Origin of the sequence: Oribacterium sinus (assembly GCF_014202695.1) — a bacterium.
Classification (GTDB): domain Bacteria; phylum Bacillota; class Clostridia; order Lachnospirales; family Lachnospiraceae; genus Oribacterium; species Oribacterium sinus.
Genome location: NZ_JACHHH010000002.1, coordinates 57,243 through 172,585 on the forward strand (window position 1 = coordinate 57,243; position 115,343 = coordinate 172,585).

Here is a 115,343-nt window from a genome sequence, read left to right on the forward strand (position 1 = left end):
GGTGGCTTCTTTGCCGATGATTATTTTATATCTAATATTTGAAAAGCAAATTGTTCAAGGAATTAGTACAGGTGGTATCAAAGGATAAAGGAAAAGGAGAATAGCATGAAACATATTGAAAATTATCCCAGACCACAATTAGTAAGAGACTCGTGGATAGAACTAAATGGGGAATGGGACTTTGCTTTTGACAATGAAAAAACCGGAGAAAAAAGCCATTGGGAGATGGGGATACCGCTAGCGGAAAAGAGAAAAATTTTAGTTCCCTTTAGTCCGGAAACAAAAGAAAGTGGAGTACATATTCAGAATCATTCCGGATATTTATGGTATCAGAGAATGCTGCCTGTTAATAAGAAGGAGCTGGAGGGAAAACGATTTATTCTGCATTTTGAGGGCGTAGATTATTTGAGCAAGGTTTATATTAATGGAAAGCAAGTTGGGCAGCATTGCGGTGGCTATTCTCGCTTTTCTGTTGATGTGACAGAGTACATTGAAGATAAAGAGAATATATTGACTGTTTTGGCTATTGACTCTTCGAATATGGAACAACCTAGGGGAAAGCAAAGATGGGAACAGTATAGTTATGCTTGTTGGTATATACAAACTTCCGGAATTTGGAAAAGCGTTTGGGGAGAAGTTGTTAATCAAAGATATATTAAAGATGTTAAAATCACACCACAGCTATATGAACATACAGTAGAAATAGAAGGGCTTGTTGAAGATGCTTGCTTGCTTTCTGTTGAAACAAAGCCATCTAAATGTCCATTGTTTGCCAATCTGAAAGTGAAGTATCAGAATATAGATGTGACAGAGGTTCAGGCGATAGTTCAAGAAGGAAGATTTAAGTTAAAAGTCTATTTGGATAATCCTGCTATAGATCCATTTTTGGTGAAGAGATGGAGTCCTCAGGAGCCTAATCTGTACGATTTGGAGATTAAAATCAAGGAAGAAGATGGAATGTTAGACTCCGTTTTCAGCTATTTTGGGCTCCGAGAAATAAGGATAGAAGAGGGGAAGTTCCTACTAAATGGCTGTCCATTATATCAAAGGTTGATATTGGATCAGGGTTATTGGAAGGATACAGGATTAACACCAAAGGACGAAGAGGCTTTATTGCATGACTTGCAAAAGATTAAAGAAATGGGCTTCAATGGAGTCAGAAAACACCAGAAGATAGAGGATGAGAGATTCCTTTACTTATGCGATACTATGGGTATATTGGTATGGAGTGAATTCCCATCAAATTATCGCTTCAATCAAGAAAGCATTATGGCTTTTACTAAAGAATGGATGGAGGCAGTAAAACAAAATTATAATCATCCCTCTATCATTGCTTGGACGCCTTTCAACGAATCATGGGGAGTATTTGAAATTGAAAAAGAAAAAGCGGAACAGTATTTGACAGAAGGGATATACTATTTGACAAAATCTTTGGATCCATATAGGCCTGTAATCTCTAATGATGGTTGGGAGCACACCAAAACGGATTTGTTGACACTTCATGACTATACGGAAAGGGGGGAAGATTTCTTCAATCGATACAGTACTTTTATGGAGCAAATGAAGACTACGGAAGAATATCATTGTGGATTTAAATCGGCTTTTTCCAATGGGTATCAATATGATAAGCAACCAATATTACTTACTGAGTATGGTGGGATAGCATTTTCCACAAAGGAAAAAGAACAGTGGGGATATGGCAATACTGTAGAAACAGAAGAAGCATTTTTAGAAAGATATGAATCCATAACAAAGGCCATAATAGAACTTCCGTTCTTCCAAGGTTTTTGTTATACACAGTTAACGGATGTGGAGCAGGAAGTAAATGGACTGTTGGATGAAAACCATGAATATAAAGTGTCCCCTGAGGCGATTAGAAAAATTAATCTTACCGGGCCATCTGACGGAAGGTTAATTCATTTATTCGACTAAGATATAAGAATGTTGGAGGCTAAAAAAGCACATTTACCAAGAGGTAAGTGTGCTTTTTTGATAGCATACAAAATATTTATTATTCCAAAATCTCCGGCTCTTCCGTTGCTATATAAGCTTCCAAGCTGTTCTTATCCACTAGGGAGGGGGCGGCTCCTTCTCTTGTGACACTTAGTGCTGCTGCATAGCTTGCAATACGGATAGCCTGCTCCATAGGAAAGTCCAGAAGAATATAAGAGGCTAGGGCACTGATAAAGGCATCGGCTGCTCCGGTGGTATCGATTGCTTTAACTTCCTTAGCGGGATACAGCCCTAATATGCCTTTTCCTTTTGCAAAAAGTCCTTGTTTTCCCAGGGTTATAATCACCATATTTGCCCCTTTTTTTAGAAAGTAATCGGCACACTGTTCTAAAAGTGCTTTATCGCAAGCTTCTTTAGCCTGCATTTTCTGTAGCTTTTTGGAAAGCTGGGATTCTTCCGTAGATAAAAGAATCTGTGCTTCCTCTAAATTGGGGAGGAAGATATCTGTTAAGGCAAGGATTTCCGGGTCTATTTGCCTTATGGAGGAAGGCTTCAATAGGACAGGGAGCTTGTGGCTTTTTGCTAAACGACAAGCGGTCAAGATCGTATCCTGCGGAACTTCAGTATTTAGAAGGCATAGATGACTGTCTTTGAAGATGGGAAGTGCCTCTTCAACATGTTTCTTACTGACACACTCATTGGCCCCGGAAAGGATGGAGACGATGGAATCTCCGCTGTTGTTTAAGAAAATATATCCTTTGCCGGTTAATTCTCCGTGGACACGCTTCAAATAGGCGGTATTGATCCCTGCTTGCTTTGCACTTTCGTAAATGGTATCTGCTTCCAAATCATCCCCGACAAGCCCTATAATGCTGGCGTGATGTCCCAATTTGCTCACTCCGATGGCTTGGTTCATCCCTTTTCCGCCTAAATAGTTGGAAGAACGACTGGTCTTGGCTGCCATTCCCGGGCTGGGAAGCTCTCGGAAAAATAGGTAGGAATCAATATTTACACTTCCCAAAACAAGAACTTTTTTTCTTTTAGTCATAGCGGGGGCGGAAATAGATTTAGTGTGGTTTAAATGATAGTCCGGCTGAAAATGCTTTCGCTCCTGTTCTGTATTTTCAGAATGCTCAAGATGCTTGATCAGGCAGGAGCCAAGATATTCTCCAAATTCTTCAAAGGGGATTAGCAGGGCTGATATTTCGGAGAAGTTATTAATATTGCTTTGGTGTTTACATAAGGTAAGCAAGGAAAAGTCATTGGGAATATGCAAATGACGGCTTAGTAATCTTTGATAGATTTGAAAGCTACTTTGGAAGTGCAGAGTTAGTACAGCACTAATACTCCCGCAGGAAATATGGCGGTAAAATTTTTCGTTATCTTTACTGAAAATGAATTCTTCCGTAAAAGAAATGGCATTTTGATACAGACAGCTTTTGAAACCTTCAATAAATTCATTTCGAATAGGACTTTCCTTTTCTGCCACAAGGGCGATTTTGGAATGTCCTGCTTGAACCAGATTTTGGGTCAAGAATTCCGCCATACTTTTATAGGAAATGGTAGGCAGAAAATCCGGACCGGGAATATCTTCTTCTGTACTGAAAAGAAAGTAGGGTTTTTTACTTTGCTTCAGCTGTGCATAGACTTCAGAAGATGGCTTGGAATTGATAGGATTAAACAGAATGCCGTCAACATTGCTTGAAGTAAGCAAGGATAGGTTTTTTAATTCTTGCGTTTTGTTTAAATGGCTTTCCAGCACTGTTATGCCATAACCGTAGGAACGGGCAACATTCATTAAACCTTTCAGGAGTCTGTCGTCGGGAATACAGTCTCGAAAGATAACCCCGAAAATACTGGTTTTTTCGGGATATTGTGTTCTCACAAAAGAGTAAGGTTTATAATTATGAATCTTTGCAAGGGAAAGGACATGCTCTCTTGTTTGGGGGCTGATATTTGCGTCTTTATGATTCAAAATTTTGGAAACGGTTGATACAGACACACCGGCTAATTGAGCAAATTCTTTAATGGTCATACTTTTTCTCCTACTTTAACACTTGTGCTTATCATATAATAAACTTAAGGAATTTAGAACCTTTGTTTTCGTTTTCAGGTGGAGCCTAATATTTTGGAACTTGTTATAATTGTAAGAAACAGACAAAAAAATAAGAGGGAATTGGAAGAAAGCAAAAAATAATCTTTTGACGAAAGAGATATGCAGTGCGAAACATGTGCATATTGTATATAAATAATATTGCATTTAGTTGAAAACAGATAAAATTGTCGACAGAAATATATTGATATTGACACAAATCTGGCGGATGATATATCTTATGAATAAGAAAATAAGTATAGGAAAACAGTTTCCTGTACAAATAATCTAGGTGATGCAAAAAGCGTATATTTGTGAAGGAGGAAAAAAGAGAATGAAAAAATGTCTGAGTGTAATTCTGGCAAGCTTGTTAAGTTGTTCCTTATTGCTGGGATGCGGAAAGTCTGCAAATGAGGTGGCAGAGTCCAATGCGAACAAAACCGAGGCTGCACAGGCTGATTCTAAGGAGGAAAAGTCTTCTGATAAGTCTGATTCCAAAGAGAAAAAGGGTGTTCGTGTTTGTATCGTTTACACAGGTAACTTAGGCGATAAGTCCTACAATGACTCTTGCAATGCCGGTGCGAAGAAGGCAGTTGAGGATTTCGGTATTGAATTAAAGTCTCTTGAAGGCACTACGGCACAGGAATGGGAAGCGAATTTAGTGGCTGCCTGCGAAGAAGGTTATGACCTTATCATCGGTGCATCTTCCAATATCGCTGATTACATTACAGAGCATGCTCCTAACTATCCGGATGTTAAGTTTGCGGTAATTGATACAACCGTTGATCTTGATAACGTGGAATCCATCAGCTTTGCCCAGAATCAGGGTTCTTTCCTTGCCGGTGCTGCAGCAGCTATGTTTACACAGAAAACTGATATTCCTAATGTAAATGATGCACATGTAATCGGATGGGTTGGCGGAATGGATATTCCTGTACTCCATGATTTCTATACAGGATATGAGCAGGGCGCAAAGTACATCGATCCGGATGTTACTATTTTGCAGGCTTTTGCAGGTTCTTGGACAGATCCGTTAAAGGGAAAAGAATTAACTCTTGCACAGTATGAGCAGGGAGCTGATATTGTTATGAATGTGGCTTCCGGAACAGGAACAGGAATTTTGGAAGCGGCAAAGGAAGCGGATAAGTATGCTATCGGCGTAGACTTAAACCAGGATGCTGACCAGCCCGGACATGTGGTAACTTCCATGGTAAAGAGAGTAGATAATGCGTGCTACCTTGTTATTCAGTCTGTTGTTGAGGGAACATTTAAGGGTGGTTCCACCCAGTATCTGTCTTTGGCAGAGGGCGGTGTAAGCTTAACCGATTTCGCAGAAATCAAGAAGTCTTTAGGAGAGAAGTTCCCACAGGATATTGTAGATAAGTGCGAAGAACTGTCCAAGAAGATTATCTCCGGTGAGATTGTAGTGGAAAATTATGAAGGTTTCGGTCCGAAAGCATAAAGCCTGAAACTTTGTGTCGGGCATGGGACTCTTTAGGGCTCCCATGCCCTTTCTTTATCAGTTAAATGAGGGAGAGTAATGAGTGAATTTGTTGTAGAAATGAAAAACATCGTAAAATCCTTTGGAGAAGTGCATGCCGTAAAAGATGGACAATTCAACCTGATTAAGGGAGAAATTCATTCATTAATCGGAGAAAACGGAGCAGGAAAGTCTACTATGATGAAACTGCTTTACGGTATGTACCCCATAGATTCCGGTGAGATTATTGTTAAGGGACAGTCCATGGGCAAGTTAGATCCCAAGTTGGCCATTCAACATGGGATTGGAATGGTTCATCAGGAATTTATGCTCGTCAATGATTTGACTGTGTTGGAAAATGTTATTTTAGGTTTTGAGCCTAAAAAGGGACTACAGATTGACTTCGATAAGGCAAGAAAAGAGATTCAACACTTTATTGACCAATACAACATGGAGATTCAGCTGGACAAAAAGGTTAGCCAGATTTCCGTGGGAGAAGCACAGCGTGTAGAAATTATCAAAACCCTGATGAGAGGGGCGGATATTATCATCTTGGATGAGCCTACTGCTGTTTTGACTCCTCAAGAAACTAAAAAGCTTTTTGAGATATTAAATAATTTAAAGAAAGAGCAAAAATCTCTGGTGTTTATTTCTCATAAGCTAAACGAAGTTATGGAAATTTCGGATCGTATTTCTGTTATGCGACAGGGGTTGCATATGGGAATTGTGTCTAAAGAAGAAACTTCTCCTCTGGATTTAACCAAGAAAATGATTGGCCGAGAAGTGTTCCTACATATTGATAAGACATATGAAAAAGCAGGAAAGAAAATTTTGGATGTACAAGATGTCTGGATTCCCAGTCAAAAGGAAAGCTCCAAAATTCGAGGCCTGTCCTTACATGTGAATGAGGGAGAAATTGTGGGCATTGCCGGTATAGACGGAAATGGGCAATCAGAACTGATTGAGGCAATCACCGGTCTACGTCCTGTGGAGAGAGGGCATATCTTCCTGGACGGAAAGGAAATCACCAACCTTTCTCCGAAAAAAGTACGAGAAGTGGGATTGGCACATATTCCGGAGGATAGAAATACCCGGGGACTGAATAGAACCATGAGTATTGAAGAAAATCTAGTTGCGGTGGAAGTGGACAAAGCACCCTTCAGCAGGGGGATGGTCATGAATACAGCTGCTATGGACCGGCATTCTGAAGAAATGGTGAAGCGCTTTGATATTCGCCCCACAGACTATAAGCTACCCACATCCTCTCTTTCCGGAGGAAATGCACAGAAGGTAGTAGTAGCAAGAGAAGTTTCCATGAATAAGAAGCTACTGGTGGCGGCTCAGCCTACCAGAGGAGTGGATATCGGTGCCATAGAGTCTATTCAAAAGACTTTGGAGGAGGCGAAGAAGAACGGTGCAGGAGTATTGCTGGTTTCTACGGAGTTGGAAGAAATCACATCCCTTTCCGATCGCATCATTGTTATTCACGAAGGAACGATTACCGGAGAGCTTAGTGCCGGAGAAGCCAATGAAAATAACCTGGGACTTCTGATGATGGGAGGTACGGTGGACCATCAGGTAAAAGAAGATATGACAAAGCAACAGCCTAAAGTTGATGTAGAAGACCATCAGGCAAAAGAAGGCGTGACGGAACATCAGTTACAGGAAGGAGGAAATGGAGATGAATAAGTCTTTGAACAGCTTTTTGAAAATATTGTTTACCTTTTTCCTGGCGATTTTGGTGGGCGCCATTTTTATTCTTGCCATTGGGGAAAATCCTATTGATGCTTATCTGGCATTGTTAAAAGGCGCCTTGGGAACAAAACTGGGAAGAGGAAATGTTATTGCAGGATTTACTCCTTTACTGTTGACGGCAACAGCATTTGCAGTGGCGGCTAAGGCCGGAGCATTTAACGTCGGAGTAGAGGGAGAAGTAATTTTAGGAGGCATTACTGCTGCTTATATCGGTATCAATTGGGGATTTTTATCTGTACCTCTTTTATATCTTGCCTGCTTTACCGGGGCCATTGTGGTAGCCATGCTATGGGGCTTGATTCCGGCGATTTTGAAGGCTTATTTTAATGTATCGGAAGTCTGTGTAACGATTTTGATGAATACGGTAGCGCTGTATATTGGTTCCTATCTGGTTAGTGGACCCATGAGCGCAGGAGTGGCTACTCCTCAGTCCAAGCCTGTGCTGGTAACGATTCCGAAAATCATGAAGCCTTCTTCGGCAAATATGGGGGTTTTTATTGCTATCCTTGTGGTATTGGCAGTCATTTGGATGACTTATAAGACAAAGTGGGGATATAAGATTAGAACGGTGGGAACCAACCCTGCCCATGCGGATTATGCCGGTATTAATTCTAAAAAAGTCTTTATCGGTGCGATGTTACTTTCTGCAGCCCTTGGTGGAGTTGCAGGATGCATAGAAGTTCTTGGTGTACATGGATACTATCTGGACGGTTTTGCAAGGGATTTAGGAACGAATGGTATGTTGGCGGCATTAATTGTGAAGTCAAACATGCTCTTTACTCCGTTTGTGGCTTTTTTCTTGGCGGTACTAAAGGCAGGGGCTATGGCTATGCAGCAGGCTACCAGCGTACCGAAGTCTATTGTAGATACTATCTCTGCAGTGTTTATTATTATCGCAACCATGGATTTTGTCATTAGTCTTCGGCAGCGGAGAAAGCTGGAAAAGGAATTAAAAACAGAGATAGCTTCGAATCAGAAAGAGAAAGGAGGGGATAAATAATGTCAGAGAATTTAGGAAAAATCTTTAATCTATCACTGATTTATGCAACCTTCCGTGCATCTACTCCCATTATCTATGCGGCTCTGTGTGCAGCGATAACGCAGCAGGCAAATATTTTAAATATCGGTACTGAGGGAATTATGCTGGTGGGAGCCTTTACAGCGGTGGCTGTGAGCTATTTTACCGGTAGCTGGATGCTGGGAATTCTGGCGGCTATGCTTGGTGGAGCTCTCATTGCCATGATTATGGCTGTCAGTCATATTAAGTACAATTCTGAAATTTGTGCCATCGGTATGGGAATAAATCTTTTGGCTATTGCATTAACCAAGTTTATGCTTCAGGTGTTTTTCCATACCAGCGGAAGCTTTTCCAATCCCTCAATCGTTCCTATTCCAAAATTGCATATGACATTTTTGGAAAATGTTCCGGTCTTAAACAGCTTGTTTAATGACTGGCGCTTTACGGAATGGTTTGTAATTATTTTTATTATTCTTTTGCAGTTTATCTTCTATAAGACGGTATGGGGATTACGCCTTCGTGCTGTAGGACAATTTCCTATGGCTGCTGAAACTGCGGGAATTCAAGCTAATGCAGTTAAATATCAAGCTATGTTGATATCCGGTTTAATCGGTGGATTGGCGGGAGCCCATTTATCTTTGGGCTATAGTACACAGTTTGTGGAAAATATGACCAACAGCCGTGGTTTTATGGGAGTTGCGGCAATGTACTTCGGAGGTGCAAATCCGGTGCTGACAGCGATGGGGTGTTTGCTTTTCGGATTTTCCGATTCTGTTGGAGCCAGATTACAGGCCTACGGTATTCCTGCTCAATTTATTTTGATGATGCCCTATATTGTGACCATTGTAGTACTGGCTATTTCCATGGCGGTAAAGATTCAGGCTACCAAGAAAAAGCAATCTTCATTAATTACGAATTAGAGAATGTTATTTGAAATTGAGTTTAGGATTAAGAAAATGGAAGGAATGTTAAAAGAATGAATAAAAGAAAAATTATATTAGATTGTGATCCGGGACATGATGATGCAGTGGCGATAATTCTTGCGGCAAAGAATCCTAATTTGGAACTTTTGGGGATTACTGTTGTTGCAGGAAACCAGACTTTGGAAAATACCCAGAGAAATGCTTTACGTCTAGTACAGCATTTAGATCTGAATATTCCGGTTTATGCAGGTTGTGGTCAACCTATGGTGAGAGATAAGGTGATTGCCGGAGACATCCACGGGGAAACCGGTTTAGATGGTCCTGTATTTGAGGAATTAAATCGGGAAATTGAGGCGGATCATGCCGTTAACTACATCATTAAGACTTTGATGAATTCTCCGGAAAAAATCACTATGGTTACCACCGGCCCTATGACTAATTTGGGTATGGCTCTTCGTATGGAGTCGAAAATTTTGGATAAGATTCAAGAAATTGTTTTTATGGGTGGTTCCTACGCCAATGGAAATGTAACTCCTGCTGCGGAGTTTAATATATTGGCGGATGCGGAAGCGGCTCATGTTTGCATTTCCTCCGGACTTCCTATCACCATGGTGGGACTGGATGTAACCAGAAAGGCTCTTTGTTATCCGGAAATTGTGGAGCGGATGCGTAAGGTTGGCAACAAGGCTTCGGACTTATTTACGGATCTAATGGCATTTTTCTGTAAAACGCAAAAAGAGGTATATGGTTGGGAGGGTGGCCCTTTGCACGATCCCATTACCATTGCTTACCTGATTGACTCTACGGTTCTGACTACAAAGCCCATGAATGTGACAGTGGACACATCCAGTTCTCAGTCCTATGGCAGAACCAACTGTGATTTCTTTGGCTATATGAAGAAGGAGCCAAATGTCAATGTAGGTATTGATATTGATGTGGAAAAGTTTTGGGACATTGTAGAAGATGGCTTAAAACTATACGACTAATGTGGAAAAGATAGTCGGCAATGCGTATCTCCGGGAGGAATACAGTGGAAGCTTTAAAAAAGGTTTTAGAAAAAAACAAACAGAAATATATTGATCGCCTATCTGAGCTCGTGGCGATAGATACTCATGATTTGGGGCATGGGATTGATGGCGGCCTGGAAAAACAAGGACAGGATTATATGGCGGAGCTCTTTAGAAAGATGGGGGCAGAAGTCACTTTGGATTCCATGAAGGAAGAGGATATTGAAAAATGCTTCTCCCTTTATCAAGAGGGAAACCTGGGGCACCAGCAGACAGACCGATATAATGTTTACGCTCAATTTAACGGAGAAAAGCCCGGTAAAACCCTGATGTTTAACGGTCATATAGACGTAATGCCTGCGGATGAAGTGGAGGAATGGACCACGCCTCCCTTTAGCCCTACGATAAGGGACGGAAAGCTTTACGGAAGAGGTACTGCAGATATGAAGGGGGGGCTGATGGCTGCAACTATGGCGGTAAAGCTTTTGCAGGATGCAGGAATTCCCTTCTTCGGTTCTGTGAAAATCACTTCAGTCTGTGATGAAGAAGGCGGCGGAAACGGCTCCATGCAGGCGATTATGAGCGGGCAGAGGGCGGATGGCGTTGTGGTATGTGAGGGCACCAGCGATGAGCTAATTTTGGCGCATATGGGTTTTGTCTTTTTCAGGGTAAAATTTGCCGGGAAAGCATGTCATTCCGGCGCCAAGCAGAATGGTGTCAGCGCCATAGAAAAAGCAATTAAGGTGATTCAGGCTTTAAACGAGAAGGAGCATGAGTGGCTTTTACATTACAAGCATCCTCTTTTACCGGCTCCAAATTTAAACGTAGGCCTTATCCATGGAGGAACTGCCGGTTCCACTGTGGCGGAGGATTGTATGTTTGAGGTTTGTGTGCATTATCTTCCCAATCAGATGAGTCACAATCAGGTGGTAAAAGAATTCCAAGAAGTAGTGGAAAGAGTTGCTAAATCGGATGCTTGGCTGGAAGAGCATTTACCGGAAATACAGATTACACAATTTGGCGGCGGTTTTGAGATGGAGGAGCATTCTCCCTTTGTGGGCAGCTTTAAGAGGGCTTATTCCGAAGCCAGAGGAAAGGCTGTTAAGGTGGTAGGATCTCCGGCGGGTTGTGATTCTCGATTATGGAGAAATATCGCGGAATGCCCCACCATACAGTTTGGACCGGGAAATCTTGCCCAGTGTCATGCTGTGGATGAATGGCTGGATTTAGAGGCTTACTTACAGTCTATCTTGATTTATGCAGAACTGATATTGGACTTTTGTCAGGCTTAATACAGTGCTCTTAAAAGGAATACAAAGCTTTTAAGAACAAATAGTGAAAAGAAAAGGAGAATAAAAACATGGCAAAGAAAGTTTTATTGGCAGGGGAATCATGGATGAGTTATACCACTCACGTGAAAGGATTTGACAGCTTTTATACTTCTGTTTACGAGACAGGAGAGAAGTATATTAAGAGAGCTTTTGAAGAGGGGGGATATGAGTTTACATTTCTTCCAAATCATTTGGCAACAGAAGAATTTCCTTTCAGCTTGGAAGAATTAAAGCAGTATGATTTGATTATTTTATCAGATATCGGAGCTAATACTCTGCTTTTACCCGGAGCAACCTTTACTCGCAGCGAAATCATGCCGAACCGTTGTAACTTACTTCGAGACTATGTCTTGGACGGAGGTGCTCTCTTAATGGTAGGGGGATACTTGACCTTCTCCGGCGTGGATGCCAAGGGAAAGTGGCAGGACACTGCTGTGCAGGAGGTTTTACCGGTACAGGTACTTGCTACAGATGATCGTATGGAGCATTGTGAAGGAGTTCGCCCTGTTTCTGTGAAGGAGCATGCTATCCTTGAGGGATTAGAAAAGACCTGGCCAAGAGTTTTAGGCTACAACAAGACTATCTTAAAACCAGAGGCAGAACTTTTAGCAACAGTATGTGATGATCCCTTTATCGCTTTGGGAGAATACGGTAAGGGAAGATCCGCTGTGTTCACCACGGACTGTGCTCCCCACTGGGCACCACCTGAGTTCTGTGAGTGGAAGGATTATAACCGCCTGTTCCAAAACCTTGCGCGTTGGCTGACAAAGGAAGCATAACGGGAGAAGCTATGAAGGTTTTAAATTTTGGTTCTTTAAACATTGACTATGTTTACAGTCTGGACCATTTTGTTCAAAAAGGAGAAACGATTTCCTCTGATGCTTTAAACATATTTCCGGGGGGCAAAGGCTTAAATCAGTCTCTGGCTTTGGGGAGAGCCGGTGTTTCTACTATTCATGCCGGAGCTGTAGGAAAGGACGGAGAGTTTCTTCTAAAACTACTTCAGGAATCAGGCGTGAATATTGACTATGTGCAGTCCTTGGATAGCGTACAAACAGGAACGGCGATTATTCAAAAGGATAAAGAGGGGGATAATTGTATTATTCTCTATAGCGGTGCAAATCATAAAATCAGCAAGGCACAGGTGCAGAAGACTATCGCAAATTTTGCCGAAGGAGATTTTCTTCTATTGCAAAATGAAATCAATGAGATAGACAGTATTATGAAACTGGCTCATGAAAGAGGAATGAAGATTGTGCTGAATCCTTCTCCTATGAATGAAGCCATCTTAGCTTTACCTTTGGAATATGTGGATTATTTTCTTTTGAATGAAGTGGAGGCAGCGCAGATCTTAGGACAGGATAGTGCCGACCGAGAGAGCGAAGAAGTGATTAGAGCCTTACATCTTCAGTATCCTACAGCGAAAATCGTTTTAACCCTTGGTGGGGAAGGAGCTCTTTACTTTGACGGGGAAAGCCTTTATCGCCAAAGATCCTATAAAACGGAAATTGTGGATACCACTGCTGCGGGAGATACCTTTACCGGATACTTTATTGCAGGTATTTTAAATGGAGAAACGGTTCCAAAAGCCATGGATTTGGCAGCCAGAGCTGCAGGAATTGCCATTTCCCGATTTGGTGCGGCTCCATCCATTCCCTTGAAGGAAGAAGTATTATCTTTTTCCTTTAGTTAAAAGAAAAATAGTGATCATAAAAAACCGTACGCAAGTGCGGTTTTTTTGTGTGATAGGAGTTTTTGGAGGAGGTTTTATATGGCTTTGCTTTGAGGATAAAGCCTTCTATTTAGTTCTGTGAAGAAAGTTTTGTGGATGGAGGGGATTTTCTACAAAACCGGTAGTTTATTTTATCTAAATTAACAAATCTGTTTATTTTCGTGTGGATTTTATTGACAGTTCTGTTAGATATGTTTATATTCTCATTAAATAAACATAAAAGAACATATATTAACATATGCTAAGATGTATGAATGTATATCCGTTATGGGAGATTTATACGAATACCCATGTGTACTTATCAAGATAAAGGAACACATAGGAACATCCATTAAGAACTATCAACAAGCGGAGGAGAAGAATGCCAAAGTGTATTGTCATCGCAGATGATTTAACCGGAGCAAATGCCACGGGAGTTTTACTGAAAAAGATGAATTACAGCGCCTATACGGTTTTGAATGCTGAGCGTTTAGAGCTGTCTATGCTGGAGCAGTGTGACTGCGTTTTATATCCTACGGACAGTAGAGGGATTGATCAGGATCTGGCGTATAGAAGAGTTTCCAATGTTTGTAATCTACTGAAGAACGAAGATACCAAGGTTTACGGCAAACGAATTGACAGTACTTTACGAGGAAACCTGGGAGCGGAAGTGGATGCCATGCTGGAATCCCTTGGAGAAGACTATGTGGCTATTGTGGTGGCTTGCTTCCCCACATCCTCCCGTATAGTTCTCGGAGGCTATATGTTGGTGGAGGGGCTTCCGCTTCATAAGACGGATATTGCCATTGATCCGAAAACGCCGGTGAATAATCCTGAGGTGGCAGAGCTGTTCCGGAAGCAGAGTAAATATCCCATTGCCTCCATTTTGATGAAGGATTTACTGCACGGAAAGCATTATCTGGCGGATTGCATGAAAAAGCTGGCGGAGGAGGGAAACCGCATTATTGTGGTGGACTGTGTAAGCCAGGAAGACATTGATTTGATTGCGGATGCGGTGGAAACCTCTAAGCTAAAGGTCTTGGCGGTGGATCCCGGTGTGTTTACCGCAAGTCTTGTGAGAAAGAGAATTCCTCCCACAGAAAAGAAGGAGAAAAACAAGGTTTTGGCTGTGGTAGGTAGTGTAAATCCGCATACCAGATTGCAGCTGGAAGAGCTGTGGCTTTCTCAAAGATGCAAGAACGTTTTTGTGGAAACCAAGGCGCTTTTGGAAGGGGAAGAGCTGTGGGAGCAGGAGGTTCAAAGAGTGGTGGATGCCATTCTGAAGGATGTGGATAAGGATAGAGTCTTCACGGTGACGGGGGACGGCATCTATCCGGAAAATCGTGTGGATCTTGGAAAGCTTGCGGAAAGCAGGGCCTGCCAAATCGAAGAAATCAGCAATAAGATGAATCTGGCTTTTGCGGAGATTGCTCATCGAATCTGTGAGCGGGAAAAGAGCTTTAAGGGAATATACAGTAGCGGAGGAGATGTGACGGTATCTATTTGCAAGCGCTTTCAAACCGCAGGTCTTAGCTTAAAGGAAGAGGTTTTACCCTTGGCAGCTCACGGGGAAATGCTTCTGGGAGATTTCCCGGGAATGCATATGGTTACAAAGGGCGGCAGCCAGGGAGGAAGAGATGCCATTATTCGTTGTATTTCCTTCCTGAAGGAAAAGCTCTTTGTATAAGGCGGTGGAAGAGTCGGTCTCAAAAATAAAAATGATGAAAAGAAGGAGGATAAAATGAAGAAAGCAGTAATTGCAGTACCTATGGGGGATCCTGCGGGAATCGGTCCGGAGATTGTGGTGAAGGCCGTTTCCAAAAAGGAAATCCAGGACATTGCAAAGGTAGTGGTTATCGGAGACGGAAAGATTTTGGAAAAGGCGGTGGAAATCTGTAAAGTTCCCATTCGCCTGCAAAAGATTGAAAAGGTAGAGGAGTGCGGAGAGGAGAAGGACAGCCTTTACTATATGCAGGAGGGCGAAATTTCCATGGCGGATTTTGCCTATGGAAAGGTCAGCGCGATGTGCGGAAAGGCTGCATTTTCCTATATTAAGAAATCTATCGAGCTGGCCAATGAAAGACTGGTGGATGCGGTGGCTACCACACCCATCAACAAGGAATCTTTAAAGGCGGCAGAGGTGCCCTTTATCGGTCACACGGAGATTTTTGGTTCATTAACCAATACGGAAGATCCTTTGACCATGTTTGAGTGTAACGGCATGAGAGTGTTCTTCTTAACCAGACACGTTTCTCTTCGGAAAATGCTGGATATGATTACCAAGGAGCGCATTAAGGACTATGTGAAGCGTTGTCTGGAGGCTTTGAAAAAGCTGGGGGTTACAGACGGAAAAATGGCCATTGCCGGCCTGAATCCGCACTGCGGAGAGCATGGCTTATTCGGAGACGAGGAAGTGAAGGAGATTATGCCGGCGGTGGAAGAGCTGCAGAAGGAAGGCTATCCTGTGGTTGGACCTATTGGGGCAGACTCTGTTTTCCATCAGGCAGCACAGGGAAGATACAACTCCGTACTGTCTCTCTACCATGACCAGGGGCATATCGCTACCAAGACCTTGGATTTTGATAGAACTATCGCTATTACCAACGGTATGCCGATTTTAAGAACTTCTGTGGATCATGGAACTGCATTTGACATTGCCGGAACCGGCATTGCAGACAGCATCAGTATGGAAGAAGCGATTCGACTTGCGGCAAAGTATGCAGAGGCTTTTAAGCACTAAGAAGAACTGTGCAAAAGTACTTAGTTCTATAAAAAGATAAAAAAAGGAAATGCATAAGAAAGTTAAACCACATAAAATAGTGAATCACATAAATGAGTTGAAACACATAAAAAACCGGCTTGTGCAAATGAGCAATTGACAACGAAGGGGAAAAGAAAAGTATTTTTCTAAAGAGGAGGAAAGTATGGTTAATGGTTTACATGGAGAGCAAATGCTCCTGGGATTGGCAATCGGTATTGTGTTACTGATTTTCATGGTATTAAAGACAAAGATTCAGGCCTTTTTGGCTCTGATTATCACTACCGTAGTGATTGGTGTAATTGGCGGAATGCCTTTGAATACCATCACCTTGGAAAATGGAACGAAGTTCGGTATTTTGCAGTCTATTACCAGCGGATTTGGAAATACCTTATCCAGCATTGGTATTATTATTGGTTTCGGCGTTATGCTGGGAGCAATCTTTGAGGAAACAGGAGCAGCAAAGCGAATGGCTCTTTGCTTCTTAAAGGTATTTGGAAAGAATAAGGAAGAGGAGGCTTTGGCTTTTACCGGTTTCCTGGTTTCTATTCCTATCTTCTGTGACTCCGGCTTCATTATCCTGTCCCCTATCGCAAAGGCGATTTCCAAGGTTACAAAGAAATCTCTGATTTCTTTGGGGGTAGCTCTTGCAGCAGGTCTCGTAATTACCCATACCATGGTTCCTCCTACACCTGGCCCCTTGGGCGTGTGCGGAATCTTCGGCGTGGATGTAGGACAGTTTATTTTATTGGCGCTGGTACTTTCTATCCCAATGACCATTGTGGCGATTCTTTATGCCAGAAAGTATATTGCTAAGAAGTTAAACTGGGTTATTAATGAAAATGATGAGCTTGTGGAGGCACAGGCCGGTAGTGTAGAGCTTGGAAAAGAAATCAATTTAGGTTCAGAAAATCTTCCCTCTACATTTTCTTCCTTCCTTCCCATTGTTTTACCTGTCATCTTGATTTTAATGAATACCGTATTTACGGCAATGAAGCTTATGGACGGATTTTTCCATATTCTGATTTTCCTGGGACAGCCTATTGTTGCTGTAGGAATCGGCTTATTGACTGCTATTTTCATTCTTGGGAAAAATATGAGCCGTAAGGATATCCTTTCTTCCATGGAAAAGGGAATGATGTCTGCAGGAATCATTATGCTGGTAACCGGTGGCGGTGGAGCTTTAGGACAAATCATCAAGGATTCCGGACTGGGAACCTATATGGCGGAGGGAATTACCGCTATGAACGTACCTATTATCCTGCTTCCTATCGTTATTTCCACTGTAATGCGTTTTATCCAGGGATCCGGAACGGTAGCCATGACTACTGCGGCAAGTATTTCCGCACCGATTATCCTGGCTACCGGAGCTAATCCTGTGGTTTCCGCTTTGGCTTGTTGCGTAGGCTCCTGCTTCTTCAGTTATTTCAATGATAGCTACTTCTGGGTAGTAAACAGAACGCTTGGCGTAAGTGAGGCAAAGGATCAGATTCGTGTTTGGTCCATTACCACAACCATTATCTGGGCAGTAGGATGTTTGGAAGTAATTATCCTTAGCTTTATTATGCACTAATTTTCCGAGGATAAATGTTTGAGGATAAATGGCTTGGTTTCTTTCGGGAAGCTAAGCCATTTTTTTATAAAATATGCTAAGATATTTTCGGAGAAAAGGACCGGAATGCGCTAGGGGAGAAATCATGAAAAAAGAAAAGGTGTTATCAGGAGAACGGCAGCAAAGCATTTTATCCATTTTGGAGAAGGATGGTTCCGTTTCCGTAGATGAACTGGCTAAGCAATTTTCTGTCAGCGGAATGACCATTCGGAGAGATTTAAAATATCTGGAAGAAAAGAACCGGATAGAGCGTTTCCATGGAGGAGCAATCTTGCGAGATGAGGTGCTGTATCAGGAGAAGGAAGTGCAGAATATTGAGGCAAAAAAGCGTATTGCCCAAAGGGCTTTGGAACTTATTAAAGATGCCAAGGTGATTTTCTTGGATGCGGGAACCACCAATAGAGAACTGGCTCTATTATTAAAAGAACGTGAGGGTTTGTCTGTGGTCACCACGGACTTAATGGTTGCCGGCGTTTTACAAAGCGGAAAGGGACGTCTCTTTTTCTGCGGAGGAGAAATCCAGAAAAGTACCGGCTCTGCCCTGGGGAGCTATACAGTAAATCAATTGAAGGATTATTCCTTTGATATCGCCTTCTTAGGGGCTTCTTCCATTAATGAAAAGCTGGAGCTGAGTACGCCTACATTGGAAAAAGTGGCTTTGAAAAAGGCTATTTTGCAGCAGGCAAAGCAGGCTGTTTTGTTGGCAGATGCCAGTAAGTTTGAGAAGCAGGCGATGATGAAGATATGCTCCATTCAGGAATTTGATATTCTGGTAACGGATAAGACATTTTCTGAGAAAGAAAAAAAGGAAGTGGAAAAGCTGGGAGTGAAAGTTGAAGGAGTCGTATGAAGCAAATATCAAATAAAATATCAAAGAAATTATCCCTTGCCCGTTCTTTTGAAAAGGCACATTTTTCGGAGATTCAAAGACAGGAGCGTCCCGGCTTTCATTTAAGCCCTGCGCTAGGCTGGCTCAATGACCCAAATGGTTTCTCCTTCTACAAGGAGGAATACCATCTTTTTTATCAGTATAATCCCTATAGCACCAGATGGGATGCGATGCATTGGGGGCATTGGACTTCCAAGGATTTACTCCACTGGGACTATCAAGAGGCAAGTCTTGCGCCGGATGAAGATTATGAAACCGGTGTTTTTTCCGGTACCGCTATAGCGGATAAGGATGGCTCTCATCTTATTATGTATACGGCGGATTATTCTACGGATTTATCAGGGAAAAATGGGGTTCGAAGAGAAACCCAGTGTATCGCCAGGGGGGATGGGAGAGAGTATCAAAAGTTCCGGGGAAATCCGGTGCTTTCAGAAAAGGACTTGCCGGAAGAATTTACGATGGAAGATTTCCGGGATCCAAAACTTTGGATTGGAAAAGACGGAAAATACTATGCGGTAACCGTGGCCAGAAAGAAGAGAGACAATCTTGGAGCGGCTTTGCTTTTTTCTTCGGAAAATTCGGTGGAATGGCAGTATTTGGACACGATTAGGGAAAATGACGGAAGCTTCGGCGGGATGTGGGAGTGTCCGGATTTCTTTTTTCTGGAAGGTCGTCCTGTGCTTTCAATTTCGGTCATGAATATGAAAAATACAAGCCCCCTGTTTAGGAATGGAAATTGTACCGTTGTGTTTGTGGGGGATACCATAGAGAAAGAAAAAGGTATTTTGCCGGAGTCGCAAAAGGGAAAGGAAGAGAACAGAACAGAAGAGTTTTTGGGAAATTGGATACAGCAGACCATGGAACAGGCGAAGCCCCAGGCTTTGGATTTAGGTTTTGATTTTTATGCGCCACAGACCATGGAAAGAGATGGACGAAGGATTATGGTAGGCTGGATGCAGGCTCCGGAGGGGGGAAGCAATGCTCCGGAGAATGCTAAGTGGTATGGGCAAATGTCTTTTCCCAGAGAACTGTTTTTCCGGGGAGACAGGCTTTGTCAGCGCCCCATTCCGGAGATTCAGAAGCTTTATAAGGATACGGTCGAGTTGGAAATTTTCTGCGAAAAAGAAGAGAAGAGCTATGCAGAATTAGAGGGCAAAGTTCTGGACCTTAGTCTACGAATTTCGTCTTCCAAGGATTGCCTAAAATATCAAGAATGTTCTGAACAGAAAGTAGTTTCTGAACGACAAGAAGTTTTCCAAATGAAATTTGCAAAGCAGGGAGAGAACTATGTCCTCTGTACTTATGATTTTGTAACGGGATTTTTGACTGTGGATAGAAGTCATGCAGGAAGGTCTGCCAGTATTTGTGAAGTAAGAAGGATTTATGTGGGAAGTTCGGAAGAGCTTTCGCTAAGACTTTTGCTGGATCGTTTTTCCTTTGAGATCTTTATAAATGATGGGGAGCAGGCTCTCTCCGGTACTCTTTATGAACTTCCGGCAGAGGCTAAGGAAATCAGCTTCCAAGGAGAAGGGCTGCGTTTACTGGTAGAAAAACACAGCTTAAGGGAGATTGAGCTTGGGGCACTGTAAAGCATGCTTAACAGTGGAACTGCCTCTACATTAAGTTCAGTTCACGGAAGAGTTTTTTTCTGTAGCGTTTATCCCTGGAAGCTTTTTTGATATCTTCCAGTCTGCCACTTTCCGCTAAAATACCCATTAATTGTGCTAACTTTTCACTGCCTTCTTCTCTGCCTTCTTCTCTGCCTTCTTCTAAGGCAGCTTGGCGATAACGTTCTAAAAGAATATTCATATTTTTGTCTCCCTTCTGCATAAAGTCTGTAGATTTAAGTTTTGCTACTCTTTTGGATAGTATTGTAGAATGCATTTGCTTGGGATCGTTGGTATGAAAATCTTCTGCCAGTCTTCCCAAGCTATTATTTTCTATTTTCGAGGTATTAAAGTATATAATATAAGAGCCATCATCAAAGGGCTGGCCATTTTCTTTAATGATTCTTTCAATATGATAGGCTTGTAATTCTTGTTTGAAAATATCTTTAGCTGTAATAAATATAACATAAGTTTTGGGTAATTGCTTGAAATTTTGTCCTTTCTTTAGAGAATGAATATCTATCAGACTGGCGTGAAATCTGGCTCGCTTAGGGATTGCTTCTTGAGAATCATTTTGGATTTCAATGTTATATAGATTGTGATCTTTGTCCTCGCAGTAGCAATCCAAGACAAGAGAATGTCCATGAATATTGGGAGTGTCCTTCTGAACATATTGTTCTTTCAAACGTAAAGAATCATTTTCCATAATAACTTGTAAAATAAATTCAGTACATCGCTTATCCTGCAATACTATTTTGATAAAGATATCATCCATAAGAGTTAGGGATGATATTATAGCTTGTTTTACTTCTAACTGAGAGCTTGATTTTTGTAATGTGTGTTTCTCTTTTGAATTTTCAGGATTGTTTGCTTGAAATTGTGACATGAGATTCTCCTTTTAGAAATAGGAATAAGAAAAGTCTTAGGAAAAATGAGAAGAATAGACAGGATTATGTAGTGCTATTATTGTAAAGGAGTCAATATAAATATACTAGACTCCATATTCGGATAATATCCGTTAATGGATAAGGTGTGCAATAAAATATCTCCTCTCATCCAGGGATAATGGACGAGAAGAGATAGTGGAATTTTTATTCACTTCTTTTTTTATCTTTAAGATTGTATCAGAGCAGGCATGAGTGGTCATTAGCCAAGATTAGCCAACATACAGCATTCCCCTAAAGAGTTCATTTTCGTCTTTTCCATTGATATATAAAGTCCAATTCTGTGTATCTCTTTCAACCGGTACTCGGTAGCAAGTTCCGTTATATTGGAATTGACTAAAATCATTTAGGTTAAAAATGCTGAAGTCCTCATTTCCTTCATTATCTATATATTTTTCATCAATAATTCGCATATCCATGTAAGAGGCATTATCCGTGTACATCAGTAGGAGATAGGAACCGGCGGGGATAGTTCCCTCTTTTAGCACATTTCCATTTACATCTACTTCCTGAACCGGAACATCTTGAATAGCCTGGATAACATGATTGCTGCTTATTTTGTATCGGTTTCCATCCGGTTTCGGATAAGCTTCCGCATCAATCAACCAGTCTATTTCTACAGTATTGGTACTGAGAAAGCCGTTGTCTTCTGCTCCGCAAAACCCTTTAGCATCCGTAAAATTTTCCTTGAGAAGATGCGTGTATTCGATATTGCCTACATTTTTAAAGTAGTATTCTCTAGCAGATAGGTCGACAGACCAGTTTTCCTCCGGTTTTAATTCCATGGTAGAAAGGTCGATTCGATAGAGTAAAGTTACCCCGTCTTCTTCATACTTAAAGAGGTAAATGTAGTATTTTCCGGACTTTTTGAGAAGATAAGGAGTTCCGTCAATGCCTTCCACAGCTCCACTTTCTCTACTGCCGGAAACGACGGAAATATCCAAATAAAACATTCCCTCTTCTTCCTGTTTTTTCAGATAAACGGGCTCCCGTTTTCCGCTTCCGTCCACATCTACATCCAGATACATATTGTCAAAAAGTGGGATTACATAGTCCTCTTCCTTTTTAGTATATTCTTCGACGAATAGATTCTCCCCTTCATCAAAATATACGGTAAGAACCTTGGGGGACTTAAGAGACCGGCCGGTAAGATCGATATCGGAATATATAGAAACGCCCTCCGCATTTACCGTCCAAGTAAGTGCATCTCCCTTTTCTTTTATATCCTGTATAAGTGCAGGAGGAAATTCCACAGCTGTACCCGCGGATTCCTGCGCTCTTTTTTCAGCCAAAGCAAAGAAGCTGTCCCTGTCTTTTACCACATCGGAAAAAGCCAGTCGTTTTCCGCTTACACTATCAAAATTTACAGAATAGTGCTGATACTCGCTTCCACCTCCCGTGTAATCTATGGATTTGGAATTTAAAATACTGACGATGCTTTTGTCTGCTCGGATAACATCGCTATTGGTCTTCACTTCAGGAGTATTTCCTAAGTAGTTCGCCACATTTCTTTTGGCCTCTTCTGAAGTATTAGCGATATTTACCAGCTCTGCAAAATCCTTTTGATAGAGCTCTTCTACTTCCTTGTTATAGTCTTCAAAGGCCTTTCTCAGGGCATTAAATTCTGCCCCCTCCTCCTTCAGCTGTAACTTAGTGCTGTCTATGCTGTAAAGATAATGATAGTTTGCATCCGTGTGCCTTTCTCCGATTTCTTCTAAAAGGATATGGGGCATTCCCATATCTATGCTTTTAGCTTGCGCTTCTTTTTCTTCCCTGCTGTCCTTCTGCTTCTCCTGTGAATCACCGGATTCCGCCCCTCTTTTGTCCGTCCCGCCGGCTTCTTTTTCTGCCTTTGCACAAGACAGGAAAACAAAGCTAAGAAGAAGGAATAATACTAAAAGTAGTTGTTTTTTTGCTTTCATTTCGTCCTCCTTGCCTTTTCTCTTTAAGAGAGTTTAGTTATCCTCTCTGTTTTTGTTCCGTACTATTTAAACATTAATTTTTACTATTTTATCATACTTTGTTTTCGTTTCAATCTGATTTGAAGAGTAGATGGAACGTCAGAACGTATAGGAACTGGAGGGAACTTAGTTGCGCCGGCAACTAAGGCAAGGAAGATGGTTTTTTATATATATTTTTTCAGTTCCCCATACCCCTCTTTTTCCATTTCCTCATAGGGAATAAAGCGGACAGAAGAGGAGTTAATGCAGTAGCGGAGGCCGCCCAGTTCTCTTGGACCGTCATGAAAGACATGACCCAGATGGTAGTCTCCCCCTTGGGAACGGACTTCTATTCTACGCATTCCCAGACTGTTGTCTTCCAGGTAGCGGATTACTTCTCCGGCAATGGGCTTTGCAAAGCTGGGCCATCCGCAAGAGGAGTGAAATTTGTCTTTGGAGGAAAATAACGGTTCTCCGGTGGCTCTATCCACATAAAGCCCTTTAGCATTTGTATCCCAATAAACATTTTCAAAGGGACGGTCTGTGGCGCTATGCACCAGAACATTGTATTCCTCTTTTGTCAGCTTTTCCTGTAGTTCTTTTTCGGAAAGAGGCTGATATTGCTCTGAATCAATCAATGGCTCATCCGCTAGGGCAAGGGAGATGTGGCAGTAGCCTCCCGGATTTTTATTCAGATAATCCTGATGATATTCTTCCGCCGAGTCAAAGGCTTCCAAGGGAAGCACTTCCACCACCAAAGGAGAGCTGTACTGCTCTTGCTCTTTTTTTAGAGCCTCCTGAATGATCTCTTTGTCCTCTTCTTCTACATAGTAGATACCGGTGCGGTATTGGGTGCCCACATCATTTCCCTGCTTATTTAAGCTGGTAGGATCAATAATCCGAAAATAATAGCGCAAAAGATTTTTTAAAGGCAGGCGCTCCGGGTCATAGTCGATTTTTACGGTTTCCGCATGGCCGGTATTGTTGTGACAAACCTCTTTATAGCTGGGATTTCTGCTGTTTCCGTTGGCGTAACCGCAAGAGGTAGAGAGCACTCCCGGAATTCTTTGAAAATAGGCTTCTACCCCCCAAAAGCAACCGCCTGCAAGATATATGGTTTTCTGCATAGTAACTCCTTTCCGATGAAATTGATTTATAATGAAACGGTTCTGTAGCATTGTAGTTTATAGCTATAACATTTGCTGAAAAAATCCTTAGTTTGATAACCAATAGCTTTACTTTAGCACAAATGAGCTGGCAATCTACAAAAATCCCCGGGATTTCCGATTTTTTTAGATTTGTATTCCGAAAAGGAAAACAATGCTATAGTATAGAAAATATCCAGAGCATGATGCTTTGATAAATGCAGCAGCCGGATGTGTATGGACCAGAGATACAGAGGGGCCGGCGCTACAGAAGCAGCGATGTAGGAACTATGGATACAGAAGCAGCGATGTAGAAACCATGGATAAAGAAACTATGGATACAGAAACTATGGATACAGAAACTATGGATACAGAAACTATGGATACAGAAACCGGATTTGTTGGAAGCAGAGATGGAAAAAATAGGAATGGAGAATATAGGAATGGAAAAAGAGCTGAAAATATCGTCCTTTTCCGTAGAGGGAAAGAAAGCGACACTGTATCAACCGCTTGAAAGTGTGGTGGAGAAGAAATTAAATCATGCGAATACAAATACCAGTCTGAACACAAATGGTCAGACTATGGAAGCAAAAGCTTTGGGAGGGAAATTATCAGAAGTCAAATTATCTTCTCCGCTACTGATTCTTCATTGCTTTTCCGAAGAGGAAGAGGCGGTGGTAAAGCTTTTGCAGGGGCAGGAGTACTTTACATTTCCGCTTCTTTGTATCAACAACTTAAACTGGCAGAAGGACATGTGCCCCTGGGATAGTCCTGCTCTTATTAAAAATGAGAAGGATTTTATTGGCGGAGCGGATGAATATTTGTTCCTTTTAGAAAAGGAAATTATCCCGAGGGCGGTAGAAATTCTTGGAGAAGAGCCTACATACTATGCTTTGGCCGGATATTCCTTGGCCGGTCTTTTTGCCCTATATGCCGGCTACCGAAGTTCTTTATTTTCTCGGATTGCTTCTGTCTCCGGCTCCCTTTGGTATCCGGACTTCGTTTCTTTTGCCAAGGAGAAGAAAATGCTGAGCAGAGCGGAGAGGCTCTATCTTTCTTTAGGAACAGAGGAAGCGAGAACCATGCATGCCGTCCTGTCCACCATAGAAAGAAAAACCCGAGAACTGGTAGAGCACTACCAATCCTCGGGATACTGTGTGAATTTTGAGCAAAATCCCGGAAACCATTTTTGTGAAGTGGAGCAAAGAATCGAAAAGGGGATTCGGTGGATCATGGAAGAGTGATTATCTTTTTATCCGATAATTTCTGAAAGCTTTACCTTTCTGTCTTCCATTCTGGACTTCGTGCAGGCATCCGCTGTGGCAATAGCAGCTCTTGCGGCTTCTCCGGTAAGAAGGGGCTTATATTCGTCACTTACTTCCTTGCCGTGCATTACACCATTGAGGAAGGCCATTTCCTTCTTCATAATGCCCTGTAGCCATAGTGGTGGCTTTCTGCCGGGTTTGCCGTATTGAATGGCGCCATCCATTTCCGTACCATGGTAAATGCGGGTTCTGTCCTCGTCTTCCTCTTTGCTTTCATGAAGAAGGAAATGGCTTTCTTTTCCGTCTACCTTCAGAGTGCCGCCGGCATCAAACATATCCAGCTTGATGGCTCCCTCTGTACCCTGAATCAGAAGGTAATGCTCCGGCCAACGGAAGGCGGAACCCCATTCCATCACAGCATAACGGCCATCCTTAAAACGGGCGGTTATGAAAATCATATCATCCTCATCACCAAAGGCTTCGCCTTGGTGAGCCACATTTCCGGCTTCCATAGTAACTTCTTCCGGCATCCCTCCCATGAGGAACTGAACACAATCCAGCTCATGGATGTGGTGATAAAGGTGCCCCCCGGATTTTTCACGAATTTTCTTCCAGGATACGGACTCCTGCACATCTTCCCAGCCGTTTCTGGCAGAGTGGCAATAAAGAACCTTTCCGATTTTTCCTTCGTTAATCAGTTCCTTTGCATGGTGTACACCATTGAAGAAGTTCATGATGTGTCCTGCCATGAAAATCACGTGATTTTCTTCACAGGACTTTACCATTTCGTCACAGTCTGCGTAGGAGAGGGCGATAGGCTTTTCACAAAAAACATTTTTTCCGTGTTTTGCAGCCAAAATTACTGGCTCTTTGTGCAAATAATTTGGAGATGCTACAATCACGCAATTTACATCCGGTCTGGAAACAAGGGATTCCAAGCTTGCTTCTGCATCGCAGGATAATTCTTTCGCAATAGTCTCTCCATTTTCCGGATCATAAACAGCAACGACTTGTGCATCTTCTTGTTCTTTCATGATGCGGGCTAATTCTGCACCGAAATAGCCCACACCCACTACGGCATAATTTATCATGTTTAACTCCTAACTTTTCACGATTTAGGGCTAAATATTCATTTCTTTACTTCTCTTAGTCCCAATCCTCGTTTTTTATTTTCGTTTTTTAAAAGTTGATATAGCTTCTACACTAATTTACTTTACAGCTCCTTCGGAAAGTCCTCCTGCAATCTTATTCTGAATCAGGCAGAAGAAGATAATGGAAGGAACTACTACTAATGTGGAAGCCGCCATCATATCGCCCCAGTCCAATATTTCTGAACCGTTTAGAGAGCGAAGGGCAACAGCCACAGTCATCTTGGAAGTATCATTGATTAGGATTAAAGAGTACAAAAACTCATTCCAAACATTGATAAAGGTATAAATAGCGGTGGCTACGATTCCCGGTGCCACCAGAGGAACCACTACCTGCATAAACACCTGAATTTTGTTTGCTCCGTCTATCTTTGCGGCTTCTTCTATTCCTATGGGAACTGTTTTGAAAAATCCCACCAAAAGCCAAACCGCATAGGGAATACTGAAGGAAAGATACACCAGTACCAATCCGATTCTAGTATTGGTCAGTCCCAGCTTTGCCATTACGATGGAATAAGGAATGGCTAAAAGGATGGGAGGGAAAATGTAGGTGGTCACCAAAACCTTCGATAGTACCGTTCCGATTTTAGGGAAGAATCGAACAATGCCATAGGCAGCCAAGGCAGAAATTGTAATAGCTATTCCTGTTGTGGCTAAGGAAATAATGACACTGTTTCGGATATTTACAATGAAACCCAAATCAAAAATCACATGGCGATAATATTCCAAAGTTACTACTTTTGGAAGAAAGGCTGTGGGATTCCCGGTTAATTCGCCCTTTCCTTTAATGGAGGAAATAATAATCCATAGCAAGGGGAAAACAGCGAAGAAACAGAGGAGCAAGAGGTAGATGTGGCTGATTAAGCTCGCAAAATATTTCTTTCTCATTTATTTTCCTCCCTTTCCCAGCAATTCATAATGGTGAAGTAGATAATGCAAACACTCATTAGGAAAATAAACAGCAGTACTGTTACAGCAGAGGATTTTCCCAGCAGCTTGGTTCCCCATCCCATTTCATAGGCATAAAGGGGAACGGTTTGTGTGCTTCCGGCAGGCCCTCCACCGGTAATCAGATAGATTAAGTCGAAGTTATTGAAAATCCAAACCGTTCTTAGAACCACCAAAAGTCCCATAACCAGTTTGATGTGGGGAATGGTGATGTGTTGAAAAGACTGCAAGGCACTGGCACCATCAATTTTTGCGGCTTCATACTGGTCCTGTGGTACAGTTTGTAAAGCAGATAAGACATTGACCATAATCATCGGTGCTCCGAACCAAATGTTGATGAGTACCAGTACGATAAAAGCCAGATTCTTTTCTGTGAGAAACTGTGGAGCGGTTTCGTAAATTTTCCATTTCACCAAAAGATTCGGCAAAATGCCATAGACTCCGTTTAATATCCAAGTCCAAGAGAAGGCGATAACGATGGAAGGGAAGGCCCAGGGGATAATCAGTAGAGTTTTATACATCCCTTTAAAGAGCTTTACCCGATTTAAGGCCAGAGCAGCAGTGAAGCCCACCAATATCTGTCCCAACAAGGAATATACAGTCCATTTTAAAGAGTTCAAAAAGGCTGCCCAAAATTTGGGATCACTTAGAATATCTTTATAGTTTTTCAGTCCCAGAAAACTGTATCTTGGTCGAATAAGATTCTTACTGGTCATACTGAAAAAGAGACTGGAAAAAATGGGATAGATAAAAAGGGCGGCTACGACAATGACGGCAGGAAGTACAAACAACCATTTCGTATAAGATCTTGTCTTCATTTTCTGACCTACCTTTCTAGTTTGGAGAGGCTGCAAGAAGAAATCTTCTTGCAGCCTCTTCCGAGAAGAAAAAGATTATTGCGTAGCAGCTTCCATTAAGCTGTTTAATTTATCTTCAGCTTCTTTAGCGGCTGTCTTTACATCTGTTCCGTTGGTAATAATATCTTGGAACATTTCTTCAATTACGTGCTGGTTAGTAAGGATTCCTGCCTGTACGCTTGGACCATGCTCAAATCCGATAGCAGTTCCGCCGGGAATCTGAGAAGAAATCACTTCCTCTGCATGGGCAAATTTCTGAATAGTGGGATCCTCTTTATAAGCTTCGGAATCCTCTATGCCCTTAATTGCCGGAAGCATTCCGACAGGAACGGAATGGAGGAATTTCACATAGGTGTCTTCTTCATATAAGGTTTTGATAAAAGCTTCACAAATTTCAGGGTGTTTGGAATTCTTCCAAATGACCAACGGCTGGTTAGAAGTGGTAATGCCCTTCTGCTCTGTACCCTTAATGGTGGGGATGGGATAGCAGTCTACATAATCCAGTAAATCCGGAGAGTTTGCCGCTACACCGGAGATTTGGAATCCGGAGTTAAAGTCAAAAGCGGTTTTCCCCTGATAGTAGAGTGTAGCCTGATCCAATACATTGTAGTTGATAGAATCCTTTGGAGAGCAATCCTTATAGACTTTCAGCCAATAGTTGATTCCTTCTATAGCCAAATCACTGGTAAGGTTAGCCTTTAAATCATCAGTCAGCAAGCTTCCTCCGGCACCCTTAACATAGAAGTTCAGGAAATTGGTGGCTTGGAAGTCCGTAGAGCCACAAGGAAAAGAGAGACCGTAAATACCGTCTTTGGTTAGCGCTTTGGCTTCTTCATAAAGCTCATCCCATGTCTTTGGCACCTCTAAGTTGTTTTTTTCCAGTAAATCCTTGCGAACCCACATCACCATGGCGTGAGAATAGAGAGGAACAGCATAGTTGTTACCGTCTACGGAAAGCTCATTTAATGCGTTTTCATAGAACTTATCCCGTCCGATATCATCAATTAATCCATTCAGCGGAATGATAGCGTCGGAATTAATCATTTCGGAAACCTGACCAACCAGGGCGGTACTCATATCCGGCACATTGCCTGAAGCAAGTCCTGTGGTCCACTTGGTGTAAAAGTCATTCCAGGAAAAGGTTTCAATTTTGATAGTAACCTTTGGATGTTCCTCCATGAACTTATCCGCAGCCTCCTGAATGGTTTCTAATCTTGGCCCCTGGGTAAAGGAATGCCAGAAAGTAATATCTCCCTCCAATTCAGCATTAGCTTCCGCCTTTTCCTCACTGCCCCTGGCTTCGCTGCTGTTTTGCTCAGGAGCTTTGCTTTCTTCCTTTGCGGCACTGCTGCCGCATCCGCTCAGAGCTGTACAAAGCATTGTCAGGCTCAGCATAGCGCTTAAAATCTTTTTTCTCATAAATCTCCTCCTTAGTAGTATGCAAGTGCTATAGGGGAATCCTAGGCATCTTGTTCGCAAGTTTCTTTTGGGACTTGCGATATTTATTTGTGTATAATAACTGATTAATCTGTATAATATAGGAATAAATTAGACGATTCCATAGAAAATAGACCTAATAATAGCATTTTACACTCATAAAACAATGTTTTTACTGTTAATAAGATTTATCCTCTATATTAAATGATAAATAAGAAATATTTTTTATTCTTTTGCAATATGACGATACTGATTTGGCGTACAGCCAAAAGCTCGTTTAAATTCACGGATAAAGTAATTGCTATCTTCATAGCCCAGTTCATAGGCAATATCGTTGATGTGAAGGTTGGAAACCAGTAATTTTCTGGCAGCAGTGGTAAGCTTCAGCTCTTTGACATAGACCATGGGAGACTTTCCCAGCTGGGAACTGAATAAGGAAGTAAATCTTTGCTTACTTAATTCTGCCATTTCCGCTAAACGGCTTGGAGAATATTTTTCATTGGGGTGTAAGAGAATATAATCCACTACCCCCTGGATACGAGAATCCATAGCGGTACCGGATTTTTTGATTTGAGTTCTGATTTTGTCTAAGTCCATTTCATCTCCGTCCTTTTTCCCCTTATTTGTGGTAGGAAGAATACGAGAAGAAAAATCAGAAGCATTTTCTGATTTTTTTTCTATGGACTTTTGGGAATTCAAAGTGTCAAAAGGAAGTTCATTCTGATTTGTTTCGGGATTTACCTTGGCAATGAGAGAGGCAATCAAAAGCTCTAAATATCCCCTGACAAAGAACATCTTTGCAGGGCTCTCTTTTTTTACCCATTGATAGATTTCATCAAAATAAAAGCTTTCTCCCTTGCCCTCCATAATCTTCGGCAAATGATAATAATCCCCCAGTAAGTCCCCTCCTTCAAAGAAAACAGAGCTGGTAAAACGAATACTGGTGAAGGAAAAATGGCTGCTGGTGGCAAAGCAGGAGAGCTGACTTCCCTTGGGGATATAGATGATTTGATCCTTTTTTACAGAATACTCCTGAGAATCTATAAAGAAGCTGGCGGTTCCGGATTCAATGTAGCGGAGCATATTGTAGGGAATACTGCTTTCCGGAAAAATCCAATTTCGCCCAAAGGAATAGCGATCAATATATAAAAAGTGAAAATGAATATTATCAATAGCGCTGTACATAGGATGCCGTCAAACTTTCTGTATATTTTCTATAGGAATAGAAGCTGTCTTATTTAAGTGTTTTCAGTATAAAGGCTTTATAGGAGAAAAGGAATAGAGAGTTTATAAGGGGGGATTAAAATGAGGATATATTGGTAGGAATTATAGATGGACTAGACTGGCTGTTTTATTCTATCTTCGTTATAATAAGACAGTATATTTAGTTTAGAAAGCAGAGTAGTGTAAATGAAAGAAGAAATCAGATTAGAAAAAGAGCGTAAAATAAAGGGAATCATTTCCATAATCCTTTCTGCGGCAAGCTTTGCGGGAATGGCTTTTTTTGTAAAGCTTTCCGGAGATCTGCCTACCATGCAGAAAGCAATGTTTCGAAATTGTGTGGCGGCTTTGATTGCCTTTGTGATGATGCGGCAGCAGGGATTGCATTATTCTGTCCCTAAGGAGCTTAGGATTCCTCTACTTCTTCGTTGTTGTTTTGGAACCTTGGGGATTCTTTGTAACTTTTGGTCAATTACGTATCTGAAGCTGGGGGATGCCAGTATTTTACAGAAAATGGCGCCTTTCTTTGCTATTGTAATGTCTATTTTTATTTTGGGAGAAAAGCCCAATAAGATGGCGATTGTTTCCGTGCTCTTAGCTTTGCTGGGAGCAGCCTTTGTGGTGAAGCCCGGGCAGGGAATCGTGGGACTTCCCGCACTGGTGGCACTTTTTGGCGGATTTTCGGCGGGAACCGCCTATACCTTTGTTCGCAAGGTAGGCTTAGGTGGCGTGAAAGGACCGGTAGTGGTCTTTTCTTTTTCGATGTTTTCCGTTTTGGTATTGCTTCCATTTTTTCTTTTGCAATACAAGCCAATGACTGCACAACAGACTATCTTTTTAATTTTGGCAGGATGTAGTGCGGCGGTGGGTCAGATCTTTGTGACAAAAGCTTATGCCTATGCCCCTGCAAAGGAGATTTCCGTCTTTGACTATTCTCAGGTACTCTTTGCGGCTGTTTTGGGCTTTGTGGTCTTTGGGGAAATTCCGGACGTTTATAGCTTCGTGGGCTATGCCCTCATTTTCGGAACGGCTCTTTGGAAATGGAAGCAGACCGGATCAGAAAATGCAAGTCCTTTGGAAAGAAGAGTTGCAGATATGAGAGCAGGGAAGAACATCCATGAGCATGAGCTACTTGAGGAAGAGGAATAAAATGCAGCCCTTGAATACTTTGTGAAAAAGAGTTATCTTTGATAAAATGTTGCATTTGCAACAAACATATCTTTTATATTGTATACAATAGACTTTGTAAGAAGGATTTAAAGATGCAAGCCCTTTATAAATCTAAAGTTTAAAGCGTTTCTAGGGCAGAACTTTTTAGAGCTTAAAGAGACTTCAAAAACAATGTTTTTAAAGCCTAAAGCATTTTCAAAATCAAAGTCCTTCAGTAAAGAAAGGAGGCTTATGAAAGAAAAAGTCGGAGAAGTGTTTTCCATAGCAAGAGAGAATCCACCGGTACGGGGATGTACCGTCTCCAAGCAGATTCATTCGAGAGAAAACGCCGTTATTTATTTTTCCATGGCGGAGAGGACGGATATTAGTGCAGAGCTTTATCCCTATCATAAGTTACTTTTCGTAGCTGAGGGGGAGATAGAAGTTTACGGAACAGGAGAAGGGAAGTTCCTATCAAAAGGACAGGCCATTCTCACCCCGGTGGAGAAACCGGTGGGAATCCGTAGTGAAAAGGGCGCAGTATACACAGAAATTTCCATAAGGAGGGAAGATTTTATGAATGAAGCAGTAAAAGCAGGTGAGGTTTTTCGTTTGGCAGACTTACTTCCATACCAGGAGGGTAAGATTGTAAACATGGATTTGATGCACAATGAGAAAATGAAGTTTGTGCTGATGTCTTTTTCAGAGGGAACCGGTCTTTCCGAGCATGCAGCGCCGGGAGAGGCTATGGTATTTGCTCTGGAAGGGGAGGCAGTGATTCAGTATGAGGGCGTTGATCATGTGATTCATGCGGGAGAAGAGTTCCATTTTGCCAAGGCAGGTCGACATGCAGTAACAGCAAAGGGAAATTTCAAAATGGCTTTGTTGATTAGTTTGGCGTAAAAGAATATTTAGCATACATAAGAGGATTCTTTAGGAGGAAAAGATGAGAAAAGCGGTAAAGGGAAATGTCAGTTGGATAGGCTATATCGACTGGGAACTACAGCATTTTCATGGAGATGATTATTCTATCATCAACGGTTCCAGCCAAAATGCCTATCTCATCGAGGAAGAGAAGACGGTTTTGATGGATACGGTTTGGACACCCCACCGTTTTGACTTCGTGGAGAATCTGAAAAAGGAAATTGATTTAAAAAAGATTGATTTTATTGTGGCAAATCATGGGGAGTGTGATCATTCCGGCTCCCTTACCACTATTTTGGAAGAGATTCCCGATGTGCCGATTTATTGTACGGAAAATGCGGTAAAAAGCATTGAAGGACAGTATGGCAAGAGGGGCTGGAATTTCCACGTGGTTAAGACCGGGGATTCCTTGGATATCGGAAATGGAAAGAAGCTTATTTTCCTGGAAATGCGGATGCTCCACTGGCCGGATTCCATGGCGACTTTCTTAACCGGAGACAATATTCTTTTCTCCATGGATGCCTTCGGACAGCATTATGCGGTAGAGGAGCTTTTTAACGACAAGGCAAATCAATGCGTTCTCATGAAGGAAGCCATGAAGTACTATGCCAATATCCTGGCCCCCTTCGCTCCGATTTTACGGAAAAAACTGGAAGAGATTACGGCTTTGAATCTGCCTATTGAAATGATTGCTCCTTCCCATGGAGCCATCTGGCGGGAAAACCCCATGCAGATTGTGGAAAAATATGCGGAGTGGGCACAGGATTATCAGGAAGATCAGGTGACGATTGCCTTTGATACCATGTGGGAGGGCACCACAAAGATTGCCTACAGCATTGCGGAGGAGATTCATCGGCAAAGTCCGGATACGGTGGTGAAGGTCTTTAATATTTCCAAGTCGGATAAAAATGAAGTAATGACGGAGGTCTTTAAGTCAAAAGCCATTGCAGTAGGTTCTCCTACGGTGGCAAATTCTATTTTGTCTCCTGTGGCAGGCTGGCTGGAGTTTTTAAAGCAGCTGAAGTTTAAGAAGAAAAAGGCAGCGGCCTTTGGCTGTTATGGCTGGAGCGGAGAGTCCGTGAAGGTTTTGCAGGAGTCCTTAAAGGGGGCAGGATTTTCTGTGATTCCCGAGAATATTCGGGCGGAATGGGTTGCCAAGGAAGAGGATTTTGCGGCGATTCCGGCATTGGTAAGCGCATTGTTAAAAGCAGAGTAGGAGAGGGAAGTATGGCTACATACTGTCGAGATATTGCAGAGGACGAAGAATTTGAGAAAACGAAAACCATGCTTCGTCTTATGTGTGAACTAAATGAAGGAAGGCACTCCGGGGAAGAAGAGGGATATTTATCTGCGGAGGATGTAAGGGCATATTTTCGTAGTAAGCGGAAATGAAATACGTTATGGAGTAGAGGGAGAGGAAGTGACATCCTCTCCCTTGCTTTTTATAAAAAACTTTCTATACTAGGAAGGGTGTTTTCTTCTACTAAAAATAGAGAAGAAGTCGGCGCAAAGCTTGGTAACAATAATAAATTTCGTAATAGCTATAAATGCTGAAGGAAAACGAAAGAAATAAATTCTAATAAGAAAGGCTGCTGGAAGAAAAAGCATGACAGACGCAATCCTACATCGTAAATCACATCGTATTTTCACTCCTGCCCCTCTGTCCGAGGAGGAAATGGCGGCGATTCAAAATAAAATTTCTGAGATCAATCTGGAAACAGGACTTACGATAGAGTTTGAAGAAGACGGCAGTAGAGCATTTCAGGATTTTCGGAAAAGCTACGGACTTTTCAAAAATGTTCGCAGTTTAATTCTCTTAAAGGGAAATGCGGGACTTGCCCATTTTCGGGAGAAAATCGGTTTCTATGGGGAAGAGCTGGTGCTGTTTGTGGAAGAGCTGGGAATAGGAAGCTGCTGGGTTGGAGGAACCTTTGACCGGGAAAGCTTCTGCTATCCGGAGGATGAGCATATTCAGGCGGTAATTGCGCTTGGACACAGCGGAGAAGAGGGAATCGGTAGAAAACTGATTGGCAGTTTATTCCCTATGAAGAAAAAGCCTTGGCATGAACGCATTTCCGGACAGGATTCTTATCCTCATTGGATTCAGGAGGGGATGGAGGCGGTAGCCTTAGCCCCCAGTGCTTTAAATAAGCAAAAGCCGAAGTTCTTTTATGAGCATGGGGAACTTCGGGCTTCGGTACCGGATAATTACGACATGGACATGGTGGATTTGGGGATTGCCAAGTATCATTTTCTGAAAGGGGTGGGAGAGGGAACTTTCCCCTTTGGAAATGGTGCAAAGTATCAAAAAGAAGAGAATTCTTGACATTCTTAATAGCTTAGGGCAAAATAGCATAACAAAGGAAAAACAGCTCCTGCTTTGCGGGAGTTTTTTCTTTGCCCGGTAGTATTAGGGTAAGAAAGTAAGATAGATCTGCATAAAGCAATCGTAAAGCGATCATAAAGCAACTACAAAACAGTAGTATAGGAAGCCAATTAGTAAGAGTGGATATTGTAGAGTAAAGGAGTAGTAGGGATGCCATTACAAAGTATTGCATTGATTTTGTTTATTCTCATGTATGTAGTGATGATTGTGAAGCAGGAATGGAGACTGTATGCCATTTGGGCGGTGGCCCTCCTTTTTGTGGGATTAGGGATATTACAGAGAAATCCCCTCTACCTCCTGTCTGTCATTAACTGGAACGTGATAATGATGATCGGCGGAACTATGGTCATCGTATATTACTTTATTGAATCCAAGATGCCCAACCGTCTGGCGGAGATTATATTGGATAAATGTTCCAATGTGATGTGGGTTATTATTTTGATGTCCTTATTTGCAGGCTCGGTATCCGCCTTTATCGACAATGTGGCAACGGTTTTGATGATTGCTCCTGTGGGACTTGCTATTTGTAAGAAAATCAAAATCAGCCCGATTCCCATGCTTTTATCCATTGCGGTATCCTCCAACTTACAAGGAGCGGCCACCCTAGTAGGGGACACCACTTCCATTATGTTGGGAGGCTATGCCAAGATGAACTTCATGGAGTTTTTCTTTATGAAGGGAAGACCCGGAATGTTCTTTTCCGTAGAGCTGGGAGCCATGGCGACGGTACCGATTATGATGTTTCTATTTAGAAAATTCCGTCAGCCGGTGGAGGCTACGGAAAAAACCGAGGTAGAGGGATATTTTCCCAGTATTGCCTTGATTGGAGTGGTGGTTTCTTTGATTGTGGCTTCCTTTATTCCCAACACTCCCGGAATTATTAACGGTTTGATTTGCTGTGTTATCGCTGTCATCTGTATGGCGGTGGATTTTCATGTGAAGAAAATGCCGGAAAATCTCAAGAAGTCTTTGCTTTCTGTGGATAGAGAGACTCTCTTGATTTTAATGGGGCTTTTCCTTGTGATTCAGGGGATCACGGATGTGGGCTTAATAGACCTTGCGGCGGAGAGTATTGTGAAAATGGGAGGAAATAATCTCTTCCTCTTATACAGCATTATCGTGTGGGGCTCTGTGATATTTTCTGCCTTTATTGACAATATTCCCTATGTAGCAACCATGCTTCCCATCATTACCGGCATTTGCCAGCTCTTACAGATTGAACCCTATCTTCTGTATTTTGGACTCTTGACCGGTGCAACTTTGGGAGGAAATATCACCCCCATCGGAGCCAGTGCCAATATCACAGCAGTAGGCATGTTAAAGCAGGAGGGCTACAAGGTAGGATTCGGCGAATTTATGAAAATCGGAATTCCCTTTACCTTGGCAGCAGCAGGAACCGGCTACCTCTTCGTTTGGTTTATTTGGAGATAAAAAGCAGCTGTAAAAAATCAAAATAATTTTCTATGCAATATAGGTCTGAATTGGGGCACGCTCTTGCTAGCTTCGCCACGTAGCGGATACTAAGCGAAAAACTGCGATTCTCTTGTTTTTCGCAAGTACCGACGGGCTCAGACTACCCCTCATTCAGACCTATATTGCCGAAAATCTCTTTATATTTTGATTTTTTGTAGCTCCTTTTTGCTTCAAGGAAGATATTTCTGAACTTCTGCCTTCATCTCCGTCCATTTCTTTTCCATATCCTTCACCAGGGCAATCTGGGTTCTGGCACGATCCAGGTTATGTCCCGGTCTTTTCACATGGAAGTAGCTGTCCCCCTGCAAATAGTCGGTGAGGAAGCGCATGCCGCATTCTAAAGTCATAATCTTTGCGCCTTCCGGTAGGGAAAGAATCTCTTTCTCCCAAAGAGAGCTTCCGCAGGCCTCTAAAAAGCCCTTGGTATAGAGGGAAAAGAGGGGGAGAGACAGAGAAATTTTGCTCAAATCCTCTTCGTCCTCCGCTCCGGTGTTGGCACCAAAGCGGATGGCATCTCCAAAATCAAAGATGGAAAGTCCCGGCATGACAGTATCCAAGTCAATGATGCAAAGAGCCTTCTCCGTATTGGCATCAAAGAGTACATTGTTTAACTTGGTGTCGTTGTGGCTTACCCGTAGCGGCAATTCTCCCTTTTTTAAAAGCGCCAAAGCATAGGATAAGTCTATCTCATGGGAGAGGAAAAACTGAATTTCCTCTTCACAATCTTTTTTTCTATCGTATTTATCCTCTTCTACAGCCTTCAGAAAATGCTGAAAACGCTGTGGGCTGTCATGGAAGTGGGGGATGGTCTCATGCAATTTTTCTGCGGGAAAGTCTGAAAGCAGCTTTTGAAAATGTCCAAAGGCATAGGCGCTTTCATAAAAGTGTTCCGGTTTTTCTACAAGGTCGAAGGCCTTACAGTCGGTAATATAGAGATACATTCGGAAAAAATTCTTCATCTCGTCTTCGTAATAGAGGCTTCCGTCCTTGGTTTTGATAATCTGCAAGCTTTCCCGTTCCGGATTTCCGCCCTGTTTCTTGATTTCTTCCGTCATAAAGCGGCAGACCAGGTCTACATTTTCCATCAACTCCCTGGGTTTTGTGAAGATTTCACTGTTGATTCGTTGCAGAATATATTTTCTGCCGGCTTCCACCAAAAAGGTATCATTGATATGCCCCGAACCGTAGGGGCTACAGGATTTTACCTCTCCCTCCAAAGTGAATCGGGAAAGGGCATTTTGCAATTCTTCGTTTGTTAATTTGTTTTTCATAGGACTTCCTTTTCAAAAAATGGCATGAGGAAAAAACTGCAGCTTTGCACTGCAAATATTTACGCTTTTTATCCCTTTACACCGCCTCCGGTTACTCCGGCAATAATTCGCTCGGAAAGGAAGAGGTAGAGTACAAAGGTGGGTAAGAAGACAATGATGACAGAGGCAAACATTCCTGCCCAGTCTCCGGTATATTTCATGGAGTTAATCATGGAGTAGAGTCCAACCGCCACAGAACGCACCTGGTCGGAGTTTCCGAAAATCAGGGAAATGAAGTACTCGTTCCAGACATTGATAAAGTTAAAAATGCTGACAGTGATAATGCCCGGTTGTGCCATAGGCAGCATAATCTGCCAAAAGCATTTTCCGGGAGGACAACCGTCGATGGCGGCCGCTTCTTCAAAGGCTCTGGAAATATTGGCAAAAAATCCCATCAGAAAAATCGTGGTGTAAGGTACATTGATGCCCACATAGAGGAAAATCAGGGTAAGTTTGTTGGGGATTACATGATTTAAAATGTCCAGTCCTGCCACCATGGCAAAGAGGGGTAGAACAATCATGACCACCGGTACACCCATGGATGCCACAAAGGCATTTTGCATGAGCTGATTTCCCCTAAAGGAAAAGCGGGAAAGGGCATAGGCTGCCGGTGCACAGACCAAAACCAAAAGAAAAACGGAGCTCAGAGAATAAAAGAGAGAGTTAAAAAAGATGGTGGATACATCGGAATTGACCCAGGCCTTCTCGTAATTCTCCCAGTGGAAACCGGAGGAAAGCAAGTTGTTGGCAAAGATTTCCTTGGTGGTGGAAAAGCTGGCCAAAACCACCCAACCCAGCAAAACCACTGTGAAGAAAATCCAAATCAAAAGTAGCAGATAAGCAGGGGCTAAACGCAACTCCTTCTGCCAACGTATGGGATCTCTATAAGTTTTTTCTTTGGAAAAGAATGACATATTGTTTCTCCTTCTTGTTTATGTTCCTATTCTATCTTTTATACAGACCGGCTTTACGGACTTTTAAAAAATGATTTAGCCATCCTAGACTTGGTAATATGATTTTTCATAATGGAAAATACTTTAGAATCTTAGTTATAGTATTTTCAGCAATTCTAGAACTCCAAATCCTTGTCCTTGAAGAGTCGATTGCAAAGCTGGAAGATTAGGACTACACAAAGGCTTAAGCAAACCCCTACCGCGGCTCCGATTCCCGCATTTCGCTCCGTAACACTGTTTCCTGCTCCGAAAATCTGCATATACATATAGACCATGGGGGTGATGGTCTGGGTGTCCGCCGTTACCGTGGAGAAAAGCTGGGACCAGACGAAGAAGCCTACGCTGCTGACAGACCACATGGTGATATTGGTATGGAACATTCCCTTTAAAAGAGGAAGGGTAATATGTCGGAATTGCTGGAGTCTATTGGCGCCGTCTAAGGTGGCAGCTTCAAAGTAGTCTCCACTGATTCTCTCGATGCCGCTGGCAAAAATCAACATGTGATAGCCCACCATGCCGAAGCAATAGGCAATCAAAAGAGCCATAAACTTATGGTCATTGCTGAGCCATTGAATCCTGGCCAGCTTATCCAGATGTATCATGGTGAAAAAGCTCTTCAGTAAGCCGAATTTCGGGCTGTAAACATACTGAAGCCACATGGTGGCTAAGGCCACTGCAGAAACAATATTGGGAAGATAAATCATGGCACGGAAAAAGCTTTTGCCACGGATTCCGGAGGTTATAATTACTGCAAAAAGAAGGGAAAGGCTGAGCACCAGGATTCCCCCAAAAGCCCAAATCCGGAAGAGATTTCCCATAGAAATCCGGAAAAGGGTGGTGCTTAATAGCTTTTGATAGTTTTCCAATCCCACAAACTGCCATTTGGAAAAGGCATCCGTTACCCCGTCAATCTTAAAGAAGCTCATACACAAGGTTCTCAGGATGGGATAAAGAAACACCAAAAGAAAGAGAATTGCCGCAGGACTGACAAAGGCAAATAGTATAGCAGAATTCTTTTTCACTGTAGCCTCCTAAAAAATTGGCTGTGAAAAAAGAAGTTTGAAGGGATTCCCCTCCCCATTTTTGGGGAGGACCCTGATTTCCTTTTTTCACAGCGTCAAATGTCGTTTTACTATTTCATTACTTCTGTAAATTCTTTACAAACTCCTCAGCAGTGATGCTGCCGCCGCAAAGCTTTGTGAAGTTCTCCTTTAAGATAGGAGTCATATCAGCATTATCTTCTGCGGAAGCTGCCCAAGGATAACGAGTCTTTAAGCTCTCCATAACAGGCTTTACAGAGGATAAAATCTCAGGCCATTCCTTATTGTCGCTGTCTGCAGGAATTCCCAAAGACATCTCGGAAAGCTTCTGGTCGTACTTACCCTTGGTGAAGTAGGTGATTAACTTGAATGCATCTTCAGCATGCTTGGAATTCTTGTTGATTGCCAATACCTGTGCTCCGAAGTTCGCTGCTTCAATGCCATCTACTCCGTTTTCTACTGCAGGATAGCTAAAGCATCCCCACTGGAAGTCGTCACCGGCAATATCTTTCACTTCGTTTGGAAGCCAAGAACCGTTTAAGTAGATTGCAGCAGTTCCTGCAGCCAATTCCTGGTTCTGCCCTGCAGGCCAAACATTGGAAGCAATGCTCTCGGAGAAATAGCCTTTCTTGGCAAAGTCTTCGTAAGCCTTAGCCACTGCAAGAACGGAAGGATCATCCCACTTTCCATCTTTTACAATAGAAGAAGCTTTCTCATAACCGTTGATTCTGGACAGGTGATATCCGAAGCTACTTAAGATATAAGCATCATCGCTGGTGATAGGAGCATAGCCCTTCTCCTTGATTAAAGCACAAGCCTTATCCAGTTCCTCCCAGGTCTTTGGTACTTCTTTTACACCTGCTTCTTCAAAGATTGCCTTATTGTAGAAGAAAGCAAATACATTTGGCTGGTAAGGAATAGACTTTAAAGTTCCTCCGCCTACTTCTCTACAAGCTGCAATCAAACCGGCATTTGCCGTCTTCTCATAGTCATTTGCCTTTGCCAATTCTTCTAAATCTAAAAGGTAAGCAGACCAGGTCTTGTTTACACGGTCGATATCCTCATCGAAAAGGTCAATGTTGGTTCCGGCATCCAGTGCGGGCTGTAATCCTTCACGGATTCCGGTTCTTCCCTTAAACTGTACATCTACGGCGATGCCGGTATCCTTGGTGAAAGCATCAATCGCTTCTTTCAAAGCCTGTCCCTGTGGCTCTGTAGCCTCCCACATGGACCAGTATACTAATCCGTCTCCACTCTGTGCGGAAGCATCAGCCTTTTCCGCTTTGCTGCCTGCTTCTGCCTTGCTTTCGCTTTTCTCATCTTTTGCGCTTTCCTTTGTCTGGCTGCCGCCGCATGCTGTAAGCGCAAGAGCTAATGATGCCATTACGGCGATGGGATACAATAATTTTCTTTTCATATTTTCCTCCGTTTTCCAGAAAATTCCCTTGCTTACTGTAGGGGATTTCCTCTCTTTGTCCTGCTTCTTCTTATTTTTTATGAATTATATAGAAGAAACAAAAACCTCTGTTATTTTCTTCTAAGTATAGGGAGAATTTCCTAAATAATCTTTATACGATTGTGTAAAGCATTTATCCTTTTAACCTCGTGCTATTTTGGCTTATCATGCCATGTACTTTTCTGCCCTATGCTTCTTTATGCCACTGCATTTCCCCGGCTTCCAAATGGATTTCCTGTAGCCTTCCCTTTCCGTCATAATAGCCGGTATCTTGAGGCACTTGACTATTGTTTAAAACCGCAAGTAGCCCTTTTTCCGGATAGGCGTGAACTTCACAGCTGGGGTTTGTGGCCTGGTAGAGAGCATATTCATTTTCCTTACCGCAACTGTATAAAAGAGCCCGTAAAAGAAGTCTGGTGTTTTTCGGAGAGTAGGGAAGTCCTGCCATATAGATGCCTCGACCCTTTCCGAAAGCATGGGAAGAAAGGTGCACAGAACCGTCGCTATATTCCAAAATCTCTGTATCTTTATCTGTTGCGTAAATGTTTTTCTTGCTCTCTCCAAAGGAAAGCTCTTCTTTGGAAAAGTCCTCCAGTAAGAAGTGGGCGGTCTTTTCCGTTTTAAAATACTTGTCTGTAGACAGGCTGAAGCCCAGCTCCTTCTCTACACCCAGCACATCGGAAAGCTGGAAGAAGCTACCTTGATACGGCGTAGCGCAGGGTTCTCCCACACCGATAAAGCCGCCACCCTCATAGACGAATTGCCGAATCATGGTGCAAAGCTTTTCATTTTGCCAGATTTCTCCACCGGACCAGGAGGTACCTGCATCTCCTGCGTTCAGGATGACATCAATGTCTTTTGGAATTCCATTTTCCAAAAGATCGGTAAAGGAGAGGAATTCCACCTCCACCGCCATACCGGACAGGGCTTCCAAAATACCGAAATAGCTGTAAATCTGCTGATAATACAGGGCGTGCGCCACCATGTAAGCCTGCCAGGAACGAATTTTTCCCCAGGCATTCAGGATGGCTACCTTACATTTGTTGTAGGCTTTCTGACCCTTTACTTCCTGATGAATTTCTCTAAATTCCTCCGCCACCTTTTCCATGCTGTCCAAAAAGGCGGGGAACTTGTAGGCAAGGCTCAAATATCCGCCGTAACCGATGCGGTCAATGGGACTTCTGAAAATGGCCCGTCTTGCGCTAATCCAGTTTTCTATGGCTTCCTTTTCGGGATGCATACCGGGGGAGAAGCTGTCCGGGAAGAAGTAGGGAAGGAAACGCCCTTCGGTATAACGGACTCCGGGAATGTCGGAAATCAGACGAAGAGTAGCCCCTCCTCCCACGCTTCCCACCACGCTGTCTAAGCCGATGGAGGGAAAATATTTTCCATAGGGCTCTGTACCGATCCAGTTATCCCCCAGGAACATCATGGCTTCTCTGCCTTCCTTATGGCAAAGCTCCACCAGCTCCTTGGCTTCCTTGGCCACGAAGCGCTGGATAAAATCCATGTAATCCAGATAAGCCTTGCTGGGAATACGGAAGGTACTGTTGAAATATCCCTCGTCCACCAAATCCTCCGGCCGAAGAGCATAGCCGTATTCCTCTTCAAAGGCCTCTAAAGCATCTGTGGAAACGGTGTTTCCATAGCCAAACCAATCCACATATTTTTCCTTTTCTTCATGATTGAAAAGGAGGGTAAAATGGTAGAAAAAGGTGGTGAAGCGCACCACATCCGTATCCGGGTGTTCTGCCAACCACTGACTAAGACAGGATTTTGCAAAGGCTTTACTGTGGGGCTTCCGAATGTCAAAAGGGATGTCTCCGGGCTTATCCCCCCATTGGTTGGTAATGTGGTTATAAAGCTCTGTGGGATCCCAAAGGGCATAGGCCAAAAAGCTTAGGGTATAACGGTGGAAGGGAAGAGCATCTTCCAGAATCAGGAGATACTGATTTCCCTCTTCCGTCTTTTCTGTCTTTAGGCTCCAAAGGGAGGACTCTACCACTTCCCCTGTACTACGGTCTATAAGCTCCCACCATTTTTTCGGATCATGGTCAAAGTCCGGACTTACCTGCTTTGGAAAGAAGCCTTCCATATAGGGGATTTCCAAGTGGGAGGAATAGGCGGTTAGAGGCTTTGACATCAGATAAAATTGCTGACACTCCTCCGGATGCTTTTCTGCAAATTCATTGTGCCCTCTGGCTACAAAATAAGTGCTGTAAATTTTTACCGGCAGAGTTTTGCTTTTTGGATCCAAGTGCGTGCCGTCACTGTCTCTGATGGCATCAGCTCCTAAACGCTCCACCAGTTCCTTGGTTTCTTCAAAAAAATTCTCTTCTCCGGGAAGAGTTAATTGTCCTGTTCTTTTTCCCATAATGCTGCCTCTCTATTCCTTGGTATTTTCTGTTTTCCCTATTGCGAAATTCATCTGCATTTCTTGCTTTGCACTGAGACCATTTCCTATGACTGCTATTTAAGCCCGGTTTTGCTTTATAGCCATGATTGGTGTTAAAAGTGAAAATAAATCCACCCCGTATTTTAGTGCAAAAAGCATAAAAAATGGGAATATATATTTGCATGATTAGCGATTTAATTGGTATAATCGAATAGTATAGCGATGCTGGAGGACAAGAAGGAAAAACAGCTTATTAAGCTTCCATAGCGTTTTAAGTACGTTTTAAGTGCATTTTAAGTGCATATTAACTGCTGAAAATACAACAAATGTATCGGTATTGGGGGTAAAGGCAAGTTTAGGGAGGGAAGAATGGATTACGAAAGCGTGTATTTGCAGGATTCTATAGAGATTTTGGAACTGGTATCTCTTCATTATTTTCAATATCATAAAGATTTTGCCTTTCCCGGAGAGGCTCATCCCTTTTGGGAATTTGTTTGTGTGGATTCCGGAGAAATCACCGCTATTGCGGGAGAGAAGGAGATTCCCCTGAAAAAGGGAGAAATACTCTTTCATGAACCCAATGAGTTTCATAATGTCTTAACCAACGGAAAGAGTGCGCCCAGCCTTGTGGTCATCAGTTTTTACTGCCACAGTCCCGCCCTCTGGCATTTTCGTAGAAAATGTCTTTCCGTTACGGAGCAGGAAAAGCGGATTTTATCGAAAATTATTCAAGAAGGCAGCAATGTTTTCAGCGGAAGAATGGATCAGCCCTACCAAAAGAAGCTGCTTTTCTCTCCGGAGCAAAATTTCGGCGGGCAACAGCTGATTCGGCAGTATTTGGCGGAGTTTTTGATTTCCTTATACAGACGGTATTTTTCTTTACCCTTACCGGGGAGAAGTACGGAGTATTTTGTGGAAAAGGGAAATCGGAAACGGGAGCTTTATAACAGCGTGGTAGAGTATCTGGAAAGAAGAATTCAGGAGAAGCTTACTATAGAGGAAATCTGTCGAGATATGCTTTTGGGACGCTCTCATTTGCAAAAGCTTTTTCAGGAAGTGGGAAGCATGGGAGTGATGGAACTCTTCCATAAGATGAAGATTGATACCGCAAAGCGGATGATTCGAGAGGGGCAGTTAAACTTTACCCAGATTGCAGACCAGCTGGGCTATTCCTCCATTCATTATTTTTCCCGGCAGTTTAAAAAAGAGTGTGACATGTCTCCTTCGGAGTATGCTCAGTCCATAAGGTCGTTGGCGGAGGAAGCATAAGGGTAAGACAGTTATAGGTATATAGAATAGAAATATCAGCTTAAGGAGAGTGGATGCACTCTCTTTTTTGCTAAGGAGACTCATAAAAAATGCGCATATTTAAATTCTCTATAAATATAAGAAATTATAAGTTTTCAGAATTTGTCATGCTATGCATTTTCGTTTATCCTATAAAAGAAAAATTTTCTTTTTGACACGAATTTTAAGGCTTGTATAGAGGAAAGTGGATAGCGCAATGTTTGATGTTTCTTATTTTTTTTCTGTGGTTCCCAAGATTTTCCTAAAGGTTCCCGTAACTCTGGAAATCGCTTTAATCGCAACATTTTTCTCCCTGATTTTAGGCATTTTGATTGCCATTATTTCTTATTATCAGGTTCCGATTTTAAACCCCTTATGTAAATTTTTGGTTTCCTTTATGCGGGGAACCCCCATCGTTGCCCAGCTTTATTTCTTTTATTTCGGCTTGGCGGTTTACAGTGTTCTTGTAAGAGACATGACACCGATTTCCGCAGTAGCCTTTGTGCTGAGTGTCAATGTTGGAGCATTTATGTCAGAAAGCATCCGAGGAGCCCTTATGTCTGTAGAAGAAGGACAGAAAGAAGCGGCTCTGTCTTTAGGGATGACTCACTTTCAGGTGGTATACCGCATTGTCTTACCTCAGGCAATTCGTGTGGCTATACCCCCCCTCTTTAATGACTTTATCAATCTAATCAAATCCAGTTCCCTAGCCTTTATGCTGGGGGTTCCAGATATCATGGGAGCAGCCAGAACGGAAGGCTCCCAAAGCTACCGTTATTTTGAAGTTTATGGGGCAGTGATGCTGGTGTACTGGGTTGTGATTAGTTTCTTTGATTTTTTCCGGAAAATAGTGGAGAAGCGTCTAAAGGAAGCTTACTAAAGGAAAGAAATGCTGTAGGCGTATTTGGCTTATCGACAGCGCTCTGGGATAAAGCTTTCCTGATGAAAGAGCTTTTATACGGAAATTCAAAGAACACCGGCTACTGCTTGGAAAAGCGAAACTTTTGTGTAGGGAGGAAGAAAAATGAAGAAAAAGAATTTATGGATTGCTTTGGCCTTGGCTGCATTGGCATTAAATGCCTGCGGAGGAGCCAAGACTGCAACAACTGCGGCAGGAAGCGAAAATGCCAGTGAGAAGGCTACTGAGGTAGCTTCTGAGAAAGCCGAGGAGAAGGCGGGAGAAAGTGAGAAAGCTACAGAGAAGGCAGGCAGTGATAGTGCCAAGGTGGAAATCACAAAAGGAAGAACCGTCCATGTAGCTACCAGCGGTGGAGGAGAGCCCTACAGCTTGATTGATGAGAAGGGCAACTGGACCGGTATTGATGCGGAAATCTGGAAAGAAATAGGAAACAGAACCGGTTGGACCATTGACGTCATGCAGGCTACCGGCTCCGGAGCAACCTTCGGACAGGTGGATGCGAAGAGAGCGGATGTGGCTGCAAACTGTTATGCGGTAAATGCTGACAGAGTGCAGAAGTATTTGGTCTCCGTACCTTACTATGGAGATGCACAGTGCGTAGTGGTAAAGGAAGACAGTGCCATTAAGACCTTCGATGATTTAAAGGATAAGAAGGTTGGAGTATTAAACGGACAGGCTGCCCAGCAGACCATTGAAAGAATGGGACAGGAAAAGGGCTTTACTGTAACCCTGTATGAGGGAGAGAACGGTTCCGCAGGATATCAGGATGTTCTTTTGGGAAGACTGGATGCCTTTGCTTCCACAGACTCCGCAGTCTATAAGTGGGAAAATGCCAGCAACAATAAGCTTCGTTTCTTGGATGAGCGACTTTATGCCAACGATGTTGCTTACTACTTTGCCAAAACTGATGAGGGTAAGGCTTTAAGAAATGAGGTAAATGTGGTTCTTTCCGAAATGCTGGAGGACGGAACTGTAGCAAAGATTGTAGAGAAATATATGTATTCCGATATGACCAAGAACATTATTCCTTACAGTGAGCTTGGCTTTACCGTGGAATAAGAAATAAGCGGAAGAGTATAAGAAGAGTATTCATACAGCAGTACATATTGAAGTATGCAAAGAATTATGTAAAGAATTATGTAAAGAAGTATGTAAAGGATTATGCATAGAAGTAGGGAGGACAATCCGTGGCAAAAGAAGTGCTCATAGAAATTGAACATTTGTCCAAAAGCTTTCCGGGAGGAACAGAGGTTTTAAAGGATATTTCCTTGGAGATTCATAAAGGAGATATTGTAGCCATCATTGGTCCTTCCGGAACGGGAAAGTCCACCCTGCTTCGTTGTTTAAATTATCTTACGGTACCCAGCGAAGGAAAGATTCGCATCGGGGAATGTACAGTGGACGTAAAGTCCCACACAAAGGAAGAAGTTTATGCTTTACGGCGGAAATCTTCCATGGTTTTTCAGCAGTTCAACCTGTTTAAAAACAAAACTGCCTTGGAAAATGTTATGGAAGCCTTAACGAAGGTGCAAAAGATGCCCAAAGCGGAGGCGGAAGAAATTTCCAAGCATTTATTAGAGCAAGTAGGGATGGGGGATAGAATGGACTTCTATCCGTCCAAGCTGTCCGGAGGACAGCAGCAAAGAGTGGGCATTGCCAGAGCATTGGCGGTAAACCCCGAGGTGATTTTATTCGATGAACCCACCTCGGCTCTGGATCCGGAGTGGGTAAAGGAAGTCTTGGCTACCATACAAGAGGTAGCGAAAGAGGGGCGCACCATGCTTATCGTCACCCATGAAATTTCCTTTGCCAGACAGGTGGCAAACCGAATTTTATTTATGGAAGAAGGAAAGATTCAGGTGGATGCCCCACCGGAGGAGTTTTTCTCCGATACCAAACAGGAAAGGTTACAACAGTTTCTCTCCTTTGTCAGGAGGGAAGAGGAGCTGTAGCACAATATATTCTACTTGCGTCTATTTTGGAAAGGAGACAAACATGCAACTTGTACAGGATTTGCCGGAGATTTTTGAGAGTTTTGCGGAGCAGAGAAAGAAGTCCTTCCTGATGGTGAAGGAATGGAAGGATCAGGGGAAGCCCATTGTAGGATCCTATTGTACTTATTTTCCGAAGGAAATCGCTATGGCGGCAGGAGCAGCCAGCGTTTCTCTTTGCTCCACTTCCGATGAAACCATTGCAGAGGCGGAGAAGGATTTACCCAAGAATCTCTGCCCTTTGATTAAGTCAAGCTATGGTTTTGCAAAAACCGACAAGTGTCCCTTCTTCTATTTTTCCGACGTGGTTGTGGGAGAAAGCACCTGTGACGGAAAGAAGAAGATGTACGAACTGATGAGCGAGTTTAAGGACGTTTTCTTCCTGCGGCTGCCCCATGAGCAGACAGAATTGGCTGTTCAGCTGTATCGAAACGAAATCATTCGTTTAAAGGACTATCTGTCCGAGAAGTTCCAGGTGGATATTACCGATGAAATGGTTAGAGAAGCCACCAGAGTCAACAATAGAGCCAATCAGGCATTAAAGGATTTCTACGGACTCATGAAGCACGATCCTACACCGATTTCCGGATATGATGTTTTTAAGGTACTCTACGGCTCTACCTTTAAGTTTGATAGAGCGGCATTGGCGGAGGAAATCATCGCCTTAAAGCAGAAGACAGAAGAGGAATATAAGGCAGGAAAACATTTTGAGAAGCGCCCCCGTATACTGATTACAGGCTGCCCTATCGGAGGAGCTACCGAGAAGGTCATTCGTGCGGTAGAGGAAAATGGCGGTGTAGTAGTAGGATATGAAAACTGTACAGGAGAAAAGGCTATCGGTATTCAGGTGGATGAAAATGCTGAAGATATCTACGAGGCAATTTCCAGAAGATACCTGGCTATTGGCTGCTCTGTAATGACACCGAATAATAACCGTTTCCAGACTTTGGGCGATATGATCAGTGAGTATCATGCGGATGGTGTTTTGGATATGACCTTGCAGGCCTGCCATACCTATGCTATTGAGACCAATAAGATTCGCCGCTTTGTAAATGAAGAAAAGGGCATTCCTTATCTTAATGTAGAGACTGACTACTCTCAGTCCGATGTGGGACAGTTAAATACCCGTGTGGCAGCATTTATCGAGATGCTGTAATTCCTTTTTAGTCTTTTTGTAGGGAAGGAAAGATGGAGAGAAAATATTTAGGAATTGATATAGGCTCCACAGCGGGAAAGGCGGTGGTTTTAGACGGGAAAGGCGAGATTCTTCAAGCCTTTTCCGTGCCTACCGGCTGGAGTAGCTTTGAGGCCCTAAAGTCCATTGGGGAAAGATTGGAAGAACCCATGGATGAAGAACATTATGCCTGCATTGCCACGGGTTACGGTAGAAACGCGGTGGCCTTTGCGGGAAAAACCATGACGGAAATCACCTGCCATGCCAAAGGGGCCATGGCTCTTTTTGGGAATGAAGCCATGAATGTGATTGATGTGGGCGGTCAGGATACCAAGGTCATTACCTGTAAGGGGAGAACCGTGGAAGAATTTTTTATGAACGACAAATGCTCCGCAGGAACAGGGAAGTTTTTGGAGGTTATGGCAAACCGTTTAAACATTTCCATGGAGGACTTGAATTCTCTTGCCAAGGAGCATACCGAAGAAGTAAAAATCAGCTCTATGTGTACGGTTTTTGCGGAATCAGAGGTAATTTCCTTGGTGGGACAGGGGATTGAACGAGCCAATATTGCTTACGGCATCCTGCAATCCGTTGCAGGAAAGGTGGTGCAAATGTTGGGAAGGCTCAGAGATCAAAGCCCGGAGGTCTATCTTACCGGAGGGCTCTGTGAAGCGGCCTATTTTCAGGAGATTTTATCGGAGAAAATCGGAAAGCCTATTCACTCCCATAAAAATGCCCGCTATGCCGGAGCATTAGGTGCTGCGGTACTGGCAAAGGAGCAGGTAGAAAAGGGTAGAATGTAGGGGGCTTTGGAGCTATTAAGCTTCCAAAGCCTTCAATGCCTCATCCATATCCAAGAACTTTCTTCCGTCCGGAAGAATCATGCAAGGAATGCCCAGTCTGCCATTTTCAGGATAATCAGACTGAAGGGCCTGCTTCCGAATCTCCGCATAGCAGTCCTCCTGCTCCCGTAACATCAGATAATATTTCAGAGAGTGAAAATCCTCAAAAATATTTACAAAATCCACATCTACATTTCTTTTCTTCATTTCTTCCAGAATTTCTACGCATCCCGGACACATGTGACTACCAACGATTTGAACCTTCATATTTCCTCCTTTTTAGTGAATTTCTTTTCCTTTATCACTATACGAAAATATAGTACGGAGTCAAGCGGAAATCCCATTTGACAGGGGGAGGCTTTTTGCTATATAGTTCCCTTTGCAAGTGCATAGTGTAGAGATGAGGCGTTCTCTTTGCGAATGCATAGTGTAGGGCCAAGGCAGCCCCTTTAGGCGTGCAGGTCTTACAGCTTGAATCCCCTCTTGGGAAAAATTCCATTACAAGGAGTAAAGGATGTTTGAAAATTTAGAAGAAGTAAAAAAGCATTACGAAGAAATTATGCATAACCTGACGATTCCGGAGGTGGTTTCCGACATTAGTCAGTATAAAAAGTTGATTTTGGAGCAGACCAGCCTGGAGCCGATTTATAAGGCTTATTTGGCTTTCCGAAAGGCGGAGCAAAGTGAAGAGGAGGCTCTTTCCCTTTTGGACAATGAAAAGGATAAGGAAATTCTGGAGATGGCCAAGGAAGAATTGCAGCAGGCCAAGGAAGACCAAGAGAGACTTACCAAGGAGATTCAGCTTCTCCTCTTACCTAAGGATGAAAATGATGATAAGAACATCGTAATGGAAATCCGTGGCGGTGCAGGGGGAGAGGAAGCGGCTTTATTTGCCGGATCTCTTTATAGAATGTACACTAGCTATGCGGAAAAAAGAGGCTGGAAGACAGAGCTTGTTTCCTTTAATGAAACCGGCCTTGGGGGGTTAAAGGAAGTAGTCTTTATTGTAGACGGTCACGGTGCTTACTCCCGTTTAAAATATGAGTCCGGGGTACACAGAGTACAGCGTGTTCCGGAGACGGAAAGTGGCGGAAGAATTCATACCTCCACTGCAACTGTGGCGGTTATGCCGGAGGTAGAGGATGTGCAGGTAGAAATCAATCCTGCGGATGTGCGTATGGAGGTTTTCCGTTCCTCCGGAGCAGGTGGACAGCATATCAACAAGACTTCTTCTGCGGTTCGACTGATTCATGAGCCTACAGGTCTTGTGGCAGAGTGTCAGGAAGAGCGTTCTCAGGTGCAAAACCGAGAGAAGGCTATGAGACTTTTGAGAGCAAGACTTTATGAAATCGAGTTGGAAAAGCAGCAGTCGGAAAATGCGGCGGAAAAGCGTTCTCAGCTGGGAACGGGAGACCGTTCCGAGAAGATTCGTACTTATAACTTCCCTCAGGGAAGAGTAACAGATCATAGAATTAAGCTTACTCTTTACAATATTGATGCAGTGCTTTCCGGGGATCTGGACCTTTTAATCGATCCTTTGATTACCGAGGATCAGGCAGAGAAACTGGCTCGTTTGGAAGAGAAGAATTAAGGAAAATGCCTCCTTTTCTTAATGGGGAAAAGGGGGGATTTTTGTATAATAAAATAGTTTCCATATAGAGTGTTAAGGAAATTTTCAAGTCTTTCCCACGGTGTTATAAGAAAAAAGAAAAGGATTAAGATGCAAAACAAAAGGGACATAGGACTTGGAATAGTGAATTTAAAAAGTTTAGAAGGGGTAAGGAATGGAAGAACAAAGAGAAAGACAGAGCAGAAAAAGGGGGAAGAGTGAGGGAAAGAGCCTGCTTCCTTTTTTTCTGATCTTTTTTTGCTTCATTTTGCTTTTTGCCGGGGCAGGGCTTTTTTACTATGTGAAGAAATATATGCCTACCAAAGCTAGAGCGGATTTAAATAGCTATTTTTCCGTATCCGGAGACAATGTGGAGCTGTATTTAAACCATGAAAAGCAGGTGGAAGATTCTGTACTGACTCTGGGAAGAATGCAGGACGGAGAGGTGTATCTTCCCTATGGCTTTGTGGTGAAGCAATTAAATATTCGTTTTTACTATGACGATGATGAGAAAACCCTTCGCTATGCTTTGCCGGATTCTGTGGAAATCTATCAGCCGGGAGAAAAGGGAAAGGATGGAAAGCTTCCCTATTTTGTGGATGGGAAAAACATTTTCCTCAGCCTCTCTCTGATTCAGTCCCATACCGCTTTGGAAGTGGAGAACTTTACGGATACGGAGCATAAGAGAGTCTTCCTCTACAATGCTTTTGGTAAGGAAAAGCAGGCTACTTTAACGGCTAAAGAGGCGGTTCGTGTACAGGGGGGAGTGAAAAGCCCTATCCTTACCGACTTGGAAAAGGGAGATAAGGTTCTTGTTTTGGAGAAAATGGAGAAGTGGTCCAAGGTGGAAACCAAGGACGGCTTTATCGGTTATCTTCGAAACAGTCGTTTAGGGGATGAGGTGGAGATTGAAAAGAGCTCCGACTTCCAAGCTCCGGTTTATTCTCATAAAAGTATGGGGGAAGGAGTCCATCCGACTTTGGCCTTCCACCAGATTACTACCCGGGAAGCCAATAATACTTTGGATACTTTGCTTCCCAATGCAGCTGAGGCAAATATTGTGGCGCCTACCTGGTATGTGCTTTCCGACAATGCCGGGAACTTTATTTCTTATAGTGATGCCAACTATGTAGCCAAGGCTCATGCAGCAGGAAAGAAGGTATTTGCCACCCTGAATAACTTTGATGCGGGAAAGGTGGATGCCAAGGCGCTTTTTTCTGCGGCAAAGCATCGAAGTGCTTTAATTGAAAATCTGGTCAAGGATTTAAAGGAAAAGCAGGTTGACGGTATCAATGTGGACATTGAGCTTTTACCGGAAAGCGCAGCCAGAGATTATCTGGAATTCATGCGGGAGCTGTCCATTGCCTGCCGTACCGAGGAGCTCTTTTTGAGCGTGGATTGCTATGTTCCCTATTCTTATAATGCTTACTACAATATCAAGGAGCTGGGAGAAATTTGCGACTATGTGGTTATTATGTGCTATGACGAGCATTATGCAGGATCCGAGGAAGCAGGCTCCGTGTCCTCTTTAAGCTATGTGGAGAGGGGAATTGACGAAAGTGCTGCGAAGATGGATAAGAACAGGGTGATTATCGCCCTTCCTTTCTATACCAGAGTGTGGATTACCGATGCAAACGGAAAGCTCCGTTCCGAGGCTCTTTCCATCACAAAGGCCAAGGAATGGATTACAGAGAAAAATGTTCCTTTAGAGTGGAAAGAGGATATTGGTCAATACTACGGTGTGATTCAGGATGGAAATGAGAAAAAGGAAATCTGGATGGAGGATGAAAAGTCCATGGAAGCAAAGATGAGCCTGCTTCGGGAAAAGGGCATTCAAGGTGTTGCGGCTTGGAAGCTGGGACAGGAGCCTCAGGGCTTTTGGTCTATTCTGAATTTAGAAGAAAAGACTTCATAAAACAGCATGATTAAGCGGCATCAGACCGGCATTAAACCAGTATTAAACCGGCATTTTAACGAAGCATGATTAACCGGCATCAAAACAGCATTTTAACAAAGCGTGATTATATCGTAAAAGCATTATAGAAACATCTTAAATTAGAGGCGTCAGGATGAAGACAAAAATCTTTGGAAAAGAAGGGATTTCAGAGGCCGCTGAGATTCTAAAGGGGGGAGGCTTAGTGGCTTTCCCTACGGAAACTGTATACGGCTTAGGAGGGAACGGTTTGGATAAGGAGGCGGCAAAAAAGATTTACGCCGCTAAGGGTAGACCCTCCGACAATCCTTTGATTTTGCACGTTTCCTCTATAGAAGAGGTCTATCCTTTGGTGAAGGCTTTACCGGAAAAGGCAAAGAAGCTGATGGAAGCCTTTTGGCCGGGACCCTTGACGCTGGTACTGCCAAAGTCCGACTTGGTGCCCAAAGAAAGTACGGGAGGACTGGAAACGGTGGCTCTCCGTTCTCCGGAAAATGCCTTAACCCTCGACCTGATTCGCGCCTGCGGCTTTCCCATTGCAGGACCTTCCGCCAATCTTTCCGGGCGACCCAGTCCCACAGAGGCTTCCCATGTATTTGAAGATTTGGGAGGGAGAATTGAGGGGATTTTAGAGGATGGAGCAGTAGGCATCGGGGTGGAATCCACCATTGTGGACTTAAGTGAAAACTGTCCCACCCTGCTTCGTCCGGGAGCTATTACGATAGAGGATTTGGAAGAGGTTTTAGGGGAAAAGGTGGCCATTGACCCGACTTTATTGGGAAAGAGCATGGCAGAGGGCTTTACCCCAAAGGCTCCCGGCATGAAGTACCGGCATTATGCGCCTAAGGCGGAGATGATACTCTTTAAGAAAAAGGAAGAAGATGAGACAAGGTCAGGGCAAGAGGACATCACAAAATTTATCCTTTCTTATGGGGGAAAGGAACTTTCTGATTGCCCGGAGCAAGAGGCGAAAAAGTCTGTAGCAAAAGCCATCCTTTCCTATGGGGAGAAGGAACTCTCAGTATCTTCGGAGAAAAGGATTTGGATTCTTTGCGGAGAGGATACTGCGTCCTTATATGAGGGGGATGGTCGTTTTACAGTGCAAATTTTAGGTAGGCGAGAGGAGCCCCTATCCATGACCCATAATTTGTTTCGACTGCTTCGGCAGGCGGATGAAGAGGGAGCGGAATTGATTTTGGGAGAGTGCTATTCCGAAGAAGGAGTAGGATTTGCCTTAATGAATCGCTTAAAGAAGGCAGCGGGACAAAGGATTTTCTATGTCTAAATGTGAAATAAAGGGATTTCATAGAAATAATAAGTTTCCATGCAGTATAGGTCTAAAATAGGGGCACGCTCCCGCTAACCTCGCCCTGCATCGGTACTAAGCGAAAAACTACAGTATCTTTGTTTTTCGCAAGTACCGGCGGGCTCAGATTGCCCCTATTCAGACCTATACTGCATGAAAACTATATATACTTTTTGGTTTACAGTCCTTTCATTTCTTGAATTTCATAGACATAGAAAATCCATGAAAATGTATTTTGGAATAATATGAAAAATAATTTAAACCTTTAGTGGGATTGCAAAAAACTTTTATGCTCTAAAGTGTAGAAATCCCATACTCTTGGGTGTATCCTAAAGCTAGAAAGATAGCCTTTTCGGTATAGAAATATTCTCCGGCAATAAGGCTTGGAGAATTATAGAGCGTGGGACGGCGACCTACAGAGAGGGGTGGCTATGAAAGTACTGAAGGAGGACAGAAATATTCACTTGAAGGAACAGATGTTGTTCTCGGAAATATTGGAAGGTTTGAAAGAAATCGAAAAAATTGAAAAGGGTGACAAGAAGGAAGGGGCAGCAGAGCGATTTTGCAGCCTCTTTTCTGCACTAGAGGAGGAACTTCATTTCGCAGAGGAAGAAGTTCTGGAGGAGAGGAATCCTGCTTTTGATGAAAGCATTTTGCCGAGGGAAGGGGAGCTTCTGGCGGAGGGAGAAAGCCTTTGTTTGCTGGGAATTGCAGAGGAAGATAGGGAGGATTATATGGAGGTGGAATATGATACTTCCTTCTTTAAGGCGGCCTTTTCCGATCAAAGATTTTTAAAGAATCTTTGGAACAGCTTCCATTATAGGAATAGAGCCTATTACAGTATATTTTCTTTTAATGGACTATTCTTAGGCTATTGTGGAATCCGAAATCTACAGGCAAACCCTTGGGAATTGTGCATTTCCTTGAAAAAACAATATCAAGGACGGGGAATCGGTACAGAAAGCTTAAGACTTTTGATGAAGGCCTTAAAGCGCCGTACCGGAGAGTCTGTCTATAGAGGACGGGTGGATGCGGACAATGAAGCTTCTATCGGTATGATGCGGAAGTTAGGGGCAAAGGCCAATGGAATCAGTGAAAGCTTTCTCCACGGAGAGCGATTAATGCATTACCAAAGGCAAAGTAAGTATTTGATCGATGAACGTTTGCAGGAGCTTGCAGAGGAATTCGCTGTACCGGCGGAGGAGCTTTTAGGGCATCTTTTGGAGTTTAGGATTGAAGCATGATTTTTTTGACAGGTTTAATGCATAGTGTTGGAGTTTCGTTTAGGATGAAAAAAGGAATTAAGTTTCATAGTATTTATTATCGCTACTATTTGTTTATCGTTGTGATCCTTCCTCTTCTTTTCCTTTGGACTATTACCGAGAAGAGTGGTGAGAAACTGGAGCTTTTTCAAGGGATGGTTAGTATTGGTCAGGAGGAGATAAACTATATCCTTTCGGGAATCAGTCTCTTTCTCATTTTATTATTTTCTTTTATAGGCTGGAAATGTAGCATTGGTGAGGAGGGGATTTACCTTTGTAAAATAGATTTACTTGTGCCCTGGACGGAAATTACTGCTGTAAGCCATGTATGGATTAATGAAGCCCATTATGTAAGAAAAAAGTTTTTGTTTTATAATCGAAAAACACTGGTAGTTTATAGGAAAGATTATAAGCCGATTTGTATTTACAACATTTCTTTACTTGGCCTATATGCAGTAAAATTTTATCATCCCGAAATACGGACGAATCTAATGACTGCTAGTTTGGCCACAACATTTAATTTGATTCTGAATTCTACTTTACTGTATGGAGTTGTAACGAAATCTTACCAATTCGAAAACACTGTGATTTGGACAATTCTGTATTTCATTAAGGCTTTTATACTTCCTGTGCTAATGCTTGTAGGCCAAAATAAGAAATATGGGAATGCTTTGAAGCATGCTACAATTTATTCTATAAATGCATCCGATGCGATTCATGTATAGGACAAGGAAATGTAAAATAGAAGTACTCATGCAGTACGCAAATCCCCCAGGAACGGCAACTTCTGGGGCGGATAATATTCTCCATCGAAAAGATATACAGTACATGAAGTTGGTTGTGGATTTTGCTAATAGCAAAGGATGTCACCAATAATGTCCACAATGACACCTAATTTTATATAATCTTTAAACGCTACATTATTTCATTACACCATTTCTTGATTTTTTGTCTGCTTATGCTATACTTAGAAACGTAAAAAAGACAGAAGTACTCATGTAGTACGCAAATCCCCCAGGAGCGGCAACTCCTGGGGGATTTTATTCCGTTGTGGCAAGGTGGATTAGACCTTAGGTTGACTACCGCTTACTGATCTCCGTCCAACCATTTGCAGATAAAGTGGCAAACAATACCCGCCAAAACAGAGATTAAAAAAGACAAAAATATCCCCATGTAGCACACCCCCTTTCCGTACCCGTTTAGGGGTGGTAGCGTAATATATCATATCATAAAAAACATAAATTTTATCCTTAATTTAAGTAATGACATGATTATTATTTTTTATCATTAACATATTCTACAAAAATAAACTCCCTATAGCCTCACCCTTGGCAATATGATAAAATAATCAGACAGAACTATATCTAAAAGGAGGTTCAATTATGGAACAGGAAAGCAGAATTGCGGTAATGGCGATTATTGTGGAGAATCGCGAGTCCGTGGATACGCTGAATCATCTTCTTCATGAATATGGGGACTATATCGTAGGGAGAATGGGATTGCCCTATGAGAAGAAGGGAGTAAACATTGTATCCATCGCTCTGGATGCCCCCAACGACACGATTTCCGCTTTGGCGGGAAAGATTGGGAACATCCCGGAAATCAGTGTAAAAACTGCCTATGCCAGCAAGTAAAGTAGCAGATTTGCTTCGTCAGCTACAAAAAACCCATCATTTGTCTTTGGGAGAATATGAGCTGATTCTTTCGAATAGGACGAAAGAGGATGAGGAGCTGGCGAAGAACCTGGCGAAGGAGTGTACCGAAGTATACTATGGCAATGGGGTGTATACCAGAGGATTAATCGAGTTCACCAACTATTGCAAGAACGGCTGTCACTACTGCGGGATTCAGAGGGAAAACCAGGAGGTGGAGCGCTATCGCCTGACAAAGGAAGAGATTTTGGATTGCTGTCGGGAAGGACATCAACTGGGATTTCGTACCTTTGTTTTACAGGGAGGGGAAGATCCCTACTTTACGGATGAGCGGATTGTAGAGATTGTAAAGGCGATCAAAGAAGAGTTTCCGGATTGCGCGGTCACCCTTTCCATTGGGGAAAAATCCAAAGAATCCTATGAAAAGTATTTTCGGGCCGGAGCAGACCGCTATCTTCTTCGGCATGAGACCGCGGATGAAGTCCATTATCAAAAGCTTCACCCAAAGGAATTATCTTTTCAAAACAGGATGCGTTGTCTTCAGGATCTAAAGGATATCGGCTTTCAGGTAGGCTGTGGTTTCATGGTAGGTTCTCCGGGGCAGAGCAGTAAAAGTTTGGCAAAGGATCTGTACTTTATACAGGAATTTAAGCCGGATATGTGCGGGATTGGCCCATTCATTCCCCAGCACAGCACCATTTTCGCAAAGGAAAAGCAGGGCAGTTTGGAGGACACTCTCTTTCTCCTATCCATGCTTCGTTTGATTCAACCGAATCTTTTGATTCCCGCCACCACAGCTCTGGGAACCATTGATAAACGAGGAAGAGAACTGGGAATTTTAGCAGGGGCAAATGTCTTAATGCCCAATCTGTCTCCCACGGCAGTGCGAAAAAAATATCTTCTCTATGACAACAAAATCTGTACCGGTGATGAGGCGGCTCAGTGTCGTGCCTGCTTAAGCCGAAGAATGGAGTCTGTAGGAGCCAAGCTTCTGGTGGATAGAGGAGATGCGAAGAAAGCAAAAGAAGCAAGATATGAAAAAGCATAGAAGTACCGCTTTGTCGCAAAGATGAGAAAGTCGGTATTTGGCGAATTATGCGAAGAGTGAAACACGAACAAAAAATCTAAGAGTCTATTAATCAGGTGAAAGCATTTATGCCTTCCAATCTGAACGGAACGTTAACACATTTTCCTAAAGAGGAATTCGAACCGGAAGAAGGGAGTATTATGAGTACAATCTATAATCCAAAATCGTCTAAAGCAGAAGAATTTATTTCCCACGAAGAAATCCTGGAAACCTTGGCATTTGCCGATGAACATAAGAATGACCGGGCCTATATTGAGTCTATCTTGGAAAAGGCAAGGCCGGTGTATGATGAGATGGGAAGAGTCCATTGCGATGGTTTGAGCCATCGGGAGGCCTCCGTCTTATTGGCTTGCGAATTACCGGATTTAAACGAGAAAATGTTTAAATTGGCGGAGGAGATTAAGCTGGCCTTTTATGGGAATCGTATCGTGCTTTTTGCGCCATTATACCTTTCCAATTACTGCGTAAATGGTTGTGTTTACTGTCCTTATCATGCGAAGAACAAGGACATTGCCAGAAGAAAGCTTAGCCAAGAGGAGATTCGTAAAGAGGTCATTGCCCTTCAGGATATGGGACACAAGCGTCTGGCTTTAGAGGCGGGAGAGGATCCTGTTCATAACCCCATTGAGTATATTTTGGAGAGTATTAAAACCATTTACAGTATCCATCATAAAAATGGAGACATTCGCCGTGTCAATGTGAACATTGCGGCAACCACCGTGGAAAATTATCGAAAGCTTAAAGAAGCCGGTATCGGTACCTATATCTTGTTCCAGGAAACCTACCATAAGGAAAGCTATGAACAGCTTCACCCTACCGGACCGAAGCATGACTATCGTTATCATACGGAAGCTATGGACAGAGCCATGGAGGGCGGTATTGATGACGTAGGTATTGGCGTACTCTTCGGTTTGGACAAGTACCGCTATGAGTTTGCAGGGCTTCTGATGCATGCAGAGCATTTGGAGGCAGTTCATGGTGTTGGGCCTCATACCATTTCTGTGCCCAGACTGAAAAGGGCCTCCGATATTGATCCCAGCCAGTTTGACAATGGTATTGATGATGAGATTTTTGAAAAAATTATTGCCTGCATTCGGATTGCCGTGCCCTATACCGGTATGATTATCTCTACCAGAGAGTCCGAGAAGGTAAGGGGAAGAGCCCTGTCTATCGGTATTTCTCAGATTTCCGGAGCATCCAGAACCTCTGTAGGCGGTTATTCCGAAGAGGAGCGTCCCCATGATACGGAGCAGTTCGATGTTTCCGACCAGAGAAGCCTGGATGAGGTGGTAAAATGGCTGATGGATCTTGGTTATCTGCCTTCCTTCTGTACTGCTTGTTATCGGGAGGGAAGAACTGGAGATCGATTTATGGCACTGTGTAAATCCGGACAGATTCAAAACTGTTGTCATCCCAATGCGCTTATGACCTTGGCGGAGTTCCTCACCGACTATGCCAGTGATGGTACCAAGAAGTGCGGAGAAGACTTAATCGAGAAAGAGCTTCTTACCATCCCCAATGAAAAACGACGGAACATTGCCAAGGATCACATCAGTAATATTTACGAGTCCAATAAGAGAGACTTTTATTTCTAAAGCAATATAGAATCTAAGTTAAGCGATATAGGTCTGAATGCAGGGGAGTCTGAGAAGGTACCCCCAATTTCAGACCTATATTGCTTAGAAAATTTTTTTGATTCATAACGAGTATCATGCGCAAAGCGTGCGATATCTCGTTTTATACAGCCCCATGCATAGAGGATGATTTTTTAGCGCTTACGGCTATAGCCCAGGCTTTTTACTATAGGAGGAAAAGATGAGTCTACAGGACACCCCTCAGGGGGAGCGGATTCATATCGCATTTTTCGGGAGGAGAAATGCGGGAAAATCCAGTTTTTTTAATGCCATTGCCGGACAGAAGCTGTCCCTTACTTCGGAGACTTTGGGTACTACTACCGATCCGGTGCGAAAATCCATGGAAATTCTTCCTCTGGGGCCGGTGCTCCTGATTGATACCCCGGGCTTTGATGATGAGGGGGAGCTGGGAAGCATGAGGGTGGAAAGAACCAAAGAGGTGCTTCGGGAAACGGATATTGCCCTCTTATTTCTTCCCGCAAAGGACCTTCTTCCCGCAGAGGACTTTCTTTTCGCCAAAGACGTTCTGCCTGCAAGGAAAGAGGAGCAGGGGGAAGGCTTTTTCTTGTCAGATATAGAGGGGCAGGAGGAAGTCCTTTTCTTGCCGGAGAAGGAGGCCTCCTACCTTAGACTTTTTCAGGAAAATAAGATTCCCTCCTTCCTTTTGCTTAGTCAGTCAGATAAACTTTCTTCCGAAGAAAGACGGCAGATTGAGGACTGGATTTCTCGGAAAAAGTATACGCCATTTCAGGGGATATTTTTAGTGTCTTCCGAAACCAAGGAGGGAGTAGAAGCAGTAAAGAATGCCTTTGCCCCATTGGCAAGTCTTCAGGAAGAGAAAAAGCGGCTCTTTCACGGTCTGGTGGAGCCGGGAGATTTTGTGGTACTGGTGACGCCCATTGATGAATCCGCTCCGAAAGGAAGACTGATTTTACCGCAACAAATGGCGATTCGGGACATTTTAGATTATAATGGAATTCCTCTGGTCTGCCAGGTGGAGGAGCTTCCAAAGATTCTGGAAAATTTAGGTGAAAAAATCAAGCTGGTGGTTACGGACTCTCAGGCATTTTCCAAGGTGAATCAAACACTTCCTAAGACTATGCCATTGACCTCCTTTTCCATCCTTATGGCCAGATACAAGGGATTTCTAAGCTATGCCTTGGAGGGCTGTGCTACGCTTTCCACCTTGGAGGATGGGGACAGAGTCTATATTGCAGAGGGTTGTAGCCATCATCGGCAATGTGGGGACATCGGTACGGTAAAGCTTCCTCGAATGTTGGAAAAATATACCGGAAAGAAGCTTCAGTTTGTATATTCGGAGGGCAAGGGATTTTTACCGGAGGAGGAACAGGAGCGGGTGAAGATAATGATTCACTGCGGGGCCTGCATGCTTAGTGAAAAAGAAGTGGAGAGTCGTTATCAGGACTTTCTTCGAAAGAAGATTCCCATTTGTAATTACGGACTGGCTATGGCGAAGATGACAGGCATTTTGGAACGCTCCATTGAGATGCTATAATAGAATGCATAACGAGTAGATTAATAAAGAAATCACTAAAGAAGTCACTAAAGAAGTCAATAACGAAGTCAGTAGATTAATAAATGATAAGCTTCATATCGATAATCGATGCATTGCAGTAGTTAAGAAAGAAGGAATTCCCCTATGGTTAAACTCATTCATACCGCAGATTTGCATTTGGACAGTGCATTTCGCTCCCGCTTCACCAAGGAAGAGGCGGAAAATAGGAGACAAAAGCAGCTTATGGCTTGGAAGGAGCTGCTGTCCTTTGCTGTAGAAAAAAAGGTACAGGGAATCTTGATTGCCGGTGATCTTTTTGATAGTCCGGTGGTTTCTCATGGAACAATGGACTTTTTCCTATCCACTATTTCGGAGCATCCGGAGATTTCCTTCTTCTATTTAAGAGGAAACCATGATACGGAAAATACCTTCCGCTATCAGGAAAATCTGCCGAAGAATCTCTTTCTCTTTTCGGAAAAGGGGAAGAAATACCGTTTAAACGATAGATTACTTTTGGCGGGGGTGGAGTATGGTACGGAGGAGGAATCCAAGTTTCTAAAGCTAAAAGAGGAGGACTGCAATATCCTCCTGCTTCATGGTGCCCTGTATCAGGGAACGCCCAAAGGAGAGGCTGTTCAGGGAGAGGAAGGCATTTTCCTGAAAAATCTTGAAAAGCTTCCCCTATCCTATATCGCCCTAGGGCACATCCATAAGGGGGGAGAAGGCAAGTTAAATAATGGCGCCCTTTGGGCCTATCCCGGTTGCCTGCAAGGAAGAGGCTTTGACGAGGAAGGGGAAAGGGGATTTCTGTATCTGAAGGTAGAGGAAGAGAAGAAGGAAATCCGAAAGGAATTTATCCCCATTAAGCAGGGGGAGTTCCGGATTTTGGAGATTGAGCTTTTGGAAGATGAGGGAACTTTGGCCTGTCTGAAAAAGATAGAGGTGGAAATGGAGAAGGCCGGCATTGCCAAAGAGGACAGCCTTCGCATTATTTTAAAGGGAAAGAAGGGATTGGAGCAGGAGAGAAATCTTCGTTACCTGCAATTACAGCTTCAGGACAGCGTATTTTTCTTGGAAATCCGGGATGAGTGCGAGCTTAGTTGGAACCGGGAAGAAGCCATGAAGGAAAAGAGCCTGAAGGGAGAATTCCTGCGGGTGTTGGCCGCTGCGGATAATCTTTCCAAGGAAGAGCAGGAAGAAATCATTGCCTTAGGAATGGGGCTTTTGCAGGGAGGAGAACTATGATTATAGAAGCATGCCACATTGCCCAATTCGGAAAATGGAAGGATGCGGATTTTTCCTTTTCTCCCGGAAAGAACAGTTTCCTCTGGGATAACGGTTATGGAAAAACCAGCTTTATCTACTTTTTTAAGCTGATGTTCTATGGGGTTTCCGGGGATAGAAAACAGGACTTGGAGGAAAATGAACGAAAGCATTACATGCCCTTCCAAGGAGCATCCTTTGGAGGACGGATCATTTTCCGTATCGGAGAGAAGCGTTATCGCTTGGAAAGAAGCTTCGGGCTAAAGAAGTCTGAGGACAGCTTCCGACTTTTTGATGAGGACAGCGGAAAGGAATCCAAGGATTATTCGGAAAATATCGGAGAAGAGCTTTTTTCTTTGGACGCAGAGTCTTTCCAAAGAGTTTGCATGATTAGCCATGAGGATCTTCATTTTTCCATGAATTCCCGTATGCATGCCAAGCTTGGCAATGTGGCGGAGGATCAGGAGGATATGAAGAAGTTCCAGCAGGTGCAGACGATTCTTAAGGATGGCATCAATGCCCTGTCTCCGAACCGTCGCACCGGAAACATTTTCAAATTAAAGATGCAGGAAGAGGAATTGTCCTCCGGACTTTACGGAAAAGAAGCTTTGGAAAATGCAGTTCTTTCTATAGAGAAGGAAGTGCTTTCCCTTACGGAAAAGGAGGCCCGGCGAAAGGAAGAGGGAAAGGCATTGGAGGCGGAACTTAGTCAAAGGATTTCGGAAAAGGATTCTTTGGGGAAGTGGATGTCCTATGCCCAGAAGAAGGAAGAATGGGAAAAGGCGGAGTATCGTTATGAAAATGCTTTAAAGTGGTACTATCAGGATCGCTTTTCCGAAATTCCCGAGGAGAAGAAAGCACTCCTTTGGAAGGAGGAAATGCAGTCTCTTCAGGAGCAGATTCATTCTATAAAGAAGGAAATTGAAAAGGTATCGGAAGTCAGCGGGGAGAATGTCGATGTAGAGGTAGAAAAAGAAGGGGGAATAGTGCTGCCCCTTGAAGAAGCAAGTGTTCCCGGTGCCAGTCGTGCAAAGAAAGATACTTCGAAGAACGAGACCTTTGGGAATGGGACAAAGGAAATGGGACAGTATGGTACTTCTCCTGTAGTGCTTTTCGCTTTAGTAGGACTGGGACTGCTCTTTGTTCTTCTTTTCTTCGGAAAGCTTTTCGGTATGCCATTGGGACTTCCATCAGCCCTATTCCTATTGCTGGGGATTCTTTCCCTTAGTCTTTGCTTCTTCCTTTGGTGGAGCGGAGAACAGAAAAAGCGGACATGGAAAGAAAAGCAGGAAGAGGAAGAGGCCAGACAAAGAAAGCAACAGGCAATACGCTTTGCTTCCTTGGAAGAGCTTCTTTCCCGTTTTCATAAGCTGGAAGATATGCAGGATTTAGAAATGGAAGCAGCAGGTCGAAAAGAAGAGTTCCTCCGCTTCGTGGAAGAGGAAGGAGGAGAGCAGGCCTTTTCTTTATTGGAAGAGAAACAGAAGGAATGGGAGGAAGGCCCTTCCTTAGAGGAGAGTAGGAGAAAGCTGGAAGCTTTCCGAAAAGAGGAAGAAGAAAGAAGGGAAGAGATTCGGAAGAAACGGGCGGAAAGAGAAGCGAAGGTTCGGGATTTGGAGTTCTTGGAAGAACAGGAAAGACTTCTGGAACAGAAAAAAGAAGAGCGGGAGGCCTTGGAAAAGCGCTACAATCTTTTACAAAAGACCAAAGCCTACCTGGAAATGGCCAAGGAACGTTTTGCCCTGCAATATAAGGAGCCTATTCTGGAAGCTTTTCAGAAGTATTTTCAGAGCATCTGTACAGAGCCCCTACAATTCCAGATGAGTGAGGACCTGGAGCTTAGCTTTGTGGACAGAGGATTAAGCCGGGAGCAGGGCTATCTAAGTGAGGGATTGCAGGATCTTTGCCGTTTCTGTCAAAAGCTGGCCATTTTTGATGCCATGTTCCGGGAGGAAAAAGCCTTCTTATTACTGGATGATCCCTTCAGTCATTTGGATGAGAAAAACGGAGCAAGAGCAAGAGCTTTGCTGGAGGAGCTTGCCAAGAGTCGTCAGATTTTCTACTTTACCTGTAGCGAGGAACGAAAGTCATAAGCAAAAGCCATAAGCAAAAGCCATAAGCAAAAGCCATAAACAAAAGCCATAAACAAAAGCCGTTATCGAGAGATAGCGGCTTTTTTCGTGCATTTATAGGTCTTTTGTGGCAAAAAACTTATAAAGAAAAATTATTTTGCAAAAGTAGAATATTTTTTGATTTTTTGCTTATATATTAAAAAAATAACGCGATATACATACATAGCAAAATAATTTAAGAAAAAAAGGAGCTATAAAAATGAGGAAGATAAGAAATAGAGGAATTAGAGAAAAGCCCCCGAAGAGGGGAGAGAAAGGCGGAAAAGCACCGCCGGCGGGAAGAGCTTAAGAGGGTAGCTGCAATACACTCTACTCTTTCGAAAATACGGTAAGAGGACCGGGGAACACCCGTGGGAGCACAGAATATACGGCAAAGAGAGTTCAGCACTATTTATGCCTGAACCGAGGGCGCTGAGAAAAAGAAGAGCCCGTGGTGAGATTCCCCCGTCCCCTTAAAACTTTATAAAAGCATAGCTCCTTTTTCTAAGGAGAAAGAGAAGAATTTCTTCTTAGTAAGAAAATAAACGAAAGCAAACGAAAACAAAAAGAGTATGAAAAAAATTGTCTGCATAGACATTTTTTATAAAGAACGCAAAGTGAGGGATAATTAATGATGAAGAAGAACATGAACAGATTAGCAACATTGGCATTAAGCGGAATGATGGTGCTTTCCACCGCCGCACCGGTATTCGCATCCAGCACCAATATCAACAAGACTGATCCGAACTTAAATACATATTATGGAAAGGAAGAAGCTAACGTAGGTAAGAGTGTAAACAACAATAAGCTGGAAGCGTTAGGAAATACCGTTTCCTTTGATAAGGTAATCCGTGTTGAAACGGACAACAATGAAATGGTAGACAAGCCGGATGTGGTATGGAATTATACGGTTAAAGGAGTAGTAAACGGTCAGAAGATTAATGATGATGGAACACCCACATCCGCAGTATCAGCACCTTTCACTGCAGGAACTACTACAATTTCGGACGGTACTCAAACAATGATTGTTTTAGCCGGACAGGATTCCCAGATTGATACGGCAAACAGTGATTTAAAGGCGGAGTTTAAGGCAGATAGCTATGATCTTACTGGTAAAACTTTAGAGGATTTTAGAGATGGGGTAAAGATCGGCTTTAAGCCGGGTGCCTTTGCTACTCCGGGAGTATATCGTTTCGTAGTAACAGAAGGACCTGCAGATGGAGCCAACAAAGGAGACGTGGAAGCTATGAAGGTTACCGTGGATGGTGCGGCAAAGTCTTACCAGACTCAGCGTTTCCTGGATGTGTATGTACGTCTGAAGGAAGGTAGTACCACAGGAGAAAAAGAAATTTACGGCTACGTTCTCCACAGTGGAGATACTCAGGTTACCAGCAATGCAACAGGAAATAAGCATACCGGAGACAAGAACAGCGGCTTTGACGGTGACAAAGGAAAGGGCGGTAAGAAGGATACCCCCCAGGGATATACCCGTTACACTCCGAGAAAGCTGAAGGTGGATAAGAAAATCAGCGGAATGATTGACAAGAATAACCTCTTTCCCTTCACAGTCAACCTTTTTCATAACAAAGCAGGAGCAGTCAACTTTGACAACGCGAATTTGCAGGTTAAGGTAAAGATGCCGGGAGCAAGCGCTTATACCGTAAAGAAGGCCAGTGAAATCCCCGGATTAGGAGCAACATTAAAGGATGGACAATCCCTGGAAATCATCGGTTTGCCAAAAACCACTACCTATAATGTAAAGGAGACCAACAATACTGCTTTAACCATTAAGTCTGATGTGCGCTTCTCCGAGGATGTGGCAAATCCGGTTCCGGATACTGCGGCGGTATCAACTGAAACAGTGGCTCCTACAGCAAGCTCCACAGAAAAAGGAGGAGATAAGAATTTGTTGCTGAACGATAGCCATGTGGCTTACCACAACCACATTGATGAAATCACACCAACCGGTGTAGTACTGACTGTAGCTCCTTATGCCATGATGTTGGCAGTGGCAGGAAGCATGGGCTTCATGTTCTTTAACCGGAAGAAGGAAGAGGAATAAGTCGTCTATCCCTACTTAGGATAGAGGAGACGGGAAAAGGAAAGCCTTAGGGTTTTTCTTTTCCCCGGATTCTTCCTCATCCCTTTTTTCCCAATCCATCCCGGTCATCCCGGATAGATGCGAGATTTTCGGGAACAAAAGTATTGCATGTATCCCGGGATACAAGAGTAGAGAGGCAAATATGAACATTGCGGTGAGAGCGGCAAGGCTGGGAGATCGCATGATTACCATCTTAGCTGCCATTCTAATGATTCTACTCATGAGCTACGGGGGATTTTCCCTTTGGTACACCTATATGACCATGCAAGAAGGATTTTTAAACAATGACTTAATGTCCTTAAAACCAGTAGTAAGTGAGGATGGCAGTCTAAGCTTTGAGGAACTCTTAGCCTTAAACAAAGATACCAGAGCTTGGATTACCCTGGACGGAACCAATATCGACTACCCTATGGTACAGGGAAAGGATGATATGGAATACGTCAATAAGGATGTGGAGGGAAACTTTTCCTTATCCGGATCCATTTTTATGAGCTATCACAATGCGCCGGATTTTTCCGACCCCTATATTCTGACCTATGGACATCATATGGACAACGGCGGAATGTACGGAGATGTGATGGAGTTCATCGATAACAGTTATTTTGAAGAACATAAGACAGGAACTTTGTATTTGCCCGGAAAGGCAAGGCAGTTAGAGATATTTGCCTGTATGGAGGGAGATGCCTATGACCCCTATATCTATAATGTTATGGATAAACAGGGGAATATGCAGGAGTTTCTGGATTACATCAAAAATAATGCACAGCAGTATAGAGATATTGGGATGAAAGACACGGATCAGGTAATCAGCTTATCCACCTGTGTATCCGCATCCACCAACGGTAGGATGATTGTCTTTGCCAGAATAAACCCATAAGGGGGGTGAGGGAATTTGTTTCGAAAAAAATGTCAAAAAATCTTAGCGGGACTATGTGCCCTCCTCTTAATGGGGACGGGGAAGTCCACGGTACTGGTCTCCAGTGCCAGTGAACAGAAGAAAAATTTCGGCTTGGAGAAGCCTGCAGAAGTGCAGATTCCCTTTGCCATCTCTGTTTCAGGAGAAGAGGTTCCCCAGTCAGAGTTCCGCGTCTATATAGAAAGAGCTGTGGAAAGCCCCAATGCGCCGCTACCCACCCCCTACATTATGGATCTCCACATGGACTCCGGGGAAGAGCAGTTCAGCTTTGGAAAGATGCAGTTTTTAAGTGAGGGTGAGTATCATTATCGTGTTCGTCAGGAACAGCGAAATCATGAAGGCTTTACCTATGACACCACGGTATATTCCGTTGTGATTGAAGTACACAGTAAGAACAAGGACTACAATGGAAATGAAGTATCTCCTTATCTTTATGCCATTGTCCTTGCGGAGAAAGAAGGAGAAGAGGATAAGTCCGGTGAGCTTTTGTTTAAAAACAGCTACTATCGAGACCCCTCCACGCCGGCTCCCGGACCGAGGCCGAAAGGAGGAAATGAAAATCCTCCCGGTAGTCCGCCCAAGAATCCCGGTGTTTTGGGAGTGGGCAGAGAAATCCTAAAACCCATCGAGGGAATCATCAGTCAGGTACCTGCTGTATTGGGTGTGGCCAGAAAGATTGCCACAGGAGATGACAGTGATATGGTATTCTATGGACTATCAGCCTTGCTGGCCATGGGAAGCTTCGGTTTTTGGAGCTACCAGGTGAAGAAGCGTAGTGAGGATGATGAAAATCCCGAAACAGAAGAGTAAAGAGCCGTTCCCTTTCTTGGTTTAGGAGAGAAAGAACGGGAAAGGTTAAAGAAAAACACCTTGGAAAAGAGCTTGCCGAAAGGCGTAAGGGGGCTCCTTCCAAGGCGTTTTTTTATGCTTCACAAGTATTGTCGAAAGGATTGCGGGAAATCCATTTTCTTGCTCTATCTTTTCCTGATTTCTTGCTTTATTTCTTGCTTTATTTCTTACCGGCTTCTTCCTGCTCATTCAGGTTTTTGGAAACCGTCATTTCCTGATTATCGATATGCTCCTTCATCAGAGCCTTTGCACGGATAATGTCACGAATACGGATAGCTTCCAGAATCTTCTCATGTTCGTTGATAAGGGTTCCTCTTTGAGCCTCATCTTTAATATATTCTAAACGATAGCGGTACATCTGCTCCCGAAGATTGTTAATCATCTGAATCAAACGTTTATTGCCGGTGGCATTGTAAATGATGTCATGGTAGGTCTCATCCGCCTCTGCAATTTCCATTTCCGTGCCGGTGGCTACGGCCTTCTTAAAAGAATCCTCCGCCTTATGTAGGGCTGCAAGCTGCTCTTCGTCGATTCTCTGGCAGGCAAGGTCTGTAGCCAGCTCTTCCAAAGCACCCCGAACCTCCAGCACATCCTGCAAAGACTTGTGGGAAATCTTCGCTACCTCTGCCCCTCGTCTGGGAATCATCAGAACCAAACCTTCCAGCTCCAGCTTTCGGATTGCCTCACGAATAGGGGTTCTGGAAACGCCAAGTTTTTCAGCCAGTTGAATCTCCATAAGCCTTTCGCCGGGCTTCAGTTCTCCCTTTAGAATTGCCTGTCTCAGGGTGTTGAACACCAAATCCCGTAGGGGAAGATACTCGTTCATATTAATGGTAAAATCACTACTCATCTATACCTCCTTCTTCTGCCCATGGCTCTGTAAGATATACCTGCTGTGCTAAATGTCGATCCTCGCCATAGCGAAGCGCCTGATAGGCTTTTTCCGCCCGGACTTTATGCTCCAAAGGAAAAAGAGCGAAGACCGTAGGACCGGAACCGCTCATTAAGGCTACTTCCGCTCCGTAAGACAGGAGACGCTCCTTAAGAACTTGTATTTCCGGTCGCATGGCAATACTGACTTTTTCCAAAATATTCCCCATAAGAGGAGTGATTTCCGATAAATCTCCTTTTTTCAGAAAATACAGAAACTTTTCCACATCCGGATGCTCTTCTTTAGGAATGGCACTTACGTTCAAGGCTTCATAAACAGCCTTTGTAGACAGGGAAAATGCCGGTTTGGCCAAGAGAAGAATACAAGCCGGTAAGTTGGGAAGGGGTGTAAGAATTTCTCCGATGCCCTCCGAAAGATAGCAACCTCTGTGTAGACAGAAGGGAACGTCCGCTCCCAGCTTTACTCCTCTTTTCTCTAAATCCTTTACACTAAGTCCCAGAGCATAAACCTGATTCATCAAATGCAATACAGCGGCGGCATCCGTGGAGCCTCCGGCCATTCCTCCGGAAACCGGAATACGCTTTTCCAGTCGGAAGGATAAGCCCTCCTTTATGGAAAATTCTTCTGCCAAAAGCTTTGCGGCTTTTACCATCAGATTATCCTCGCCGGTGGGGAGAAAGTCCAAATTACTGCTTAAGCGAATGCCGGGAGTCTTCTCCCTTGTCAGAAAAATCCGGTCATGAAGCTTAACGGTCTGCATGACCATGCATACATCATGATATCCATCCGGCCTTTTTCTTTTAACATCCAGGGATAGATTAATCTTTCCGTAAGCCTGAATTTGCTGTTCTTCCATGCTTCTTCCTTCTAAAAAATCCTGTATACAAACGCCACTTTATTGTAAAGGTTAAATTGCATTTTTGCAAGTGCAATCCTCTGTGTTACTAAAGTAGATAAAAATAAAAAACTTCTTGACAGGGTGACAAGCTGTCACTATACTGGGCTGGTAAAAATAGTGACAAGCTGTCACCGGTCTACGTTCAAGTAAAAGCTGACAGCCTGCCATTGATAAGAAAGTATAAATCATCACAGAATGTATTGAGGGGAAAGATGCCTACATTAAGATTTTTGAATTTGGAAGAAGAAAAACGAAGGCGAATTTTGGAAGCGGCAAAAAAAGAATTTTCTTCCTATGATTATGACAAAGTATCCATTAATCGCATTATTCAGGAAAGTGAGATTTCCAGAGGAGCTTTTTATACCTATTTCCCGGATAAGGATGATTTGCTGGTGTATCTTTTTGAAGCGGAAGAAGATAAGGCAGTAGGGCATTTCATGGAAATCATGGCACGCAATAATGGGAATTTTTTCCAAAGTATTCAGGAGTGGGTCATCGAAATCGTGAAGATTCGAAAAAAACAAATTGTTCAGGACAGTTTTGCCATGTTCTATCGCTCCGGCTTTTTAAAGAATCTTTCTTTGGCCAGTATGAAAAGTCACATGGACAGGGGAAGACGGGATAATATAGATGTGGTATTAGAAGCAATTCCCAAGGATTATTTTCCCAAGACATTATCGGAGGAGGAAAAGGGCATTGGGATTCAAACCGCATTTTCTCTGGCGTCCTTAAGTCTTTTGCAGTCCTTTTCCATAGAAAAAAGAAAAGAGGGATTATCCGATCCGGAGGATGATAAGGAACAGGAAGCCTTTATTGAACAAATTCTTTATGTATTCCAAAAGCAGATTCAGCTCTTGGAAAAAGCGTTAGGAGGAAAAGAGTAGAGATGAAAAAAGGGGTAAAAATTGTAATCGTGTTGCTTATCCTTTTGGGAGTGGCATTTTTGGTAGGAAGGCGTTTATTAAAGCCGAAGGAGGAAGTAGAGGTCACCCAGCTTCCTTTGGCCACCGGCATTTCCGTGGAAAAGGGTGACCTGTTTATTACAGAGTCTTTGGTGGGTACCATTGAGGCCAGTGAGCAGTATGCGTTGGCTTCCAAGGTTTCCGGAGAGGTTTTGGAAATCTATGCGGAAAATGGTGCGGAGCTGAAAAAAGGAGATAAAATTGCCCGCTTAGACAATCAAAAGCAGATTGATGCAGCAAAATATACTTTGGAGCAGGCTGAGGCCCAGGCGAAGGCGGCATCAGACACCAGAAATCGTTTGGCAAGCCTCCAAGCCTCGGGGGATATTTCCACCCAGGATTTTGAAGCGGCGGATGCCCAGGCAAAGGCTGCGGAAGCTCAGGTAAAGGCGGCGAAGCTGAACTATGATACCCAGGTGGAGTTTGCCACCATTACCGCTCCTGCAGACGGCGTATTGCAAAACAGCATTTTGGTGAAGGATGCCATGATTCCGCAGGGAACTCAAATTGCCAGTCTTATGGGGAAGGGAAAACAGCAGCTTGTGTTTTCCGCAACTGAGGAACTGATGAAGAACCTGTCTTTAGGCCAGGAAGTAAAGGTGGAAAAGGGACAAGAGCAGTATATAGGCTCCATTACCGAGATTTCCGGAGTGATGAATGCCCAGACCGGCCTCTTCACCGTGAAAGCGAATTTAGAGAATTCCGCCCTTCCTGAGGGAAGTCGGGTGAAATTAACTGTAACGAAGGATAGTAGGAAACAAGTAAATCTTCTTCCTTTATCCGTTATTTACTATGACAACGGTTCTCCCTACGTTTATCTTTTGGAAAAGGGAGAGGGTGAGAATGGAAGCATTAAAAAGCGGTTTGTAGAGCTTGGCTTGCAGGGAGAGGAAAAGGTGGAAATACTTTCCGGCCTTACGGAGAAGGATTTGATCCTCAGCTCCTGGAATAATGAGATGTATGACGGCGCAAAGGTAAGACTGAATAGCTCGGAAACAGCGTCTTCTTCTGATGGAAAGACGGCAGGAGAAACAGATAGCAGTACTGGGGCAGTTACTTCTACCGCTACGGAAACCGGAAAGGAGGGCTAAGGATGCTTTCCATGACGAAATTCGTCTTAAGACGACCGGTTACTACCTTTCTTGTGGTAATCACCCTCATTTTCTTCGGTTTTATGAGCTTTACTACCATGAAAATGGAGTTGCTCCCCAATATGAACTTCCCCTACCTCATCGTGACCACCACCTATCCCGGAGCCTCTCCGGAGGATGTGGACGAGCTTGTCACCAAGCCTGTTGAGGAGGAGGTTTCCCTGCTTTCCGATGTAAAGCAGGTCAGATCCCAATCCAATGAAAACTTTTCCATGGTTATTGTTCGTTACAATTACGGTACGAACATGACCAAGGCCTATGACAGTCTGAAGAAAAAGATGGACGCCATTAAATCTTCTCTGCCGGAGGACGCCAAGGACATCAGCATTATGGAAGTGGATATTAATGCCAGACCGGGAATGGTTCTCTCCATCAACAATAAAAACGAGAGTCAGCTTTATAATTATGTAGAGAATAACATTAGGCCGGAGTTTGAAAAATTATCCACCGTGGCTTCCCTTTCTCTTTCCGGAGGACAGGAAAGCTATGTAAGAGTGGAGCTTTCCCCGGAAAAACTGCAACAGTATCATTTGACTATGGAACAGGTGGTGGGAATGATACAGGCTGCAAAGTTCACCTATCCTGCAGGAAGTACAAAGGTGGGAGATCAGGAATTATCCATCAGTACCGCTCAGGACTATTCCACCATTGAGGAATTACGAAAGCTTCCTATTACTACCGGAACAGGAAATACTTTGACCCTTTCGGATTTGGCTACAGTGGGTTCCGCCCTTTCGGATAAAAGCAGTATAGGACGATATAACGGCGAAGAGACCATTACCTTAAGCTTAAATAAGCTGCAGAGTAAGTCGGACATTGCCATGAGTAAGGATGTGAACACCTTAATCAAGAAATTGGAAGGGAAGAATCCCAATCTGGAAATTCATGTGATTTCCGATTCTGCGGATAGCATTAAGAGCTCCCTGTCCAGCGTATTTCAGACTATGATTATGGCTGTCGTGATTTCCATGCTGATTATCTTCCTTTTCTTTGGAGACATAAAGGCCTCCCTAATCGTAGGTTCCTCCATTCCCTTGGCGATCCTGGGAGCCGTCGTCTTTATGGGCGCAATGGGCTATAGCCTGAATATGCTGACCCTTTCCGCCCTGGTTTTGGGCGTGGGTATGATGGTGGACAACTCCATCGTAGTATTGGAGGCCTGCTTCCGAGCCATGGACGATTACGGAGAGCAGCAAAGAAGTCTGAGGGAAGCTGCTATCGATTCTGTCAGGGTAGTGGGAGCCTCAGTTTTTGGAGGTACTCTTACCACCTGTGTAGTATTCCTTCCCCTGGGTTTTTTACAGGGAATTTCCGGACAGTACTTTAAGCCCCTTGGCTTTACCATTGTCTTCTGTATGGTGGCCTCTTTGATTTCCGCAGTTACCATTGTGCCTCTTTGCTTTACCCTTTATAAGCCTAAGGAGAACAGTAAGGCGGTAGCTTACCGTGGAGTTCGGCTTTTACAGGATGTCTATAGAAACACCATCAGTAAATTTCTACGACATAAAAAAGTAGTGCTTGTAGCTACAGCCGGTATTTTAGTTATTTCTCTCTTCCTGGCGACACAGCTCAGAACAGAGCTGATGGCGGATATTGATACCGGAACCGTTGAAATCGGCATTACCCAAAAGCCCGGTCTTTCCATAGAAGAAAAGGAAAGGGTAATAAAAGAGCTGGAGGAGCTGGTGGCGAAGGATCCGGATACGGACCGTTATACCGCAACGGCGGGAGGCTCCGCTCTTTCCGCTCTGTACGGAGGAAGCACTGATCCTACGATTACGGTATATCTGAAAAAGGATCGTTCCATGAAAACTAAGGAAAAGGTAAAGGCATGGAAGAAGGCCTTGGAAAACCGGTCTCAAGAGGTTTTAAGCATAAAGTCCGTAAGTGATACCAGTATGAGCGGAGGAGATTACAGCCTCGGCAACAACTATGAAATTATTATTCAGGGATCGGATTTGGAAGAACTGCAAAGAAAGAGTAATGAACTTCTTTCTTTATTACAAAAGCAGAGCAGCCTCACCGGCATTCATTCCAGCCTGGAAAATGCAGCTCCCCTCTTGCAGGTGAAGGTAGACCCCATTAAGGCGGCGGCGGAAGGCTTAAGTCCTATTCAGATTGCCCAGTCCTTAAATACCGATCTTACCGGAAAAAAAGCAATGAAAATGACGGTGGAGGGGCAAAAGGTAGATGTGTGGGTGAATTATCCCAAAGATCAATTCGATAGCTTGGAAAAAGTGAAGTCCATTCGTTTTACCACGCCCACAGGAGCGCAGGTTTCCCTGGAAAGTTTGGCTACTGTAAAGTATGCGGATTCTCCGGCCAGCATTGAACGAGAAGATAAAAAATATCAGGCGACGATTACGGCAAATTATACGGATAGTGCTACCAGCAATACCAAGGCAGAGATTGATGAATTGGTGGGTAAGAATTTAGGAGAAAATATTTCCGTTGTGGCCAATTCTCAAACCCAAAGCATGAATGAAGAGTTTGCGGACCTGTTCCGTGCCATAGCCATTGCGGTCTTCCTGGTCTTTGTGGTGATGGCGGCCCAGTTTGAATCCACCCGATTCAGCTTTATGGTTATGACCACTATCCCCTTCTCCTTAATTGGTTCCTTCGGACTCTTGTGGCTCTTTGATGCCACCCTGTCCATGACCTCCCTTTTGGGATTTTTGATGCTGGTGGGAACTGTAGTAAACAACGGAATCCTTTATGTGGATACGGTAAACCAGTACCGTCAGGAAATGCCTTTGGAGAAAGCTTTGACAGAGTCCGGTGCCACCCGACTTCGTCCTATTTTGATGACCACGCTGACTACGGTATTGTCTATGATTCCCATGGCTTTGGGCTTCGGGGATAATGGCGCCCTGATGCAGGGGCTGGCCTTGGTAAATGTAGGAGGATTGGTGGCATCCACCTTGCTGGCATTGCTTCTACTTCCGGTGTACTACATGATTATCTATGGCAGGAAAAAACATATGATAAAAGTTTAAAGCCGACGGCGCAGCTTTGGTGCATAGCGTAAGGCGATATTTGGCAGGATAGTTGAAACTTATTTAGGAAAAAGAACACCAAAAGTTCACAGGATTGACGATTTTCGTTAAGAAATTCCGAGGAATATTATGTTATAGTAGAGAAGACTCCTTTTCTCTTAGTAGGGGCTGTAAGGAATAAATCATTCACTTTCTGCAGTACAGGGCTAAAATTGGGGCGGGCTCAGATTGCCCCCATCTTAGCCCCGTACTGCATAAAGGTAATTTGAATTTTATAAACCTTGCAGCCCCATGCTTAGAGAATCAGAGATTTTTTTTAGGAGAAGAAAATGAGAAAAAAGGGATATCCTATTAGTATAGCAATTGTTTTAGCGAGCCTGTCCTTTACCATGCCTGCCATGGCACAGAAGGTACCGGGCTTTTCCGATAATGTTTCCGTGGATCAGATGCAGACTTCCTTTGAACGGCAGCGTTCCGAGGAGGAGTGGGCAAAGCTTCGGGACAATGTGATTTCCTGGGAAGAAATCGGGGACTTGGTACACGAGTACAACCCTACCGTATCCAGTCTTTGGAGAAACTTCCGGGAAAGTGACAGCAAGGGCAGCTACAATGTCAATGTAGAGGATGCCAGAAATCAGGTGGAAGAAGCCTATGAAAAGGCATTGTCCGCAGCAGACGGAAACAGTGTGGCGGAGGCTCTGGCAGAAATGCAGTATCAGACCGACAGCAGCAATTTTTCCGCAGACACCGTGGCACAGAACGCAGACCGGGAGATTGCCAAGCTTTCCGTGGAGCAAACCGAGCAGAATACTATTGAGACCATTAAAAAGTCCTTCATTAGCAGAGAAAGCACCGGACTTCAAAAGCAAATCGATGCCTTATCTTTAGCAGATGCGAAAAGTGCACAGGAAAGCACCGAGAGAAAGAAAGCTATCGGAAAGGCCACCCAGATTGATGTGCTGACTGCTAAGGAAGCCTATGACCAGGCGAATCTGAGTCTTACGAAGAACAATTCCGCCTTTGATAAGATGACGGAGCTTTTACGGGTGAACCTGGGCTGGAAAGCTAGTGACACTCCGGAGATGCCTGTAATTCCAAGCCTTAGTGCGGAGCAGCTGGCGACAGTGAATTTAGAGGAAGATAGTAAGACGGCTTTACAGAATAACTATAGTCTTCGGATTTTAGAAAGAAAGCTAAACCTTTCCACAGGAGATGCCAACCGACAGAATCTGACAAGAAGCATTTCCGCAGCAAAGGAAAAGATTCAGTCCGATATGCTTTCCCGCTACCAAAGCTTAAAGCAGGCAGAGGAGGCGAAAAGACAGGCGGAGCTGCAGGCTTCCAACGCACAGCAGGCTTACCAAAAGGCAGAGCGTGGATATAAGCTGGGAAGTGTAAGCCGAGTGGATTTTGAAAAGGCGAAAAATGCTGCCGATACTGCAAGTCTTCAAAAGCAGCAGGCGGATTTGAAGCTTTATGAAGAATATTTGGATTATCAGGCCGGAAAGAATGGTTTGGCGACGGCAGAGTAAGAGAAAGGATACATTGAATCTTTTATGGAGAAGAAAAAGAATAAGATAAAATCCGCATTTGCTCTGGCTTTGAGCCTAGGGCTTCTCTGTCAAAGCTTCCCTGCTTTCGCAGAGGAGAAGCCTTGGGATGTGAATGACAACATCATTTCCTTCAGAGAAATCCCGGATCTTGTGGACCAATTCAGTACCGTGGCCAAGATGGAGCAGGATGCTTTGGCGCAAAGCACCGGCGGTATGGCTTCCGTACAAAAGGCGGTAAAGGACGAAAAGGCTGATATACTGGCGAATTTGCAGGAGAGCATTGACAGCTTAAAGGAGCAGAAGCAGGATACTACAGACCCTACGACCAAGGCTTTTTTGCAAAGCCAGATCAATCAGTTAGAAAAGGTAAAGAACAGCAAGAAGATTTTACCGGATATAGACAGCAGTCTGGCAGAGGTGAATCAAGGCCTGGTGCAGCTTTCCGAGACGGAAAAAAATATGAAGAAGGCGGAAGCCAAGACGGAAAAGGCGGTGAAGTCCGGATTTTATACCGGAAAAAAGCTCTTAAGTGACGGTATGCAAAATCTTTATTTCAGTGCCATTTCCTTGGAAAACAATAAGACGATGCTGGAAAAAAGAGTGGCCATGTTACAGGCAGGCTTAGAAAAGACGGAAAGACAGGCGCGCCTCGGACAGGCTACGGCAAATGATGTGAGCGCGGCAAAGCTTGCTTTGGACGGTGCGCAGTCAGATTTGCAAAAGGCTAAGGACGGTCTGGAAAGCATGAAGAGAAATATGGGGCTGAGCCTTGGATGGAGTATGAATACTTACTCTGCCATTCAGTTCGAAGCCATTCCCGACTATCCAAGAAATTATCTGTCAACAAGAGACTGGGGAAAGGACATTGATTCCGCCCTAAGTCATAACAGTGAACTGGGCAGTATTCTCCGCGTAAAGGATAATAACATTACCGGCTGGACGGAGAAGAAACAGAGTCAAAAGGAAAAAGAGCAGCAGATTCGAGTTTCCATGGAGGAGCTCAGACGGAATATTAGCGAAGCGGAAGCGGCATTAAATGCGGCAGAATCCGTTTCAGAGCTTGCCCGTTTACAAAAGGAAAAAGCAGAGCGGATGAATGCTCTGGGGCTTTTGGGAAGGGCGGATTTCCAAGGCTTATCCTTAGAAGCCTTATCCAAGGAAAATGCAGCAACCCAGGCAAAACTGGATTATAATCAGGCGGTCTTCCAATACGAAGAAGCGGTCGAGAGAGGGATACTTTCCACGGGGGAGTAATCCCTCTCTTTTTTTGGACAGCAGATATAGGAATCTCATGAAAATCCTTATGTGCAGAAGGCCTTATATTTCAGGAGGGATGAAACGTATTTTTTAAGAAAAGCTTATCCGAATGTGGAGTATAGGAGATTGAAGCGTTTTGTGTTATAACGGAAGAAACTGAAGAAAAATTCCAATAGCCAGAATGTATGTTCTGTGATATAATCTCTCGGCAAGCAGAAAACTAAGAAATAAAGGGAAAGAACAGTAGTCGGTAAGAAGCTAAAACCGATACAAGTAAGAATACAAAAAGTAAAGGAAGAAAATCATGGCAAACAAAGTAAGCAAGGCTCCTGTGGTAGCATTGGAAGATAGGGATGAAAAGTTAAAGGCGCTGGATGCGGCTCTAAGCAAGATTGAAAAGGACTGCGGAAAGGGTTCCGTAATGAAGCTGGGAGATTCCGGAGTGAATAAGGACATCTCTGTAGTGCCCACCGGTTCCTTATCTGTGGACATTGCTCTTGGAGCGGGCGGTTTCCCAAGGGGACGTATTATCGAGATCTACGGACCGGAATCCTCCGGTAAGACCACTCTCGCCCTTCATGCAGTGGCAGAAGTACAAAAGCGCGGAGGAATTGCTGCCTTTATTGATGCGGAGCATGCTTTGGATCCCCGCTATGCTCAGGCTATCGGTGTGGACATTGATAACCTCTATGTGGCACAGCCGGATTCCGGAGAGCAGGCCTTAGATATTGTGGAGACCATGGTTCGTTCCGGAGCGATGGACATTTTGGTTGTGGACTCCGTGGCGGCACTGGTACCGAAGGCGGAGATTGACGGAGAGATGGGAGACAGTCATGTGGGCTTACAGGCTCGTTTGATGTCCATGGCTTTAAGAAAGCTCACCGCTATTATTGCCAAGTCCAACTGTATCCTTATCTTTATCAACCAGTTAAGAGAAAAGGTCGGTGTGATGTTCGGTAATCCGGAAACTACTACCGGCGGACGTGCCTTGAAGTTCTATGCCTCTGTTCGTGTAGATATTAGAAAGGGAGAAAGCATTAAGACCGGAGACGGAGATTTCAGCGGAGCCCGTACCAAGGTGAAGATTTCCAAGAATAAGATTGCCCCTCCCTTTAAGAATGCGGAGTTTGATATTAGCTTCGGTTCCGGAATTTCCAAGGAAGGAGAAATTCTGGACCTGGCAGTAGAAAAGAAGATGATTGAGAAGAGCGGTGCATGGTTTGCCTACAACGGAGATAAGATTGGACAGGGCCGTGAGAATGCCAAGGCCTTTTTAAAGAGTCATCCCAGAATTATGGCGGATCTGGAAATTCAGCTTCGTAAGGAATACGGCTTAAAGGAAGACCCTTATTTGGAAGAGGTTTTAGCTTTTGTTCCGGAGGATGAGGATATGGATCTTACGGTTAGCCTGGCAGAGGAAACTGAGGAATAAGATTTGTTTTATGGGGGAGTGCGTAAGGCAGTCCCCTTTTTTATCAAAAGATATTTATTCTATATAGAAAAATTTTATAAAAAGTTATTGTATAAAAGGATGTGCCATAAAAAGAAATACAACATTTGTGGACGCTTGTGTAATAGGAGGCAAAGGGTGAAGGAATGGAATCCGGAGGAATTTCTTCGGGAACAGGCAGCAAGAAAACAAAAGGATAAAAAAGAAAGAAAGGAAAGAAAGGAAGGGAAAGCGGAAGAAGAACAATGGGAAGAAGTGGAAGCGGAAAACAGAGCGCCGACTTCCGTTATTTTTTCTTTGAAGGATACTGAGCCTGCTGAAATCGTCCTGAACCCCTTACGAAGAGAAAGTCTATCCGAAGAGGAAAGGCTTTATCAGCGTTGTAAGGAAAGAAGCCTCTATCTCTTAACAGGGGCGGCTAAGACGGAACGGAGACTTCGGGAAAAACTGCAAAAGTCCGAGCATTATACGGAAGAAATCATTGAAAGAACTCTTTCTTTCCTAAAGGAATACGACTATATCAACGACTACCGCTATTGTATGCAATATTTGGAGGAAAATGCCCATCGCCGTTCCGCAAAGGATATGCAGAGTAAGCTCTATGGTAGGGGCGTTGACGGTACTGTGATTCGAGAAGCCTTGGAAGATTTTCAAAGAAAGCATAGAGAAGAGGGAGTGGAGAACTCCTTCGAAGAGCAAGAAGAAACTAATCCGGAAAGAATTGCTTTAAGGCGCTGGCTGGAGAAGAAAAGTAGAAACATGGATTTATCGGATTGGAAGGAGAGGCAGAAGCTTACAGCCTCCCTGCTTCGAAAAGGATTTTCTTACAGTATGATTCAGGAATATTTGCAGGAGGAGTAGAAAACTATAAACAATAGAGGATATATTTTCCAAACCTAAGTGAGAAGTTATCACTTGGGTAATACAGATAAAGTATATCGGAAGGGGAAGTTTATGGAGGAATCAAAAGAAAAAAATATTGTAATAGATAAAAATACAATTAAAGAAAAGGTTTTCAAGATTAGACATCAAAAGGTTATGCTTGATTTTGAACTGGCTGAAATATATGGTTATTCTACAAAGAGATTTAATGAACAAGTGAAAAACAATGCTGACAAGTTTGATGAAGATTTTATGTTTCAACTATCAAAGGATGAGTGGGAAATTTTGAGGTCGAAAAATTCGACCTCAAATTCAGAGCAGGGATCCGGCGGTAGAAGATATCTCCCCTACGCTTTTACAGAGCAAGGAATTTATATGCTAATGACTGTGTTAAAAGGGGAACTTGCCACAAAACAAAGCAAGGCATTGATACGAATGTTTAAGCAGATGAAGGATTTCCTTGTTGAAAACAGTGAGTTTATCGATGCCAAAGCGTTTATACAAGTAGCAGCACAGACGACACAGAATACCAGAGATATAGCAACACTTAATAATAAGATAAGCACTTTGGCATCAAAGGAAGACTTTAAAAAAGTAATGGATAACTTTATAGATCCGAATAGCTATAAACATTTTCTGCTGATGAACGGAGAGAAGATTGAAGCTGATCTTGCCTATACTACAGTATATAAGTCTGCAAAGAAAAGCATTTTCTTAATTGATAACTACATAGGTCTAAAAACACTGGAATTATTGAGAGCTGCTAAGGATAATGTTGAAATTATAGTCTTTAGCGAAAATTTGAAAAACAAGGATATGCTCACGCGGAGTATTTTAAATGACTTTAAACAAGATTATCCCAACATCCAATTGAAAATAAAAAACGCAGGAACAATGTATCATGATAGATATCTTGCTATTGACTATGGTACAAATCATGAAGCTTTTTATTTTTGTGGAGCATCTTCGAAAGATGCAGGAAATAAAATATCTACAATATCCAAAATAGAAGAGTCTTTAAGAGATATGTATCATGACCTGTTTAAAGGAATGCTAAATAATGCAGACTTACAAATTTAATGCTATACAGGAGGATATTCTGTACTTTATAAACTCTTTAGAAATGGAAACTTGACATATCCTATTTAATTGCGTACAATCAAACCTGTAAAGAAAATCAATAATCACTTTTATAATTGTTTAAGGAGGAATGAATATGTCAGCACCAAATATTACTGCAGCAGAGTTTGAAGAGAAGGTACTACAGTCCAAGGAGCCGGTATTAGTGGATTTCTGGGCAGAATGGTGTGGACCTTGTAAGATGCTTTCTCCAATTATCGGAGAGATTGCAGCTGAGGCACAGGGCTTTAAGGTATACGCGGTTAATGCCGATGAAGAGCAGGATTTGATGGCTCGCTACGGTGTTCGTGCTATCCCAACCTTAATCGTATTTAAGGATGGCCAGGTCTACAAGCAGAATACAGGATTTATTCAGAAGGAACAGGTTTTAGATCTTTTAAAGTAATTTAACGGAGCATATTTTCTTTAAAGAAGGAAAGCAGTCTATTCTTTAGGGAAGATGAGTAGTTTGGGTCATAAGATATATCCTCTATAAGGAGGGGAAGAAGAGGGTGACTGCGGTCGCCCTTTTCTTGTAGAAAAGCAGAGTCATAGAAAGGAAAGAAAAACAATGCATGATATTATCATTGTAGGGGCGGGAACAGCGGGATTATCCGCTGCTATTTACGGACTGAGAGCCGGAAAAAGCGTATTGGTTTTAGAGCAGGCTTCATACGGCGGTCAGATTATCAACACTCCGGAAATTGAAAACTATCCGGCTATCCAGAAGATTTCCGGCTTTGAATTTGCTACAAACCTTTATAATCAGGCGAAAAATCTGGGAGCGGAGTTTGCTTTTGAAAAGGTTGAGGGAATCGAAGACAAGGGACAGTTTAAGGAAGTAAAGACCAAGGACAAGAGCTACGAAGGAAAAACCGTAATCCTTGCTACCGGTGCCAAGAACAGAAGCCTTGGCGTGGAAAAGGAAGAGGAGCTGGTGGGAAAGGGCATTTCCTACTGTGCAACCTGTGACGGAATGTTCTACCGTGGCAAGGTGGTAGCAGTAAACGGCGGTGGAAACACAGCAGTAGAGGATGCTACCTTCCTTTCCGATTATGTGCAGAAGGTTTATGTGATTCACCGAAGAGACGAATTCAGAGCGGACAAGGCGGAAGTAGATCGTTTGGTTGCAAAGCCCAATGTGGAACTGGTTTTGAATTCCACCGTAAAGAAGCTGGAAAGTGATGCTTCCGGCTTAACCGGTGTTGTAGTAGAGAATAAGAACGGAGAGGAAAGAACCCTGAAGGTGGACGGTTTATTTGTGGCCATTGGACAGGCACCGGACAATCAGGCTTTCTCTGAACTGGTAGAATTAGACGGTAAGGGATACATTTCTGCAGGAGAAAGTACCTTGACCAAGACTCCCGGCATTTTCACCGCAGGAGATTGCAGAACCAAGGCAATCCGCCAGCTGGCAACAGCAGCTTCCGACGGTGCCGTAGCAGGACTTGCAGCAGTAAGCTATATCAACGAAAAAGGACTATAAATGAAAGTAGATCGCGACTTAAGTTTGAGACTGGAAAATCAGCTTTGTTTTCCTCTTTATGCTTGTGCCAAGGAGGTCACAAGAAAATATAAGCCATTTCTGGATCCCTTGGATCTGACCTATACCCAATATATTGCCATGATGGTGCTTTGGGAGAAAAAAGAAGTGCGGGTAAAGGATTTGGGAGAAGCCCTATATCTGGATTCCGGAACCTTGACACCCCTTTTAAAAAGATTGGAGCAAAAAGGATTGCTTACACGCTCTCGCAATCAGGAGGATGAGAGAGCCCTTTGTGTACGCATTAGTGCAGAGGGAGAGGCACTAAAGCAGAAAGCCCTGTCCATTCCGGAGGGAATGCGGTCATGCATTTCTCTAAGCGATGAAGAGATGCAGGTATTGAAGAAATTATTGCATAGAACTTTAGAGGGATTGGAGGAGGACTAAGGTCCTCCTTTCTTTTTGTTTTTCCGCTATCGTTCTTCTGAAAGCTTTGGTAAAATAGGGAACAGTGTAAAGTTCGAGACAAGATTGGAGGAATAGATGGCAGAGTTTGATTATCTGGTAGTGGGTGCGGGACTTTTTGGCGCTGTTTTTGCTAGAGAGGCAAAGGAACGGGGGAAGAAGGTCCTGGTCATTGACAAAAGGAATCATATCGGGGGAAATGTTTACAGCTACGAGAAAAATGGCATCATGGTTCACCACTATGGGGCCCACATTTTCCATACCAACAATGAAGAGGTCTGGCAGTATGTGAATCGCTTTTCGGAGTTTAACCGCTTTACCAATTCCCCTATAGCCAATTATAAGGGGGAGATTTATTCCCTGCCCTTTAACATGTATACCTTCAATCGGATGTGGGGGGTAATCCGCCCGGAGGAAGCGAAAGAGAAAATCGAGGCGGAGCGAAAGGCGGCAGGAATCACCGAACCGAAGAACCTGGAAGAACAGGCCATTTCTTTGGTAGGAAGAGAAATCTATGAAAAACTGATTAAGGGCTATACCAAGAAGCAGTGGGGGAGAGATTGTAAGGAGCTTCCGGCTTCCATTATCAAAAGACTTCCGGTACGTCTAACCTATGATAACAACTACTTTAATGCCCTATACCAGGGAATTCCCAAGGCGGGCTACACCAAGCTGGTGGAAAATATGCTCTCCGATATCCCGGTGGAACTGTCTCAAAACTTCTTTGAGCATAGGGAAATGTGGATGGAAAAGGCGGAGAAAATTGTATTTACCGGTCCTATTGACGCTTTCTACGAGTATTCCTTGGGAGAGTTGGAATACAGGAAGGTGGATTTTGTGGTGGAAGAGCTTCCTATAGAGAATTATCAGGGAAATGCCGCGGTGAATTACACCGATGAAGAAAGTCCCTATACTCGAATTATTGAGCATAAGTGGTTTACCTTCGGAAAGAATCAGGAGGGAAAGGACATTCCCACCACCATCATTTCCAAAGAATACAGTGCAGAGTGGAAGAAGGGGGAGGAACCTTACTACCCGGTAAATGATGAGAAAAACCAGGCTTTGTATCAGCAGTACAAGGCCCTTTCCGAGAAGGAAGAAAAGGTGCTTTTCGGCGGCCGCTTGGGAGAGTACAAGTACTACGACATGGATATGGTAATTGCCTCCGCCTTGGACTTTTCCCAAAAGCATATAGGATGAGTGCTGGATCTGCGAAGTTTCATTAGATAAGGCTTGGAAAAGAGCAGAATAGATTAGCGGATATAAGCATAAATAGTCTTTATATCACAAGTAGCCTGTATCATAAGTAGTCAAGAATATAAAAGCTATTATCGGAAAGGAGGAGACTATGAAACCCATAGGACTTATGGGACGTGTGGCGGTAGGATTTGTGGTAACCACCCTTTTGCCTATTCTTTTATTTTATCTCTCCTTTCTGAAAATTATTCGTATCGGACAGGGGATTTTTATCCTGATTTTTGCGGGATTGTTTTTTATCGCTTGGATTTATAATGGTATTGTAAAGCCTGTGGATGAACTGAAAAATGCGGCGAAGCGTATCGGAGACGGAGACCTGGACTTCAGTTTGGAGGCAGAAAGTCACGATGAGTTCGGAGAGCTGACGCAGGCCTTTGAGAAAATGCGGATTCGCCTAAAGCAAAATCAAGAGGAAAAGCTAAAGGACGAGCAGGAAAACCGGGAGCTTGTCACCAATATTGCCCACGACTTAAAGACGCCCATTACCTCTATCAAGGGATATGCGGAGGGAATCCTGGACGGGGTAGCCTCCACCGAGGAGAAAAAACGAAAATACATCCAAACCATTTATCATAAGGCGGTGGAGATGAATCGCCTGATTGATGAGTTGAATTACTACGCCAAGATAGAAACCAATAGGATTCCCTATCATTTTTGCCAGTTGCCCGCCTTGGAATATTTTCAGGATTTCAGCGTAGAGGTGGCCATGGACCTGGATGCTATGGGCTATCAGTTTGAAACGGACTTTCTGGTGGAAGAATCCGTGGAGGTGATTGCGGATCCGGAGCAGCTTAGAAAGGTACTGAACAATATCATTTCCAATGCCATTAAATATATGGACAAGAAGGATCCGAAGATTCGCTTCGTACTTTCCGATGCGGGAGATTTTGTGGAGGTGGAGATTTCCGATAACGGAAAGGGAATCGAGAAAAAAGATTTACCCAATATTTTTGAAAGATTTTTCCGAACAGATGCCGCCAGAAATACGGAAACCGGCGGTTCCGGCATTGGCCTTTCTATCGTGAAGAAGATTATAGAAGACAGCGGCGGCAGAATCTGGGCGGAGAGCGAATTGGGAGAGGGAACAAGCATTCATTTTGTTCTACGAAAATGCTTTCCCCAGACAAGAATCCATTAAGACGGAGAAACTCTTTCAAAAAATAGAAGAAAAAAGAGGACAAGAAAAATTCGCAGAGTATCCATCGATGGATGAAGAGAAGCAAAGACAAAGTAAATAGAGAAGCAAGAAAGGAAAGTTTATGGAAGAGAAGAAGAAAATATTGATTGTGGAGGACGAAGCCTCCATTGCAGAACTGGAAAAGGATTACTTGGAGCTGTCCGGGTTTCAGGTGGAGACGGAGGGAGATGGAGAAAAGGGCTTAAAGAAGGCTTTGGAAGGGAATTATGACCTTTTGATTCTGGATTTGATGCTGCCGGGAAGAGACGGCTTCTCCATTACCCAGGAAGTACGAAGCAAGAAGGACATCCCTATTTTGCTGGTTTCCGCAAGAAGAGATGATATTGATAAGATTCGTGGTTTAGGCCTTGGAGCGGATGACTATATGACCAAGCCCTTCTCCGCAAGTGAGCTGGTAGCCAGAGTGAAGGCCCATTTGGCAAGATATACAAGACTTCGGGACAGCGGTAAGGAAGAGAATGAAATCATTGAAATCCGGGGCTTAAAGATTGATACCACTGCCAGAAGAGTATTTGTAAACGGAGAAGAGGTGCCCTTTACCTCCAGAGAGTTTGACCTTCTGGCCTTTCTTGCGGCTCATCCAAACCGGGTATACACCAAGGAAGAGCTGTTCCAGGAAATCTGGAAAATGGAGTCCATCGGAGATATTGCCACCGTTACCGTACATATCAAGAAGCTTCGAGAGAAGATTGAGATGGAAAATGCAGTGAAACCCCAATACATTGAAACAATCTGGGGTGTGGGATATCGTTTTAAAGCATAGAAAATAGAAAAAAGAGTCGTTAAATAGAGAATCCGTAAGAGTCAAGAGCACTTTCCGACATAGTCACTTTGCTCACAGGGCACGCTCCCGCTAAGCTCGCCTTCGCAGGGGTACTAAGCGAAAAACTGCAGTACCTTTGTTTTTCGCAAGTACCCGCGGGCTCACATTGCCCTGTATCGCAAAATAACTATGCGGAAAGTAAGCAATGAATTTATAAATTCTCTATTTAACGGCTCTTTTTTTCTTGTTTATTTCCTATACTTTTAAAGCGATTTTTGTCTTTGTGTAGTGGTTTGTGAGGAATCTCTGAATTTAGCTGAATTTACCTGAATTTACCTGTTTCCTCCCTTTACTATCATTTTATTCTTGTTTATAATGACGGAGTATGATTTTCGTATTTTATCACGAACAATCTGACAACTACTTCAAATGACGGGGATGGAAAAAATTTTTTTCATTTTTCGTAATCTATTAAGGAGGATTCAAAATGGCAAGAAAATGGGTTTACCTTTTCAAAGAAGGTGATGCAGGCATGCGTGAGCTTTTGGGTGGTAAGGGAGCTAACTTGGCGGAGATGACCAAGATCGGTTTACCGGTTCCTCAGGGATTTACCATTACTACCGAGGCTTGTACACAGTACTATGAGGATGGCAAGACGATCAATGACGAGATTCGTGAGCAGATTGATGCGCATATCCTGAAGATGGAAGAGATTACAGGAAAGAAGTTTGGAGATCATGAGAATCCATTGTTAGTGTCCGTTCGTTCCGGAGCGAGAGCTTCCATGCCCGGTATGATGGATACCATCTTGAACCTTGGTTTAAATGAAGATGTTGTTAGAGTTTTGGCTGAGAAGTCCAACAACCCAAGATGGGCATGGGACTGCTACAGAAGATTTATCCAGATGTACTCCGATGTAGTTATGGAAGTAGGAAAGAAGTACTTCGAAGAGCTTATCGACGAGATGAAGGCTAAGAAGGGCGTTACCCAGGACGTTGACCTTACTGCAGAGGACTTACACGAGCTGGCTGAGCAGTTTAAGGCAGAGTACAAGTCCAAGATCGGTTCCGATTTCCCCTCCGATCCTAAGGAGCAGCTCTACGGCGCTATTATGGCGGTATTCAGAAGCTGGGATAACCCAAGAGCCAACGTTTACCGTAGAGACAACGACATCCCATACTCTTGGGGTACCGCTGTAAACGTTCAGTCCATGGCTTTCGGAAACATGGGTGACGATTGCGGAACCGGTGTAGCATTTACCAGAGATCCCGGAACAGGAGCAAAGGGATTATTCGGTGAGTTCTTAACTAATGCACAGGGAGAGGACGTAGTAGCCGGTGTTCGTACGCCTATGCACATCAATGAGATGGAGCAGAAGTTCCCTGAGGCTTTCAAGCAGTTTACAGAAGTTTGTCAGATTTTAGAGAAGCACTATAGAGATATGCAGGATATGGAGTTTACCGTAGAGCACGGAAAGCTGTATATGTTGCAGACCAGAAATGGTAAGAGAACCGCTCAGGCAGCGTTAAAGATTGCTTGTGATTTAGTAGATGAAGGAATGCGTACCGAGGAAGAGGCAGTTGCTATGATTGATCCTCGTAACTTGGACACCCTTCTTCACCCACAGTTTGATCAGAAGGCATTAAAGGCAGCTACTCCTCTTGGAAAGGGACTTGGCGCATCTCCCGGAGCTGCTTGCGGTAAGGTTGTTTTCACTGCTGACGACGCGGAAGTTTGGGCAGCACGCGGAGAAAAGGTAATCCTGGTTCGTTTGGAGACTTCTCCTGAGGATATCACCGGAATGAAGGTGGCTCAGGGTATCCTGACCGTTCGTGGCGGTATGACCTCTCACGCAGCCGTAGTTGCAAGAGGAATGGGAACCTGCTGCGTATCCGGACTTGGCGACATTGTCATGGACGAGGCAAATAAGAAGTTTACTTTAGGCGGAAAGACCTTCCACGAGGGAGATTTCATCTCCTTAGACGGTTCTACCGGAAATGTTTATGACGGCGTTATTCCTACCGTGGACGCTTCCATTGCCGGAGAGTTCGGAAGAATTATGGCTTGGGCTGACAAGTACAGAAAGCTTGCCGTTCGTACCAATGCAGATACTCCACAGGATGCTAAGAAGGCAAGAGAGCTTGGTGCAGAGGGAATCGGACTTTGCCGTACAGAGCATATGTTCTTCGATCCGGAGAGAATCTTCGCTTTCCGTGAGATGATCGTATCCGACACCAAGGAAGAGAGAGAAGAAGCATTAGAGAAGATTCTTCCCTACCAGCAGGGAGACTTCGAGGCACTCTATGAGGCACTTGAGGGCAATCCTGTTACCATCCGTTTCTTAGACCCGCCTCTTCACGAGTTCGTTCCACAGGAGGAAGAGGAAATCGAGAAGCTTGCTAAGGCAAAGAACAAGAGCGTACAAGAAATCAAGGATATCATCACTTCCCTGCACGAGTTCAACCCCATGATGGGACACAGAGGACTTCGTCTTGCTGTTACCTATCCTGAAATTGCCGTTATGCAGACCAAGGCTGTTATCCGTGCGGCAATCAACGTACAGAAGAAGCATCCTGATTGGAAGATGAATCCGGAAATCATGATTCCTCTTACTTCCGAAGTGAAGGAGTTCAATGTTGTTAAGAAGGTGGTTGTAGAGACTGCTGACGAGGAAATCAAGAAGGCCGGCGTAAATCTTGCATACCAGGTAGGAACCATGGTGGAGATTCCAAGAGCCTGCCTTACTGCGGATGAGATTGCGAAGAATGCAGACTTCTTCTGCTTCGGAACCAATGACTTAACCCAGATGACCTTCGGCTTCTCCAGAGATGACGCAGGAAAGTTCCTGAATGCTTATTATGACAACAAGATTTTTGAGTCTGACCCATTTGCAAAGCTTGATCAGGTCGGTGTAGGAAAGCTGATGAAGATGGCTATCGAATTAGGAAAGCCTGTAAATCCGCACTTACACGTAGGAATCTGTGGTGAGCACGGTGGAGATCCTTCTTCCGTTGAGTTCTGCCACGATATCGGACTGGATTATGTTTCCTGTTCTCCATTCCGTGTGCCTGTAGCACGTCTTGCTGCAGCACAGGCGCAGATTAAGAATCCAAGAAAGTAATCGGATATTCGGTTTAAGACTTAGATAAAGTCAGTACAACACAGTGTTAAGACTGTTTGTACTTTCCGAAGAATGAAGTATAGAAAAGGCGTATCTTTTAAGGGATACGTCTTTTTTATTACGGGGGAAAAGAAAAACTTAAATTCAAGATTTAAGGAAAATGTGATAGGATAGTTTAGAAAATAAAGCTTCTAAATCAAAAATAATTATTGCAAAGAGTTGTTCATATATAAGTGAAAAATATTTTGAAGTGTGTGGTAAGGTGTAGAAATCGCTTTTTTGCAGGCTTACTTTAGGAGGAAGTACTTTGTTAAAGATTTTTTTTGGAGAAATGGAAAATGCAATTTATACGCCCTCGATATACTTTAACAATCAATATGAGGATGAGTGGCTGGAAGAGGACTTGGCAAAGGCAATGATAGAAGATGTGGATCAATCCAAGGTGGTCAGTAGCCATTTAATTGAGAGTCCGGTATTGGGCCCCATTCCCCCTGAAAGGCTTTCCGGGGGAGTAAAGACCCTTTTGCTGATGGCTTTTGATGATAGCGGTCATGTTTTTAATGGTTCAGCTTGCGGAGATAATTGTGCCAAGTGGATTTCGACCATTGGAACTCATAAAGATTTGACAATCAACCTTCATCACATCATGGATTTTAGTATGGTGGAAGGATTTTCTGCATTTATCTTAAATACCGGAAAAATGGCAGAGAGCTATGAGGCATATTTAGAGGAGGCTATTAAAATTCCTTTGGAGGACTTCTAAAATGAAGGGAATGCACCACATTGTTATACAAAATAAGCGGATTCGCTTTGCATTTTCTATAAAACGAAATATTACCATTATTCGAGGGGATAGTGCTACAGGAAAAACAACGCTTTTCTCAATGAATGAAGAATATGGAAATCTTGGCAAGGATTCGGGGGTGCAGATTCAATGCGATAAGGCCTGTGTAGCGCTATCCGGAAAATACTGGCAGGAGACGCTGGAAAATATTCATGATTCCATAGTCTTTGTTGACGAGGACAGCAGGTTTTTAAAAACTAAGGATTTTGCAAAAAAAATTCGAAATTCCAATAATTATTATGTGTTGATTACCAGGGAAAATTTACCGGCCTTGCCCTATTCTGTGGAAGAAATATACGGGATTCATTGCTCAGGAAGATATATGGATACAAGGCAGATATATAACCTGTTTTATAAGATTTATTCGGAGACAAATCCTGGAAAGGTTTTGATAAAGGCTTTAGTGACAGAGGATTCTCAAGCAGGATTTACCTTTTTTTCTCAAGTTTCCAAGACAAGGGGAATTTGCTGCGAAAGCGCAGGGGGAAAATCTAATATTCTAGGGATTTTACAAGAAAAACTGCTTGATAAAGAGCAGAAGGAAACTTTGGTGATAGCGGATGGAGCAGCATTTGGGCCGGAAATGGCTCATATTTCTCAATTACTTAGGGGGAATGTAAATATCAAACTCTATCTTCCGGAATCTTTTGAATGGCTTTTATTGTATGCGGATATTTTAAATAAACCGTCCATTAGACAAAAGCTTGAAGAAGCGGAAAATTATATTGAAAGTGAAAAATATTTTAGCTGGGAAAGATATTTTACAGATTTACTAATGGAAGAAACAGAAGATTCCCCTTATCCCTATGACAAGTCGAATCTGAAGGATTTTTATCTTCAAGATAAGATTGTTCAAAAAGTGTTAGAGGCAATGGCGCCAATCTGCTTGGCTAAAGAATAGATGTATCAGTATAATAGTGCTCTTATAAAGTCTCTAAAATAAGAGAATGTGATTCATAAAAAATTGCTAAAAAGTCTGTTCAATGCTATACTGCTTTAGCATATAAGATGTGAGAGAATATATAGGAAAATTAATTTTTAAGGAGAAGTCATGTTGAGAACAAGAGGATTTTTACTATGCCTTCTGGCATTATTTTTTCTGGTATCCTGTAAACCCAAGTATGGAGTGAATTCTGCTCCTGTTATGACTACGGCAGCGGCAGATCAAGTCATTCTTATCGATTTCGACCAGATTTCTGACGATGTGATAGAGAGCATGGATCCTGAGGATTTCCCTTTTGTAAAGAATTTGACGATTTCCGGAAGTAATGATACCCATATGGTGGAAGTTCATGCAGAGATAGTGGATAATGTCAGCAATGAAGCACTGACCATTTTCCTGGATCAGCTGATGCGGGAGATTTCCAATGCGGCAGCGGTACAGGATTTCCGTTATAGTAAGTCCACAGACGACAGCTATGGAAGCTTCTTCCAAAAATACGGTGTACACTATGTAATCACCAAGGGAGAAGAGACTGTGGAGGATGTTACCGTGCAGCCCGGAGAGAGCTTTCCCTTCACTGCGTAGGAAGAAAGAATCAGAATTTACCGGAGCGGGAAGAAATACCTAGAGCAAGAAACAAAGGTTTTCGTCTCATCGCCCGAGAAAATATAGCGGCAGAACTTTTTAACAACAAGTACAAGGACTGTAGCAATAGGAGAAATCATTCTTCATGGAAAATACTAAGGACAAGATGTCTAACGAAAATATAGACAATCAAGATAGGGGAAAAGTACCCCAACGAGAAAAGAGAGGGCAGGGTTTTCAATTAGAGCATTGGCATATCATTGCTTTGGGACTGATGCTTTATGATTCCCTTGCCCTCAGCTTTTCTTATTTGATTGCCCTTTGGCTACGTTATGATTTGCGCTACAGCACCATTGACACGATATATATAGAACGTTGGAAAGCGTTTCTTCCCTTCTACATTCTAGGGTCACTGGCGGTTTTTTGGTTTTTAAAGCTTTATAAAAGCATCTGGCGCTTTGCCAGTTACTCCGAGCTCCTTCGAGTAAGTATGGCCACCGTCATTTGCTCCGTATTTCATATCATCGGCATCACGCTCTTGTGGGGAAGAATGCCCATTTCCTACTACGTCATCGGGGCGATTTTACAGTATCTGGCGGTACTGGGCATTCGCTTTTCCTATCGCTTTATCCTGCTTCTCCGAAAGGTCAATAACAAGAAAAGCCATCATCGGATTATGGTGATTGGGGCAGGAGCCGCAGGGCAAATGCTGATTCGTGATATTCAACGCTCCGGAGAAGTGGACGGGGCGGTAGTTTGTATTATCGATGACAACAAAAACAAATGGGGAAGACTCATTGACAATATCCCCGTGGTGGGAGGAAGAGAAAGTATTTTGGAGGCGGTAGAAAAATTTGCCGTGGATAAAATCTTCTTAGCAATTCCTTCCGCTACGGTTTCTCAAAGAAGAGATATTCTGCAAATCTGTAACGAAACCACCTGTGAGCTGAAGAACCTTCCGGGAATGTACCAGTTGGTTACCGGACAGGTCAGTGCCAGTGCCATGCGGAAGGTTTCCGTGGAGGATTTACTGGGAAGAGATCCGATTAAGGTGGATCTTAGGGAAGTGTTCTCTTTTATTAACGGAAAAACGGTATTGGTTACCGGTGGGGGCGGCAGCATTGGTTCGGAGCTTTGCCGGCAGATTGCAGGCCACAGCCCTAAGAAACTGATTATCTTCGATATCTATGAGAACAATGCCTACAATATCCAATTAGAGTTACGGGAAAATTTTCCGGAGCTGGATTTACTGGTGTTGATTGGCTCCGTACGAGACTCTCGGAGAATGTTCCAGATTTTTAAGGAGTACAGACCGGAAATCGTTTATCATGCGGCGGCTCATAAGCATGTGCCCTTGATGGAGGACAGCCCCTGTGAAAGCATTAAGAACAATGCCTTAGGAACTTACAAGACTGCCTATGCGGCTATGGTAAACGGTTGCAAGCGCTTTGTGCTGATTTCCACGGATAAGGCGGTGAATCCTGCCAATATCATGGGAGCAAGCAAACGACTTTGCGAAATGATTATCCAGGCTTTTGACAGCAAGATTAAGGCGGGACGGGTGCAGGATATTCCCCAGCTCTTCACCCATAAGGGAATGGAGAATGCGGACAAGGACGGCACGGGGGCAGTATTCCAGGATATTCAGACAGAATTTGTGGCAGTACGCTTCGGAAATGTATTGGGATCCAACGGATCCGTCATTCCCATCTTCAAAAAGCAAATCGAAAAGGGCGGGCCGGTCACGGTAACCCATCCGGATATCATTCGTTACTTTATGACCATTCCGGAGGCGGTAAGCCTTGTGTTAGAGGCGGGAACCTTTGCCAAGGGAGGAGAAATCTTTGTCTTGGATATGGGAAGCCCGGTAAAGATTGACACCTTGGCCAGAAACCTGATTCGCCTTTCCGGATTTAAGCCGGATATCGATATCAAGGTACAATACAGCGGACTCCGCCCGGGAGAAAAGCTTTACGAAGAGAAGCTGATGGCGGAAGAGGGCTTGCAGAACACCGCCAACGAGCGTATTCATATCGGAAAGCCCCTAAGTTTCGATATTGATGCCTTCCTTGGAAAGGTGGACGAGCTGATGGAAGCGGCCTATAAGAACAAGGATGATATCCGGGAAATGGTGAAGGATATTGTGGGGACTTATAAGCCGGCGGAATAAGGAAAAGTTTTAGGCAATACCTATGTTCTTGTGAAAAAAAGCAGAATGCTAAGTGGAATGCTAAGAAGAAATAAGTTTGTAGAATGAGAAGTTGGGAAATAGGAATCTAAAAAACAGGCTCAAAGCAATGGAGACTGTAAACAAGAGAGTGGAGGAGTTATGCGGAACCATAAAGATAGCAATCAGAAAGCTTGGATAGCGCTTATTCTGGGAGGATGTCTGGCAGGCCTTACTCTCTTACTTTCCCTATGGAAAAAGAAGTCTTGTTCCTCAGAACTTTCCGGAAAAGAAAAGAAGCTTTGCTTAGAAAATAAAAAGGCTTCTATTTTCCAAAATAAGAAACGAGAAAATCAATCTTCCGAATACTGGAATCCCTTTGAGGGAAAGAAGGTTATTTTCGTGGAAAACCCTTTTGAAGCGGAAAATGCAGACGGGGTAAGAGGGCATCTGGAAGCGGTAGGAGACAGTGACTATATTCCTAATTTCTATACAAGAGTTATTAAAAGGGGAGGAGATACCATCCTCTCCGCTTTTGCTTTGATTTTACTGTCTCCGGTTTTTCTTTTCCTCTCTGTTGCTATATTTTTGGATGATCCGGGGCCCATCTTTTTCACCCAAAAGCGTCTAGGGAAGAACAAGCGATATTTTCCCCTGCATAAGTTCCGCAGCATGAAGATGTGCACTCCCCATGACACCCCGACCCATATGTTGGAGAATCCGGAGCAGTATATTACTCGCATGGGTAAATTCCTTCGGGCTCATTCTTTAGACGAGCTTCCCCAGATTTGGGATATTTTTGTAGGGAATATGTCTATCATCGGGCCAAGACCGGGTCTATGGAATCAGGATTTGCTTACCGCAGAGCGAGATAAATATAATGCCAACGATATCCAGCCGGGACTTAGTGGCTGGGCGCAAATTAACGGCAGAGACTCCATAGAGATTCCGGATAAGGCTAAGCTGGACGGAGAATATGTGGAGAAAATCGGATTTCTTATGGATCTGCGTTGTTTCTTCGGAACTATATTTTCCGTGCTACGAAAGGACGGCGTGGTAGAAGGGGGAACGGGACAGTTGAAGCAGGCAGGACCTGTTGATAAGGGCAAAGACGGGTCAGAAGTAGAATGTGATTTGAAAGGTAAGCAAGATAAGCAAGCCATTCGTATTTTAATCACCGGCGCTCATTCCTATGTAGGAGAACATGTCGAGCAATATTTAGAAGAGTATAATCAAAAGCTATTTCCCGATTATCCTGCATCAAGACGATATTTAATAGACACGATTAGTTTATTTGGAGAAGAATGGAAAAAGATATATTTTTCTTCCTACGATGTGGTTTTTCATGTGGCAGGGATAGCGCATCAGGATGATGACACAAAGGGAGTAAAAAAAGTAGCTCATGGAAAAGACTCAAAGGATAAGGAAAATAGTCCGGAGGCAAAGTATTATGCAGTAAATCGTGATCTTGCGATTGCATGTGCAAAAAAAGCAAAAGCAGAAGGTGTTAAACAATTTATTTTTATGAGTTCCATGATTGTATATTCAGGGATAGAGCAAGATTGTATTACCTTAAAGACTCCGATGAAGGCTCAAAATTATTATGGAGATTCAAAGCTGCAGGCCGATTTGACTTTACAGGAAATGCAATCAGATCAATTCAATGTTGTTATTCTTCGTCCACCTATGATTTATGGAGAGAGATGTAAGGGAAATTATCCGAAGATGGTCAAATTAGCCAAGATGCTACCATTTTTTCCGGTAGTAGGGAATAGGCGCTCAATGCTTTATATTGGAAATTTGGCCGAGTTTATAAGACTCATGATTGAAAATAAGGAAAGAGGGATATTTTTCCCACAAAACAAAGAGTATGTTGATACAGGGGAGATGATTCGGGAAATTGCAAGAGTACATCACTGGACATGTTTCTCCGTACCGGGAACAAAAACACTTATTCATGCATTACAATTCGTGCCGGGAAAGATTGGTACTTTAGGGAAAAAGGCATTTTCTTCCAGATATTATCGAGAAGATTGTTCCCGGTATATAGAAGATTATCAAGTCTTTTCTTTTAAGGAGTCTATTCGAAGAACAGAGGGAAGATAGATTTATGGAAAAAAGAGTCTTAATATTAGCTTCTGTTGCATCAATGATAGGACAGTTTAATAGAGACAATATATCTCTTCTACAGGAAATGGGATATAAAATTGATGTTGCATGTAATTTTAAAAACGGAAGTACCTTTTCCGAGGAAAGTGCTAAACAGCTAAAAAAGGAGTTAATAGAACAAGGTGTAAGGTGTTTTCATGTAGATTTTTCTCGTTCTCCGGTTCAAATAGGAAAGCATGTTCAATGCTATCGTACAGTGAAACGACTGATGATTGAAAACCAATACCTATTTTGCCATTGTCACAGTCCAATTGGTGGAGCGATTGCAAGAATTGCCGGGCATGCAACAAAAACAAAAATAATTTATACAGCTCATGGATTTCATTTTTTTAAGGGAGCAAGTATTTTAAACTGGGCTATTTATTATCCAATAGAGTTACTTTTGTCTTATTGGACCAACTGTCTTATTACCATTAATAAAGAAGACTATTACCGTGCAAAATATAAATTTCATGCAAAGAAAACAGTATATATTCCGGGAGTAGGAATAGATAGTAACAGATTCCAAAATTTAGGCATTTCCAGGGAACAGAAGAGGCAGGAGCTGGGACTTTCCAAGGAAAATATCTTTATCCTATCTGTTGGGGAATTAAATAAAAATAAGAATCATGAAGTTGTAGTGCGGGCCTTAGCCGGATTGAAGGGACAAAACATTGTCTATATGATTGCCGGCGAAGGCAATCAAAAAGAGCATTTAAGAACATTGGCAGAGGAAAATGGCGTTTCCCTCCGCTTACTTGGTTTCAGAGAGGATATCTGCTCTCTTTTGGAGGCTGCTGATGTATTTGCATTTCCATCTAAAAGAGAAGGACTTTCCGTTTCAGTGATGGAAGCCATGTTTATGAAAAAACCTGTAATTGCGTCCAAGATAAGAGGAAATACAGATTTGATTAAAGATGGTGAAAATGGTTTATTGGTATATCCAAATACGGCGAAAGCATGGGAGCAAGGCTTATATGAAATGCTGAATACTATGAATTCTTATCGTTTAGGAGAAAAAAAGAGATTGGAACCGTTAGAAAAGAATAGTATTCATGAAAAGATGATATGCATATACCAAAAAGTAAATAATAATTGAATCACTTTCAAAATAGTGGAAGTAAAAAATGATTATGGTATTAGATAATAGAGGTAACATGGAATTAAAAGGAGTAAAAATGAAAGGTAATTATAAATTTGTCTTTATAGGGCTGGATTCTATAGAAAATAAATATTTATATGGAGGCTTTGATGACCATAGTTATTCCACTGCTATCTTTTTACCAAATTTCTGTAGGAAGGTAGCAAAGGCCTGGACAATATATGGGAATAATCAGTCTAAGATAAAAAAAACAATATCCTTTTTATATTTTGATCGATTTATAAAGACTAAAATCAATAAATTGGGATGGAAAGTTGATGACAACATTATTTTTATTATTTACAGTTGGGATTATGATAGCTATGGGCACGTATTAACACAATATTTAAGAAGTCGTTTTTCCAATGGCAAATTAGTTTGTTATTTTATTGACTTGATTAAACGCCACAATTTGATAATAGAAGAAGTAAGAAAACAGTTTGACTTGTTGGTAACATTCGATGAAGTAGAAGCGGAAAAATATGGAATGTCATATTGCTTGGAACCATTTTCAATGCATTTATTGAAAGAATTTCCAAGAAATAAGGAGTTTAAATGGGATATAACACTTGTTGCTTCTGCTAAAGATAGGTATGAACAAATTATAAAAGCATTTGAGCTGTTTACTAGCAAGGGATTTATTTGTGACTTCCACATAACTCAAGTTCCTGAGAGGAAAAGAATATACTCAGACAAGATACATTATGGGAGTTTAGCGTTTGAAGAAGTACTATCTCATGTAGTTCAATCTAGGTGTGTATTAGAATTGATACAAAATAATGCATATTCGCCCACAACTAGATTTTCAGAGGCAATGCTTTTAAATCGAAAATTACTTACAAATGCTCCATATTTTAAAGAAAAAAAAGATATATTCCCGAATGTTATATTTTTTGAAAATTTAGAAGAAATTCCTTTTGAACGAGTGGAAAATAAATTAAATAATATTAGTAAAAATTATGAAGATTTTTTTTCTGAAAAAACGATGATGGAAACTATTTTGAGCAATTTACCCTAGGGGGAAAAAAGTTATCTTTGGAGGAAATAGTGCAATGAAAGTGTTATTAGGGATTGTACTAGTTGTTATATTAGTTAGTGGTATTATTAGAGCAAAAAACACCGGGGATATTTTTAATCCTAAAATTATTTTTGCTTTTCCCATTTTTGTTTCATTTTGTGTGAATTTGGTGTTTTATGATTCAAAAATGTCTATTTCTGAAGATGCATATTTTATATATATGACGAGTGTAGCTTGTTTTTGCATTGGATTGTACTTAGGTGAGCATTTAAAGCTATTTAGAAGTGAGGCTGTAGGTTATTCATTAGATATAAAATATAATCGGAATTTATTTAGATTGTACTTTACTATCGCTATAATTGGGTTATTTTTTGCAGTTCAACACATTATAAGAGGTGTGACATACAAAATATATGGTAATCATTATCTAGATAATTTGAGACATTATTCTACTTATGTACATATGGTAAGTGGGCTTGGAAAATATGGTCCTGTATTTGCTAATATTATTATGTTGATGATGTCTTACAAGGTATTTATTTTAAATAATAGACGCAATAAAGATAAACTCTTACTATGTCTTAGTTATTTAATCTATTTTATTTATATGGCAATGGATTTATCGAGAACAGTAATATTATTTGCATTTTTGACTATTCTATTTATTTATTCAATAGGGATGCAAAAAAGGAAAAAATTTAATAATAGGCTTAAGATTATAACATGCATTGCTATAGTGATGCTGTTTCTATGTTTTGACTTTATTGCCAAGCAAACTAATCGAGCTATTGTTGCGAATGGAGATTCATGGTGGGTCTTTTATTTTGGAAGTCAGTTTTATGTGTTAGATTATATTATTCCATTTAAAGGGAGACTATATGGTATAAAAAGTCTAGGTATTATAGGAAGGGCTTTAGCAAAGGCTGGTTTGTTACCAAGTGGCGGAAGAGATGAATTGCAGGTGTTTTTAAATTCTATGGGATCTCCTGTGTCTTCATTTGTATCAGGTCCTTATCTTGACTTTGGAATTATTGGTTCGGTGCTGGTTATGATATTTTATGGCATATGTATTGGCTATATTTATAAGAGATATAGAAGATCTGGTGGCCTTTGGATTATTGCATATGCAACGTGCGTGTATCAATGTGTCCTAGCATTTTACGCATTTTGTTTTGGAGATAGTATGCAAATATATATATTTGTTTTATTATTTTTGATGTGTAATACTAAAATAAATGGATTTTCGTACATGACCTATACCTCCAAAAGTTCTATGTGAGTTTTAGAGGGGAGTTTATTTCAAAATGAAAGGAAAATAAAGATGATTAATGTGATGCAACCTACTCTTGGAAAGGAAGAACTAGATGCTATTAAATCTGTATTTGATTCAAATTGGCTTGGAAAAGGAGAAATTGTCGCCAATTTTGAAAAAATGTATGCAGAACATCTTGGAACTTCGGTAAATCATGTATTATCAACAAATTGTTGTAGTGAGGGACTATTTAGTTCGATGTATCTTTGTGGAATTCAGCCAGGTGACGAAGTAATAGTACCAACTTTGAGTTTTGTTGGAGCGGGGAATGCGGTTTGTGTCAATGGTGCAAAATTGGTTCTTTGCGATGTTGATCCACGAACATTGAATGCTAGGGCAGAGGATATTGAAAAGGTAATAACTCCTAAGACCAAAGCAATACTGTTACTTCATTTTGGGGGTGTTCCATGTGATATGGATAAGATTATGCCTTTAGCTAAGGCATATGGGTTAAAAGTTATTGAGGATTGTGCTGCTGGGGTATGTTCTAAATACAGAGGCCATGCGCTGGGGACAGATGGAGATATGGCTATGTGGTCATTTGACGCAATGAAGATTTTAGTGTGCGGAGATGGAGCAATGCTGCATTTTAAGGATCCAGAAATGAGAGAAAAAGCAGACAAATGGCTTTATTTTGGTCTAGAATCTAAAAGTGGCTATGAAAATAGCGTTGCACAAAAATGGTGGGAATTTGATATTTCATCTTATGGTCATAGAGCAATCATGAATAATATAACTGCTGCAATGGCTATAGAACAATTAAAAAAATTACCATTATTTATGGAAAAAAGAGAAGCTGTACATAATGCATATAATGATGGACTTGGTGATTTAAATTGGCTAGATATACCGTTGCCTTTAGAAGAAGGGAGCCGTTCTTCTTTTTATTTTTATCATATTCAATTAAAAAATGGGAAACGAGATGAACTTGCAAGATACCTTCGAGAAAAAGGTATCTATACAACTTATAGATATTTTCCTTTGCACAGGGTACCTTATTATGGAGTAGAGGGGACATTTCCTAATGCAGATTATGCGACGGATAATACTCTTTGTTTGCCTTTGCATCAGAGTTTAAAATCATCTGAGATGGAACAGATTATTGAAGAAATAAGGAAATTCGGTAAAATATATGGTTAAAGAAAGTGCTTATAAGAAAGATGCAAGAGTTGGGGATATGGGTGACGTATATGTGACCGTCTATGTGCTTTGTTATAACTCTGAAAAAACAATAACTGATACATTGGATAGCATTTATTCACAGACTTATAAATATATAGATTTGCTCATTAGTGATGATGCATCTACTGATGAATCCTTGGATATTATTAATGATTGGATTAAGCATTATTCTGAAAGATTTAGGACAGTCAGAGTGCTAAAAAATATCAAAAATGAAGGAATTAGTAAAACTTTTGATAGTTGTGTAAAAAGTTGCAATACTGAATGGCTGAAGGTAATTGCTGCAGACGATATTTTGATGCCTGAATGTATAAGCAAAAATATAAGATATGTAAAAGAACATTCTATTAATTCGCTTTTATATTCTCAAGATTTAGTTTTTGTTAAGGATATCAAAACTGCTAAAAGGAGAGAAAAATATGAGCAAATGTATATAAAAAAATTAAGTACTTTGCCTCCAAAGCAGCAGTTCAGACATCTTCTGCATAGAGAGATTATGTTTGCCCCTACAACGTTTATAAATGCTGAAACCTATAAATTAATAGGAGGTATTTCGACAAAGGTCAAAAATATTGAGGATTCACCTTTAGCTTTGAGTTTTACTAATTCAGGATATTCTATAAACTTTATGGATGAAGATACTGTATATTATAGACAAGGTGAATCAGTTTCTAGAAGCTTAGGATATATTTATAATAGAAATCATATCCAGCAAATTATGGTATTAAAACGAGAGTTAATATATCCTTTTATTTACTGGTATGATTTGCCATTTTGGTATGATGAGCTTATTACAAATTTAAGGTATAAATTTGTTTTAGATATTTTAGGGAATAAAGACAGTTATATAAATCGTATAATAAACTATATACTGATGGGATTGACATTCTCCGGATGGAAGAAAATTTTTTTAAAATGGTTATATAGATAAAAAATGACTTATTACTTAATCTACAAGAAGAAGGAATTCATATGAATATTAGAGAATTAAAATTAAAAGATGCACCGCTAATGCTTGAGTGGATGCATGACGAAAGTGTTGTGAAAGAATTGAAAGAACAGTTTTCATCGAAAACACTTGCTGATTGTGAAGCTTTTATACAAAATAGTTTTTTCTCTAAGAATAATATTCATATGGCTATTGTTTCTGATGCAGATGAATATATGGGGACAGTTAGTTTGAAGAATATTGAGTGCCAAACTGCTGAGTTCGCAATAGTAGTCAGGAAGTCTGCCATGCATAAAGGGTATGCATGGAGAGGGATGGAATTGATTATAAAGAAAGCATTTGAAGACTTTGGCTTAGAAAGCTTATATTGGTGTGTTTCAAGAGAAAACACAAGAGCAATTAAGTTTTATGATAAACATAATTTTAAGGAGGCATTGGATATACCAAATGAAATTCGTAGACGATATCAAGGGATGGATCATCTAAAATGGTATTCAATTTTAAAGGGTGATGATATTAATGTAAGAGAGTCTGTCGCCGGTTGCAAAATTATGAGGATACCAACTATTCCAACAATTAATTCTGGAGAGTTATCATTTTTTGAAGGGAATAGAACGATTCCTTTTGAAATAAAGAGGATTTATTTTATATCTAAAGTACCAAAGGGTGTGAAAAGAGGATACCATTCTCATAAGTCGCTTCAACAATTTATTTATTGCCCTTATGGCTGTGTTCGTTTGATATTAGAAAATGAAAATGGTAGAGATGAAATCGAACTTAGAGATCCTTCGATTGGTGTACTAATAGACAAACCTACTTGGAGAGAGATGCAATGGATGGTCGAAGAGTCTGTTTTATGTGTAGCTGCTTCAGACTATTATTCTCCAGACGATTATATAAGAGACTATGATGAATTTAGAAATTATATAAAAGTGCAAGGTGAATTTAGTAAAAGCGATTTTGAGAGTAAATAGAAAGGGTAGAAAAAATAGTGAAGGGATTTTTAAGCCTGAGGTCTGCTAACATAGAAGCCAAAGCATCTTTGGCATATTTGATATGCAATATTATCCAAAAGTCAATCACGTTCCTTACATTACCACTCTTTACAAGACTATTAACAACAACACAGTATGGGCAGTATAATATTTACACGTCCTGGTCTGCTATACTATCTATTTTTACTACATTAAATCTGCCATATGGAACATTTGGAAGAGCAATGGTAAAGTTTGATAATGATAGGGATGGATATATTTGTGCAGTACAAACACTTTGTACTGTACTTAGCTTATTATTCATTCTCATATATTTCCCATTTAATGGATATTTAGTTAAAATTGTTAAATTGCCCATGAGCATTATTCTGATTATGGTAGGAGAAATTTTATTTTCTACATCTATTCAGTTTTGGTTTGGAAAAAATAGGTTTGAATTTCAATATAAAAATGTTGTTCTAGTTACTATTTCTATGGCATTAATTTCTCCTATTTGTGGATTGATTTTTGTGCTTAATTCCGAGGAAAAAGGATATGCTAGAATTATAGGATTTGCAGTTATTACAATGATGTTTGGTTTAGTGATTTACATAAGAAATTATATACATGGGAGAATCGTATATAAGCAAGAATATATTCGTTATGCAATAGGGTTTAATGTGCCATTAATAGTTTACTATTTATCTCAAGTACTTTTTGGTCAATGCGATCGTCTAATGATAGACTATTTTTGTGGGACAGATAAAGCGGGAATATATGGTGTTGCCCAACAATTAGCATTGGCACTAAATTTTGTATTAACATCTATCAATGGAGCATATACTCCATGGATGTATGGGAAGATAAAGGAAAAACAATATAAAGACAATGTGAATATATCTCTGATAATTGCTGTGTTAATGTCATCTCTACTATTAGGCATAATTTGGATGGCTCCTGAAATAATTATGATTCTTGGAGGTATTCGATATATAGAGGCAATCTGGGTGGTTCCTCCAATCGCAATGAGCTTACTTCTTTTATTTTATGCACAATTGTTTATTAATCTTCAGTTTTATATGGAAAGAAAATCTGAGCTGATTGTAGGATCGATTTTGGCTGCAGCATTAAATGTCATTCTTAATCAATTGTATATACCGCGTTTTGGTTATTTTGTGGCAGGATATACTACATTCTTTTCGTATTGTATTTTTGCATTATGTAATTATTATTTTGCTCGAAAATCATGTACTAGTAGCCCGGAAGTTATGGAACTCTTCAATATTAAAGCCCTATTAATTATATTACTATTATTCATTGTATTTGGATTTTTAGGAATGATTTTATTTCCATATAGGTATATCCGGTATACTGCAATAATAGTGATTTCATTGTTACTTTTTATTAAGAGAAAAATAATCATTTTAGAGTTACGTCCAATTTTAAAGAAAAAGTAGGAGGAAGTGAAATGATATTATTGAGGAATATAAAAGGAGAGTTAAAAAAAAATAAATGGATATATAAATTCTACACTATTTTAAAGCAAAGATATTGTGGTGTGCGAAATATTATTCTTAATAAGTATGCAATAAGAGTATTAGAAAAACAAAAGAAAATACATTATAAGGCTCCTGTTAAAATTGTTTTTATTTTACAAGATTTAAATGTATGGGATAAAACGAAACCTATCTTTGAAGAGATTAGAGAGGATACAAATTTTTCAATAATGCTACTTTGCGTACCTTCCTGGTATGGTGATGACAAAGTAAGAAGAACTAGTTTGAAAAATGATACCTTTGATCTGATTAATGCATGTTCTTACCAAGGCGTAAAAGTTATAGACTCGTATATTGATGGAAAATCTTGGTATAATGTTAAAAGTTTTAATCCATTATATGTATTTTATACTAGACCATATGATGAATATTTGCCTCAACTTTATCGCTCTTATGTTGTTTCTAGCTATAGTTGTGTATGTTACACCAGTTATATAGGAGGGTTAACTTTATCCCATGATTTTTTTTGTTTAAGTAGCGATTTTCGAAGATTTTGTGGAATATTCTTTGCTACAAGTAATGAGGAAGCAGATAATCAGAAGCATGAGTTTTCTGAAATATTTAACAGAAACCTTGCTAAAACAGTTGTTGTAGGCTGTCCTGCTTTTGCTAATTTTTTTCGAAAAAAAGATCTTGTAACTGAGGTGTGGTCGTTTTCAAAAAACAATTTTAGAGTTGTTTGGACCCCCAGATGGACTTTGGATCCAGGTGTGGGAGGTACAAACTTTCTTAGATATAAAAAACAGTTTGTTGAACTTATAAAGAGTAGAACGGATATTGACTTTGTTGTAAGACCACATCAATTAATGTTTGGAAACTTAATTAATATTGGAGCCATAAAAGAAGAAGAGGTATGTTCATTTCAGTCTTTTCTAAATAATGCTACAAATGCTTTACTTGATGAGAATAAAAACTATGAAGGTACTCTATGGGGAAGTGATGTACTGGTTACAGACTATTCTTCGTTAATTTCATTATATTTTTTGACTGGAAAGCCAATAATATATTGTTCATCTGAAAAATCTACACTTACAGAAACAAAGGTTTTCAAGAGAATTCTAGAAGTTAATTATACAGCTAATTCTTTTGAGGAAATAGTAGAAATTATTAACCTTTTGAAGGGTGGAAAAGATCAAAAAAGAAATGAACGAATTAAAGCACAAGAAGAAATAATTGGGAAGGATTATATTGATAGTGTAAAAAAAGTCAAAGCAGAACTTCTGAAGGATTTTAGGGAAAGATGTATTTTTGATTAATAGCAAAATGAATTTATTAGTTATATAATTTAGATTATATATTTAGTAAGCGAATGAAAGGAGATACAAAGAGTGAAAATTAGTTTGCGACCAGTAACACGAGAAGACGGGAAATTGATAGTTGAGTGGAGAAATTCAAAGAGCGTATCCAGTCATTGTTTTGATAAAAGACCGATAACTCTAGAATCAAATGAGTACTTTTTTGAACATTTTGTGGAGACTGGGAAATATAGACAATTTATTGTAGAAAGAATGGATGAAGACTTCGGGGCCTTCTCGTATCCAATTGCTACAGTTTATTTAAAGGATTTTGATGATGTCAATAAGAGATGTGAGCTATGTATTTTTACGTCAAATGATCAAGAGTGGAATACTGAAAGTCAAAAGATTGCAATTCGTAAATTATTAGAGATTTCTTTTATAGAATATAAAATGCATAAAATATATACATTTGTTTTTGAAAAAAATATTGACGAGATAGAACTTATGAAACAGGCAGGATTTCAAGTTGAAGCTATTTTAAAAGATGAGGCGCTTAATCATTACGGAGACTATGTTAATGTACTTCGAATGGTGGTGTTTGCTAATGCTTAGATATCTGAGAATACTATTGTAGAAGGGAAATATGATGATTGAGTGCATTAATGTTAAAGAAAACTATAATCTTTTTGCGAAAGAGTATGAAGAAGCAATATTTCATAGTGTAGATTCTGGACAATATATTTTGGGTTCAGAGTTAGAGAAATTTGAAAAGAATTTTGCTGCCTATCTAGGAGTTAAACATTGTGTGGGGTTAAATTCCGGAACGGATGCTTTGCTCTTTGCTATAAGAGCATTGAATATACATGAGGGAGATGAGGTTATTCTTCCTGCAAGTACATATATTGCCTCGACTTTGGGGATTACAGAGAATGGTGCTACTCCTGTTTATGTTGATTCAACGGAAGATACCTATCTGATAGATGTTAATCAAATTGAGAAAAGAATTACAAACAGAACAAAGGCGATTCTTCCAGTGCATTTATATGGGCAGTCATGCGATATGGATACAATAGAAAAAATTGCAAAAAAATATGGACTGTATATTATTGAAGATTGTGCGCAAAGTCATGGAAGCTGCTGGAATCAGCACTATACTGGTACACAAGGAACTATTGGATGTTTTTCGTTTTATCCAACAAAGCCTCTTGGAGCCCTAGGAGATGCGGGAGCAATTGTGACTAATGATGAGGATTTAGCAGATAAAATCAGAATGTTACGCAACTATGGATCCAAAGTAAAGTACTATAATGAGAGTATAGGAAGAAATAGCAGACTTGATGAAATACAAGCAGCCATCTTATCTGTAGGCTTAAAGCACTTAGATGAGTCTAATGAAAATAGGCAAGCTATTGCAAAACGTTATTTATTGGAGATAAAAAATGATAAAGTGCGTTTGCCATATATAGCTGCAAAAGCATCTCATGTTTTTCATCTTTTTCCATTACTGGTAGATGACCAAAAAAGATTTAACGCTTATATGTTAAGCAAAGGAATAAGGACGCAAGTCCATTATCCAATACCACCATTTATGGCAGAATGTTTTTCGGCACAAGGTCATGAATGGGAGGAGTTTCCAAATGCTTCTAACCTATCTAAACATGAGGTTAGTATTCCTATTTATTCTGGAATGAAGATGGAGTATGTTGATTTTGTCATAAAAGTGATAAATGAGTATTAATCATTGGATTAAAGAGTTATAAGTTTGAATTGAGTATTATTTGTCTGAGTGTACTTATGGCTGATGAAAGTTTACATCATGAAGTTTCTTGCCTTTCCGGCAAGGAATCAAATTGCTTAGAGCATAGAATTTGTAAGATAAAAGGAGCAAGAAATGAAAGCATTAATTTTAAATTCTGGTAAAGGAAGTCGTATGGGAGATTTGACTAGTAAACATCCCAAATGTATGACTGAGATAGCCAGTATGGAAACCATTATCAGTAGGCAACTTAGGCAGGTTGAAGAATCTGGTATCAAAGAGGTTGTGATTACTACCGGCCCGTTCGAAGATAAGTTGATAAATTATGTGGAAAGCCTTGGCTTGGATTTAGATATTAGCTTTGTGTGCAATCCCTTGTATGAGGATACCAATTACATTTATTCTATCTATCTTGCAAGAGCATTTTTAAATGATACTGATCTCTTACTCATGCATGGCGACCTTGTTATAGAAAACGCTGTGTTTTTTAGTTTTTTAGAGCAGGAAGGATCGCTTATGGCAGGGAGTACTACGAAGGAACTTCCCGAAAAGGATTTTAAAGCTGAAATACTTGATGGGTACATTAGTAAGGTCGGTATTTCTGGCTTTAACTATTCATATAGTGTTGAGCCATTTTACAAACTTACAAAGGAAGATTGGGAGATTTGGCTTTCTGCTATTATAGATTTCTGTGAACGAAGAGATGATGGTGATGAGGAGCAAGGTAGAAAAGAGAAAGAAAACTTAGATGGAAGAGAGCCTCTGGGACATAATGCTAGGTTTGTGACTTTTTGGCAAAAACAATATGCTGAAGAAGCCCTAAATACTGTACTTTCAAAAATGAATCTTAAATTTTATGATATAGATAACCAATTATGTCAAGAAGTAGATAATCCTGAGGATCTTGCAGTAGTCGTACATCTTCTTTCTAGAGTTAAAAATCGAACGGTTTATCTTTGTTTTTCATCGGACATTTTATATAATGCACATTTTGAGTTACTTCGCCAAGCAAGAAGAATAGGTAAGGTGATTGTAGGAGTGCTTACGGATGAAGTGGTTTCTTCCTATAAACGGTATCCACTTCTTTCTTTTTCACAACGAAAAGAAATGTTTGAAAATATTGCAGGAGTAGATAGGGTTGTTGAACAGGATAGCCTTTCTTATCGGAAGAACCTTGAGTACTTTAAACCAGATTTTGTTATACACGGAGATGATTGGCAGCACGATTTCCAAAAACCGATTAGGGATGAGGTATGTAGTGTATTGGCAGAGTACGGCGGTAAACTAGTGGAATTTCCATATGTTAGGGATGAGAAGTATAGGGATTTAGAAAAACGAAGTAAGGCAGAGCTTGCCATGCCAGATTTTCGTAGAGGACGTCTTCGTAGAGAGCTCAATATGAAGGGGTTTGTGAGGGTAATGGAAGCGCATGACGGCCTAACTGGGTTGATTGTTGAGAATACTAAGGTATATAAAGAAGGTGCAGCCCACCAGTTCGATGCCATGTGGATAAGTTCTCTTTGTGATTCTACTGCAAAGGGAAAACCTGATATTGAGCTCGTGGATATGAGTTCTCGTTTTAGAACAATCGAAGATATTACAGAAATAACTACAAAGCCTATAATTTTTGATGGAGATACAGGTGGAATCAAGGAACATTTTGTGTACACTGTACGATCCTTGGAGCGACTTGGAGTCTCCATGGTAATTATTGAGGATAAAAAGGGCTTAAAGAAAAATTCCCTTTTTGGAACTGAAGTGGAACAGACACAGGACTCGATTGAAAGTTTTTCAGAGAAAATTCGTGCCGGAAAGAATGCGCAGCGAACAAAGGAGTTTATGATTTGTGCTCGTATAGAAAGCTTAATTTTGGAAAAGGGTATGGATGATGCTTTGGATAGAGCTTTCGCTTTTGTAGACGCAGGAGCAGATGCTATTATGATTCATAGTAGAAAGAAAGAACCAGCTGAGATTTTTACTTTTGTAGAACGCTTCCGTACAGTAGATAAAGAAACCTACATTGTAGTTGTGCCAACTAGTTTCAATACAGTAAAAGAAGAAGACTTTAAAGCTCGAGGTGTAAATGTTGTGATATATGCGAATCAGTTAATGCGCGCATCAGTTCCTGCAATGGAAAATGCAGCGAAGACTATACTTGTAAATGAAAGAGCAGAAGAGTGTGATAAACTACTTATGCCATTTAGTGAAATTATCCGTTTGATTCCAGAGGAAAATTGAGGAGGGAAATCAAAAAGTAGACGACTCTTTTGCAAAGCATGACCTCTCAAGAAATTTCTACTTCTACTGGATTAGAAGGAGGTAAAGGAAGCCGCCCATATGCAGAGTGGATTTTAGGCTCTCTTTATGGAAAGTTCGGCAGCAACAGGAAATTCCCCCTGCTATCATCTCCTAAGTTAAAAGCATCTATAAAGGACATAGTCTTATGGATTGATGAAATACACTGATGTATTTGCTGGTAAATGTTCTAAGAGTATTGAAAAATGCTTAACGATACTTTTATTTTTTAACACATATACCTCTGTACAGGATATATAGCTTTGACAATAGAACATTTGGTTGCTATAAGGATTTGTAATGAGAACATTCACCCTAATCATCCGGGTGTCCTTTTATTAGGAGGTGTAAGAAAATGAATGTTACAAGTATTGCTATATCAATAGGCACTTTTATTCTTGGTTTTGCTGCAAATAAGTTATTAGACTGGATTACAGGAGTAGCTTCTAAGCAGTTAAAAAAACGAACGATAGATTGTGATTATCATGACTTTTATAATGGGGCACACCGGGATGTAGTCATTACTTCCAGTGGTTTTCCCTTTTTTTCTCCTTTTAATATTAAAGCAAGCCTTAATTCAGGAAAGACATTTTTGTTGGCGATGCCTGTGGGCGTAGACAGAGAAGATAAAGAAATGGCGTGTTTTTCCCCTGTGGATAGATGGACGGAATCATTTGATAGCTTCATTAAAGGCAATTCGTTATCTGAAACATTAGAAGAAATACGTAGGGAAGTGTTTCAATCCTTTTGTGATAAAACACAAGGTAACTATTTTAATGGAAAGACATTGGGCGTAAATCATATAGATGGCCTATCAAGAACGACGGATAATAGAGAACAACCAATATTATCTATAGATTTTTTTGAAACAGATTATTATACACATAAAATTATTGGGAGATTACTCGATAAAATTCAATTTGATAGTAGTCTTGTTCAAAAGGATATGGCAGGAGTATATAGTTGGTCAAGAAACTCATTTGGAATTAGTCTGATATTAATTATTCCCAAGGACAATATGATTCTCTTAACTAAGAGATCAAAAAAAGCAGCATTTACGGAAGATAAAGAATGGATATATGTTTCTGTTACAGAAGCTCTATCAGAGACGGATTTTGATGAAGAGACTGGGGCTCCGGACATATCGAAAGCGGTATTTCGAGGTATACAGGAAGAGTTAGGGATAAAAGAGATACAATTAAAAAGTGATACTTTGCGTTTTTATGAATCTTTTTATGAAACCAAATTTCATCAAGATAATATAGTGGCTTCCATTGAGCTGTCAGAAACACTCAGCTTTAAGGATATCGCCGAGCTATTGGCAAAAGATAAATTCATGGAAATAAAGGAGGTTATTCCGCTCCCCAAGAATAAAAAAGAAATTGCTACCTTTATTGAAAATAATGAAGAGCAGATGCGGTCTCAAACGATCTTTACTTTAGAAAGCTTTATGGCAAGACTGGAGGAATGATTAGAGTTGTATAAAAATAATTAATTATTTACGCTCTTAAATTCTTTTGGATTTTGCCGCTTTATTATAGAAATGATCTTTTATTGTAGTTGAACAATATGTAAAAGGGACGTTTATGGTAGAAAATGAACAGGATTATAAGGATAAGATGTTTGAGTTTATTAAGCTCGAATATAATGCTATGCGAGAAGAAATTAATAGTGCTCATTCTCACATATTTACAACTATGGATATAGCCTCAGTGGCAGCTGGTGCACTATCTTCTATAATATATAACTATAAAAATGAATTAATTATAATACAATTCTTCTTACTACTATTATTTCCATGGATTAGCGTATATGCGGTTCTTACGATTTTGGCAGAGTCACAACGATTAAAAAGAGCTGGGGATTATATCTGTTTTTTAGAAGAAAAGGTAAGACTTTTATGTACAACGACTGACTCATTGCAGAAGCAGTATATTGAGGAGTGGGATAATAAGCAGAAGGTTATAGAAGATTGGTTGAAAATAGAGCATTCAAATCTTAAACTGTCATCTCCTCTTTGCTTTGAACGCTGGATAAGAGATTTAGGAATGCTGAAGTCTTCTTATGGAAGATCTAATGTTTTTTTTATTGCAAGGTTCGCTTGTATTTATATTGCTATTCCTGTTTTTTCCAATATTGTATCGCTATTTATCCAATTTCGTGAACCAATTATTAATTGGGTCGTTTATGGTGCTATAATTGTAATAGAATTAGTGATTTTTAGCATACTGGGGTACAAGTCTTATAAGATATGTATGGAGAATAGAGTTGCCTATAAAATTGAAAAAAGAATGATTATTCCGTGGTGGCAGAGCCACCGATTCCGATAAAATAGAGCCACTGCATCTGATATTCAGAGCCGGCAGTCCGCAGTTGGGAGCCACCCAAAGGTAAATGGTAAATAACCCGTCATCTTTTTTCTCTCCTCAAAAATTGAGATAATCGTGAAAAGTGTGAAAAGTTGAACGCACTTTTTCCACTTTGCACACTATCTTAGGGAGGAATTCAAGATGAACACAAAACTCGCTACAAGCAGGATGCGAACAGGGCAATTGGCTGACATTATTAAAGATTGTATGACTAACTATTAATAGTCAAGCATAAGATTAAGATTTTTAGAATAAAATACGGAAACGTATTTTAGATAGATTAGTACATTGAAAACTGTATGACGAATAGAGCATCAGCGATGATGCTCTCAGAAAAGATTATGAGCTAATTTAACTTATAAAGGCTGATATGACGTATGGGTTATTTCCATCCGAAAGATGGTTCTGACAAGCTTTTTAATCACATGGCTTATTGCGACATAGTAGTGCTTGCCCTCTGCCCGCTTTTTTGACAGATAGAGCCTGAATCGCTCGTCCCATCCAGAAACATATATAGCAGCATTGAAAAGTGCGTAACGCAGATACTTAGAGCCACGTTTTTCCATGCGAGCATAAGAAGATATTAGTTTTCCGGACTGGTACGTAGACGGAGATAGTCCTGCATAAGCAAGAACCTGATCTGCATTGCTAAAGCGTGTAAAGTCTCCAATCTCTGCTAGAATCATTGCCCCCATACGATACTTGATGCCGGGAATAGTTGTAATTGGAGAACCACACTCATCCATGATTTTCTGAATGGACTGCTCGACTTCTTTAATATCGGAAGTCAGTGTGTCAATTCGATGGATTGTCTGCCTGAGTTCCATTGATTTAGCAGGCATAAGTGATCCGATAGAAGATTTTGCAGTCTCTCTGATTTCGATGGTCTTTTCACGACCATAGTGCCCTTTTGAAGCATCAGCAAGTAGAGCTTTCAGATGGGTGAGATTGGAACTTGCGATAAAATATGCTCCCGGCAGTTCCTGAAGAAGACGGTATACCGAGTTCATGTGCAGAGTCGGAACAAGAGACTCAAGTTCCGGGAACAGGATGTTTACAAGCCTAGATACTGAAGTTTTCAGTTTCGCCCGTTCTTTGACAAGCTCAAAACGATAACGAGTTAATGACTTAAGCTCCTCGCTGTGGTAGGATGTACCTGTATAGGGCTTGAGTGTCTTATCAGTCACAAGCATTTCAGCAATGGAGCGGGCATCGACTTTATCCGTTTTCGTCTTTCTAAGGCTTTGACCTTTTCTGTAAAGATTTGTATGTAACGGATTGATGACAAAGGTGTGGTAGCCATGGTCAAGAAGTGATCCCAGGATGTTGTAGGAATAGTGACCGGTAGCCTCGAGTCCTATTTTTATCTGAGATTTGTCCTTGGAGACTGACTCAATCTTGTGGAATAATTCTCCATAGCCATCGCTATTGTTCCGTATCGTAAAGACTTGGAAAAGTTCTTCGGTATCTGGCCCAAGGATACAACAGTCATGCTTATCCTTAGCAACATCAATTCCAACGTAAATCATTTAGTAAATCCTCCTGTAATAAGTATTTGATGCTGTTATCGACCCACAGGGCTCTTTGCTGATTGTATCCTCGTTCTACATAAACCGTCATGCGGTATCTAACTGATCAACAATGTAACAAAGAGGCTGTGGTTGGAGCCTTTCGAAAACCGTCGTGCGGTAGGAGTTAGAAACCAATCCACAGCATCAGATAACAATAGTAGCTGATTACCAAGAACAGGTAAAGAAAAGCTATAACTTAATAATACGAGACTAACTATGGAAGAGAAAGAAGAGAGCAATCTTTCAGATGTGGCATTTATGTCTCTTCC

Annotated in this window: 93 protein-coding genes (1 of these 93 only partly in view); 75 read left to right on the top strand and 18 right to left on the bottom strand. The window is 41.9% G+C overall.

Annotated features, from left to right (window positions below):
* Both HNQ46_RS02035 and HNQ46_RS02040 read left to right on the top strand, forming a co-directional pair.
* Window positions 1–88: the 3' portion of a carbohydrate ABC transporter permease gene (locus HNQ46_RS02035; RefSeq protein WP_007157132.1), read on the top strand. Its footprint begins 743 nt before the window's first position; the window shows 88 of its 831 coding nt (coding positions 744–831); the start codon falls outside the window, past its left edge; its stop codon occupies window positions 86–88.
* 17 nt (window positions 89–105) lie between these two features.
* Complete coding sequence (locus HNQ46_RS02040; RefSeq protein WP_183682345.1) at window positions 106–1,932, top strand: glycoside hydrolase family 2 protein; 1,827 nt, start codon at window positions 106–108, stop codon at window positions 1,930–1,932.
* 79 nt (window positions 1,933–2,011) lie between these two features.
* Here HNQ46_RS02040 and HNQ46_RS02045 read toward each other — a convergent pair whose 3' ends face one another.
* Window positions 2,012–3,988, bottom strand: a complete 1,977-nt coding sequence (locus HNQ46_RS02045; protein WP_183682348.1) for a PfkB family carbohydrate kinase — start codon at window positions 3,986–3,988, stop codon at window positions 2,012–2,014.
* A 391-nt stretch (window positions 3,989–4,379) separates the two neighbouring features.
* On the opposite strand from HNQ46_RS02045, the gene HNQ46_RS02050 reads away from it, so the two are divergent.
* From HNQ46_RS02050 to HNQ46_RS02110, 13 genes are all read left to right on the top strand, one after another.
* Window positions 4,380–5,507, top strand: coding sequence for a BMP family lipoprotein (locus HNQ46_RS02050; RefSeq protein WP_183682351.1), 1,128 nt, complete (start codon window positions 4,380–4,382; stop codon window positions 5,505–5,507).
* A 78-nt stretch (window positions 5,508–5,585) separates the two neighbouring features.
* Complete coding sequence (locus tag HNQ46_RS02055) at window positions 5,586–7,214, top strand: ABC transporter ATP-binding protein (protein ID WP_243155810.1); 1,629 nt, start codon at window positions 5,586–5,588, stop codon at window positions 7,212–7,214.
* On the top strand, window positions 7,207–8,280 hold the full coding sequence (locus HNQ46_RS02060; protein ID WP_183682354.1) for an ABC transporter permease: 1,074 nt from the start codon (window positions 7,207–7,209) through the stop codon (window positions 8,278–8,280). The genes HNQ46_RS02055 and HNQ46_RS02060 overlap by 8 nt, the downstream gene beginning before the upstream one ends.
* Window positions 8,280–9,218 (top strand): ABC transporter permease, encoded by a 939-nt coding sequence (locus HNQ46_RS02065; protein ID WP_007157123.1) that lies wholly within the window; start codon window positions 8,280–8,282, stop codon window positions 9,216–9,218. The genes HNQ46_RS02060 and HNQ46_RS02065 overlap by 1 nt, the downstream gene beginning before the upstream one ends.
* A gap of 56 nt (window positions 9,219–9,274) precedes the next feature.
* The gene (locus HNQ46_RS02070; RefSeq protein WP_183682357.1) at window positions 9,275–10,207 is read left to right on the top strand and encodes a nucleoside hydrolase; all 933 of its coding nucleotides are present in this window, start codon (window positions 9,275–9,277) and stop codon (window positions 10,205–10,207) included.
* 20 nt (window positions 10,208–10,227) lie between these two features.
* Window positions 10,228–11,520 (top strand): M20 family metallopeptidase, encoded by a 1,293-nt coding sequence (locus tag HNQ46_RS02075; RefSeq protein ID WP_183682362.1) that lies wholly within the window; start codon window positions 10,228–10,230, stop codon window positions 11,518–11,520.
* A 68-nt stretch (window positions 11,521–11,588) separates the two neighbouring features.
* Window positions 11,589–12,338 (top strand): glutamine amidotransferase, encoded by a 750-nt coding sequence (locus HNQ46_RS02080; RefSeq protein WP_183682365.1) that lies wholly within the window; start codon window positions 11,589–11,591, stop codon window positions 12,336–12,338.
* Between the two features lie 11 nt (window positions 12,339–12,349).
* Window positions 12,350–13,252, top strand: coding sequence for a ribokinase (locus HNQ46_RS02085; protein WP_183682368.1), 903 nt, complete (start codon window positions 12,350–12,352; stop codon window positions 13,250–13,252).
* 400 nt (window positions 13,253–13,652) lie between these two features.
* The gene (locus HNQ46_RS02090) at window positions 13,653–14,957 is read left to right on the top strand and encodes a four-carbon acid sugar kinase family protein (RefSeq protein WP_183682371.1); all 1,305 of its coding nucleotides are present in this window, start codon (window positions 13,653–13,655) and stop codon (window positions 14,955–14,957) included.
* Window positions 14,958–15,011: 54 nt separating this feature from the next.
* Window positions 15,012–16,010, top strand: a complete 999-nt coding sequence (pdxA, locus tag HNQ46_RS02095) for a 4-hydroxythreonine-4-phosphate dehydrogenase PdxA (RefSeq protein ID WP_183682374.1) — start codon at window positions 15,012–15,014, stop codon at window positions 16,008–16,010.
* Between the two features lie 184 nt (window positions 16,011–16,194).
* A complete protein-coding gene (locus HNQ46_RS02100; protein WP_183682377.1) occupies window positions 16,195–17,601 on the top strand; it encodes a GntP family permease in 1,407 nt (468 codons plus the stop codon).
* A 124-nt stretch (window positions 17,602–17,725) separates the two neighbouring features.
* The gene (locus HNQ46_RS02105) at window positions 17,726–18,490 is read left to right on the top strand and encodes a DeoR/GlpR family DNA-binding transcription regulator (RefSeq protein WP_183682380.1); all 765 of its coding nucleotides are present in this window, start codon (window positions 17,726–17,728) and stop codon (window positions 18,488–18,490) included.
* Entirely contained in the window at window positions 18,487–20,118 is a 1,632-nt protein-coding gene (locus HNQ46_RS02110) for a glycoside hydrolase family 32 protein (RefSeq protein ID WP_183682382.1), read from the top strand. Before HNQ46_RS02105 ends, HNQ46_RS02110 begins: the two co-directional genes overlap by 4 nt.
* A 25-nt stretch (window positions 20,119–20,143) precedes the next feature.
* Here HNQ46_RS02110 and HNQ46_RS02115 read toward each other — a convergent pair whose 3' ends face one another.
* The 3 genes from HNQ46_RS02115 to msrA form a co-directional block, all read right to left on the bottom strand.
* Window positions 20,144–21,022, bottom strand: a complete 879-nt coding sequence (locus HNQ46_RS02115) for a PD-(D/E)XK nuclease family transposase (RefSeq protein WP_183682385.1) — start codon at window positions 21,020–21,022, stop codon at window positions 20,144–20,146.
* A 270-nt stretch (window positions 21,023–21,292) separates the two neighbouring features.
* Window positions 21,293–23,002, bottom strand: coding sequence for a hypothetical protein (locus HNQ46_RS02120; RefSeq protein WP_183682388.1), 1,710 nt, complete (start codon window positions 23,000–23,002; stop codon window positions 21,293–21,295).
* Window positions 23,003–23,205: 203 nt separating this feature from the next.
* Window positions 23,206–24,147 carry a peptide-methionine (S)-S-oxide reductase MsrA gene (msrA, locus tag HNQ46_RS02125; RefSeq protein ID WP_183682391.1) on the bottom strand — a complete coding sequence of 314 codons (942 nt, stop codon included), beginning with the start codon at window positions 24,145–24,147 and terminating at the stop codon, window positions 23,206–23,208.
* A 431-nt stretch (window positions 24,148–24,578) separates the two neighbouring features.
* On the opposite strand from msrA, the gene HNQ46_RS02130 reads away from it, so the two are divergent.
* Window positions 24,579–25,409 (top strand): alpha/beta hydrolase, encoded by an 831-nt coding sequence (locus HNQ46_RS02130; RefSeq protein WP_183682394.1) that lies wholly within the window; start codon window positions 24,579–24,581, stop codon window positions 25,407–25,409.
* An 8-nt stretch (window positions 25,410–25,417) separates the two neighbouring features.
* Here HNQ46_RS02130 and HNQ46_RS02135 read toward each other — a convergent pair whose 3' ends face one another.
* The 5 genes from HNQ46_RS02135 to HNQ46_RS02155 all read right to left on the bottom strand — a co-directional run bounded on the left by HNQ46_RS02135 (window position 25,418) and on the right by HNQ46_RS02155 (window position 31,005).
* The gene (locus HNQ46_RS02135) at window positions 25,418–26,521 is read right to left on the bottom strand and encodes a Gfo/Idh/MocA family protein (RefSeq protein WP_183682397.1); all 1,104 of its coding nucleotides are present in this window, start codon (window positions 26,519–26,521) and stop codon (window positions 25,418–25,420) included.
* Between the two features lie 117 nt (window positions 26,522–26,638).
* Window positions 26,639–27,466, bottom strand: coding sequence for a carbohydrate ABC transporter permease (locus HNQ46_RS02140; RefSeq protein WP_183682400.1), 828 nt, complete (start codon window positions 27,464–27,466; stop codon window positions 26,639–26,641).
* On the bottom strand, window positions 27,463–28,344 hold the full coding sequence (locus HNQ46_RS02145) for a carbohydrate ABC transporter permease (RefSeq protein WP_183682403.1): 882 nt from the start codon (window positions 28,342–28,344) through the stop codon (window positions 27,463–27,465). Before HNQ46_RS02145 ends, HNQ46_RS02140 begins: the two co-directional genes overlap by 4 nt.
* 75 nt (window positions 28,345–28,419) lie before the next feature.
* Window positions 28,420–29,802, bottom strand: a complete 1,383-nt coding sequence (locus tag HNQ46_RS02150) for an ABC transporter substrate-binding protein (RefSeq protein WP_183682406.1) — start codon at window positions 29,800–29,802, stop codon at window positions 28,420–28,422.
* Between the two features lie 243 nt (window positions 29,803–30,045).
* A complete protein-coding gene (locus HNQ46_RS02155; RefSeq protein ID WP_183682409.1) occupies window positions 30,046–31,005 on the bottom strand; it encodes a helix-turn-helix domain-containing protein in 960 nt (319 codons plus the stop codon).
* Window positions 31,006–31,230: 225 nt separating this feature from the next.
* Between HNQ46_RS02155 and HNQ46_RS02160 the strand changes: the two genes are divergently transcribed.
* The 6 genes from HNQ46_RS02160 to HNQ46_RS02185 all read left to right on the top strand — a co-directional run bounded on the left by HNQ46_RS02160 (window position 31,231) and on the right by HNQ46_RS02185 (window position 36,931).
* Window positions 31,231–32,190, top strand: coding sequence for a DMT family transporter (locus HNQ46_RS02160; RefSeq protein WP_243155811.1), 960 nt, complete (start codon window positions 31,231–31,233; stop codon window positions 32,188–32,190).
* Between the two features lie 252 nt (window positions 32,191–32,442).
* Entirely contained in the window at window positions 32,443–33,093 is a 651-nt protein-coding gene (locus tag HNQ46_RS02165) for a cupin domain-containing protein (protein WP_183682412.1), read from the top strand.
* Window positions 33,094–33,136: 43 nt separating this feature from the next.
* Window positions 33,137–34,330: an oxygen-binding di-iron domain-containing protein gene (locus HNQ46_RS02170; protein WP_183682416.1), complete on the top strand. Its 1,194-nt coding sequence runs from the start codon at window positions 33,137–33,139 to the stop codon at window positions 34,328–34,330.
* Between the two features lie 11 nt (window positions 34,331–34,341).
* Window positions 34,342–34,506: a hypothetical protein gene (locus tag HNQ46_RS02175; RefSeq protein WP_183682419.1), complete on the top strand. Its 165-nt coding sequence runs from the start codon at window positions 34,342–34,344 to the stop codon at window positions 34,504–34,506.
* Between the two features lie 214 nt (window positions 34,507–34,720).
* Entirely contained in the window at window positions 34,721–35,440 is a 720-nt protein-coding gene (locus HNQ46_RS02180; RefSeq protein ID WP_183682422.1) for a nitroreductase family protein, read from the top strand.
* A gap of 210 nt (window positions 35,441–35,650) precedes the next feature.
* Window positions 35,651–36,931 (top strand): ArsB/NhaD family transporter, encoded by a 1,281-nt coding sequence (locus tag HNQ46_RS02185; protein ID WP_183682425.1) that lies wholly within the window; start codon window positions 35,651–35,653, stop codon window positions 36,929–36,931.
* 212 nt (window positions 36,932–37,143) lie between these two features.
* Here HNQ46_RS02185 and HNQ46_RS02190 read toward each other — a convergent pair whose 3' ends face one another.
* The 5 genes from HNQ46_RS02190 to gnpA form a co-directional block, all read right to left on the bottom strand.
* A complete protein-coding gene (locus HNQ46_RS02190; protein WP_183682428.1) occupies window positions 37,144–38,244 on the bottom strand; it encodes a phosphotransferase enzyme family protein in 1,101 nt (366 codons plus the stop codon).
* A gap of 68 nt (window positions 38,245–38,312) precedes the next feature.
* Complete coding sequence (locus HNQ46_RS02195; RefSeq protein WP_040648774.1) at window positions 38,313–39,197, bottom strand: carbohydrate ABC transporter permease; 885 nt, start codon at window positions 39,195–39,197, stop codon at window positions 38,313–38,315.
* A gap of 155 nt (window positions 39,198–39,352) precedes the next feature.
* Window positions 39,353–40,258 carry a carbohydrate ABC transporter permease gene (locus tag HNQ46_RS02200; RefSeq protein ID WP_183682431.1) on the bottom strand — a complete coding sequence of 302 codons (906 nt, stop codon included), beginning with the start codon at window positions 40,256–40,258 and terminating at the stop codon, window positions 39,353–39,355.
* Window positions 40,259–40,376: 118 nt separating this feature from the next.
* Window positions 40,377–41,693 carry an ABC transporter substrate-binding protein gene (locus HNQ46_RS02205; RefSeq protein ID WP_183682434.1) on the bottom strand — a complete coding sequence of 439 codons (1,317 nt, stop codon included), beginning with the start codon at window positions 41,691–41,693 and terminating at the stop codon, window positions 40,377–40,379.
* Between the two features lie 226 nt (window positions 41,694–41,919).
* A complete protein-coding gene (gene gnpA, locus HNQ46_RS02210; RefSeq protein WP_183682437.1) occupies window positions 41,920–44,106 on the bottom strand; it encodes a 1,3-beta-galactosyl-N-acetylhexosamine phosphorylase in 2,187 nt (728 codons plus the stop codon).
* A 390-nt stretch (window positions 44,107–44,496) separates the two neighbouring features.
* On the opposite strand from gnpA, the gene HNQ46_RS02215 reads away from it, so the two are divergent.
* The 6 genes from HNQ46_RS02215 to HNQ46_RS02240 all read left to right on the top strand — a co-directional run bounded on the left by HNQ46_RS02215 (window position 44,497) and on the right by HNQ46_RS02240 (window position 50,301).
* Window positions 44,497–45,396: an AraC family transcriptional regulator gene (locus HNQ46_RS02215; RefSeq protein ID WP_183682448.1), complete on the top strand. Its 900-nt coding sequence runs from the start codon at window positions 44,497–44,499 to the stop codon at window positions 45,394–45,396.
* Between the two features lie 223 nt (window positions 45,397–45,619).
* Entirely contained in the window at window positions 45,620–46,294 is a 675-nt protein-coding gene (locus HNQ46_RS02220; protein ID WP_330604496.1) for an amino acid ABC transporter permease, read from the top strand.
* Between the two features lie 144 nt (window positions 46,295–46,438).
* The gene (locus HNQ46_RS02225) at window positions 46,439–47,392 is read left to right on the top strand and encodes a transporter substrate-binding domain-containing protein (RefSeq protein WP_183682451.1); all 954 of its coding nucleotides are present in this window, start codon (window positions 46,439–46,441) and stop codon (window positions 47,390–47,392) included.
* A gap of 128 nt (window positions 47,393–47,520) precedes the next feature.
* Window positions 47,521–48,285 (top strand): amino acid ABC transporter ATP-binding protein, encoded by a 765-nt coding sequence (locus tag HNQ46_RS02230; protein ID WP_183682454.1) that lies wholly within the window; start codon window positions 47,521–47,523, stop codon window positions 48,283–48,285.
* A gap of 43 nt (window positions 48,286–48,328) precedes the next feature.
* The gene (locus tag HNQ46_RS02235) at window positions 48,329–49,480 is read left to right on the top strand and encodes a double-cubane-cluster-containing anaerobic reductase (protein WP_183682458.1); all 1,152 of its coding nucleotides are present in this window, start codon (window positions 48,329–48,331) and stop codon (window positions 49,478–49,480) included.
* Between the two features lie 32 nt (window positions 49,481–49,512).
* The gene (locus HNQ46_RS02240) at window positions 49,513–50,301 is read left to right on the top strand and encodes an acyl-CoA dehydratase activase (RefSeq protein WP_183682461.1); all 789 of its coding nucleotides are present in this window, start codon (window positions 49,513–49,515) and stop codon (window positions 50,299–50,301) included.
* A gap of 15 nt (window positions 50,302–50,316) precedes the next feature.
* Here HNQ46_RS02240 and HNQ46_RS02245 read toward each other — a convergent pair whose 3' ends face one another.
* The gene (locus HNQ46_RS02245) at window positions 50,317–50,607 is read right to left on the bottom strand and encodes a glutaredoxin (protein ID WP_183682465.1); all 291 of its coding nucleotides are present in this window, start codon (window positions 50,605–50,607) and stop codon (window positions 50,317–50,319) included.
* Window positions 50,608–50,854: 247 nt separating this feature from the next.
* On the opposite strand from HNQ46_RS02245, the gene prfA reads away from it, so the two are divergent.
* The 14 genes from prfA to HNQ46_RS02315 all read left to right on the top strand — a co-directional run bounded on the left by prfA (window position 50,855) and on the right by HNQ46_RS02315 (window position 69,540).
* The gene (gene prfA / locus HNQ46_RS02250; protein WP_007157084.1) at window positions 50,855–51,931 is read left to right on the top strand and encodes a peptide chain release factor 1; all 1,077 of its coding nucleotides are present in this window, start codon (window positions 50,855–50,857) and stop codon (window positions 51,929–51,931) included.
* 193 nt (window positions 51,932–52,124) lie between these two features.
* A complete protein-coding gene (locus HNQ46_RS02255) occupies window positions 52,125–53,864 on the top strand; it encodes a glycosyl hydrolase family 18 protein (protein ID WP_183682468.1) in 1,740 nt (579 codons plus the stop codon).
* Window positions 53,865–54,018: 154 nt separating this feature from the next.
* Window positions 54,019–55,167, top strand: a complete 1,149-nt coding sequence (locus tag HNQ46_RS02260) for an L-threonylcarbamoyladenylate synthase (protein ID WP_183682471.1) — start codon at window positions 54,019–54,021, stop codon at window positions 55,165–55,167.
* Window positions 55,168–55,619: 452 nt separating this feature from the next.
* Entirely contained in the window at window positions 55,620–56,432 is an 813-nt protein-coding gene (locus HNQ46_RS02265) for a GNAT family N-acetyltransferase (protein WP_183682473.1), read from the top strand.
* A complete protein-coding gene (locus HNQ46_RS02270; protein ID WP_183682476.1) occupies window positions 56,429–57,175 on the top strand; it encodes a hypothetical protein in 747 nt (248 codons plus the stop codon). Before HNQ46_RS02265 ends, HNQ46_RS02270 begins: the two co-directional genes overlap by 4 nt.
* Before the next feature lie 657 nt (window positions 57,176–57,832).
* Window positions 57,833–58,084 carry a TM1266 family iron-only hydrogenase system putative regulator gene (locus HNQ46_RS02275; RefSeq protein WP_007157078.1) on the top strand — a complete coding sequence of 84 codons (252 nt, stop codon included), beginning with the start codon at window positions 57,833–57,835 and terminating at the stop codon, window positions 58,082–58,084.
* The gene (gene hydE / locus HNQ46_RS02280; RefSeq protein ID WP_183682479.1) at window positions 58,071–59,150 is read left to right on the top strand and encodes a [FeFe] hydrogenase H-cluster radical SAM maturase HydE; all 1,080 of its coding nucleotides are present in this window, start codon (window positions 58,071–58,073) and stop codon (window positions 59,148–59,150) included. The genes HNQ46_RS02275 and hydE overlap by 14 nt, the downstream gene beginning before the upstream one ends.
* Window positions 59,151–59,329: 179 nt before the next feature.
* The gene (gene hydG / locus HNQ46_RS02285) at window positions 59,330–60,784 is read left to right on the top strand and encodes a [FeFe] hydrogenase H-cluster radical SAM maturase HydG (protein ID WP_183682483.1); all 1,455 of its coding nucleotides are present in this window, start codon (window positions 59,330–59,332) and stop codon (window positions 60,782–60,784) included.
* 220 nt (window positions 60,785–61,004) lie between these two features.
* Window positions 61,005–62,339: a [FeFe] hydrogenase H-cluster maturation GTPase HydF gene (gene hydF, locus HNQ46_RS02290; RefSeq protein WP_183682485.1), complete on the top strand. Its 1,335-nt coding sequence runs from the start codon at window positions 61,005–61,007 to the stop codon at window positions 62,337–62,339.
* Window positions 62,340–62,483: 144 nt separating this feature from the next.
* Window positions 62,484–63,584, top strand: a complete 1,101-nt coding sequence (locus tag HNQ46_RS02295; protein ID WP_183682487.1) for a metallophosphoesterase family protein — start codon at window positions 62,484–62,486, stop codon at window positions 63,582–63,584.
* On the top strand, window positions 63,581–65,695 hold the full coding sequence (locus HNQ46_RS02300) for an ATP-binding protein (protein ID WP_183682490.1): 2,115 nt from the start codon (window positions 63,581–63,583) through the stop codon (window positions 65,693–65,695). Before HNQ46_RS02295 ends, HNQ46_RS02300 begins: the two co-directional genes overlap by 4 nt.
* 649 nt (window positions 65,696–66,344) lie before the next feature.
* A complete protein-coding gene (locus HNQ46_RS02305) occupies window positions 66,345–67,775 on the top strand; it encodes a DUF7601 domain-containing protein (protein ID WP_183682493.1) in 1,431 nt (476 codons plus the stop codon).
* A gap of 181 nt (window positions 67,776–67,956) precedes the next feature.
* The gene (srtB, locus tag HNQ46_RS02310) at window positions 67,957–68,691 is read left to right on the top strand and encodes a class B sortase (protein WP_007157068.1); all 735 of its coding nucleotides are present in this window, start codon (window positions 67,957–67,959) and stop codon (window positions 68,689–68,691) included.
* A 15-nt stretch (window positions 68,692–68,706) separates the two neighbouring features.
* On the top strand, window positions 68,707–69,540 hold the full coding sequence (locus tag HNQ46_RS02315; RefSeq protein ID WP_183682496.1) for a Spy0128 family protein: 834 nt from the start codon (window positions 68,707–68,709) through the stop codon (window positions 69,538–69,540).
* A 199-nt stretch (window positions 69,541–69,739) separates the two neighbouring features.
* On the opposite strand, the gene HNQ46_RS02320 is transcribed toward HNQ46_RS02315, so the two are convergent.
* Both HNQ46_RS02320 and ispE read right to left on the bottom strand, forming a co-directional pair.
* Window positions 69,740–70,429, bottom strand: a complete 690-nt coding sequence (locus HNQ46_RS02320) for a GntR family transcriptional regulator (RefSeq protein ID WP_183682499.1) — start codon at window positions 70,427–70,429, stop codon at window positions 69,740–69,742.
* On the bottom strand, window positions 70,422–71,327 hold the full coding sequence (gene ispE / locus HNQ46_RS02325; RefSeq protein ID WP_183682503.1) for a 4-(cytidine 5'-diphospho)-2-C-methyl-D-erythritol kinase: 906 nt from the start codon (window positions 71,325–71,327) through the stop codon (window positions 70,422–70,424). The genes HNQ46_RS02320 and ispE overlap by 8 nt, the downstream gene beginning before the upstream one ends.
* 254 nt (window positions 71,328–71,581) lie before the next feature.
* Here ispE and HNQ46_RS02330 point away from each other — a divergent pair, with 254 nt between their 5' ends.
* From HNQ46_RS02330 to HNQ46_RS02490, 33 genes are all read left to right on the top strand, one after another.
* Window positions 71,582–72,253 carry a TetR/AcrR family transcriptional regulator gene (locus tag HNQ46_RS02330; RefSeq protein WP_183682506.1) on the top strand — a complete coding sequence of 224 codons (672 nt, stop codon included), beginning with the start codon at window positions 71,582–71,584 and terminating at the stop codon, window positions 72,251–72,253.
* A gap of 2 nt (window positions 72,254–72,255) precedes the next feature.
* Entirely contained in the window at window positions 72,256–73,422 is a 1,167-nt protein-coding gene (locus tag HNQ46_RS02335) for an efflux RND transporter periplasmic adaptor subunit (protein WP_183682509.1), read from the top strand.
* 2 nt (window positions 73,423–73,424) lie between these two features.
* Window positions 73,425–76,478, top strand: a complete 3,054-nt coding sequence (locus HNQ46_RS02340; RefSeq protein ID WP_183682512.1) for an efflux RND transporter permease subunit — start codon at window positions 73,425–73,427, stop codon at window positions 76,476–76,478.
* Window positions 76,479–76,807: 329 nt separating this feature from the next.
* Window positions 76,808–78,010: a TolC family protein gene (locus tag HNQ46_RS02345; protein ID WP_183682515.1), complete on the top strand. Its 1,203-nt coding sequence runs from the start codon at window positions 76,808–76,810 to the stop codon at window positions 78,008–78,010.
* 24 nt (window positions 78,011–78,034) lie between these two features.
* Window positions 78,035–79,285: a hypothetical protein gene (locus HNQ46_RS02350; RefSeq protein ID WP_183682517.1), complete on the top strand. Its 1,251-nt coding sequence runs from the start codon at window positions 78,035–78,037 to the stop codon at window positions 79,283–79,285.
* A gap of 307 nt (window positions 79,286–79,592) precedes the next feature.
* Entirely contained in the window at window positions 79,593–80,720 is a 1,128-nt protein-coding gene (gene recA / locus HNQ46_RS02355; RefSeq protein ID WP_183682519.1) for a recombinase RecA, read from the top strand.
* A gap of 156 nt (window positions 80,721–80,876) precedes the next feature.
* The gene (locus HNQ46_RS02360; RefSeq protein WP_330604499.1) at window positions 80,877–81,599 is read left to right on the top strand and encodes a regulatory protein RecX; all 723 of its coding nucleotides are present in this window, start codon (window positions 80,877–80,879) and stop codon (window positions 81,597–81,599) included.
* A 93-nt stretch (window positions 81,600–81,692) separates the two neighbouring features.
* Window positions 81,693–82,700: an ORF6N domain-containing protein gene (locus HNQ46_RS02365; protein ID WP_183682522.1), complete on the top strand. Its 1,008-nt coding sequence runs from the start codon at window positions 81,693–81,695 to the stop codon at window positions 82,698–82,700.
* Between the two features lie 136 nt (window positions 82,701–82,836).
* Window positions 82,837–83,145, top strand: coding sequence for a thioredoxin (gene trxA / locus HNQ46_RS02370; RefSeq protein WP_183682524.1), 309 nt, complete (start codon window positions 82,837–82,839; stop codon window positions 83,143–83,145).
* Window positions 83,146–83,310: 165 nt separating this feature from the next.
* Window positions 83,311–84,225 carry a thioredoxin-disulfide reductase gene (gene trxB / locus HNQ46_RS02375; RefSeq protein WP_183682527.1) on the top strand — a complete coding sequence of 305 codons (915 nt, stop codon included), beginning with the start codon at window positions 83,311–83,313 and terminating at the stop codon, window positions 84,223–84,225.
* Window positions 84,226–84,669 (top strand): MarR family winged helix-turn-helix transcriptional regulator, encoded by a 444-nt coding sequence (locus HNQ46_RS02380; RefSeq protein WP_007157055.1) that lies wholly within the window; start codon window positions 84,226–84,228, stop codon window positions 84,667–84,669.
* 96 nt (window positions 84,670–84,765) lie between these two features.
* Window positions 84,766–85,887 (top strand): UDP-galactopyranose mutase, encoded by a 1,122-nt coding sequence (gene glf, locus HNQ46_RS02385; protein ID WP_183682530.1) that lies wholly within the window; start codon window positions 84,766–84,768, stop codon window positions 85,885–85,887.
* Window positions 85,888–86,035: 148 nt separating this feature from the next.
* The gene (locus HNQ46_RS02390; protein ID WP_183682533.1) at window positions 86,036–87,082 is read left to right on the top strand and encodes a sensor histidine kinase; all 1,047 of its coding nucleotides are present in this window, start codon (window positions 86,036–86,038) and stop codon (window positions 87,080–87,082) included.
* A gap of 121 nt (window positions 87,083–87,203) precedes the next feature.
* On the top strand, window positions 87,204–87,905 hold the full coding sequence (locus tag HNQ46_RS02395) for a response regulator transcription factor (RefSeq protein WP_007157052.1): 702 nt from the start codon (window positions 87,204–87,206) through the stop codon (window positions 87,903–87,905).
* Between the two features lie 487 nt (window positions 87,906–88,392).
* Window positions 88,393–91,026: a pyruvate, phosphate dikinase gene (gene ppdK, locus HNQ46_RS02400; RefSeq protein WP_007157051.1), complete on the top strand. Its 2,634-nt coding sequence runs from the start codon at window positions 88,393–88,395 to the stop codon at window positions 91,024–91,026.
* Between the two features lie 307 nt (window positions 91,027–91,333).
* The gene (locus HNQ46_RS02405) at window positions 91,334–91,789 is read left to right on the top strand and encodes a DUF4869 domain-containing protein (protein WP_183682536.1); all 456 of its coding nucleotides are present in this window, start codon (window positions 91,334–91,336) and stop codon (window positions 91,787–91,789) included.
* A gap of 1 nt (window position 91,790) precedes the next feature.
* Window positions 91,791–92,771: a translation initiation factor 2 gene (locus tag HNQ46_RS02410; protein ID WP_183682539.1), complete on the top strand. Its 981-nt coding sequence runs from the start codon at window positions 91,791–91,793 to the stop codon at window positions 92,769–92,771.
* A gap of 150 nt (window positions 92,772–92,921) precedes the next feature.
* Window positions 92,922–93,398 carry a hypothetical protein gene (locus HNQ46_RS02415; RefSeq protein ID WP_183682542.1) on the top strand — a complete coding sequence of 159 codons (477 nt, stop codon included), beginning with the start codon at window positions 92,922–92,924 and terminating at the stop codon, window positions 93,396–93,398.
* 145 nt (window positions 93,399–93,543) lie between these two features.
* Window positions 93,544–95,568, top strand: coding sequence for a polysaccharide biosynthesis protein (locus tag HNQ46_RS02420; RefSeq protein ID WP_243155813.1), 2,025 nt, complete (start codon window positions 93,544–93,546; stop codon window positions 95,566–95,568).
* 159 nt (window positions 95,569–95,727) lie between these two features.
* Window positions 95,728–97,671, top strand: coding sequence for a sugar transferase (locus tag HNQ46_RS02425; RefSeq protein ID WP_243155814.1), 1,944 nt, complete (start codon window positions 95,728–95,730; stop codon window positions 97,669–97,671).
* 4 nt (window positions 97,672–97,675) lie between these two features.
* Window positions 97,676–98,812: a glycosyltransferase family 4 protein gene (locus HNQ46_RS02430; RefSeq protein ID WP_183682544.1), complete on the top strand. Its 1,137-nt coding sequence runs from the start codon at window positions 97,676–97,678 to the stop codon at window positions 98,810–98,812.
* A 28-nt stretch (window positions 98,813–98,840) separates the two neighbouring features.
* Window positions 98,841–99,872, top strand: a complete 1,032-nt coding sequence (locus tag HNQ46_RS02435; protein WP_183682547.1) for a CgeB family protein — start codon at window positions 98,841–98,843, stop codon at window positions 99,870–99,872.
* Between the two features lie 34 nt (window positions 99,873–99,906).
* The gene (locus tag HNQ46_RS02440; RefSeq protein WP_183682550.1) at window positions 99,907–101,151 is read left to right on the top strand and encodes an O-antigen polymerase; all 1,245 of its coding nucleotides are present in this window, start codon (window positions 99,907–99,909) and stop codon (window positions 101,149–101,151) included.
* Window positions 101,152–101,193: 42 nt separating this feature from the next.
* On the top strand, window positions 101,194–102,324 hold the full coding sequence (locus HNQ46_RS02445) for a DegT/DnrJ/EryC1/StrS aminotransferase family protein (protein ID WP_183682553.1): 1,131 nt from the start codon (window positions 101,194–101,196) through the stop codon (window positions 102,322–102,324).
* On the top strand, window positions 102,317–103,297 hold the full coding sequence (locus HNQ46_RS02450) for a glycosyltransferase family 2 protein (RefSeq protein WP_183682556.1): 981 nt from the start codon (window positions 102,317–102,319) through the stop codon (window positions 103,295–103,297). Before HNQ46_RS02445 ends, HNQ46_RS02450 begins: the two co-directional genes overlap by 8 nt.
* A 41-nt stretch (window positions 103,298–103,338) precedes the next feature.
* Window positions 103,339–104,289, top strand: a complete 951-nt coding sequence (locus HNQ46_RS02455) for a GNAT family N-acetyltransferase (protein ID WP_183682559.1) — start codon at window positions 103,339–103,341, stop codon at window positions 104,287–104,289.
* Window positions 104,290–104,306: 17 nt separating this feature from the next.
* Complete coding sequence (locus HNQ46_RS02460; RefSeq protein ID WP_183682562.1) at window positions 104,307–105,746, top strand: lipopolysaccharide biosynthesis protein; 1,440 nt, start codon at window positions 104,307–104,309, stop codon at window positions 105,744–105,746.
* Window positions 105,747–105,757: 11 nt separating this feature from the next.
* Window positions 105,758–107,101 carry a CDP-glycerol glycerophosphotransferase family protein gene (locus HNQ46_RS02465; protein WP_183682564.1) on the top strand — a complete coding sequence of 448 codons (1,344 nt, stop codon included), beginning with the start codon at window positions 105,758–105,760 and terminating at the stop codon, window positions 107,099–107,101.
* Window positions 107,102–107,173: 72 nt separating this feature from the next.
* Window positions 107,174–107,695, top strand: coding sequence for a GNAT family N-acetyltransferase (locus HNQ46_RS02470; protein ID WP_183682567.1), 522 nt, complete (start codon window positions 107,174–107,176; stop codon window positions 107,693–107,695).
* Between the two features lie 31 nt (window positions 107,696–107,726).
* Window positions 107,727–108,821 (top strand): DegT/DnrJ/EryC1/StrS family aminotransferase, encoded by a 1,095-nt coding sequence (locus HNQ46_RS02475; RefSeq protein WP_183682570.1) that lies wholly within the window; start codon window positions 107,727–107,729, stop codon window positions 108,819–108,821.
* Window positions 108,822–108,974: 153 nt separating this feature from the next.
* Window positions 108,975–111,077 carry a phosphoenolpyruvate mutase gene (gene aepX / locus HNQ46_RS02480; RefSeq protein WP_183682573.1) on the top strand — a complete coding sequence of 701 codons (2,103 nt, stop codon included), beginning with the start codon at window positions 108,975–108,977 and terminating at the stop codon, window positions 111,075–111,077.
* A 412-nt stretch (window positions 111,078–111,489) separates the two neighbouring features.
* Window positions 111,490–112,605 (top strand): hypothetical protein, encoded by a 1,116-nt coding sequence (locus tag HNQ46_RS02485; RefSeq protein WP_183682575.1) that lies wholly within the window; start codon window positions 111,490–111,492, stop codon window positions 112,603–112,605.
* A 115-nt stretch (window positions 112,606–112,720) separates the two neighbouring features.
* Complete coding sequence (locus HNQ46_RS02490; RefSeq protein WP_183682578.1) at window positions 112,721–113,464, top strand: hypothetical protein; 744 nt, start codon at window positions 112,721–112,723, stop codon at window positions 113,462–113,464.
* A 395-nt stretch (window positions 113,465–113,859) separates the two neighbouring features.
* On the opposite strand, the gene HNQ46_RS02495 is transcribed toward HNQ46_RS02490, so the two are convergent.
* Entirely contained in the window at window positions 113,860–115,032 is a 1,173-nt protein-coding gene (locus HNQ46_RS02495) for an IS110 family RNA-guided transposase (RefSeq protein WP_183682581.1), read from the bottom strand.
* Between the last annotated feature and the right edge of the window lie 311 nt (window positions 115,033–115,343).

Excerpts from the sequence above, each read along its gene's own strand:
- HNQ46_RS02040 (WP_183682345.1), top strand. The coding sequence starts at position 106 with ATGAAACATATTGAAAATTATCCCAGACCACAATTAGTAAGAGACTCG.
- HNQ46_RS02045 (WP_183682348.1), bottom strand. The coding sequence starts at position 3,988 with ATGACCATTAAAGAATTTGCTCAATTAGCCGGTGTGTCTGTATCAACC.
- HNQ46_RS02050 (WP_183682351.1), top strand. The coding sequence starts at position 4,380 with ATGAAAAAATGTCTGAGTGTAATTCTGGCAAGCTTGTTAAGTTGTTCC.
- HNQ46_RS02055 (WP_243155810.1), top strand. The coding sequence starts at position 5,586 with ATGAGTGAATTTGTTGTAGAAATGAAAAACATCGTAAAATCCTTTGGA.
- HNQ46_RS02060 (WP_183682354.1), top strand. The coding sequence starts at position 7,207 with ATGAATAAGTCTTTGAACAGCTTTTTGAAAATATTGTTTACCTTTTTC.
- HNQ46_RS02065 (WP_007157123.1), top strand. The coding sequence starts at position 8,280 with ATGTCAGAGAATTTAGGAAAAATCTTTAATCTATCACTGATTTATGCA.
- HNQ46_RS02070 (WP_183682357.1), top strand. The coding sequence starts at position 9,275 with ATGAATAAAAGAAAAATTATATTAGATTGTGATCCGGGACATGATGAT.
- HNQ46_RS02075 (WP_183682362.1), top strand. The coding sequence starts at position 10,228 with ATGCGTATCTCCGGGAGGAATACAGTGGAAGCTTTAAAAAAGGTTTTA.
- HNQ46_RS02080 (WP_183682365.1), top strand. The coding sequence starts at position 11,589 with ATGGCAAAGAAAGTTTTATTGGCAGGGGAATCATGGATGAGTTATACC.
- HNQ46_RS02085 (WP_183682368.1), top strand. The coding sequence starts at position 12,350 with ATGAAGGTTTTAAATTTTGGTTCTTTAAACATTGACTATGTTTACAGT.
- HNQ46_RS02090 (WP_183682371.1), top strand. The coding sequence starts at position 13,653 with ATGCCAAAGTGTATTGTCATCGCAGATGATTTAACCGGAGCAAATGCC.
- pdxA (WP_183682374.1), top strand. The coding sequence starts at position 15,012 with ATGAAGAAAGCAGTAATTGCAGTACCTATGGGGGATCCTGCGGGAATC.
- HNQ46_RS02100 (WP_183682377.1), top strand. The coding sequence starts at position 16,195 with ATGGTTAATGGTTTACATGGAGAGCAAATGCTCCTGGGATTGGCAATC.
- HNQ46_RS02105 (WP_183682380.1), top strand. The coding sequence starts at position 17,726 with ATGAAAAAAGAAAAGGTGTTATCAGGAGAACGGCAGCAAAGCATTTTA.
- HNQ46_RS02110 (WP_183682382.1), top strand. The coding sequence starts at position 18,487 with ATGAAGCAAATATCAAATAAAATATCAAAGAAATTATCCCTTGCCCGT.
- HNQ46_RS02115 (WP_183682385.1), bottom strand. The coding sequence starts at position 21,022 with ATGTCACAATTTCAAGCAAACAATCCTGAAAATTCAAAAGAGAAACAC.
- HNQ46_RS02120 (WP_183682388.1), bottom strand. The coding sequence starts at position 23,002 with ATGAAAGCAAAAAAACAACTACTTTTAGTATTATTCCTTCTTCTTAGC.
- msrA (WP_183682391.1), bottom strand. The coding sequence starts at position 24,147 with ATGCAGAAAACCATATATCTTGCAGGCGGTTGCTTTTGGGGGGTAGAA.
- HNQ46_RS02130 (WP_183682394.1), top strand. The coding sequence starts at position 24,579 with ATGGAAAAAATAGGAATGGAGAATATAGGAATGGAAAAAGAGCTGAAA.
- HNQ46_RS02135 (WP_183682397.1), bottom strand. The coding sequence starts at position 26,521 with ATGATAAATTATGCCGTAGTGGGTGTGGGCTATTTCGGTGCAGAATTA.
- HNQ46_RS02140 (WP_183682400.1), bottom strand. The coding sequence starts at position 27,466 with ATGAGAAAGAAATATTTTGCGAGCTTAATCAGCCACATCTACCTCTTG.
- HNQ46_RS02145 (WP_183682403.1), bottom strand. The coding sequence starts at position 28,344 with ATGAAGACAAGATCTTATACGAAATGGTTGTTTGTACTTCCTGCCGTC.
- HNQ46_RS02150 (WP_183682406.1), bottom strand. The coding sequence starts at position 29,802 with ATGAGAAAAAAGATTTTAAGCGCTATGCTGAGCCTGACAATGCTTTGT.
- HNQ46_RS02155 (WP_183682409.1), bottom strand. The coding sequence starts at position 31,005 with ATGTACAGCGCTATTGATAATATTCATTTTCACTTTTTATATATTGAT.
- HNQ46_RS02160 (WP_243155811.1), top strand. The coding sequence starts at position 31,231 with ATGAAAGAAGAAATCAGATTAGAAAAAGAGCGTAAAATAAAGGGAATC.
- HNQ46_RS02165 (WP_183682412.1), top strand. The coding sequence starts at position 32,443 with ATGAAAGAAAAAGTCGGAGAAGTGTTTTCCATAGCAAGAGAGAATCCA.
- HNQ46_RS02170 (WP_183682416.1), top strand. The coding sequence starts at position 33,137 with ATGAGAAAAGCGGTAAAGGGAAATGTCAGTTGGATAGGCTATATCGAC.
- HNQ46_RS02175 (WP_183682419.1), top strand. The coding sequence starts at position 34,342 with ATGGCTACATACTGTCGAGATATTGCAGAGGACGAAGAATTTGAGAAA.
- HNQ46_RS02180 (WP_183682422.1), top strand. The coding sequence starts at position 34,721 with ATGACAGACGCAATCCTACATCGTAAATCACATCGTATTTTCACTCCT.
- HNQ46_RS02185 (WP_183682425.1), top strand. The coding sequence starts at position 35,651 with ATGCCATTACAAAGTATTGCATTGATTTTGTTTATTCTCATGTATGTA.
- HNQ46_RS02190 (WP_183682428.1), bottom strand. The coding sequence starts at position 38,244 with ATGAAAAACAAATTAACAAACGAAGAATTGCAAAATGCCCTTTCCCGA.
- HNQ46_RS02195 (WP_040648774.1), bottom strand. The coding sequence starts at position 39,197 with ATGTCATTCTTTTCCAAAGAAAAAACTTATAGAGATCCCATACGTTGG.
- HNQ46_RS02205 (WP_183682434.1), bottom strand. The coding sequence starts at position 41,693 with ATGAAAAGAAAATTATTGTATCCCATCGCCGTAATGGCATCATTAGCT.
- gnpA (WP_183682437.1), bottom strand. The coding sequence starts at position 44,106 with ATGGGAAAAAGAACAGGACAATTAACTCTTCCCGGAGAAGAGAATTTT.
- HNQ46_RS02215 (WP_183682448.1), top strand. The coding sequence starts at position 44,497 with ATGGATTACGAAAGCGTGTATTTGCAGGATTCTATAGAGATTTTGGAA.
- HNQ46_RS02225 (WP_183682451.1), top strand. The coding sequence starts at position 46,439 with ATGAAGAAAAAGAATTTATGGATTGCTTTGGCCTTGGCTGCATTGGCA.
- HNQ46_RS02235 (WP_183682458.1), top strand. The coding sequence starts at position 48,329 with ATGCAACTTGTACAGGATTTGCCGGAGATTTTTGAGAGTTTTGCGGAG.
- HNQ46_RS02240 (WP_183682461.1), top strand. The coding sequence starts at position 49,513 with ATGGAGAGAAAATATTTAGGAATTGATATAGGCTCCACAGCGGGAAAG.
- HNQ46_RS02245 (WP_183682465.1), bottom strand. The coding sequence starts at position 50,607 with ATGAAGGTTCAAATCGTTGGTAGTCACATGTGTCCGGGATGCGTAGAA.
- prfA (WP_007157084.1), top strand. The coding sequence starts at position 50,855 with ATGTTTGAAAATTTAGAAGAAGTAAAAAAGCATTACGAAGAAATTATG.
- HNQ46_RS02255 (WP_183682468.1), top strand. The coding sequence starts at position 52,125 with ATGGAAGAACAAAGAGAAAGACAGAGCAGAAAAAGGGGGAAGAGTGAG.
- HNQ46_RS02260 (WP_183682471.1), top strand. The coding sequence starts at position 54,019 with ATGAAGACAAAAATCTTTGGAAAAGAAGGGATTTCAGAGGCCGCTGAG.
- HNQ46_RS02265 (WP_183682473.1), top strand. The coding sequence starts at position 55,620 with ATGAAAGTACTGAAGGAGGACAGAAATATTCACTTGAAGGAACAGATG.
- HNQ46_RS02270 (WP_183682476.1), top strand. The coding sequence starts at position 56,429 with ATGATTTTTTTGACAGGTTTAATGCATAGTGTTGGAGTTTCGTTTAGG.
- HNQ46_RS02275 (WP_007157078.1), top strand. The coding sequence starts at position 57,833 with ATGGAACAGGAAAGCAGAATTGCGGTAATGGCGATTATTGTGGAGAAT.
- hydE (WP_183682479.1), top strand. The coding sequence starts at position 58,071 with ATGCCAGCAAGTAAAGTAGCAGATTTGCTTCGTCAGCTACAAAAAACC.
- hydG (WP_183682483.1), top strand. The coding sequence starts at position 59,330 with ATGAGTACAATCTATAATCCAAAATCGTCTAAAGCAGAAGAATTTATT.
- hydF (WP_183682485.1), top strand. The coding sequence starts at position 61,005 with ATGAGTCTACAGGACACCCCTCAGGGGGAGCGGATTCATATCGCATTT.
- HNQ46_RS02295 (WP_183682487.1), top strand. The coding sequence starts at position 62,484 with ATGGTTAAACTCATTCATACCGCAGATTTGCATTTGGACAGTGCATTT.
- HNQ46_RS02300 (WP_183682490.1), top strand. The coding sequence starts at position 63,581 with ATGATTATAGAAGCATGCCACATTGCCCAATTCGGAAAATGGAAGGAT.
- HNQ46_RS02305 (WP_183682493.1), top strand. The coding sequence starts at position 66,345 with ATGATGAAGAAGAACATGAACAGATTAGCAACATTGGCATTAAGCGGA.
- srtB (WP_007157068.1), top strand. The coding sequence starts at position 67,957 with ATGAACATTGCGGTGAGAGCGGCAAGGCTGGGAGATCGCATGATTACC.
- HNQ46_RS02320 (WP_183682499.1), bottom strand. The coding sequence starts at position 70,429 with ATGAGTAGTGATTTTACCATTAATATGAACGAGTATCTTCCCCTACGG.
- ispE (WP_183682503.1), bottom strand. The coding sequence starts at position 71,327 with ATGGAAGAACAGCAAATTCAGGCTTACGGAAAGATTAATCTATCCCTG.
- HNQ46_RS02330 (WP_183682506.1), top strand. The coding sequence starts at position 71,582 with ATGCCTACATTAAGATTTTTGAATTTGGAAGAAGAAAAACGAAGGCGA.
- HNQ46_RS02335 (WP_183682509.1), top strand. The coding sequence starts at position 72,256 with ATGAAAAAAGGGGTAAAAATTGTAATCGTGTTGCTTATCCTTTTGGGA.
- HNQ46_RS02340 (WP_183682512.1), top strand. The coding sequence starts at position 73,425 with ATGCTTTCCATGACGAAATTCGTCTTAAGACGACCGGTTACTACCTTT.
- HNQ46_RS02345 (WP_183682515.1), top strand. The coding sequence starts at position 76,808 with ATGAGAAAAAAGGGATATCCTATTAGTATAGCAATTGTTTTAGCGAGC.
- HNQ46_RS02350 (WP_183682517.1), top strand. The coding sequence starts at position 78,035 with ATGGAGAAGAAAAAGAATAAGATAAAATCCGCATTTGCTCTGGCTTTG.
- recA (WP_183682519.1), top strand. The coding sequence starts at position 79,593 with ATGGCAAACAAAGTAAGCAAGGCTCCTGTGGTAGCATTGGAAGATAGG.
- HNQ46_RS02365 (WP_183682522.1), top strand. The coding sequence starts at position 81,693 with ATGGAGGAATCAAAAGAAAAAAATATTGTAATAGATAAAAATACAATT.
- trxA (WP_183682524.1), top strand. The coding sequence starts at position 82,837 with ATGTCAGCACCAAATATTACTGCAGCAGAGTTTGAAGAGAAGGTACTA.
- trxB (WP_183682527.1), top strand. The coding sequence starts at position 83,311 with ATGCATGATATTATCATTGTAGGGGCGGGAACAGCGGGATTATCCGCT.
- HNQ46_RS02380 (WP_007157055.1), top strand. The coding sequence starts at position 84,226 with ATGAAAGTAGATCGCGACTTAAGTTTGAGACTGGAAAATCAGCTTTGT.
- glf (WP_183682530.1), top strand. The coding sequence starts at position 84,766 with ATGGCAGAGTTTGATTATCTGGTAGTGGGTGCGGGACTTTTTGGCGCT.
- HNQ46_RS02390 (WP_183682533.1), top strand. The coding sequence starts at position 86,036 with ATGAAACCCATAGGACTTATGGGACGTGTGGCGGTAGGATTTGTGGTA.
- HNQ46_RS02395 (WP_007157052.1), top strand. The coding sequence starts at position 87,204 with ATGGAAGAGAAGAAGAAAATATTGATTGTGGAGGACGAAGCCTCCATT.
- ppdK (WP_007157051.1), top strand. The coding sequence starts at position 88,393 with ATGGCAAGAAAATGGGTTTACCTTTTCAAAGAAGGTGATGCAGGCATG.
- HNQ46_RS02410 (WP_183682539.1), top strand. The coding sequence starts at position 91,791 with ATGAAGGGAATGCACCACATTGTTATACAAAATAAGCGGATTCGCTTT.
- HNQ46_RS02415 (WP_183682542.1), top strand. The coding sequence starts at position 92,922 with ATGTTGAGAACAAGAGGATTTTTACTATGCCTTCTGGCATTATTTTTT.
- HNQ46_RS02420 (WP_243155813.1), top strand. The coding sequence starts at position 93,544 with ATGGAAAATACTAAGGACAAGATGTCTAACGAAAATATAGACAATCAA.
- HNQ46_RS02425 (WP_243155814.1), top strand. The coding sequence starts at position 95,728 with ATGCGGAACCATAAAGATAGCAATCAGAAAGCTTGGATAGCGCTTATT.
- HNQ46_RS02430 (WP_183682544.1), top strand. The coding sequence starts at position 97,676 with ATGGAAAAAAGAGTCTTAATATTAGCTTCTGTTGCATCAATGATAGGA.
- HNQ46_RS02435 (WP_183682547.1), top strand. The coding sequence starts at position 98,841 with ATGATTATGGTATTAGATAATAGAGGTAACATGGAATTAAAAGGAGTA.
- HNQ46_RS02440 (WP_183682550.1), top strand. The coding sequence starts at position 99,907 with ATGAAAGTGTTATTAGGGATTGTACTAGTTGTTATATTAGTTAGTGGT.
- HNQ46_RS02445 (WP_183682553.1), top strand. The coding sequence starts at position 101,194 with ATGATTAATGTGATGCAACCTACTCTTGGAAAGGAAGAACTAGATGCT.
- HNQ46_RS02450 (WP_183682556.1), top strand. The coding sequence starts at position 102,317 with ATGGTTAAAGAAAGTGCTTATAAGAAAGATGCAAGAGTTGGGGATATG.
- HNQ46_RS02455 (WP_183682559.1), top strand. The coding sequence starts at position 103,339 with ATGAATATTAGAGAATTAAAATTAAAAGATGCACCGCTAATGCTTGAG.
- HNQ46_RS02465 (WP_183682564.1), top strand. The coding sequence starts at position 105,758 with ATGATATTATTGAGGAATATAAAAGGAGAGTTAAAAAAAAATAAATGG.
- HNQ46_RS02475 (WP_183682570.1), top strand. The coding sequence starts at position 107,727 with ATGATGATTGAGTGCATTAATGTTAAAGAAAACTATAATCTTTTTGCG.
- aepX (WP_183682573.1), top strand. The coding sequence starts at position 108,975 with ATGAAAGCATTAATTTTAAATTCTGGTAAAGGAAGTCGTATGGGAGAT.
- HNQ46_RS02485 (WP_183682575.1), top strand. The coding sequence starts at position 111,490 with ATGAATGTTACAAGTATTGCTATATCAATAGGCACTTTTATTCTTGGT.
- HNQ46_RS02490 (WP_183682578.1), top strand. The coding sequence starts at position 112,721 with ATGGTAGAAAATGAACAGGATTATAAGGATAAGATGTTTGAGTTTATT.
- HNQ46_RS02495 (WP_183682581.1), bottom strand. The coding sequence starts at position 115,032 with ATGATTTACGTTGGAATTGATGTTGCTAAGGATAAGCATGACTGTTGT.